General features: G+C 38.8%; 113 protein-coding genes, 1 pseudogene and 2 riboswitches (2 of these 116 cut by a window edge). Of the genes and pseudogenes, 83 read left to right on the forward strand and 31 right to left on the reverse strand.

Features of this window, described 5'->3' with window-relative positions; translation table 11 throughout:
• Both ACYVQZ_RS04130 and ACYVQZ_RS04135 read right to left on the reverse strand, forming a co-directional pair.
• Nucleotides 1–285: the start of an NAD(P)H-dependent oxidoreductase gene (locus ACYVQZ_RS04130; RefSeq protein WP_461240133.1), read on the reverse strand. It extends 306 nt beyond the left edge of the window; 285 of the gene's 591 nt are visible here — the first part of the coding sequence; the start codon lies at nucleotides 283–285; its stop codon lies beyond the left edge, outside the window.
• 67 nt (nucleotides 286–352) lie between these two features.
• Entirely contained in the window at nucleotides 353–898 is a 546-nt protein-coding gene (locus ACYVQZ_RS04135; protein WP_461240134.1) for a Crp/Fnr family transcriptional regulator, read from the reverse strand.
• A gap of 98 nt (nucleotides 899–996) precedes the next feature.
• On the opposite strand from ACYVQZ_RS04135, the gene ACYVQZ_RS04140 reads away from it, so the two are divergent.
• The gene (locus ACYVQZ_RS04140; protein WP_461240135.1) at nucleotides 997–1,281 is read left to right on the forward strand and encodes a LasU family protein; all 285 of its coding nucleotides are present in this window, start codon (nucleotides 997–999) and stop codon (nucleotides 1,279–1,281) included.
• 35 nt (nucleotides 1,282–1,316) lie between these two features.
• On the opposite strand, the gene ACYVQZ_RS04145 is transcribed toward ACYVQZ_RS04140, so the two are convergent.
• The 3 genes from ACYVQZ_RS04145 to ACYVQZ_RS04155 form a co-directional block, all read right to left on the reverse strand.
• Nucleotides 1,317–2,474 (reverse strand): DUF2075 domain-containing protein, encoded by a 1,158-nt coding sequence (locus ACYVQZ_RS04145; RefSeq protein WP_461240136.1) that lies wholly within the window; start codon nucleotides 2,472–2,474, stop codon nucleotides 1,317–1,319.
• 272 nt (nucleotides 2,475–2,746) lie between these two features.
• Nucleotides 2,747–3,217 (reverse strand): glutathione peroxidase, encoded by a 471-nt coding sequence (locus ACYVQZ_RS04150; protein ID WP_461240137.1) that lies wholly within the window; start codon nucleotides 3,215–3,217, stop codon nucleotides 2,747–2,749.
• Between the two features lie 258 nt (nucleotides 3,218–3,475).
• On the reverse strand, nucleotides 3,476–5,089 hold the full coding sequence (locus ACYVQZ_RS04155) for an FAD-dependent oxidoreductase (protein WP_461240138.1): 1,614 nt from the start codon (nucleotides 5,087–5,089) through the stop codon (nucleotides 3,476–3,478).
• Between the two features lie 194 nt (nucleotides 5,090–5,283).
• On the opposite strand from ACYVQZ_RS04155, the gene ACYVQZ_RS04160 reads away from it, so the two are divergent.
• Nucleotides 5,284–6,063, forward strand: coding sequence for a MerR family transcriptional regulator (locus ACYVQZ_RS04160; RefSeq protein ID WP_461240139.1), 780 nt, complete (start codon nucleotides 5,284–5,286; stop codon nucleotides 6,061–6,063).
• 35 nt (nucleotides 6,064–6,098) lie between these two features.
• Here the strand turns inward: ACYVQZ_RS04160 and ACYVQZ_RS04165 are convergent, their stop codons facing one another.
• From ACYVQZ_RS04165 to ACYVQZ_RS04175, 3 genes are read right to left on the reverse strand one after another with little or no spacing between them, the layout of a single operon-like run.
• Complete coding sequence (locus ACYVQZ_RS04165) at nucleotides 6,099–7,280, reverse strand: MFS transporter (RefSeq protein ID WP_461240140.1); 1,182 nt, start codon at nucleotides 7,278–7,280, stop codon at nucleotides 6,099–6,101.
• 40 nt (nucleotides 7,281–7,320) lie between these two features.
• The gene (gene mutY, locus ACYVQZ_RS04170) at nucleotides 7,321–8,439 is read right to left on the reverse strand and encodes an A/G-specific adenine glycosylase (protein WP_461240141.1); all 1,119 of its coding nucleotides are present in this window, start codon (nucleotides 8,437–8,439) and stop codon (nucleotides 7,321–7,323) included.
• Between the two features lie 17 nt (nucleotides 8,440–8,456).
• Complete coding sequence (locus tag ACYVQZ_RS04175) at nucleotides 8,457–9,866, reverse strand: C69 family dipeptidase (protein WP_461240142.1); 1,410 nt, start codon at nucleotides 9,864–9,866, stop codon at nucleotides 8,457–8,459.
• A 241-nt stretch (nucleotides 9,867–10,107) separates the two neighbouring features.
• Between ACYVQZ_RS04175 and ACYVQZ_RS04180 the strand changes: the two genes are divergently transcribed.
• From ACYVQZ_RS04180 to ACYVQZ_RS04210, 7 genes are all read left to right on the forward strand, one after another.
• On the forward strand, nucleotides 10,108–10,428 hold the full coding sequence (locus tag ACYVQZ_RS04180; protein WP_461240143.1) for a PadR family transcriptional regulator: 321 nt from the start codon (nucleotides 10,108–10,110) through the stop codon (nucleotides 10,426–10,428).
• Nucleotides 10,429–10,430: 2 nt separating this feature from the next.
• Nucleotides 10,431–10,784 carry a DUF1048 domain-containing protein gene (locus ACYVQZ_RS04185; RefSeq protein ID WP_461240144.1) on the forward strand — a complete coding sequence of 118 codons (354 nt, stop codon included), beginning with the start codon at nucleotides 10,431–10,433 and terminating at the stop codon, nucleotides 10,782–10,784.
• On the forward strand, nucleotides 10,765–11,685 hold the full coding sequence (locus ACYVQZ_RS04190) for an ABC transporter ATP-binding protein (RefSeq protein WP_461240145.1): 921 nt from the start codon (nucleotides 10,765–10,767) through the stop codon (nucleotides 11,683–11,685). The genes ACYVQZ_RS04185 and ACYVQZ_RS04190 overlap by 20 nt, the downstream gene beginning before the upstream one ends.
• Nucleotides 11,672–12,457, forward strand: a complete 786-nt coding sequence (locus ACYVQZ_RS04195) for an ABC transporter permease (RefSeq protein WP_461240146.1) — start codon at nucleotides 11,672–11,674, stop codon at nucleotides 12,455–12,457. The genes ACYVQZ_RS04190 and ACYVQZ_RS04195 overlap by 14 nt, the downstream gene beginning before the upstream one ends.
• Before the next feature lie 20 nt (nucleotides 12,458–12,477).
• Complete coding sequence (locus ACYVQZ_RS04200; RefSeq protein ID WP_461240147.1) at nucleotides 12,478–13,050, forward strand: uracil-DNA glycosylase family protein; 573 nt, start codon at nucleotides 12,478–12,480, stop codon at nucleotides 13,048–13,050.
• 69 nt (nucleotides 13,051–13,119) lie between these two features.
• Nucleotides 13,120–13,608 carry an isochorismatase family protein gene (locus ACYVQZ_RS04205; RefSeq protein WP_461240148.1) on the forward strand — a complete coding sequence of 163 codons (489 nt, stop codon included), beginning with the start codon at nucleotides 13,120–13,122 and terminating at the stop codon, nucleotides 13,606–13,608.
• Nucleotides 13,609–13,645: 37 nt separating this feature from the next.
• Nucleotides 13,646–14,167, forward strand: coding sequence for a dihydrofolate reductase family protein (locus tag ACYVQZ_RS04210; protein ID WP_461240149.1), 522 nt, complete (start codon nucleotides 13,646–13,648; stop codon nucleotides 14,165–14,167).
• A 61-nt stretch (nucleotides 14,168–14,228) separates the two neighbouring features.
• Here ACYVQZ_RS04210 and ACYVQZ_RS04215 read toward each other — a convergent pair whose 3' ends face one another.
• Nucleotides 14,229–14,600 carry a DUF1304 domain-containing protein gene (locus ACYVQZ_RS04215; protein WP_461240150.1) on the reverse strand — a complete coding sequence of 124 codons (372 nt, stop codon included), beginning with the start codon at nucleotides 14,598–14,600 and terminating at the stop codon, nucleotides 14,229–14,231.
• Nucleotides 14,601–14,940: 340 nt separating this feature from the next.
• Between ACYVQZ_RS04215 and ACYVQZ_RS04220 the strand changes: the two genes are divergently transcribed.
• The 3 genes from ACYVQZ_RS04220 (at nucleotide 14,941) to pepI (ending at nucleotide 19,472) form a co-directional block, all read left to right on the forward strand.
• Entirely contained in the window at nucleotides 14,941–16,398 is a 1,458-nt protein-coding gene (locus ACYVQZ_RS04220) for a sugar porter family MFS transporter (protein ID WP_461240151.1), read from the forward strand.
• A gap of 131 nt (nucleotides 16,399–16,529) precedes the next feature.
• Nucleotides 16,530–18,488, forward strand: a complete 1,959-nt coding sequence (locus ACYVQZ_RS04225; protein WP_461240152.1) for a GTP-binding protein — start codon at nucleotides 16,530–16,532, stop codon at nucleotides 18,486–18,488.
• 105 nt (nucleotides 18,489–18,593) lie between these two features.
• The gene (gene pepI, locus ACYVQZ_RS04230) at nucleotides 18,594–19,472 is read left to right on the forward strand and encodes a proline iminopeptidase (RefSeq protein ID WP_461240153.1); all 879 of its coding nucleotides are present in this window, start codon (nucleotides 18,594–18,596) and stop codon (nucleotides 19,470–19,472) included.
• Nucleotides 19,473–19,510: 38 nt separating this feature from the next.
• Here pepI and ACYVQZ_RS04235 read toward each other — a convergent pair whose 3' ends face one another.
• Entirely contained in the window at nucleotides 19,511–20,488 is a 978-nt protein-coding gene (locus ACYVQZ_RS04235; RefSeq protein ID WP_461240154.1) for an aldo/keto reductase, read from the reverse strand.
• A gap of 95 nt (nucleotides 20,489–20,583) precedes the next feature.
• On the opposite strand from ACYVQZ_RS04235, the gene ACYVQZ_RS04240 reads away from it, so the two are divergent.
• The 6 genes from ACYVQZ_RS04240 (at nucleotide 20,584) to ACYVQZ_RS04265 (ending at nucleotide 25,413) form a co-directional block, all read left to right on the forward strand.
• Nucleotides 20,584–21,000 carry a MerR family transcriptional regulator gene (locus ACYVQZ_RS04240; protein ID WP_461240155.1) on the forward strand — a complete coding sequence of 139 codons (417 nt, stop codon included), beginning with the start codon at nucleotides 20,584–20,586 and terminating at the stop codon, nucleotides 20,998–21,000.
• 17 nt (nucleotides 21,001–21,017) lie between these two features.
• Complete coding sequence (gene brnQ, locus ACYVQZ_RS04245; protein ID WP_461240156.1) at nucleotides 21,018–22,361, forward strand: branched-chain amino acid transport system II carrier protein; 1,344 nt, start codon at nucleotides 21,018–21,020, stop codon at nucleotides 22,359–22,361.
• A gap of 4 nt (nucleotides 22,362–22,365) precedes the next feature.
• Entirely contained in the window at nucleotides 22,366–22,776 is a 411-nt protein-coding gene (gene arsC / locus ACYVQZ_RS04250) for an arsenate reductase (thioredoxin) (protein WP_461240157.1), read from the forward strand.
• A 103-nt stretch (nucleotides 22,777–22,879) separates the two neighbouring features.
• The gene (locus tag ACYVQZ_RS04255) at nucleotides 22,880–23,602 is read left to right on the forward strand and encodes an ABC transporter ATP-binding protein (RefSeq protein ID WP_461240158.1); all 723 of its coding nucleotides are present in this window, start codon (nucleotides 22,880–22,882) and stop codon (nucleotides 23,600–23,602) included.
• A complete protein-coding gene (locus ACYVQZ_RS04260) occupies nucleotides 23,602–24,747 on the forward strand; it encodes an ABC transporter permease (RefSeq protein WP_461240159.1) in 1,146 nt (381 codons plus the stop codon). Before ACYVQZ_RS04255 ends, ACYVQZ_RS04260 begins: the two co-directional genes overlap by 1 nt.
• Before the next feature lie 12 nt (nucleotides 24,748–24,759).
• Nucleotides 24,760–25,413: a TetR/AcrR family transcriptional regulator gene (locus tag ACYVQZ_RS04265; protein ID WP_461240160.1), complete on the forward strand. Its 654-nt coding sequence runs from the start codon at nucleotides 24,760–24,762 to the stop codon at nucleotides 25,411–25,413.
• Between the two features lie 108 nt (nucleotides 25,414–25,521).
• Here the strand turns inward: ACYVQZ_RS04265 and ACYVQZ_RS04270 are convergent, their stop codons facing one another.
• Nucleotides 25,522–26,397 (reverse strand): LysR family transcriptional regulator, encoded by an 876-nt coding sequence (locus tag ACYVQZ_RS04270; RefSeq protein ID WP_461240161.1) that lies wholly within the window; start codon nucleotides 26,395–26,397, stop codon nucleotides 25,522–25,524.
• A gap of 120 nt (nucleotides 26,398–26,517) precedes the next feature.
• Between ACYVQZ_RS04270 and ACYVQZ_RS04275 the strand changes: the two genes are divergently transcribed.
• The 16 genes from ACYVQZ_RS04275 to ACYVQZ_RS04350 all read left to right on the forward strand — a co-directional run bounded on the left by ACYVQZ_RS04275 (nucleotide 26,518) and on the right by ACYVQZ_RS04350 (nucleotide 39,408).
• Nucleotides 26,518–27,261, forward strand: coding sequence for an SDR family oxidoreductase (locus ACYVQZ_RS04275; RefSeq protein ID WP_461240162.1), 744 nt, complete (start codon nucleotides 26,518–26,520; stop codon nucleotides 27,259–27,261).
• A gap of 5 nt (nucleotides 27,262–27,266) precedes the next feature.
• A complete protein-coding gene (locus ACYVQZ_RS04280) occupies nucleotides 27,267–27,650 on the forward strand; it encodes a DUF2255 family protein (RefSeq protein WP_461240163.1) in 384 nt (127 codons plus the stop codon).
• Between the two features lie 14 nt (nucleotides 27,651–27,664).
• The gene (locus ACYVQZ_RS04285) at nucleotides 27,665–28,084 is read left to right on the forward strand and encodes a cupin domain-containing protein (RefSeq protein ID WP_461240164.1); all 420 of its coding nucleotides are present in this window, start codon (nucleotides 27,665–27,667) and stop codon (nucleotides 28,082–28,084) included.
• A gap of 1 nt (nucleotide 28,085) precedes the next feature.
• Complete coding sequence (locus tag ACYVQZ_RS04290) at nucleotides 28,086–28,406, forward strand: carboxymuconolactone decarboxylase family protein (RefSeq protein WP_461240165.1); 321 nt, start codon at nucleotides 28,086–28,088, stop codon at nucleotides 28,404–28,406.
• A gap of 76 nt (nucleotides 28,407–28,482) precedes the next feature.
• Entirely contained in the window at nucleotides 28,483–29,523 is a 1,041-nt protein-coding gene (locus ACYVQZ_RS04295) for a zinc-dependent alcohol dehydrogenase family protein (protein WP_461240166.1), read from the forward strand.
• 123 nt (nucleotides 29,524–29,646) lie between these two features.
• A complete protein-coding gene (locus ACYVQZ_RS04300; RefSeq protein ID WP_461240167.1) occupies nucleotides 29,647–30,990 on the forward strand; it encodes an MFS transporter in 1,344 nt (447 codons plus the stop codon).
• 51 nt (nucleotides 30,991–31,041) lie between these two features.
• Nucleotides 31,042–31,692, forward strand: coding sequence for an NAD(P)H-binding protein (locus ACYVQZ_RS04305; RefSeq protein WP_461240168.1), 651 nt, complete (start codon nucleotides 31,042–31,044; stop codon nucleotides 31,690–31,692).
• A 12-nt stretch (nucleotides 31,693–31,704) separates the two neighbouring features.
• A complete protein-coding gene (locus ACYVQZ_RS04310) occupies nucleotides 31,705–32,124 on the forward strand; it encodes a MerR family transcriptional regulator (RefSeq protein WP_461240169.1) in 420 nt (139 codons plus the stop codon).
• Nucleotides 32,124–32,735 (forward strand): NAD(P)H-binding protein, encoded by a 612-nt coding sequence (locus ACYVQZ_RS04315; RefSeq protein WP_461240291.1) that lies wholly within the window; start codon nucleotides 32,124–32,126, stop codon nucleotides 32,733–32,735. The genes ACYVQZ_RS04310 and ACYVQZ_RS04315 overlap by 1 nt, the downstream gene beginning before the upstream one ends.
• On the forward strand, nucleotides 32,735–33,190 hold the full coding sequence (locus tag ACYVQZ_RS04320) for a flavodoxin family protein (RefSeq protein ID WP_461240170.1): 456 nt from the start codon (nucleotides 32,735–32,737) through the stop codon (nucleotides 33,188–33,190). Before ACYVQZ_RS04315 ends, ACYVQZ_RS04320 begins: the two co-directional genes overlap by 1 nt.
• 146 nt (nucleotides 33,191–33,336) lie before the next feature.
• Nucleotides 33,337–33,966 carry a helix-turn-helix domain-containing protein gene (locus tag ACYVQZ_RS04325; RefSeq protein WP_461240171.1) on the forward strand — a complete coding sequence of 210 codons (630 nt, stop codon included), beginning with the start codon at nucleotides 33,337–33,339 and terminating at the stop codon, nucleotides 33,964–33,966.
• Between the two features lie 113 nt (nucleotides 33,967–34,079).
• Nucleotides 34,080–35,660, forward strand: a complete 1,581-nt coding sequence (locus tag ACYVQZ_RS04330) for a cation:proton antiporter (protein WP_461240172.1) — start codon at nucleotides 34,080–34,082, stop codon at nucleotides 35,658–35,660.
• 19 nt (nucleotides 35,661–35,679) lie between these two features.
• Nucleotides 35,680–36,345: a TVP38/TMEM64 family protein gene (locus ACYVQZ_RS04335; RefSeq protein ID WP_461240173.1), complete on the forward strand. Its 666-nt coding sequence runs from the start codon at nucleotides 35,680–35,682 to the stop codon at nucleotides 36,343–36,345.
• A gap of 102 nt (nucleotides 36,346–36,447) precedes the next feature.
• On the forward strand, nucleotides 36,448–36,945 hold the full coding sequence (locus ACYVQZ_RS04340; RefSeq protein ID WP_461240174.1) for a GNAT family N-acetyltransferase: 498 nt from the start codon (nucleotides 36,448–36,450) through the stop codon (nucleotides 36,943–36,945).
• 131 nt (nucleotides 36,946–37,076) lie between these two features.
• Nucleotides 37,077–38,240 carry a thiolase family protein gene (locus tag ACYVQZ_RS04345; RefSeq protein ID WP_461240175.1) on the forward strand — a complete coding sequence of 388 codons (1,164 nt, stop codon included), beginning with the start codon at nucleotides 37,077–37,079 and terminating at the stop codon, nucleotides 38,238–38,240.
• A 22-nt stretch (nucleotides 38,241–38,262) separates the two neighbouring features.
• Nucleotides 38,263–39,408, forward strand: a complete 1,146-nt coding sequence (locus ACYVQZ_RS04350) for an Mbeg1-like protein (RefSeq protein ID WP_461240176.1) — start codon at nucleotides 38,263–38,265, stop codon at nucleotides 39,406–39,408.
• Between the two features lie 63 nt (nucleotides 39,409–39,471).
• Here ACYVQZ_RS04350 and ACYVQZ_RS04355 read toward each other — a convergent pair whose 3' ends face one another.
• Nucleotides 39,472–40,872 carry an MFS transporter gene (locus ACYVQZ_RS04355; protein WP_461240177.1) on the reverse strand — a complete coding sequence of 467 codons (1,401 nt, stop codon included), beginning with the start codon at nucleotides 40,870–40,872 and terminating at the stop codon, nucleotides 39,472–39,474.
• Nucleotides 40,873–41,064: 192 nt separating this feature from the next.
• On the opposite strand from ACYVQZ_RS04355, the gene ACYVQZ_RS04360 reads away from it, so the two are divergent.
• On the forward strand, nucleotides 41,065–42,225 hold the full coding sequence (locus ACYVQZ_RS04360; protein ID WP_461240178.1) for a LysM peptidoglycan-binding domain-containing protein: 1,161 nt from the start codon (nucleotides 41,065–41,067) through the stop codon (nucleotides 42,223–42,225).
• Nucleotides 42,226–42,245: 20 nt separating this feature from the next.
• Nucleotides 42,246–42,713 carry a hypothetical protein gene (locus ACYVQZ_RS04365; RefSeq protein ID WP_461240179.1) on the forward strand — a complete coding sequence of 156 codons (468 nt, stop codon included), beginning with the start codon at nucleotides 42,246–42,248 and terminating at the stop codon, nucleotides 42,711–42,713.
• A 75-nt stretch (nucleotides 42,714–42,788) separates the two neighbouring features.
• Here the strand turns inward: ACYVQZ_RS04365 and ppdK are convergent, their stop codons facing one another.
• Together ppdK and ACYVQZ_RS04375 are read right to left on the reverse strand one after the other, a co-directional pair.
• Nucleotides 42,789–45,416, reverse strand: a complete 2,628-nt coding sequence (gene ppdK, locus ACYVQZ_RS04370) for a pyruvate, phosphate dikinase (RefSeq protein WP_461240180.1) — start codon at nucleotides 45,414–45,416, stop codon at nucleotides 42,789–42,791.
• A gap of 133 nt (nucleotides 45,417–45,549) precedes the next feature.
• The gene (locus tag ACYVQZ_RS04375; protein ID WP_461240181.1) at nucleotides 45,550–46,158 is read right to left on the reverse strand and encodes a CBS domain-containing protein; all 609 of its coding nucleotides are present in this window, start codon (nucleotides 46,156–46,158) and stop codon (nucleotides 45,550–45,552) included.
• Nucleotides 46,159–46,425: 267 nt separating this feature from the next.
• On the opposite strand from ACYVQZ_RS04375, the gene ACYVQZ_RS04380 reads away from it, so the two are divergent.
• Nucleotides 46,426–47,808, forward strand: coding sequence for a L,D-transpeptidase family protein (locus tag ACYVQZ_RS04380; RefSeq protein WP_461240182.1), 1,383 nt, complete (start codon nucleotides 46,426–46,428; stop codon nucleotides 47,806–47,808).
• 37 nt (nucleotides 47,809–47,845) lie between these two features.
• The gene (locus ACYVQZ_RS04385; RefSeq protein WP_461240183.1) at nucleotides 47,846–48,298 is read left to right on the forward strand and encodes a GNAT family N-acetyltransferase; all 453 of its coding nucleotides are present in this window, start codon (nucleotides 47,846–47,848) and stop codon (nucleotides 48,296–48,298) included.
• A 36-nt stretch (nucleotides 48,299–48,334) separates the two neighbouring features.
• Here ACYVQZ_RS04385 and ACYVQZ_RS04390 read toward each other — a convergent pair whose 3' ends face one another.
• Nucleotides 48,335–49,957, reverse strand: coding sequence for an ABC-F family ATP-binding cassette domain-containing protein (locus ACYVQZ_RS04390; RefSeq protein ID WP_461240184.1), 1,623 nt, complete (start codon nucleotides 49,955–49,957; stop codon nucleotides 48,335–48,337).
• Nucleotides 49,958–50,277: 320 nt separating this feature from the next.
• Here ACYVQZ_RS04390 and ACYVQZ_RS04395 point away from each other — a divergent pair, with 320 nt between their 5' ends.
• Both ACYVQZ_RS04395 and ACYVQZ_RS04400 read left to right on the forward strand, forming a co-directional pair.
• A complete protein-coding gene (locus ACYVQZ_RS04395) occupies nucleotides 50,278–51,654 on the forward strand; it encodes a sugar porter family MFS transporter (protein ID WP_461240185.1) in 1,377 nt (458 codons plus the stop codon).
• A 150-nt stretch (nucleotides 51,655–51,804) separates the two neighbouring features.
• On the forward strand, nucleotides 51,805–52,515 hold the full coding sequence (locus ACYVQZ_RS04400; protein WP_461240186.1) for a M57 family metalloprotease: 711 nt from the start codon (nucleotides 51,805–51,807) through the stop codon (nucleotides 52,513–52,515).
• 32 nt (nucleotides 52,516–52,547) lie between these two features.
• Here the strand turns inward: ACYVQZ_RS04400 and ACYVQZ_RS04405 are convergent, their stop codons facing one another.
• The gene (locus ACYVQZ_RS04405) at nucleotides 52,548–53,630 is read right to left on the reverse strand and encodes an Ldh family oxidoreductase (protein WP_461240187.1); all 1,083 of its coding nucleotides are present in this window, start codon (nucleotides 53,628–53,630) and stop codon (nucleotides 52,548–52,550) included.
• A gap of 370 nt (nucleotides 53,631–54,000) precedes the next feature.
• On the opposite strand from ACYVQZ_RS04405, the gene ACYVQZ_RS04410 reads away from it, so the two are divergent.
• The 9 genes from ACYVQZ_RS04410 to ACYVQZ_RS04450 all read left to right on the forward strand — a co-directional run bounded on the left by ACYVQZ_RS04410 (nucleotide 54,001) and on the right by ACYVQZ_RS04450 (nucleotide 61,098).
• A complete protein-coding gene (locus ACYVQZ_RS04410) occupies nucleotides 54,001–54,354 on the forward strand; it encodes an iron chaperone (protein ID WP_461240188.1) in 354 nt (117 codons plus the stop codon).
• Nucleotides 54,355–54,396: 42 nt separating this feature from the next.
• Complete coding sequence (locus tag ACYVQZ_RS04415) at nucleotides 54,397–55,128, forward strand: hypothetical protein (RefSeq protein WP_461240189.1); 732 nt, start codon at nucleotides 54,397–54,399, stop codon at nucleotides 55,126–55,128.
• Nucleotides 55,129–55,325: 197 nt separating this feature from the next.
• Nucleotides 55,326–55,946, forward strand: a complete 621-nt coding sequence (locus ACYVQZ_RS04420; protein WP_461240190.1) for a LysE/ArgO family amino acid transporter — start codon at nucleotides 55,326–55,328, stop codon at nucleotides 55,944–55,946.
• 124 nt (nucleotides 55,947–56,070) lie between these two features.
• Nucleotides 56,071–56,706 carry a histidine phosphatase family protein gene (locus tag ACYVQZ_RS04425; RefSeq protein ID WP_461240191.1) on the forward strand — a complete coding sequence of 212 codons (636 nt, stop codon included), beginning with the start codon at nucleotides 56,071–56,073 and terminating at the stop codon, nucleotides 56,704–56,706.
• On the forward strand, nucleotides 56,699–57,367 hold the full coding sequence (locus ACYVQZ_RS04430; RefSeq protein ID WP_461240192.1) for an NIF family HAD-type phosphatase: 669 nt from the start codon (nucleotides 56,699–56,701) through the stop codon (nucleotides 57,365–57,367). Before ACYVQZ_RS04425 ends, ACYVQZ_RS04430 begins: the two co-directional genes overlap by 8 nt.
• A 98-nt stretch (nucleotides 57,368–57,465) precedes the next feature.
• Nucleotides 57,466–57,687, forward strand: coding sequence for a transcriptional regulator (locus ACYVQZ_RS04435; RefSeq protein WP_461240193.1), 222 nt, complete (start codon nucleotides 57,466–57,468; stop codon nucleotides 57,685–57,687).
• A gap of 78 nt (nucleotides 57,688–57,765) precedes the next feature.
• On the forward strand, nucleotides 57,766–59,901 hold the full coding sequence (locus tag ACYVQZ_RS04440) for an ATP-dependent Clp protease ATP-binding subunit (RefSeq protein WP_461240194.1): 2,136 nt from the start codon (nucleotides 57,766–57,768) through the stop codon (nucleotides 59,899–59,901).
• Between the two features lie 156 nt (nucleotides 59,902–60,057).
• Nucleotides 60,058–60,372, forward strand: coding sequence for a DMT family transporter (locus ACYVQZ_RS04445; RefSeq protein WP_461240195.1), 315 nt, complete (start codon nucleotides 60,058–60,060; stop codon nucleotides 60,370–60,372).
• A 15-nt stretch (nucleotides 60,373–60,387) separates the two neighbouring features.
• Nucleotides 60,388–61,098, forward strand: a complete 711-nt coding sequence (locus ACYVQZ_RS04450) for a B3/B4 domain-containing protein (RefSeq protein WP_461240196.1) — start codon at nucleotides 60,388–60,390, stop codon at nucleotides 61,096–61,098.
• A 10-nt stretch (nucleotides 61,099–61,108) separates the two neighbouring features.
• Here ACYVQZ_RS04450 and ACYVQZ_RS04455 read toward each other — a convergent pair whose 3' ends face one another.
• Complete coding sequence (locus tag ACYVQZ_RS04455; protein WP_461240197.1) at nucleotides 61,109–61,474, reverse strand: YxeA family protein; 366 nt, start codon at nucleotides 61,472–61,474, stop codon at nucleotides 61,109–61,111.
• Between the two features lie 162 nt (nucleotides 61,475–61,636).
• On the opposite strand from ACYVQZ_RS04455, the gene ACYVQZ_RS04460 reads away from it, so the two are divergent.
• Nucleotides 61,637–62,293 carry a DUF6198 family protein gene (locus ACYVQZ_RS04460; protein WP_461240198.1) on the forward strand — a complete coding sequence of 219 codons (657 nt, stop codon included), beginning with the start codon at nucleotides 61,637–61,639 and terminating at the stop codon, nucleotides 62,291–62,293.
• A gap of 39 nt (nucleotides 62,294–62,332) precedes the next feature.
• On the opposite strand, the gene ACYVQZ_RS04465 is transcribed toward ACYVQZ_RS04460, so the two are convergent.
• On the reverse strand, nucleotides 62,333–64,027 hold the full coding sequence (locus ACYVQZ_RS04465; RefSeq protein WP_461240199.1) for a phosphoenolpyruvate carboxykinase: 1,695 nt from the start codon (nucleotides 64,025–64,027) through the stop codon (nucleotides 62,333–62,335).
• Between the two features lie 156 nt (nucleotides 64,028–64,183).
• Between ACYVQZ_RS04465 and ACYVQZ_RS04470 the strand changes: the two genes are divergently transcribed.
• The 5 genes from ACYVQZ_RS04470 (at nucleotide 64,184) to ACYVQZ_RS04490 (ending at nucleotide 69,617) form a co-directional block, all read left to right on the forward strand.
• A complete protein-coding gene (locus ACYVQZ_RS04470) occupies nucleotides 64,184–65,404 on the forward strand; it encodes an MFS transporter (RefSeq protein ID WP_461240200.1) in 1,221 nt (406 codons plus the stop codon).
• A gap of 92 nt (nucleotides 65,405–65,496) precedes the next feature.
• Nucleotides 65,497–66,453: a Dyp-type peroxidase gene (locus ACYVQZ_RS04475; RefSeq protein ID WP_461240201.1), complete on the forward strand. Its 957-nt coding sequence runs from the start codon at nucleotides 65,497–65,499 to the stop codon at nucleotides 66,451–66,453.
• A gap of 127 nt (nucleotides 66,454–66,580) precedes the next feature.
• Nucleotides 66,581–67,735, forward strand: a complete 1,155-nt coding sequence (locus tag ACYVQZ_RS04480; RefSeq protein ID WP_461240202.1) for a DUF998 domain-containing protein — start codon at nucleotides 66,581–66,583, stop codon at nucleotides 67,733–67,735.
• An 81-nt stretch (nucleotides 67,736–67,816) separates the two neighbouring features.
• A complete protein-coding gene (locus ACYVQZ_RS04485; protein ID WP_461240203.1) occupies nucleotides 67,817–68,566 on the forward strand; it encodes a glucose 1-dehydrogenase in 750 nt (249 codons plus the stop codon).
• A 52-nt stretch (nucleotides 68,567–68,618) separates the two neighbouring features.
• Entirely contained in the window at nucleotides 68,619–69,617 is a 999-nt protein-coding gene (locus tag ACYVQZ_RS04490; RefSeq protein ID WP_461240204.1) for a D-2-hydroxyacid dehydrogenase, read from the forward strand.
• A 55-nt stretch (nucleotides 69,618–69,672) separates the two neighbouring features.
• Here the strand turns inward: ACYVQZ_RS04490 and ACYVQZ_RS04495 are convergent, their stop codons facing one another.
• The gene (locus ACYVQZ_RS04495) at nucleotides 69,673–70,701 is read right to left on the reverse strand and encodes a YeiH family protein (protein WP_461240205.1); all 1,029 of its coding nucleotides are present in this window, start codon (nucleotides 70,699–70,701) and stop codon (nucleotides 69,673–69,675) included.
• A gap of 123 nt (nucleotides 70,702–70,824) precedes the next feature.
• On the opposite strand from ACYVQZ_RS04495, the gene ACYVQZ_RS04500 reads away from it, so the two are divergent.
• The 3 genes from ACYVQZ_RS04500 to ACYVQZ_RS04510 all read left to right on the forward strand — a co-directional run bounded on the left by ACYVQZ_RS04500 (nucleotide 70,825) and on the right by ACYVQZ_RS04510 (nucleotide 74,937).
• Nucleotides 70,825–71,685 (forward strand): LysR substrate-binding domain-containing protein, encoded by an 861-nt coding sequence (locus ACYVQZ_RS04500; protein WP_461240206.1) that lies wholly within the window; start codon nucleotides 70,825–70,827, stop codon nucleotides 71,683–71,685.
• A gap of 97 nt (nucleotides 71,686–71,782) precedes the next feature.
• Nucleotides 71,783–73,477 (forward strand): oleate hydratase, encoded by a 1,695-nt coding sequence (locus ACYVQZ_RS04505; protein ID WP_461240207.1) that lies wholly within the window; start codon nucleotides 71,783–71,785, stop codon nucleotides 73,475–73,477.
• A gap of 266 nt (nucleotides 73,478–73,743) precedes the next feature.
• The gene (locus ACYVQZ_RS04510; RefSeq protein WP_461240208.1) at nucleotides 73,744–74,937 is read left to right on the forward strand and encodes an MFS transporter; all 1,194 of its coding nucleotides are present in this window, start codon (nucleotides 73,744–73,746) and stop codon (nucleotides 74,935–74,937) included.
• Between the two features lie 34 nt (nucleotides 74,938–74,971).
• Here ACYVQZ_RS04510 and ACYVQZ_RS04515 read toward each other — a convergent pair whose 3' ends face one another.
• On the reverse strand, nucleotides 74,972–76,120 hold the full coding sequence (locus ACYVQZ_RS04515; RefSeq protein ID WP_461240209.1) for a MalY/PatB family protein: 1,149 nt from the start codon (nucleotides 76,118–76,120) through the stop codon (nucleotides 74,972–74,974).
• Between the two features lie 129 nt (nucleotides 76,121–76,249).
• Here ACYVQZ_RS04515 and ACYVQZ_RS04520 point away from each other — a divergent pair, with 129 nt between their 5' ends.
• On the forward strand, nucleotides 76,250–76,501 hold the full coding sequence (locus ACYVQZ_RS04520) for a hypothetical protein (protein ID WP_461240210.1): 252 nt from the start codon (nucleotides 76,250–76,252) through the stop codon (nucleotides 76,499–76,501).
• Nucleotides 76,502–76,546: 45 nt separating this feature from the next.
• On the opposite strand, the gene ACYVQZ_RS04525 is transcribed toward ACYVQZ_RS04520, so the two are convergent.
• The gene (locus ACYVQZ_RS04525) at nucleotides 76,547–77,521 is read right to left on the reverse strand and encodes a GMP reductase (RefSeq protein WP_461240211.1); all 975 of its coding nucleotides are present in this window, start codon (nucleotides 77,519–77,521) and stop codon (nucleotides 76,547–76,549) included.
• A gap of 192 nt (nucleotides 77,522–77,713) precedes the next feature.
• Here ACYVQZ_RS04525 and ACYVQZ_RS04530 point away from each other — a divergent pair, with 192 nt between their 5' ends.
• The 6 genes from ACYVQZ_RS04530 (at nucleotide 77,714) to ACYVQZ_RS04555 (ending at nucleotide 81,994) form a co-directional block, all read left to right on the forward strand.
• Complete coding sequence (locus ACYVQZ_RS04530) at nucleotides 77,714–79,015, forward strand: adenylosuccinate synthase (RefSeq protein WP_461240212.1); 1,302 nt, start codon at nucleotides 77,714–77,716, stop codon at nucleotides 79,013–79,015.
• Entirely contained in the window at nucleotides 79,015–80,310 is a 1,296-nt protein-coding gene (gene purB / locus ACYVQZ_RS04535) for an adenylosuccinate lyase (protein WP_461240213.1), read from the forward strand. Before ACYVQZ_RS04530 ends, purB begins: the two co-directional genes overlap by 1 nt.
• A 118-nt stretch (nucleotides 80,311–80,428) precedes the next feature.
• Nucleotides 80,429–80,740 (forward strand): DUF7671 family protein, encoded by a 312-nt coding sequence (locus ACYVQZ_RS04540; protein WP_461240214.1) that lies wholly within the window; start codon nucleotides 80,429–80,431, stop codon nucleotides 80,738–80,740.
• 62 nt (nucleotides 80,741–80,802) lie between these two features.
• A complete protein-coding gene (locus ACYVQZ_RS04545) occupies nucleotides 80,803–81,123 on the forward strand; it encodes a hypothetical protein (protein WP_461240215.1) in 321 nt (106 codons plus the stop codon).
• A gap of 3 nt (nucleotides 81,124–81,126) precedes the next feature.
• Nucleotides 81,127–81,816 carry an NAD(P)H-dependent oxidoreductase gene (locus tag ACYVQZ_RS04550; RefSeq protein ID WP_461240216.1) on the forward strand — a complete coding sequence of 230 codons (690 nt, stop codon included), beginning with the start codon at nucleotides 81,127–81,129 and terminating at the stop codon, nucleotides 81,814–81,816.
• Nucleotide 81,817: 1 nt separating this feature from the next.
• Nucleotides 81,818–81,994 (forward strand): hypothetical protein, encoded by a 177-nt coding sequence (locus ACYVQZ_RS04555; RefSeq protein WP_461240217.1) that lies wholly within the window; start codon nucleotides 81,818–81,820, stop codon nucleotides 81,992–81,994.
• Nucleotides 81,995–82,035: 41 nt separating this feature from the next.
• Here the strand turns inward: ACYVQZ_RS04555 and yaaA are convergent, their stop codons facing one another.
• Both yaaA and ACYVQZ_RS04565 read right to left on the reverse strand, forming a co-directional pair.
• Entirely contained in the window at nucleotides 82,036–82,776 is a 741-nt protein-coding gene (gene yaaA, locus ACYVQZ_RS04560; protein WP_461240218.1) for a peroxide stress protein YaaA, read from the reverse strand.
• A gap of 23 nt (nucleotides 82,777–82,799) precedes the next feature.
• Nucleotides 82,800–83,165 (reverse strand): DUF488 domain-containing protein, encoded by a 366-nt coding sequence (locus ACYVQZ_RS04565; protein WP_461240219.1) that lies wholly within the window; start codon nucleotides 83,163–83,165, stop codon nucleotides 82,800–82,802.
• A 58-nt stretch (nucleotides 83,166–83,223) separates the two neighbouring features.
• Between ACYVQZ_RS04565 and ACYVQZ_RS04570 the strand changes: the two genes are divergently transcribed.
• Entirely contained in the window at nucleotides 83,224–83,850 is a 627-nt protein-coding gene (locus ACYVQZ_RS04570; protein ID WP_461240220.1) for a DNA-3-methyladenine glycosylase, read from the forward strand.
• Here ACYVQZ_RS04570 and ACYVQZ_RS04575 read toward each other — a convergent pair whose 3' ends face one another.
• Entirely contained in the window at nucleotides 83,851–85,242 is a 1,392-nt protein-coding gene (locus tag ACYVQZ_RS04575) for a glutamate--cysteine ligase (protein ID WP_461240221.1), read from the reverse strand.
• A gap of 213 nt (nucleotides 85,243–85,455) precedes the next feature.
• On the opposite strand from ACYVQZ_RS04575, the gene ACYVQZ_RS04580 reads away from it, so the two are divergent.
• The 9 genes and pseudogenes from ACYVQZ_RS04580 (at nucleotide 85,456) to ACYVQZ_RS04620 (ending at nucleotide 98,692) form a co-directional block, all read left to right on the forward strand.
• A complete protein-coding gene (locus ACYVQZ_RS04580; RefSeq protein ID WP_461240222.1) occupies nucleotides 85,456–86,643 on the forward strand; it encodes an ATP-binding protein in 1,188 nt (395 codons plus the stop codon).
• Nucleotides 86,643–88,013 (forward strand): vWA domain-containing protein, encoded by a 1,371-nt coding sequence (locus ACYVQZ_RS04585; RefSeq protein WP_461240223.1) that lies wholly within the window; start codon nucleotides 86,643–86,645, stop codon nucleotides 88,011–88,013. Before ACYVQZ_RS04580 ends, ACYVQZ_RS04585 begins: the two co-directional genes overlap by 1 nt.
• Entirely contained in the window at nucleotides 88,013–88,312 is a 300-nt protein-coding gene (locus ACYVQZ_RS04590) for a hypothetical protein (RefSeq protein ID WP_461240224.1), read from the forward strand. The genes ACYVQZ_RS04585 and ACYVQZ_RS04590 overlap by 1 nt, the downstream gene beginning before the upstream one ends.
• A 106-nt stretch (nucleotides 88,313–88,418) precedes the next feature.
• Nucleotides 88,419–89,729, forward strand: coding sequence for an NCS2 family permease (locus ACYVQZ_RS04595; protein ID WP_461240225.1), 1,311 nt, complete (start codon nucleotides 88,419–88,421; stop codon nucleotides 89,727–89,729).
• A gap of 938 nt (nucleotides 89,730–90,667) precedes the next feature.
• Nucleotides 90,668–92,317 carry a bifunctional aspartate transaminase/aspartate 4-decarboxylase gene (locus tag ACYVQZ_RS04600; RefSeq protein ID WP_461240226.1) on the forward strand — a complete coding sequence of 550 codons (1,650 nt, stop codon included), beginning with the start codon at nucleotides 90,668–90,670 and terminating at the stop codon, nucleotides 92,315–92,317.
• Nucleotides 92,318–92,336: 19 nt separating this feature from the next.
• Nucleotides 92,337–93,980 (forward strand): aspartate-alanine antiporter-like transporter, encoded by a 1,644-nt coding sequence (locus ACYVQZ_RS04605; protein ID WP_461240227.1) that lies wholly within the window; start codon nucleotides 92,337–92,339, stop codon nucleotides 93,978–93,980.
• A 119-nt stretch (nucleotides 93,981–94,099) separates the two neighbouring features.
• A pseudogene (gene aspS, locus ACYVQZ_RS04610) lies at nucleotides 94,100–95,872 on the forward strand (aspartate--tRNA ligase).
• 69 nt (nucleotides 95,873–95,941) lie between these two features.
• Nucleotides 95,942–96,658, forward strand: coding sequence for an aspartate/glutamate racemase family protein (locus tag ACYVQZ_RS04615; RefSeq protein ID WP_461240228.1), 717 nt, complete (start codon nucleotides 95,942–95,944; stop codon nucleotides 96,656–96,658).
• 129 nt (nucleotides 96,659–96,787) lie between these two features.
• Nucleotides 96,788–98,692, forward strand: coding sequence for a M13 family metallopeptidase (locus tag ACYVQZ_RS04620; protein WP_461240229.1), 1,905 nt, complete (start codon nucleotides 96,788–96,790; stop codon nucleotides 98,690–98,692).
• 34 nt (nucleotides 98,693–98,726) lie between these two features.
• Here the strand turns inward: ACYVQZ_RS04620 and ACYVQZ_RS04625 are convergent, their stop codons facing one another.
• Nucleotides 98,727–99,434, reverse strand: coding sequence for a demethylmenaquinone methyltransferase (locus ACYVQZ_RS04625; protein ID WP_461240230.1), 708 nt, complete (start codon nucleotides 99,432–99,434; stop codon nucleotides 98,727–98,729).
• Between the two features lie 117 nt (nucleotides 99,435–99,551).
• Between ACYVQZ_RS04625 and ACYVQZ_RS04630 the strand changes: the two genes are divergently transcribed.
• From ACYVQZ_RS04630 to potE, 3 genes are all read left to right on the forward strand, one after another.
• Nucleotides 99,552–100,736 carry an MFS transporter gene (locus ACYVQZ_RS04630; RefSeq protein ID WP_461240231.1) on the forward strand — a complete coding sequence of 395 codons (1,185 nt, stop codon included), beginning with the start codon at nucleotides 99,552–99,554 and terminating at the stop codon, nucleotides 100,734–100,736.
• A gap of 257 nt (nucleotides 100,737–100,993) precedes the next feature.
• Entirely contained in the window at nucleotides 100,994–103,153 is a 2,160-nt protein-coding gene (speC, locus tag ACYVQZ_RS04635; protein WP_461240232.1) for an ornithine decarboxylase, read from the forward strand.
• Between the two features lie 26 nt (nucleotides 103,154–103,179).
• Nucleotides 103,180–104,493, forward strand: coding sequence for a putrescine-ornithine antiporter (gene potE / locus ACYVQZ_RS04640; protein WP_461240233.1), 1,314 nt, complete (start codon nucleotides 103,180–103,182; stop codon nucleotides 104,491–104,493).
• A 47-nt stretch (nucleotides 104,494–104,540) separates the two neighbouring features.
• On the opposite strand, the gene ACYVQZ_RS04645 is transcribed toward potE, so the two are convergent.
• Nucleotides 104,541–105,872 (reverse strand): nucleobase:cation symporter-2 family protein, encoded by a 1,332-nt coding sequence (locus ACYVQZ_RS04645; RefSeq protein ID WP_461240292.1) that lies wholly within the window; start codon nucleotides 105,870–105,872, stop codon nucleotides 104,541–104,543.
• A 99-nt stretch (nucleotides 105,873–105,971) separates the two neighbouring features.
• Nucleotides 105,972–106,070, reverse strand: a riboswitch (purine riboswitch).
• 113 nt (nucleotides 106,071–106,183) lie between these two features.
• Between ACYVQZ_RS04645 and ACYVQZ_RS04650 the strand changes: the two genes are divergently transcribed.
• Nucleotides 106,184–106,693, forward strand: coding sequence for an O-acetyl-ADP-ribose deacetylase (locus ACYVQZ_RS04650; protein ID WP_461240234.1), 510 nt, complete (start codon nucleotides 106,184–106,186; stop codon nucleotides 106,691–106,693).
• Nucleotides 106,694–106,697: 4 nt separating this feature from the next.
• Here the strand turns inward: ACYVQZ_RS04650 and ACYVQZ_RS04655 are convergent, their stop codons facing one another.
• The 4 genes from ACYVQZ_RS04655 to greA all read right to left on the reverse strand — a co-directional run bounded on the left by ACYVQZ_RS04655 (nucleotide 106,698) and on the right by greA (nucleotide 109,484).
• The gene (locus ACYVQZ_RS04655; protein WP_461240235.1) at nucleotides 106,698–107,543 is read right to left on the reverse strand and encodes a bifunctional hydroxymethylpyrimidine kinase/phosphomethylpyrimidine kinase; all 846 of its coding nucleotides are present in this window, start codon (nucleotides 107,541–107,543) and stop codon (nucleotides 106,698–106,700) included.
• 23 nt (nucleotides 107,544–107,566) lie between these two features.
• Complete coding sequence (locus ACYVQZ_RS04660) at nucleotides 107,567–108,061, reverse strand: ECF transporter S component (protein ID WP_461240236.1); 495 nt, start codon at nucleotides 108,059–108,061, stop codon at nucleotides 107,567–107,569.
• 109 nt (nucleotides 108,062–108,170) lie between these two features.
• Nucleotides 108,171–108,830 carry a thiaminase II gene (gene tenA / locus ACYVQZ_RS04665; protein WP_461240237.1) on the reverse strand — a complete coding sequence of 220 codons (660 nt, stop codon included), beginning with the start codon at nucleotides 108,828–108,830 and terminating at the stop codon, nucleotides 108,171–108,173.
• A 55-nt stretch (nucleotides 108,831–108,885) separates the two neighbouring features.
• Nucleotides 108,886–108,978: riboswitch (TPP riboswitch) on the reverse strand.
• A 41-nt stretch (nucleotides 108,979–109,019) separates the two neighbouring features.
• The gene (greA, locus tag ACYVQZ_RS04670) at nucleotides 109,020–109,484 is read right to left on the reverse strand and encodes a transcription elongation factor GreA (RefSeq protein WP_461240238.1); all 465 of its coding nucleotides are present in this window, start codon (nucleotides 109,482–109,484) and stop codon (nucleotides 109,020–109,022) included.
• 130 nt (nucleotides 109,485–109,614) lie between these two features.
• Here greA and ACYVQZ_RS04675 point away from each other — a divergent pair, with 130 nt between their 5' ends.
• Entirely contained in the window at nucleotides 109,615–111,006 is a 1,392-nt protein-coding gene (locus ACYVQZ_RS04675; RefSeq protein ID WP_461240239.1) for a class II fumarate hydratase, read from the forward strand.
• 18 nt (nucleotides 111,007–111,024) lie between these two features.
• Nucleotides 111,025–112,416 (forward strand): flavocytochrome c, encoded by a 1,392-nt coding sequence (locus ACYVQZ_RS04680; RefSeq protein WP_461240240.1) that lies wholly within the window; start codon nucleotides 111,025–111,027, stop codon nucleotides 112,414–112,416.
• 44 nt (nucleotides 112,417–112,460) lie between these two features.
• Here the strand turns inward: ACYVQZ_RS04680 and ACYVQZ_RS04685 are convergent, their stop codons facing one another.
• Nucleotides 112,461–114,083 carry a malolactic enzyme gene (locus tag ACYVQZ_RS04685; protein ID WP_461240241.1) on the reverse strand — a complete coding sequence of 541 codons (1,623 nt, stop codon included), beginning with the start codon at nucleotides 114,081–114,083 and terminating at the stop codon, nucleotides 112,461–112,463.
• A 104-nt stretch (nucleotides 114,084–114,187) separates the two neighbouring features.
• On the opposite strand from ACYVQZ_RS04685, the gene ACYVQZ_RS04690 reads away from it, so the two are divergent.
• Complete coding sequence (locus ACYVQZ_RS04690; RefSeq protein ID WP_461240242.1) at nucleotides 114,188–115,069, forward strand: LysR family transcriptional regulator; 882 nt, start codon at nucleotides 114,188–114,190, stop codon at nucleotides 115,067–115,069.
• Between the two features lie 166 nt (nucleotides 115,070–115,235).
• On the forward strand, nucleotides 115,236–115,343 hold the beginning of the coding sequence (locus ACYVQZ_RS04695) for a GntR family transcriptional regulator (RefSeq protein ID WP_461240243.1). It continues 594 nt past the right edge of the window; only the first 108 of its 702 coding nucleotides appear in the window; the start codon lies at nucleotides 115,236–115,238; its stop codon lies beyond the right edge, outside the window.

A 115,343-nucleotide genomic window follows, 5' to 3' on the forward strand; every position in this document is an offset into this window, starting at 1 on the left:
CATCATGGCAGGCATAAGCTCCCACCAGATTGGAAAGACTAGAATGAGATGATCAGCTGCGTGGACACGTTCAATATAGTCACGGGCTTGTTCATCCTGAGCTTTGTGTTTTAGAAAACCGATTAAGTCTTTACTATGCATCACGGGATCAAAGTGATCGGCTTCTAAATCGATAATGTCGACTGAGTTGCCATTTGTTTGAGCGCCGTTTTTTGCTGCTGTCATTAGTGCATGGCAGAAGCTACCGTCATAAGGATGGCACGTTACGATTAATGTTTTTGTCATATTACTAACCTCCATTAGTTGATGAGGTCAGTATAGCGACGATTTTAAGGGGTGGCATTAACAATTGTTAAGACTCGGATTCTTTTTTTAAACGATTACGAATACGTGATAAGGATACAGGGGTGATCCCTAAATAGGAAGCTAATTCATGTTGAGGAACGCGCGTTGCTAGTGCGGGATTGGTGGTTAATAAACTTCGGTAACGTTGTTCAGGTGATTGTTCGATACGGGTTAAAAAATAATGGGTGTAATCAATGAAGCGTTGGCAAATTTGATTGGTAAAGGCCATCATCAAATCAGAATCCTTACGAAGCAATTGATGCAATTTTTCACCATCGACCACTAATGCGGTGGTCGGTTCGAAAGCGGTTATTGCAAAAATACTGGGTTGTTCCAGATAAAAGCTTTCAAATGAGGCAACGGCTTGTTGTTCAAAGAAAAACTGGACCGTGATATCACGGCCATCGTCATTGTGCCACAAGCGGACACCACCACTTTCAATGTAGAATAAATATTTGGCCTGATCACCTTCACGAAGCAAGTCCTCACCAGCTGAATAATGGTGGGTTTGACCTAGTGACCTGATTTGTTCAAAGTAGCCGCTGACTTCCATGTAAACCATCCTTTCGTATTGATTAATTATAATACGCGTAACTAATTATTGACATGCTATAATCAAATTATAAAAATTCTGGAGATGGAGATATTAAAATGAATAAGGTGTGGATAGTGACCCCAACTGTGATATTAATCATTATCGTGATCACGGGGTTGATGTCATCTGGTAGTACGCACAATAATCTATTAGCCTATGGATCAGTTGGATTAGCACTATACTCTTTTTTTGCGATATTTATTTACGGGTTGGTTTACTATACAAAGAACGGCCATTTACGTCAAAAAATGCCAGCTGGAGTAACCTGGTTATTTGTTTATTTAATTGCTGTGTTGACGATTACCGTTGTCACGATGATTTACTTTATGGCGCACAACTAAAAAATGGTGGTAGCTTGAGCTACCACCATTTTTGATTACTGTACTTTAGTTAAACGCTGTCTTAATGCATCGTCGTAGGCCGTCAAATACAGACCATATTTGCCACGCTTCATTAAAACGTTTAAAACATTAGCGATAAATTCGCGATATTCAGCTTGGGTGAACTGAATATCTTTGCGTTTTTTAAAAATCTCTTTATGTGAATACTTTTCGGGAATAATGGTCATGGTATCTGTTTTAGCATCATAGCCAAACGATGGCCCGATAATCATGCCTACATAATTCAAATCAAAGCCTTGCAGTGTGTAGATGGTGCCAACTTGAGTAATAGAACCTTCACGTTTAGCCCAGTGAGTCCGTTGCGGATCCCATTCGTCCCACGGTAAGCTGAAGCTATCCATTTCGACGTTATGGCGACCATCAATTCGTGGAAAGCCAGAAGTCGCCACCATGCGACTCATACCGACTTCTTTGTTGCGCTTCTTAATGGTTTCAAACATGCTACCGGCTGTGTCAAAGACTTTAAATTCAAAGTCACTATTATTTGGAAAGTCAGTAATTGGTTTTTGAGCGGTGAGGTTATCGATCCAAGCAACTTGTGCGTCACTAGCAACCATTCGATATTGAAAGTTCATATCAAATGACTTGTGGGGATGATTACCAATTGTTTTCATGAGTAATGCTTTATCCCAGTACATCTTTGATTGAAAGACTTGATCAAAGTCATAAACAACCACGACCACCTTGGCTAGGTTCATTAAATCGGTTAATTGATTTTGACCACGGTAATGGGCGTAGGGTTCTGATTTGGAATATAGAAGATGAGCTTCATCCACAAAAATAACATCATAGTGCTGATGATTCTTTTGTGCGTAGTTAATTAATGAAGTTGGCCGGCGAATGGCATTCACATGCATATTTGGAATTGAGCCAGCCAAATCTTGGTAGGCTTTATAGAGTTCTGGATGGTTGACTACTAAAGACGTTTTGTAATGTTTATCGGTCATGTATTGCCGCACGAGTTCCATTAAAACAACGGATTTCCCTGTACCTGCAGCGCCTTGAATAATGGCGACTGAATGTTCTTTTTGGGTGAGCCGATCTTGAATGTATTGATTCAAATCGGTAATTACTTTTTTCTGATCTTCAGAAAGATCGTCGACAAAAAATTGTGCTTTTAAAATTTCGTTCATAGGTAACTCCTAATTGAAAATGACTTTAGGATAGCTATTTTAGCACTATGTTTATGGGGATGAAAGGTATTATGGTGAAGTGAGAAAAATAACACCCGGGAAATAATGCTTTTGAATCAACAAATTATGAGGATGGACTGTCAGTTGATATAAAGTAATCAAAAAAGCTTGTCAAGCAGAGGATTGACAAGCTTTAAGAAAATTTGTAATAAAAACCAAAGGTTAAAAGTTAAGTTACGTATGAAAATCCAATATGTTGAGGTATTTAGATGTTAAAGAAGACGTTCGATATCTGCTGTCATCTTCAACGGGTTGGTTCTAGGGGCGAAACGTTTAACGACGTTACCATCCCGATCAACCAAAAATTTTGTAAAGTTCCATTTAATTGCATTCCCAAATGCTCCTGGTGCCTGCTGTTTAAGATACTTAAATAGTGGTAATTCTTCAGTACCATTTACATCATGTAGAGCATGCATTGGGAAACTGACGCCGTAAGTCATTTGGCATGCCTGTGCAGCCTTTGAACCATCAGATAATTCTTGATGAAACTGATTTGATGGAAATCCCAAAATGACGAGTCCTTGATCCTTATATTGTTCATATAACTGCTCCAACTGTTTAAACTGTGGAGCAAATCCACACTTAGTGGCCGTATTGACGATTACGAGAGGATGGCCCGCATAATTCGCCATTGAATACGAGTCACCATTTTCACGAGTCACCTGATAATCATAGACAGTCATACTGATTCCCCCTTACTATACAACATTGTATACTCATTATTAACGATTAGTAAGTAAAATTAACAATTCAAAAATCCTTTCACGATGATTAATTGGGTAAGAGAATTTAATTAATTTCGGAAAAAGCAACGAGAAAAACCCGAAATAGTTTTCAAACAATCGGTTATGTGAAGACCATTTTGGATTTCGAATACTATTCAGTTACCACATTATTTCTAGAGAATCTTAATTTTAGTAGTAATTTATGAGTGTTATTTTTTATTCTGTGACTATCTTAACGGAAAATCCTTGCCCAGCTAACACGCGAGTTGCATTGTATGGCCCAAGTCCTTTGCGCTCAATGATATAAATGGTCTTATTCAGGGGTAGTTCATTTAGCCGTTCGCGGAGTTGGCTTAGTGGGATATTAATGTCTTCATCAATACTTCCAGAACGAGGGCGATCAGCTTCCCGAATATCTAAGAAGATGCCATTTTGTCGATCAGTATCAGTTAAACCAGCATAATTAACAGTATTAGCCAATTGTGTGATTCGATTAATGGCTACGTACCCAGCAATATTGAGTGGATCACGAGTAGAGGAATATGGTGGCGAGTATGGTAGTTCTAAACTGGGTAGATCAGCGACTGTCAATCCGCCTGTGATGGCTACAGATAACTCACCAGCACGTTTATCAACGCCTTCATGGCCGATAAATTGACCGCCTAAGATTTGACCAGAGTCTTGGTCGTACATTAGTTTAATATTTAACCGTTGGGCATTTGGATAAAAGAAGGCATGATCAAATGGCGTAATTAGAACGGCATCATAATTTGTAATGCCAGCTTGTTGCAACATCGTTTCTGTATAGCCGACATTACTAGCGGTTTGATCAAAAACTTTAGCAACGCTGACGCCAATAAAGCCAGGATAGGTCAGGTTTTCACCGTTAATAATATCAGCAAGTAAATGACCTTGCCTGTTTGCTGCGCTGGATAACATGCTAGGCGTTGGTTGACCTGTTATCAGACTTCTAGTCTCAATCACGTCACCAATTGCATAAATATCAACAACAGTGGTTTGTAGGTGTTCATCGACGATAATATGGCCATCATCAGCTAAAGCAATATCAGTGCCTGATGTGAGTTCACTATTCGGTTTTACACCTGTTACTACGATTAATAGATCGGTGGTGTGTTCACTTTGATCATCAAATAAGAGTGTGTGGCGATTGTCTTGTACCTCCGTGACCGTTGTTTGTAATTGTAACTGAATCCCATTATCGGTAATTTCTTTTTCTAAAAACGGTGCCATGTCATCATCAAACGGTGCCATAACGTGGTCAGACTGATCGACTAAGGTGACATCTAAACCTCGTTGATGAAGATTTTCGGCCAATTCCACACCCGCTGAACCGGCACCAATAATGGTGACAGTCTGGGGATGCTGAGTAGTGATGAAAGTTTCAATTTTGTCTGCATCAGTAATACTTCGAATGGTAAAGGCGTTGGTGGCTGAATCGATACCGGTGATTGGTGGTAGGACTGGCCGAGCACCAGTGGCGAGTACTAACTTATCGAAGGACTCTTGGTAAGTTGTGTCATTTGCTAAATCATGGACGGTTACTAGCTTTTTTGAAGGATCAATTGCTGTGACCTCTGTTTGTACACGAACGTCTAGATTATTCTTTTGTTTTAAAATGGCTGGTGTCCGTTCGATTAGAGAATCACGATCAGTAATGACGCCGCCTAGGTAATAAGGTAGTGCACAACTCGCATAAGAAATATTTTCACCACGTTCTAACATAATAATTTCAGCATCTTCATTTAATCGCCGCAACCGTGTTGCAAAAGAAGCGCCAGCAGCAACGCCACCAATAACGATAACTTTCATCACGTATTCCTCCTAAATGTAAGCGTTTTCTTTGTTAGCAAAATTGTATCGATAATTCACTGATTAAGCAATTAGTTTTGCTTGCTAGCAGTGGATCGTTAGCTGTTAATTTAAACATGCTACAATAAAAATGAATTATTAACTTGACCTTACCGTTACGTTAACATTTATGGTTAATAACTGAGGAGGTGATTGTGATCGATTATTTAATTAAAGCGTTTGCCCAATTAACCGGTGTCTCAACACGTACGCTGCGTTATTATCATGAAATTGGTTTATTGGTGCCAATTACTGATAACAATGGCTATCGTCATTATCAGAGTCGTGATGCAGATAAAATGCAACTGATTTTAATGTTTCGCGAGCTTGCTTTTGATTTAGAGACTATCAAACAGTTATTGATGGAAAGTCCAGAAGTTCAACAACAGGCACTGATTAATCAAAGAGAGGCGCTCATTAAACAGCAGACGACATTATCGCAAACAATTACTCAACTCGATCAAACATTGATCAATTTAGAAACGGGAGGAAAGACGATGACAGATAAGGCAAAATTTGAGGCTTTTAAGGCACAGCAGATTGTGCAAAACAACCAAAAATATGGTGATGAAGTGAGTGAAAAATATGGAGAAAAGGCTAAGAATGAAGCTGAAAAACATTTTCAACAGCTAACTGAAGAGCAATATGGACAAATGCAGCATAATGAAGAACAACTCGCATATTATCTAAAACAATATTTAGAAAAACCCGAATTACCTTCTCAACAAGGCCAGAAGGCTTTTAAGGCTCATCAACAGTGGTTAATGACGATCATGCCAAATTACACCTTAACAATTCATGGTCAATTAGCAGAAATGTATACAGCCGATCCACGTTTTGGTAGGTATTACACTAAATTGGTAGGGGATGCACATGCAGCAGTTGGCTTAAATGAAATTGTTCAATATTATATTGCACAAGAAAATAATAACTAAAAAAGGCGATTGCTTTTGTGGCAATCACCTTTTTTCTATTTTGAAGCTAAATTTTGGCGACGTTTCGCCAATGTTTCATGTGAAACTGTCATGATTCCCAATAATATCAACAAATAAAGTGGTAAAAGACCAATAGAAATTGAATTAGCAATTAAGCCAAATAGTGGTGGCATGAAGCAAGTACCAATATAGGCACTGGCCATTTGAATGCCAATCAATGCCTGTGAGTTACTGAGTCCAAAATTATCAGGCGTAGCGTGAATCAGTGAAGGAAAAACTGGCGCACATCCTAATCCAACTAAGATGAATCCGGTAATCGCAATCGCAGAGTTGCCCGGCAATAGGATTGCCAAAACACCTAAAAGAATAGTTGCTAAACCGATATGCGTCATTTGACGGTCCGAAAATTTAAGTGTCAAAAAGCCCGATAAAATTCGACCAACGGCAATACCAAAATAAAATAAACCGGCTAGTGTTGCGGCAATTTTGGTGGAAACATGTTCCGTCAGTACTAGGTAGCTACTAGCCCATAAACCAGTGGTTTGTTCAATTGCACTGTAGCAAAAGAAAGTAATGATGCTGGCAAATGTACCCGGAAGCTTCAACATTTGCAATAAATTAGTTTCCATTTTGACGGGTTTGGTTGTTGTATTTTGAGAAGCTGTTTTTTGCCAAAGCGGCAAAGTTGCGAATAGGACGATTGTCAGAAGTGTTTGAAAAATTGCAATGAACTGATAACCTGATTGCCAGCGACCACCATGACCAAGTGTAAAGCCCATAATTAAAGGGCCTAGTGTTGCACCAATGCCCCAAAAAGCATGTAACCAACTCATGTGGCGGCTTGGATAGTGAATGGCGACATAGTTATTAATCGAAGCATCAACACTACCAGCACCTAAACCATATGGGATAGCCAAAATACACAGAACATAAAATGAATGTGAAAAGGAAAATCCAAACAGTGAAATGGCGGTGATGAGCACACTAACAAAAGTGATTTTACCGGTACCGAATTTTTTAGTTAAGCGGGCACTTTGTAAACTGGAAATGACTGTCCCCATGGCAATCAGCATGGAAATAATACCAGCATAGGAAAGAGGAACGTGTAATCCTTGGTACATAGAAGGCCAGGCTGAACCTAATAGAGCATCAGGTAACCCAAGACTAATAAAAGCCAGGTAAATGATAATTAATAGTAAGCTGTACAGAATTAACATCTCCTTTTTTCTTAAAAATGCCCTGCAAAACCAAATAGTATTATTTTATCAATTTTTGCAACATTTTTTCTTGCACTTTAGGCAAGGCGATGTGTTGCAGGTCCCTTATCGTAAACCATTGACCAGTGAAATAACTTAAATCTAGAGCATTTTGCCAAGTAGCTTTAACCGCGGTAATGAACCATTTTTGGTGTGTAAATGTATGAGTTATTGGTCGACCAATTTGTGGCTGCAATGATAAGGATAAACCGTATTCGGTTTTAACATACATTTCAAGGGGACGTTGAAGTTCTATATCAGAATAGTTGTTATTTAAATCAAGATCAGCACTTTCCAAGACAGTATTTTTTTGAATCAGTGGAAACGTCCAAAAATTAGCTAATAATCCATTACTGGGACGTTTTTCTAGCAAAAATTGATTCCCATTTTGGATGACCAATGCAAAATAATCAATTTTCTTTGGGCGCGGTTTCTTTGTTTTCACAGGGTATTTTTCTTCGACACCATCCAGATAGGCTTGATTAAATTGTTTTACAGGTGAATGTTCTGAGTCCGGATTTTTTGCACTCATGTAACTAGAACCAAGGTCCATAATAGCCTGATTAAAATCACCAGGTCTCTTCTTTGAAATAATTTTAGTAATCACTTGTTCGAAAATGGCGCGGGTCTGTGGCTTCGTAATATCTGCATCAATTTTTAACAACCGAGCAAACACGCGAAATGCATTACCATCCACCGCCGGAACAGGCTGATTAAAAGCAATACTAGCGATTGCACCGGCGGTATAGGGACCAATTCCAGCTAATTCTTGCAACTCCTTGGCAGTTTTGGGCCATTGACCTTGATAGTCATCAACAAGTTGACGCGCTGCTTTTTGTAAGTTGCGCGCCCGTGAATAATAACCGAGTCCTTCCCATGCTTTCATGAGTCGCAATTCGGGTGCATTAGCAAGATCGTTGACAGTTGGGAACCATGTCATGAATTTTTCATAGTAGGGAATCACGGTATTGACTTGCGTTTGCTGAAGCATAATTTCTGAAATCCAAACATGATAAGGATCATGATCGCGACGCCAAGGTAGATCTCGTTTATTTTGGTCGTACCAGGTTAATAACGTGTCCTGAAAATCTACAATTGTTTGTGGGGACCATTCAATCAAAGAAAACTCCGATCTGGTTAATCACTGAGATTAAACCGTAATTTCATTTTGGTGGCGCCTAGTTCGACCATTTTACCAAATAAGACGCGAGCGGCTTCATAGTATAGATCCGCCATGTGTTGATTTTGTTGTTCTAAAAGTTCAATTGGCGCCTTATCGCGGATTATTTTATTGTCCGTGGTAAGTTGAATTTGATGACATGCTGCCATAGTTTGTTGTTCAAAATCAGTAATTAATTCACTAAAAATTTGATAATTGGTATCGCCTAAAACAGCAGTACTACGTGTTAACCAGTATATATACTTCAAATTTGAAGTAGTCGGTGTATCACGATAAGTTGCAGGCGTGTCAGTTACATTGGCATAGAATGGGACTAAACCATTGAATGGATTAGGACCGAATGCTAACCAATGAATGCCAGCTATTTCAGCAGGCACATTCGGACGAATTTGTAGAATATGGGTTTCTTGATTGCGATTGATACCAATTGGACGAAAAGCAGTTTTTTGTTCTGGCTTTCCAGTCCCGTATGGATCGTATGGTGTATTTTGGAAATGTGAACTTAACAGCCATTTCACGTCTTCAATAGAAACTTTATGTTCTGGTTTCAAACTAAATGGTAAGTTTTGGTCTTGTGGTTCTTGTGTTAGTGTTGGATTCAAAATCTTTTGTCCATACCAGACTCGTGGATTATTGTAGCGGGTATCTTTAATAGTAGAACTGCCAAAAATATGACGTAAATTCACACGCTGGTCATCTGGATTTAGATGATGTGTTTCAATCAACTCAGGTAAATCTTTAGCATATAGCACATCAGTGGAATCAAAATCGTACCAATCGATATTAAAGCGGTTGGGTGCAATGACGTAATGGTCGTCTGGAATTTTAGTGGCAGCCCAATGATGACCACCGATCGATTCAAAGTACCAAACTTCATCTTGATCACTAAAAGCCACACCGTTTGATTCATAGGTACCATATTTTTCAATTAAGCTACCTAAACGAATGACACCTTCTCGTGCACTATGAATGTAAGACAAAGTAATTGTCAGGAAATCTTCTTCACCAATGCCATCTTTGACCAATGGATCGATGCCTAAAAAACGTGAATTGGTTGTGATTGTTTCAGTGGCACTCATGGCGACATTTTCATTATTAATGCCAGATTCACCCCAGATACCATAGGTTGAATCAGCATCGGGTGTTGATGTATAACGTTGTGGATGGTCTGGCAAAGCAAAATTAGCTTTGCTTTGAACGGCCTGGTAAGTTGAAGGTTGATTTGCGGGGTTGATCACCACAAATTTTTGCGGATTGGAGGTATCTCCGCCGCTATCTTCGTTACGAGCAATCATGGTTGATCCATCAATTGATGCCTTTTTGCCAACCAGGATGGTTGTACAAGAGCCTACTTTTCTTTGTTGCATGTCAAACAACTCCTTTATTTGTATTTATTTTAGCTAAAATTTATCCAGATTGCTAATTTTACTTTAGTGGAACTGAGTTGTTTCATGTGAAACAAAATTTTTAATGACTAGGGTCTTGACAATTTTTAGTACTTGCTGTTACTATGTAGCAGTACCTAGTAATACAAAATAAGTTCGTTTTGAAATTAATGATGAGTCAATTTAGGGTAGCTACCTAGTATTACAATGTAAGGAGGAAACAATGAAGGGATTAACGGAGTTATTGAAAGGCGCGCTAGAAGGTATCGTGTTACAAAAAATTAGTTTAGGTGAAACTTACGGCTATGAAATCACCAATTATTTGGTTGACTTAGGTTTTGAAGACATTGTTGAAGGGACCGTTTATACCGTATTACTGAGACTTGAAAAAAAGGGTCTCTTAAACGTTGAACGACGCAAGTCTGAAATGGGACCACCACGCAAGTTCTATTCTTTAAACGATGCAGGACAATCCTATTTGGATGAATTTTGGCAAAAATGGTCATTTTTGACAGATACGATGAACAAATTAAAGGAGCAATAAAGATGAAAAATATTATTAAAACATTGATCGGTGACAAAACACGTTATCGTCAATTCCACAAAGATGTTGCACAATTACCAACCCCTTATGCAGAAACGTTAACAGCCATCGAAAAATACATGTGGAACTTTGCTAAATCTGATGGCATTATGGATGCTTTGGAAGAAATTTTACGGATGTTTCAAGAAAACGCTGCAGAAAACGTTCCAGTTAAAAATGTAGTTGGAGACGACCCAGTTGAGTTTGCGGAGGCCATTATGGCGCAATATCCAGATGCTTTGTGGTTGATCAAGTATCGTAATCAGTTACGGGAAAAAGTGACGGAGGCACAAAGCCATGAAAGCAATCGAAGTTAGAAATGTGCAAAAAAGTTTCGGTAAATTAGCTGTTTTGAAAGGTATTAACTTGGAAGTAGCGCAAGGCGAAATTTTTACATTATTAGGTGAAAACGGGGCTGGAAAAAGTACCTTGATTAATATTTTGACAACGTTATCTAAAGCAGATCATGGGGATGTCAAAATCATGGGCCTTGATCCACAAAAACAGGGTGATCAAATTCGACAACAAATCAGTCTCAACGCCCAGACAATGACCATTGATGAAGAGTTTACTGGTTTAGAAAATTTGAAACTCATTATTGGATTGCGGACGATTGCTAATCCGACAGAAACTATCAATACTTTAGCAAATCGATTAGAATTATCTAGTTTTTTGAACCGGAAGGTCAAAACCTACTCTGGTGGTATGAAACGCCGCTTAGATATTGCCATGTCATTGATTGGTGATCCGCAAATGATCTTTTTAGATGAACCAACGACAGGGGTGGATCCAAAAAATCGACTAGCATTGTGGAACATGATTAAAGAACTACGTGATGCCGGTAAAACGGTCTTTTTAACGACCCAGTATTTGGATGAAGCTGATGCTTTATCGGACCATATTGCCTTTATTCGCGATGGCAAAATTGTAAAATATGGCACACCGGCTGAAATAAAACAAAAAGTGACGGATCAATACACGATTGCTGTTAATGCAACGCAAGATGATCAAGCCAAGACCATTTTAACCGATGCTCAAATTGGATTTTCGTATCAAAATGGCGAATTTAAAGTGAATAAAGACGCTGAAAAAGGGCTATCGGTTTTGATTAATCACCAAATATCGATTCAGCACTTTAATTTAGATGAAGTAGATTTAGAAACGGTCTTTTTAAATATGACGGGTGACGAAAAGGAGAGACAGTATGCAATCAATTAAACAACTCACGCTGCTAACTAAACGAATTGTGCGGCAAAACTTAACTAATGCTGATACTGTCATTACTGTTATTGCGATGCCAGTTTTTATGCTGCTATTTTTTGTCTATGTTTTTGGTGGCAATATTGTGACAGGTAGTGGTGCGGCAATGACCACCAAGGCCTATCTCACATATTCATTGCCAGGCTTCTTGTTGCTGACAATGGCAATGGGGTCAGCCTACACATCTTTGAGAATTAATACGGATCAAAAGTCAGGATTTTTAAATCGACTGCATTCATTGCCCGTTAAACGGTGGATTATTTTAGGATCACACGTTGTGGCTTCCATGTTATTCATGTTACTAGCAGAAGCATTAGTATTGTTGGTAGGAATCATTTTAGGGTACCGTATTAATGGTGGCTGGGTGGCACTGCTCAGTTTTTTGGGTATTTCAATGTTATTTGGCTTAGCGATTACGTTATTAGCAATTCCGTTTTCATTAAAAGCAGATAACTACGCCTCTGCGGGCGGCTTTTCTTATGTATTGTTGATGTTGTTGTTTGTCAGCCCAGCGTTAATGCCAACTGCCGGTATGGCCAAACCAATCAGATTGTTTGCTAAATACCAACCAATGACACCGATTGTCAATACAGCTCGGGGTTTGCTTGATCAGGCGGCTACTCTGAGTCATCAAACCATCTTAATCGCTTTGATTTGGCTAATTGCAGGCATTGTGGTTTTCGGAGAATTATCCTATATTGTTTATGCACAGTTATTTTTGAAAAAATAAGTAATAAGGAGTGCTAAAACATGCAAACCGCAGACGAAATCTTTGCAGCCATCCGAAATGATCCTGATAACGCTGAATTTACTCAAGCGGGCATTGATCCACTCTATCATTTTGAAAAAGAGGCCACGATTTTAATCGTCAGTCAGGCACCTAGCCGCACGGCCCAAGCGACTAAAACATATTGGCAGGATGCTTCTGGAAATCGTCTTCGTGAATGGATGGGCGTGACTGATGATGAATTTTATCATTCTGGCAAGATTGCGGTAATTCCATTAGATTTTTATTACCCGGGAAAAGGTAAGAGCGGGGATTTACCACCACGTAAGGGTTTTGCTGAAAAGTGGCATGAACCTTTACTTAAATTAATGCCCAATATTAAACTCACATTGTTAATTGGCATGTACGCACAAAAGTACTATTTACCACATCGACAAAAGACATTAACGCAAACAGTTGAACATTATGCTGACTATGCCCCCTATTTTCCAATCGTGCATCCATCACCATTAAACTACGGCTGGATGAATAAGCATCCATGGTTTACGACTGATGTGCTACCTGAACTGCAAAAACAAGTTCGTGCATTGATTTAAAAAGAATAATTTGTCGTATACTTGAAGTGGTGAAACACAATTATTATTTAATCAATGGAGGCCGATGTTATGGGTGATCAAAAGGCATTGTTAGTAATTGATTTACAACAAGGGATTGGTCCACTATATGATGAAATTGGGTTATTAACGCGGGTTGAAGAACGTATTAATGAGTACCACAAACAGAACCTGCCAGTCATTTTTATTCAACATCAAGAAGAAGGTCTTGAAAAGGGAACGGCCGCGTGGCAGTTAAAACCGCAATTAAATGCGACTTCCGATGATTACTATATAGATAAGACACATGCTGATTCTTTTTACCAGACAAAGTTGGGTGACTTACTTGAAGAACTACAGGTAGGTCAGTTAGAAATTTGTGGTGCTGAAATTCCATATTGCATTGATGCAACCATCAAAATTGGTTTTGATCGTGGTTATCAAATTGTTATGAAACATGATTTAGTATCCACTACAAAAGATAATTTAATTTCGACTGTGACGTTAATTAAGCATTATGAGCAAATCTGGAATAATCGCTTTGTGACTTATCTTGATTAAATTGTCAAAGAAACTATGAGTATCATGGAGTAACGCAATGAGAAAAGTTTATTTTTATGGAGCAATTAGCTTAGATGGCTATTTAGCAGGCGAACATGAAGATTTACAATGGTTATTTAACACTGATTTGGCTGGAAAGTTTACCTATGAACAGTTTGAACCTAAAATAGACACGCTAGTGATGGGTAATACGACGTATAAAGAAACTAAAAAGATGTTGAATGGACAACCATTTTATCCAAAACATAACAAAATCATTTTTTCGCGCACACAAACAGGACAGTTTCCAAGTGGATATTATACAAACCAGAATCCTGTGCAAACTGTGACACAATTAAAACAACAAAATGGTTTAGGAATTTGGATTGTTGGTGGTGGCGCAATTGTGACACAACTCGTGCAAGCCAGTTTAATTGATGAGCTTTGGATTCAAATTGCACCGATTTTACTAGGAAAAGGAAAACGACTGTTTATTCCGGGTAATTATCAACAGCGTTTTGACCTAGTTGAAACGACTCAGTTGGGTGAATTAACCGAATTACATTTAAAATTAAAATAAAATCTAAAACGCTATCCATAATTTGGATAGCGTTTTAGATTTCAAAAAGTAAACAATTTTCTTAAATAATCGACACAACACCAACAATTATCGTAATGATTGCTGGCAATGCCTGAATCCAAAAAATCTTTTTAGTTGCAGTGAAACCGCCAATAAGCCCCACGATTAACACAAATACTGCTAAGGCGAGTTGAATCATCGCCTTAGTCATGTTATCTGGTAAAAATAGTGTAAACAGGAAAAGTAATCCTAACGCACCATTATAGATGCCTTGGTTGACTAAAGCTGTTTTAGCATGTGGCTGGGCCACAAATGATTGCGGCATATCAAACGCATTTGCCTGTGTCTCAGTTTTGGCAAACATTTCGAGACACATAATAATAAGATGTAATAAACCCAAAAATCCAATTAAAATTGAAAAAATTAATGACATAATTCCATCGCCTTTACTGTTTTGTTGCCATTTTGTGTAAGTAATCAATAAGGGTATTAGTCTATCATTGTCAGATCAATTCTGCAATTTGTGCAGTTTTGTCGCAAATGTAAAAATTAGCAATATGCTTGTTAAGTTCGTAACAAAATCTTAAAAAGTGGTTAAAAGTTAAGTAGGTTAAGTGTTTGTTTACCTTTGATACCAATTAAATCCAATTAGTTGGTTGCCAAAACTAACCAAATAATGTATAGTTGTAAACGTATTCAGGAAAGCGTTTTCTTTTAGCTTTAGGTAATGCAATTATTTATTTCAGAAAATTGTGTGAGGAGGATTTTGTCGCATGGCAAATAGTAAAAAAGGAATGTCGACAGGTTTCATTTACTTCTTTGGAGCCTTAGGCGGTCTATTATTTGGTTATGATACAGGTGTTATTTCCGGTGCTATGTTATTCATCGGAAAGGAATTAGGAATTAAAGCAGGATCATTTGAAGATGGTTTCATTACTGCTTCAGTTCTTCTGGGTGCCATTTTAGGTGCCGCAATTATCGGACCTTTATCCGATAAATTAGGACGTAAGAAGTTACTGTTAACTTCTGCCGTTATTTTCTTCGTTGGTGCTTTAGGTTCAGGTTTTGCACCAAACTACGAAGTGTTAGTTAGTTCACGTGTGCTTTTAGGTATGGCAGTTGGGGGCGCTTCAGCTTTGATTCCAACTTACTTAGCTGAATTAGCACCTGCTGACAAGCGTGGTGGTATCGGGACATTATTCCAATTAATGATCATGACTGGTATCTTCCTTGCTTATGTTTCTAACGAATGGTTATCACCACACGGTATGTTTGGTTTATCATCTGCTGTTGGTTGGCGCTGGATGCTTGCCTTAGCCGCTGTTCCTGCCGCATTACTTTTCTTAGGTGGTATGTTCTTACCAGAATCACCACGTTTCTTAGTTAAAACAGGTCGTGACGATGCTGCTCGTGGCGTGTTACTTCAACTTAACGGGGACGAAAAAGCTGTTGACGCTGAATTAAGCGACATCAAGTTACAAGCTTCAATTCCTTCAGGTGGTTTTAAAGAATTGTTTGGACCAATGGCTCGCCCAGTGTTAATCATGGCACTTGGACTTGCGATTTTCCAACAAGTTATGGGATGTAACACAGTGCTTTACTACGCACCAAAGATTTTCGTTTCAGCCGGATTTAGTGAACATTTTGCCCTTCAATCACATATTGTTATTGGTATCTTTAACGTGATTGTCACAGCTATTGCCGTTAAGATCATGGATAAAATTGATCGTAAGAAGATGTTAACATACGGTGCTATTGGTATGGGTGTTGCTTTACTTGCTATGTCAACAGCTATGTTAGTATTGAAGGCTGGTAATGGTAACCTTGGTTCATGGATTTGTGTGGTTGCTTTGACACTTTACATTGCTTTCTTCTCAGCAACATGGGGCCCAGTTATGTGGGTTATGATTGGTGAAGCTTTCCCACTTAACATTCGTGGATTAGGTAACTCATTTGGGGCCGTTATTAACTGGGCAGCTAACTTCGCTGTTTCACAAACTTTCCCAATGTTATTAATCGCCTTCACACCAGCACATGCTGTTAACGCTGAAGGTCAAGGAATTGCCAAATTATTCATCGTTTATGGAATCCTTTGTTTCGTTGCCATCTGGTTCATTGCTAAGTTTACGATTGAAACTCGTAACCGTACCCTTGAATCATTGGAAGCAGATCTTCGTAGCCGTGCACATGCAAACGGTCACGTAGAAGCTGGCGAACCAGGTTCTAACTAAACTTAAATAATCAAATTAGAAGAATCGCGGCGACGCGGTTCTTTTTTGGTTGGTAAGAATTAACGTTGCTTATAGCTGCGTATTTCACTAGAATAACAGTATTAAACAAAGCAGATTGGAAGTATTTTGAAATGAAACAGATCACGGCTGGGATAGTTGCCCACGTTGATGCTGGCAAAACAACATTGTCAGAGGCATTATTATATCAAGCTGGGCAAGTGCGACAATTGGGCCGTGTTGATAACGGGGATGCGTTTTTGGACACTGATCGATTGGAGAAGAAACGTGGCATTACCATTTTTTCGCATCAAGCCCAGTTAACACACAATAATTTACAATTAACATTATTAGATACCCCAGGACACGTTGATTTTGCTGCGCAAACTGAACAAACTCTCAGTGTTTTAGATTATGCCATCTTAGTTATTTCGGCAACCGATGGTGTTCAGGGCCATACAAGGACACTATGGCGCTTGTTAGAACGTTATCAGGTACCAACGTTCGTTTTTGTTAATAAAATGGATCAACCAGACGTTGATAAGGCAAAAATTCTGGAAGAACTTCAACAGCAATTAGCTAGTGGTTGTATTGCGTTTGACTCTACTGATGAGTCTAATGGCCAACTATCTAAAGCGACTTATGAAGAAATCGCTTTGCAGGATGATTCAGTACTAGATGAATTTCTAGAGACCGATAAACTTAACACCGAAACAGTACAAAAAATGATTAAAACACGTCAAATTTTTCCATGTTATTTCGGTGCTGCTTTAAAACAGAAAAACATCACCATGTTTTTGAATGGTTTGGAACAGTGGACGACAGAACTCAGGAAAACTGAATCATTTGCGGCACGGGTTTTTAAAATATCGCATGATGAACAAGGTGAGCGCTTAACGTGGGTTCGGGTACTCGGCGGTACATTACACAACAAAGAAATAATTGTGAATGACCAAAAAGCCAACCAGTTGCGAATTTACAATGGTGCTAAATATGATATTTCCCAGGAAATGGCAGCCGGTGGCGTTTGTGCCATTACTGGGCTAACAAAAACTTATCCTGGGCAAGGACTTGGGCAGGCAAAAGATGCTCTGAAACCAATGATTCAACCAGTGCTAACATATGCGGTCGATCCGAAAGATAGTGATATTCATCATTGTCTAAGAGCATTACGGATACTGGAGGATGAAGATCCACAATTACATGTAACGTGGTCAGAACAACTTGAGGAGATTCGTGTTCAGGTGATGGGAACAATTCAATTAGAGGTCCTATCACAATTACTGCTAGATCGATTTAAATTGGATATTAGTTTTGACGAGGGCGGCATCTTATATCGAGAAACGATTACTTCTACCGTTGAAGGTGTGGGTCACTTTGAACCGTTACGCCACTATTCCGAAGTTCATTTACTACTAAGTCCTCTGCCTGAAGGAAGTGGATTAGTGTTTGAATCCAGATGCAGCACGGATATTCTCGGCAAAAATTGGCAACATCAGGTATTGACAAGCCTAGCAGCAAAACAACATCTAGGTGTTTTAATTGGCGCGCCATTAACAGATACTAAAATCTCACTGATTAATGGACGGTCTCACATTAAACACTCTGAAGGTGGCGATTTTCGACAAGCAACTTGGCGTGCTGTCCGCCAGGGCTTAATGATGCTAGAACAGCAAAAGGCCTGTGAGTTATTAGAACCGTGGTATCAATTTCGGCTAGAGGTCAATCAAGATCAAGTTGGACGCGCAATGAATGACATTCAGAAAATGAATGGTGAGTTTGAGACCCCTACAGTCAATGAAACAAATAATATGAGTATTTTAACGGGAATTGCTCCAGTAAGTGAAATGCAAGATTATGCGCGCGAAGTTAATTCGTATACGCATGGTCAGGGGCAATTGGAATGTGTTGTGGCAGGTTATCGCCCATGTCATAATGCGTCAGAAATCATTGAGCAACATCACTATCAGCCAGTGGCTGATTTGGAAAATACGCCAGATTCTGTTTTCTGTGCTCATGGTGCAGGTTACCCAGTAGCTTGGAATGACGTTCCAGCTGCGGCGCATTTACCATATGTTAATCTTGCGAATTAATAAATGAAGCTCAGTCATGATTGACTGAGCTTTTTTAGAACCTTGAGCTATCAGCTAGGCAAGAGTACCATTGTCGACAGAATAGTTAAAAGGGAGTTGTTGGCAATGAAAATTGAAGAAGGCTATATGCCATTTCGTGGTTACCAGACGTATTATCGAATCGTGGGAGAGAAAAATCCCAATCTTGCACCGCTATTGCTGTTACATGGCGGTCCAGGTTCATCACATAATTATTTTGAACTATTGGATGACTATGCAGACACTGGTCGTCAGTTAATTATGTATGACCAGGTTGGTTGTGGTAAATCTTCAATCCCGGATGATGAATCGATGTATGTTAAGGAAACTTGGGCAGAGGAACTCATTGAATTGCGCAAATTCTTGCATCTGGATGAAGTGCATTTATTAGGTCAATCATGGGGCGGAATGCTGGAAATGTTTTATCTGACGCATTATGACCATCTTGGAATCAAGAGTGTCATGATTGATGGTTCACCAGCATCTATTAAATTGTGGATTCAAGAACAGCATCGCTTAATCAGTTACTTAAGCTATGAAGATCGGACCGCCATTGCGGAAGCTGAGCGAACAGGTGATTTCACTAATCCAAAATATTTAGCAGCAAACGATCGTTATATGGAACGCTATTGCTGGGATGATCCGGATGAAAATTCACCAGAACCGCTACGTCGCCCAACAAATGGCAAAAAGGCTAGTTTGATTGCTGAAGGCCCTAATGAATTTACAGAAAATGGTACGTTAGGCGATTTTGACGTGACAGACGAACTGTATAAGGTAGATGTGCCCACATTGGTTACAAACGGTACAGATGACCTCTGTACACCGTTAATTGCCAAGTCGGTCTATGATCATATTCCCGGTGCCAAATGGCATTTATTTGCAAACAGTCGCCATTTAGCGCTACTTGACCAGCATGATGAATTCATTCAGGTGCTCGATCAGTGGCTTAAACAGAATGATTAAAAAAATAGCACACTTCGTATTGAAGCGTGCTATTTTTATTACCAGAGATATTCTACTGGGTCTTTAATGTATTTATCATACACATCCTTGACGATCGCCATTTGTTCGTCAGTTAATGCGGGTAAATCAGCAGCTGAAGTATTTCTTTCAATTTGAGATGCTTTGCTGGCACCAGGAATGACCGCACTCACGGCGTCATACATCAGGATATACCGTAAGGCAATTGCGGCTAAATTATCTGTGTGCAGACGTTCTTGCAATTCTTTAGCCGCCTTCACACCTGTGTGGTAATCGACACCGGAGAAAGTTTCACCCTTGTCAAAGGCTTTCCCATCCCGATTAAAGGCACGGTGATCATTAGGATCGAAGTGAGTGTCATCATTAAATTTACCTGTTAGTAACCCACTTGCCAATGGCACACGAGCTAAAATGCCGACATTATGTTGCTTAGCGAGATCGAAAAAGAGATTTGCAGGACGAAGACGGAACATATTAAAGATAATTTCTACTGACGAAATATCATAATCTAATGATTTAATCGCTTCTTCGACCCGTTCAACACTGACACCATAGTTTAAAATCTTACCTTCTTTTTTTAAGTCATCCAGTGTTTTGAACGTTTCTGGATGATAGTAAATACTCATTGGTGGACAGTGGAGGAGCACTTGATCGAGTGCTTCAACATCCATGTTTGTCAGACTTTCTTCAACATAGCGACGCAAAAATTTAGGACTGAAGTGTTCCTCAGTCGTGGGCATTTCCTTACGGCCAATTTTAGTAGTGAAATGAACGTCTGGGTGTTTTTTCAAAAATTGACCAACTGTTTTTTCACTCATCCCATCTTGGTAGCCATCAGCTGTATCAAAGAATGTAACGCCGTGATCATAGGCAGCTTCAAGTGTTTCTTCTGCGTCTTTTGGATCAAATTTTGCGCCCCATTTACCACCAAGTTGCCAAGTGCCCAATGAAACTTCACTGATATCAAAATCTGTCTTACCTAATTTACGATATTTCATAGTTCGTTGTACTCCTTTATTGTTAATTAATAGTTGTCTTTATTATATACGTTGAAGTACACTTCAAGTAAAGGATTTTAAGGAGAATTAAATTTATGGCAACTTATACAATTAATGAAGTTTGTAAACAGTACGATTTGGCATCGTCCACGTTACGTTATTATGAAAGAATAGGCTTATTAAACGATGTCGCCCAACAAAATGGTCATCGCGTTTATACCCGTAAGCATCTGGATCGACTTAATAGTATTCTATGCTTTAAAAATTCTGGTATGACGATCAAAGAGCTCCAAGATTTGCTGCAGTATCAGGAAACTGGAACGGATTTGGATCAAATTTTGATAATATTAAAAGAACACAAGGCAAAAGTCGAGGCACAGCTGGCGCAATTAAAGCAATATCAGCAACATATTACCCAAAAGGTTGCTTATTACTCAGATATCAAAGCAGCTGAACAAAACCACACAACTTTACCGGACTGGAATGATTACAAACCAGCCTATGAAATCTAACGAATGGAATAAAGCTAATGAATAAAAGTCTAAGTAAACGAGAAATGTTGTTTATCGGCATGATGTTGTTCGGAATGTTTTTTGGTGCCGGTAATTTAATTTTCCCAGTGTTTGTGGGTCAAGAAGCGGGACAACAATACTGGCCTGCCCTGATTGGGTTTTTGATTTCGGGTGTGGGACTGCCCTTGCTTGGGGTTGCAGCCATTGGGATTACTAAATCAAATGGCGTGTTTGCCTTATCGCATAAAGTTGGTCATTTCTACGCGTATGCATTTACGATCTTGCTCTATCTATGTATTGGTCCATTATTTGCGCTACCACGATTGGCCTCTATTTCATTTTCAGTCGGATTAACACCATTTGTGGCTGTGAAACAACAGAGCCATGTGTTGTTACTCTATTCGCTTGGGTTCTTTTTCCTAGCCTGGTGGTTTGCCCGTAAACCGTCGAAAATTATGGTTTATGTTGGTAAAATTCTCACGCCAACCTTTTTAATTCTACTTGCAATATTACTAATTATGGTACTCATTAAACCCTTAGGCAACGGGCAAGCCGCACATGGTAGTTATGCACAAGTGCCACTGGTGGCCGGATTTACAGCTGGATATTCCACGATGGATGCTCTAGCCGCCTTAGCATTTGGGATTATTGTGGTTAACGCAATTAAACAACTCGGAGTGACGCAACCAGCACAAATTGCCCGCGACACGATTCGTGCCGGTGGATTAGCAGTTGTCTTAATGGCAATTATTTATGGGTTGCTAGCATTACTGGGGCGCAATGCCCTTGGCAGATTTACGCGTGCTGAAAATGGTGGGCCGATTTTAGCAAATGTGGCCCATGCTTATTTTGGTAATTTTGGAAACGCATTGCTAGCAGTGATCGTGATTATTGCCTGTTTAAAAACAGCAATTGGTTTAATTACAGCTTTTGGTGATACGTTTAAAGAGTTGTTTCCAAGATTGCCATATCAAGGTTTAATTGCCGTGGCTAGTGTGGTGCCCTTGATTTTTGCTAATGTCGGACTAGAACGTTTGTTGGTTATTTCGACACCGATTCTTTATTTTATTTACCCATTAGCGATTACCCTAATTTTGTTAGGACTTTTTTCACCCATTTTAGGAGAGTCCAAATGGTTATTTGGAAGTGTGACGCTTTTTACCATTTTTCCGGCTATTTTTGATGGTTTAAATGCGACTCCGGTAACGTTGCATACTGGAGTAATTGCTTCGGTTTTAGAATTTGGTCGCTGGCTACCAGGATTTAGTATTGGACTTGGTTGGACAATTCCAGCCTTGATTGGGTTAATATTTGGATTAGTTTTACAATATTTAACCAGGCAAAAAGTAAATAAGGAGTGATCACATGCCACAAGCTTATTTTCTGTGTACGGGCAACTCATGTCGTAGTCAAATGGCAGAGGGTTTTGCTAAAAAAATACTAGGATCTAAATGGACTATTGCTAGTGCTGGCTTACGGACGGATGGACTTAATCCATTAGCAGTTGAGGTGATGGCAGAAAAGGGCATTGATATTTCATTACAGGAATCAAAACTAATTGATCGTGATTTTCTAAATACTTCTGATCTGGTGATTACATTGTGCGGTGATGCTCGAGATCATTGCCCAGTGACCCCAGCGAGTGTGAAACATATTCATTGGCCGTTGATTGATCCGGCTCAAGCACAAGGTAGTCCTAGTGAAGTACGCCAAACATTTCGCCAAGTGCGTGATGAAATTGAACAGCATATTCAAACCCTCAGTAAGCAATCTTGAAAAAGATTGCTTTTTTATATTGTATTTTTAAAAAAGTGAGTGTATACTCACCTTATAAATAAAAAGTGAGTGATCAATCACTTTTTTGATTGGAGGAAGTAAAATGGCACAAAAAACGATTGAATTAGATCACTTAGTTAAAAAATTTGGCAAACAAACGGTCCTAGAAGATATTAATTTAACGGTTAATGAAGGTGAGATTGTTGGATTGATTGGTCCTTCGGGAGCTGGTAAATCAACAGTGATTAAAACTACACTCGGCATGGAAGTTGCTGATGGTGGTAGCGCCAAAGTGTTAAACGAGGTCATGCCTAATCGGGTATTACTAGGACGAATTGGGTATATGGCGCAAACAGACGCGCTCTATGAATCCTTGTCGGCACGGGAAAATTTAAAGTTTTATGCACAGATGAAGGGCATTGAAAAAAGTAAAATTGGCGACTCGATTGAATATGTTGCTGGAGTGGTTGATTTGACACCGGATTTAGATAAGCGGGTTAATAATTATTCAGGGGGAATGATGCGACGACTTTCATTAGCTATTGCGTTATTGGGCAACCCTGAACTGTTGATCCTAGATGAACCAACAGTCGGAATTGATCCAGCCTTGCGGCGCCAAATTTGGCGCGAATTGAATCGCATTCGCGATGAAGGACGCAGTATTTTAATTACAACTCACGTGATGGATGAAGCAGAGTTAGTTGATAAAGTGGCCTTGTTATTAGGTGGTAAAGTGATGGCATTTGATCAACCAGATGTATTGAAGGCACAGTATGAAGTTGATTCAATTGAAGAAGTATTCTTAAAGGCAGAAGGTGTAGACTAATGAGAACAATTGCAATTATGAGACGTGTTTTAAAAGAATTGTTTCGAGATAAACGAACATTAGCGCTGCTATTTTTAGCGCCGATTTTAGTGCTCTGGTTAATGAGTGTCATCTTTAATGCTAATTCAACCACGAATGTTGATATTGCGACAGTTGGTGTTTCTAATACAGTAAACACAGCCCTTGGTGATATTAAGCATGTGGATGTGCACGACTATGCAACACAAGCAAAAGCCAAAAAAGTTTTGAAAAATGATGATGTCGATGCCATAATTCACAAAACTGGCAATAACTACAGCATCACTTATGCAAATACGGATTCTAGTAAAACATCCGCCGTTAAAATGGCTTTTAAAACAGCACTTACTCAAACAAATATTAGTACGATGAAACAACAGTTGACGTTGGCTAAGACAACCATTAATAAGTTGAAAAGTACTCTGTCAGCTAGTGCCCAGGCTCAGATTAATGCGGCCAGTCAGAAACAAAGTAAAACTTCGACACCCACAATCACGAATCACTATGTCTATGGGGATGCTGACACAGGTTTCTTTGATAAAATGTTACCAATTTTAATGGGCTTCTTCGTCTTCTTCTTTGTCTTCCTAATTTCTGGTATGGCACTACTGAAGGAACGGACGAGTGGCACGTTAGATCGCTTGTTAGCAACGCCAGTTAAACGTTATGAAATCATTTTTGGTTACATGGCCAGTTATGGCGTATTAGCGATTGTTCAAACGATTGTGATTGTGTTTGCTACTGTTTGGCTACTAGGAGTTGAAGTAGTAGGGAGTATGATTGGCATTATTATTGTCAATTTGGTACTAGCGCTCGTGGCACTGTCATTTGGGATTTTTCTATCGACGTTTGCTCGATCAGAATTCCAGATGATGCAGTTTATTCCACTAGTCGTTGTGCCACAAGTCTTCTTTTCTGGCATTATTCCCATGGATTCGATGGCGAGCTGGATTAAGACAATTTCGTATATTATTCCGATTAAATACTCAGGGGATGCAGTCACTAAGATTATGATGCAAGGCAAGAGCGTTTTAACATTAGGTGGTGACATTGGTGTCTTGCTGATTTTCTTGGTAGTATTAACGATATTGAACGTTCGCGGATTGCGACGTTATCGTAAAGTTTAAAGGGTGAGACTGATGAAAAAAGCAATTTTTGCCAGTTATAAGGACTGGTTAAATGAACAAAAAATGCCGAAGGGTAAACGCGCAACTTTATTATCTGCACTCGACTTATTTGCAGAGCATGGTTACGATGGCACTTCAACGATGGCCATTGCAGACCACGCCAATGTAAGCCAAGCAACTATCTTTAAGTATTTTAAAACTAAAGAAGATCTACTTAAGGCCATTGTGGTGCCAGTGGTTAATAATTTATTGCCTGATTATCGAGACGATTTTTTAAATCAAGTACCAGCTCCCGAGAAATTAACCATTCGGCAAATGGTGCATTTCTTTATTACCAATCGGTTTGAGTTTTTAAAACAAAATGCACAAGCTGTGACAATTTTCTTTTCTGAATTACTAATTAATCAAGAAATTAGGAAAATATTTGTTCAGTTTGCTGAAGAAACGCAACCTGTTTTTATGGAAGTTATTTATAACCGTCTGGAAAATACAGGACATTTGCGAGAAGAAATGACACCACTATCTGTTTTCAGAACAGTGGGTGGTCAGTTGTTAACTTATTTTTTTCAACGAGAAAAAATGATTCCAACATTGCCCGTTGATGAAGCGGCTGATTTAAAACGTATGGAAGATATTATTGTCTGGGGCATTAGTACTGAAAAATAATGAATGTTTCATGTGAAACAAAAAGGTTCTATCTTTAAATATCGAATTTTAGATATAAACAAAATATGATACTTAATAAAGACTGCATATCAACCGATGTGCAGTCTTTTAAATTTGTAAGTCTTTAGAAATCTGATTTAAAAATGCTTGGGCAGCTGTTGACAAATGATAATTTTTCATCCATACCAGATTTGTTCCAGCCATAATGGCAGGATCAAGGGGTACAAATGTTAATTCAGATTGATTGGTGTTAATAATGCCATCAATACAAAGTGCATAGCCGATTCCGGCGGCTACCATTAGAGAAGCATTGTAAGATAAATTATAGGTTGCAGCGATGTTGAATTCATTAGTGCTAGTACCAAACCATTCTTGCAGGGTGGTTGCCATTCCACTTTGATGTGAAATTAACAGTTTCGGGCCAATCAAATCATTTAGAGCCAACGTATCCTTTTTTGCTAATTCACTAGAATTAGGCACTAAGAGACCCCAACGACTTTTCCCAGGAAGACTAATAAATTCATAGTCGCTTTTATCAGCAGTGTCCATAATCACGCCAAAATCAAATGCTCCTGATTTTAGCTTCACACGGACTTCGTCAGCATTGGTACTGACAATATTGATATCAATATTTGGTGAATGCTGTTTTAAATTGTAGATTGAATGGGCCACATTCATGAAGCTCTTGGCCTCCGCACTTCCAATCGAAATTGATCCGCGAACGTCACTCGTGGTGTGAATATTCTCGACGGTTTTGTCTGCTAACGAAAGTAATTGCCTTGCTTGATTAGCAAAATATTCACCATTATCGGTCAACTCAATTTTACGACTTCCTCGATCAAAGAGTGTGACACCTAATTCATCTTCTAACTCTTTAATCTGCCGTGAAATAGTAGGTTGTGAAACATGTAGACGTTTTGATGCATTACTGATGTTTTTTTCTTCAACGATTGCTAAAAAATATCGTATTACTCTTAATTCCATTTGCTTTCTCCTATAACAAATAAGCATAATATTTAATTTAATATAAGCATTAGACATGTACAAAGTCAAGCCATAGAATATGGTTTGTAAATTCGTAGTGAACATCCAGGAGGAATAGTAATGATTAAAGATAAAGTAGTTTTGATTACAGGAGCATCAAGTGGTATCGGTATGGCGACCGCCAAATTATTGGCAAGTAAAGGGGCAAAACTGGTACTCGGTGCACGCCGTGAGAATAAATTAGCCGAAATTGTAACGTCAATTGAAAAAACTGGTGGCCAAGCTGTTTATCGTGTCACCGATGTAACCAATCCCAAAGATAGTGAACAACTGGTTGAACTTGCTAAGCAAACATATGGCCATGTAGATGCTATTTTCCTAAATGCTGGATTAATGCCAAGTTCACCATTATCAGCATTAAAAACAGCTGAATGGAATAAGATGGTTGATGTCAACTTGAAAGGTGTTATGAATGGGATTGCAGCTGTGTTACCAACATTCAAAGAACAAAAATCGGGCCATATCATCACAACATCATCAGTAGCAGGTCTCAAAGCATATCCTAATGGTGGTGTATATGGTGCTACTAAATGGGCAGTGCGCGATTTGATGGAAGTATTACGAATGGAATCGGCACAAGAAGGCTCCCACATTCGCACAGCAACGATTTATCCAGCTGCCATTAAAACAGAATTATTGAACACAATTACTGATGATGCGGCTGCAAAAGGTATGCAGCAGCTATATGATCAATATCAAATTAGTCCAGAACGAATTGCGAGTGTTGTGGCATTTGCCATGGATCAGCCCGATGACACCAACGTCAGTGAATTTACAATCGGCCCAACGGATCAACCATGGTAAAGCATATGACGAATACACAATGGTCTGAAGAACTCATTCAAAAATTTGCTACTGCCGACGATATGAAAGTTTCACCATTTTATAGCGATGGTAAAACATATGGAACGCCGACATGGATATGGTCAGTTGTAGTTGAAGGTCAGCTATATATTCGTGCCTGGAACGGGCCTCGTTCGCGGTGGTATCGATCTGCACTTGAACAAAAACGCGGTCGGATACATTTAGCTAAAGAAAATTATGAAGTATTTTTCGAAAAATTAACCGATGAAACGATTAATAAAAAAGTGGATCAAACCTATCAACAAAAATACGCTGACAGTGTTTATATGCCACCAATGATTCAGGCAGGTCCACGTAGTACAACGATGCAACTATTACCCAGGAAATAAAAGGAGAAGACAAAATGGCACAAAATGAAACAGTTAAAGACGGCATTATTTTTGAAAAAGGTTCCAAAAATGACGCTTACGCAAAATATTTTACCGGTCAAAGTTATCTAAATGGTTTAGTGAATGATCCTAGTGTCAATGTTGGCGTTGGTAATGTCACTTTTGAACCAGGTTGTCGTAACAACTGGCACATCCATCACGATGGTTATCAAATTTTACTCGTCACTGGCGGTCAAGGCTGGTATCAAGAAGAGGGACGCAAAGCCCAATTATTAAATCCAGGTGATGTGATTGTGACTCATGATGGTGTCAAACACTGGCATGGTGCGACTAAAGACAGTTGGTTCAGTCATATTGCCATTACCGCTGGCACGCCAGAGTGGCTGGAACCAGTTTCTGACGAACAATATCAACACGCAGGAGAGGATGAGTAAAATGGCAAAAAAACAAACAGCTGGACGGGATAATTTGGGACAATTCGCTCCCAAGTTTGCAGAATTAAACGATGACGTTTTATTTGGTGAAGTTTGGTCACGAGAATCACAAATGTCGGCCCATGATCGTAGCTTAATTACAGTAGCTAGCTTGATGACACAAGGGGTACCACAATTGGAAGCCCATTTAAAAATTGCTCAACAAAATGGTGTCACAAAAGAAGAAATTGTGGAATTAATTACCCACCTATCATTTTATACTGGCTGGCCAAAAGCCTGGTCTGCATTTTCACTTGCGAAAGCTATTTATGGTGAAGCATAACTTAATTTTTGCTTGACTTAAGCTAACTTCAAGGGTCTACAATTGAAATTAACTTAACGTAATGGGGGAATAACAGATGAAAACAGCTGTATTTATTGAACCTGGTAAGATGGAGGCTCATGAATTACCTAAACCAGAAATTAAAGATGAACATGATGCCATTTTAAAAATTGTGCGCGCATGTGTCTGCGGTTCTGATTTATGGTGGTATCGCGGTTTGAATGAACGTCAAGCCAACACACCGACTGGGCATGAAGCCATTGGGATTGTTGAAACCGTTGGCTCACAAGTGACCAATGTGAAACCTGGAGACTTTGTTGTGGCACCATTCACTCATGGATGTGGTCATTGTGCTGCATGTTTAGCGGGCTTTGATGGGGATTGCCAAAACATTCCTGATAATGAAATTGTCGGTTATCAAGGCGAATATTTACGCTTTAAAAATGCCGATTGGGCCCTAGTAAAGGTTCCAGGACAACCTTCTGACTACAGTGATGATCAACTAAATGATTTACTAGCGTTGTCTGATGTGATGGCCACTGGTTTTCATGCAGCCGATAGTGCTGAAGTAAAACCTGGTAGTACGGCGGTTGTGATGGGTGATGGTGCGGTTGGTTTGTGCGGGGTGATTGCGGTTAAACTTTTAGGCGCCACTCGTATTATTGCAATGAGTCGACATGAAGATCGTCAAAAGTTAGCCAAAGAATTCGGTGCAACAGACATTGTTGCTAGTCGGGGTGACGAAGCTGTCGCAGAAGTGATGAAACTCACTGATGGTGCCGGAGCAGATGCAATTTTAGAGTGTGTCGGAACAGAACAATCTGTTGATACGGCGATTAAAGTTGGTCGCCCTGGCGCAATTGTTGGTCGTGTCGGCATTCCACAAAATCCAATGATGAACACCAATAATTTATTCTGGCGTAACACTGGTTTACGAGGTGGAATTGCATCAGTGACTACCGATGATCGTAAAATATTACTCGATGCCGTGTTGAATGGCGATATTCATCCAGGTAAAGTTTTCACTAAACGGTTTGACCTAGACCATATCCAAGATGCATATGAAGCAATGGATAAGCGTGAGGCAATCAAATCATTATTGATTGTTAGTGAATAGGTAGTGCAAAATACAGTTTTTATAAACTGTATTTTTTTTTTGAAATTTTCCTTGCCTTGAAGTTACTTGAAGGGCATATCGTACTAAATGCAAATAAATTAATGATCAAAGTGAGGAAAAAGAATGAATCGTTCAAAATTTGGAATGGTATTACCCATTATTTTAATCAGTTATTTTATGATTTTGTTGGATAACTCCATTGTGTTTACTAGTACAGTGAAAATGGCTGCTGATTTACAGTTAAATGCGCAAGTCTTATCTTGGGTAACCAATGCATATGCCCTAACTTTCGGTGGTTTTTTGATGTTAGGTGGACGAGCCGGCGATGTTTTTGGCCGGCGACGTGTGTTTTTAATTGGTTTGGTGATTTTTAGTATTGGTTCATTGTTTGTTGGCATGGCAACTAATGGGCTAATGTTAATTATCATGAGAGGACTTCAAGGAATTGGGTCAGCAATTTTGGCACCCACAACGTTAGCACTATTAATGGATAGCTACCGGGGTGACATGCGTACTCGCGCAATTATATATTACGGTGCCACTGGTGGACTAGGAGCTAGTTTCGGTCTAGTGATTGGTGGCTTAATCGCCAGTTACTGGTCATGGCGTATTGGCTTTTTCTTAAATGTACCAATTGGCGTCATGATGGGCCTGTTTACAATGAAATTTGTATCGGCTAGTCAACCAACAAATGAAAAAATTGACTGGTTGGGAGCAATTTATTCGGTGATTGGTCTAATTTTGATTGTGTTCGGCATCAATGGTGCTTCTCGACCTGTTTTGACATTAGTTATTGGTTTTTTCTTTTTGGCGTTGTTTATTTTACAAGAGCATCGCAGTGACCATCCAATAATGCCATTACAACTTTTTAAAGATCGCGAACGCAGTAGTGCGTATGTTGCCAGATTTTTCTTCCTAGGCGCCATGATTTCTTATTTCTTTTTGACACCGCAGGCGATGCAAAACGTTTATCACTTTACGCCTTTAATGGCAGCCATTGGCTTTCTTCCGGAAACATTACCACAATTTTTCTTTGCGACATTGGTTTCACGCTTAACTACTAGGTTTACAAATACGCAAATCATGTTGGTTGGTGGTGTGATCACTACTATTGGGTTAGTTATGATTGATATTGTTAAAATTCAATCAGGTTATCTGTGGGCGGTTGCAATCCCAATGGTGATTATCGGAATTGGTCAAGGCTTTTCACTGAGTACACTAACTGTCGCAGGGGTAGCCAATACTGATCCGCAAATTGCTGGTTCGGCATCAGGCGTTGTAAATACTGTCCATCAAATTGGAAGTTCGGTGGGCCTGTCAGTTATCACGATGATCACTGCCAACTTAACTAGCCCAGTCATCTCGTACAACACCGCAACGTCAATAATGACGATTTTTATGCTAATTTCAGTGTTGGCTGTTATTAATATTTATTTTGGACAAAAAAATAAAAAAGTCTTGCCTTAAAGTTACTTGAAGGGGATAGACTAGTTTCAAAATGAATAAAGGAGATTACTTATGAAGGTTTTAATACTGGCTGCTAACGGCCAAATTGCGCGAATTATCGAACAACGAATTTTAGCAGAATCACAATTCGAAAATATTGAGTTAACATTATTTTTACGAAATGCACATCGGCTGGCAAACTTAGACACGAATTCTCGAGTGACATTACTAGAAGGTAGCTTAGATGATGCACAAGCGGTTGACAGTGCTGTCAACGGTCAAGATCTTGTCTTTGTGGCAGTAGTTGATCATACCCGTGACAACAATTGGACGAAAAATGTGATTAACGCAATGCAAAAGCATCAAGTTAAACGTGTTATTTTCACTAATATTTTGGGAATTTACAATGAGGTGCCAGGAGAGTTTGGTGTATGGAATCACCAGCAAGTCAGTGGTGGTTTGGCTGCCGCGATTAACTCGGATCGGCTGTTACAAAATTCTGGTTTAGACTATACAACATTGCGATTACCGTGGTTAAATGATAAAAATGAAGTTAAGTATTCAGTAACTCACCAAGATGAACCATATATTGGTGTTTCGGGTTCCAGACAAAGTGTTGCTGATTTGGTGTCAAAAATGATGTTAGATCCAGCGCTTGGTTCAAAAGATAGTCTCGGATTAGCGGATCCAACTACTCAAGGGGCTAATCGGCCAATTTATTAACGGAGGACAAAGATGAATATTAAAGAAGCAAGTAAACAAACCGGTGTATCATCAGCTGCAATTCGTTATTACGAAAAAGAAGGATTAATTCCTAGTATTGAGCGCAGCGAAGCGGGTAATCGTGAAATTGACGAACGTATTATTCGCCGAATTGTGTTTGCTCGGCAAATGCGAGCAGCGGGCATGAGTATTGAAAATCTTCGACACTATATTCAATTGTTTGATGCTCAAGAAGATAATACTAAGGAACAAATTGAATTATTGAAAGAACAGTTAGCAGAAATGGAAGAGCGGCGTGATGATATCCAATCGGCAATTGATCATTTACACTATAAACTTGATCATTATGACGATCATATGGTGGATACCGAAAATGAATTGCGGGCAATTGAACGTCAACATGCAGCAAAAAGTAAGGAAGATGATCAATGATGAAACGTGTATTAATTATTGGCGCCACTGGCACAATTGGTGCAGCCGTTAGAAAATATTTAATTGAAAATAGTGAAGATCAGTTAACTTTAATGGCACGACATACCGCTAAGTTAGGGTTGGTTGACAAGAATCGCGAAACCGTTGTAAATGGAGACGTGTTGAATGAACAGGATTTGAAAAAAGCATTAAAAAATCAAGATGTTGTTTTTGCAGCCTTAAGTGGTAACTTACCAAAAATGGCACAAGCATTGGTGGACCAGATGTCAATAGCAGCTACGAAACGACTAATTTTCATTACATCAATGGGAATTTACGATGAAATCCCTAGTTCTGTTGGCGCAAACGGCAATGTCAGCAATAATCCAGTTCTCCAGCCATATCGCCAAGCTGCAGATATTGTTGAAGGGTCAGATTTAAATTACACAATTATTCGACCAGGATGGTTTGATAATCAATTCGACTTGAATTATGAAGTGACACATAAAGGTGAACCGTTTGGTGGGCACGATGTATCGATTGTCAGCATTGCAGACCTAGTGGCTAAATTGATTCATGATCCGCAAATGGCGAATCGTGAAAGTTTAGGAATCAATCGAAAGGATCATTAATGTTGAAAACGTTAGTTGTATACTATTCCAGAACCGGTAATACGAAAAAGCTAGCCCAACAAATTGCAAAAGTCAGTGAAGCTGATCTCTTTCAAGTAAAACCTGTAACACCTTTTCCTACTGATATGTATCAAACTTCTGACTTAGCTAAAAGGCAGTATGAAACTGGTCAATTACCCAATTTAACGGCAGTACCAGATAGTACAAAGTATCAAAGGATCATCATTGGTAGTCCTGTTTGGAGTGGCCGAATTGCCACACCAATTGCTAGTTTTTTAACTAAAGTTAAATTATCAGAAATACCAACATTTCTTTTTGGAACATTTGCGAGCGATGCTGGTAATTTTGTTAGTGACTTTCTGCAGCAAAGTGGAACGAACAGTCAGCATCACGAGCCTTTTATTCAAAACAGTAAAATTTCAAATCAACAAATTGGTGATTGGTTGTCAAACTAAAACTATAGGGTGTGGTAATAAACACATCCTTTTTTTGTGCTAAGAAACATTGCGCCATTATTTCCCTGGAAATAGCTGTCGCCACAAAACTTAGCTAGTATAATGATAACAACCTTGATAGTTTTAAAGAAAGGAGCGGTGATTAAATGACAATTGGTGAAAAATTAACACAGGCCAGGCTAGACAACCAACTCACACAGCAACAAGTAGCACAATATCTTTTTTTAACTCGTCAAACGATTTCAAATTGGGAGACGGGAAGAAGTTACCCAGACGTTTCTAGTCTAATTGCGTTAAGTGATTTATATCAGCACTCCTTGGATGAACTATTGAAGGGAGACAAAGCGATGATGAGTAATCTAGAAAAAAAGGAACGTGAACTTAAACAAAATCGACAGGTCTACTACGCTTCAATGATTGTTGATATTATTTTATTGATTCTCTTGGTTATGAGTTTAATGGGGTTGAAAGATTTCAAACTAGCAACGGGAGCACAAATTTTGTTGAATATTGGCATTTTAGTTAATGTTATTACGCTGTTATCAGAATCTAAACGAAGACGAGAGCTCGTGGGAAGAGACGATAATTCCAAGAAAAAACTGACTATTATTAGATGGGAGTTAGTGGTCGTGTTTTTACTCACTAACGTGCTCAGCGTTTATTTTCGTGGAATTGGCAGCTTTTCAGCGGGTGTATTTGTTGGTAGTTTGCTAGCGACCGTGGTGATTCTAAAATTTGTTGAGAAAGCTTTAATAACTTCGAATACAAAAAAATAAATGAATTAAAAAATATTGGCGAAAAATTGGTGATATTTTTTTCTTTTGGGATTAAATTTGGTAAGATAGGTTGACGAATTGAACGATTAAAACAATTGTGGGGGAACGACATAATGGGCCTGATGGTATCGACACTAATTTTATTATTAACAGCTGTGATTAGTATTTTTATTTCACAGGTGTTTCCAAAAATTTCTGGAAATTATATCAGTATGATTAGTGGGGCCATCATTTTCTTTTTCCCAATTATTCGTAATAATATTGAGCATTTTAATTCAGATATTTTTTTGGGACTTATAATTGCACCGCTATTATTCTTTGAAGGGCAATCAATGCACCTCAATTTTGTGGGTCAAGAGCTAAAACATATTTTTCAAATGACAGTTTCGTTAGTACTCTTGTGCTTAGTTGTTTCTGGGTTTAGTGTCTGGTGGCTTGCCGGTATTAGTATGCCATTAGCATTTATTCTAGCAGCTGTCAGTACGCCAACGGATGCTACCGCGATGGAATCTGTCACTAATGAATTGAAAATGCCAGCCACAGACCAAAGTATGTTGAAGATGGAATCGTTGTTTAACGATGCTTCTGGAATCATTCTCCTGAACATGGCTGCGCTCTGGTACGTCAACGGTTATATCAATTATTCAGAAACTATTGAAAACTTCCTAATCTCAGCGGTTGGTGGGGCTTTATTTGGTTTTGTCGGTGCGTGGGTGGTGGTATTGGCTCGTCAGCAATTATTGCGGACAGCTTATACTTCTTTAAATGCACAAATTTTAATTTATATTGTCACACCATTTATTTTGTATTATCTAGCCGAAATGATTCATGTTTCAGGTATTATCACTGTAGTCTGTGCAGGAATGGTTCATAATGCTGAAGCACAGCGGAGCCGCCTTTTAAATTCACGTCAAATTCATTTTGGGTTTGATCTAGTTGCCATGATTATCGAAATTTTTAACAGCATGGTCTTTGTTATTTTGGGATTCATGTTTGTCAGTATTGTCGTTGAAGAAAAAAGTATGGTTCATTCATTGAATTGGCTCTTAATTGGTACGGTTCTGTACGTCGTGAACACACTAATTCGATACGGGTATAGTCGTGTTCGTCTCCAAATGACAAATAAAGACGCCTGGATTTTTTCACTTGGTGGTGTCCATGGTGCAGTTACGCTAGCATTAGCATACACGGTGGCGGAAATGCATGTTAAAAGTGGTGCTTTCAATTTAGTATTATTGTCAGCCAGTTTCTTAATCATTTTGAGTATGGTTGTACCAACAATTGCATTCCGTTTTCTTCTAAATGCCGACGTTCCAGACAAAGAGGTTTTGAAAGAGGTCGATCAAATCCGTGTCAAAATGGTCCATCAGGCCGTGGCTGCGGTCAATCGCATGTATTTACCAGCTAATGTCAAAAAGTCCGTCATATTTGATTTAATGACCCAAAAACAAATGACGAGGACGCGCGATTTTGTCAAAGCCTGGTATGAAGTGGTTCGTCACCCAGAATTTACCGGTGCTGAAAAAGAATTGGAAATGCGGGCGTTTATGAATGCATTTTTACAGGAAAGACAATATTTAGATATGATTTCGCAAAGCGAAGTGCGTTACCAAAAATGCGTTTATCAACTTTATAATGAAGTGTTATTGGCTGAATCGTTGGTAGTGGGGCCAAATGTTTTCGAAGAGAATTAATCGTTAGAGAGGTAACGATATGAAGTTAAGTCATCGGCAACAAATTGCGCTGCTCAGCGGAATCATTATTATCATATTTCTAATCGTGTTAGTGATGAACTATCGCCCTGTAATACATGAATTACGTGGTCTAAAATTTAATCAGCAAACCTTTATTCATGTGTTCCGTGGCCAAGGGTTGATGGCGATTTTACCATTGACGTTACTTGTTGCTGCTGTGACAGTCGTTCCAGGTGCCCCCAACTCTGTAATGGCTGTGATCAGTGGCATTTGTTTAGGTGCGCCTTTGGGATTTATTGCAAATGTGGTCGGGTTGAGCATTGGTAATATGATTGGGTCATTTTTAGTCGATCGTCTCGAGGATTTGCGAAAACAGTCAAAACCATCGCGAATCTTAGACGATTTGCTTAAAATGCAGCATCCTAAAATTGGTGTGTTACTCGGTTATTGTGTTCCATTTGTACCTAACGCATTGGTTCATATTGCTGCGTCTGATTTAAAAATTAATCGATCCCAGTTAAATGAGTTAATTATCTTGGGCAGTATCCCGACCGCTTTTTTCTATGCTTTTGGTGGGGATGCGGTCTTGCATTTAAATATAACGCGCTTAATTGTAGCCGTTGTTATCGTTGCGGCTTCGGCCGGACTGATTTTAATTATTCGTCGTGATCGCAGACGGGCATAGGGCTAAAGCAAAAAACGAATTGTTTATGACATGACAATGTCATATTTTCTTTTCGCGTCATTTGGTATAAAATAAATCCAATCTTTTTTGGAGGCTTCAACCATGAATTTAGCATTTAGGTACGCAACGCAAGATGATTTAGAAACGATTGTTAATATTTATAATGAAATTATTCCCAGTCGACTAGCAACAGCCGACTTGGAGCCTGTCAGTGTTGCTTATCGGCAACCGTGGTTTGAGGCGTTTAACCATGAACAACGGCCAATTTGGGTCATGGAAAGTAAGGGCAAAATTGCTGGTTGGGTTTCTGTCGAATATTTTTATGGACGCCCAGCATATATTCATACTGCGGAGATCAGTATTTATATTGATCAAAACTTTCGTCATCAGGGTCTAGGACAGCAAGCTCTGGATTTTGTATTCGGGCAATTAAAGTCTTTAGATATAAATACGTTAGTCGCATTTATTTTTGGTCATAACAAACCTAGTCTTGGGCTTTTTGAAAAAAATGGATTTGAAACCTGGGGACGCCTGCCAGAAGTAGCATTAATGGATGATCAAAAACGTGATCTTGATATTTTAGGCCGTCATTTTAGTTAATCGATTACTTAAGGAAATAATAAACTCAATTTTTTTCTTCGCGAAATGTGCCCAAATAGGATATTATATTATGGTTAAGGTATTATAGAGTAATGACGAAAAATTATTCGCGGGTCTCGGAGGAAAGTAAATTGAGCAGAACTTATATTGTAGCTGCTAAACGCACTGCAATCGGTAAAATGAATGGTAGTTTGGCAACTAAATCAGCCGTAGATTTGGGTAGCTATGCGATTAAAGGTGCCGTTAATCAGTCTAAGATTGATCCTAATAATATTGATCAAGTATTGATGGGTAACGTCATTCAAGCTGGTGTTGGGCAAAACCCAGCACGCCAAGCTGCTGTTAAAGCTGGACTTGATTTTAGTATTCCAGCAATTACGATTAACGATGTTTGTGGCTCTGGCCTTTCCAGTGTCAATTTAGCAGCGAGTTTAATTGCTGCTGGACAAGCACAAGTGGTGATTGCTGGTGGAATGGAAAGTATGTCGTTAGCACCTTTTGTTGTCCAAAAAGATCAAGTGAACGATCAATTTGACCGTGATGATTTGATCGACACGGTTCAATCGGATGCATTGACTGATGCGTGGGGCGGTTATCAAATGGGAATGACTGCTGAAAACATTGCCGACAATTACCATGTTACTAGGGAACAGATGGATGAATTTTCGTTTAATAGTCATATGAAAGCTGTCGATGCGCAAAGAACCAGAGCGTTCGAAGATGAAATTGTGCCAATTGACACTGTTACTGCTGATCAAGCAGTACGTCCCGATACGTCAATTGAAAAACTAGCCACACTAAAACCAGTGTTTAAAGATCAAGGAACTGTTACTGCTGGTAACGCTTCTGGATTAAATGATGGTGCCGCAGTAGTCATGCTAGCTTCACAAGAAGCGGTTGAGAAATTTAATTTAACGCCTCTTGCTGAATGGGTTGATGCAGCATTCGTTGGTCTTGATCCACACATGATGGGCATGGGACCTTATTATGCTGTGAGCCAACTTTTAGAAAAGCAACAGATGAATGCTAGTGATGTTGACACCTTTGAACTTAATGAAGCATTCGCAGCTCAATCAATTGCTTGTATTAATGAGTTAGGTATTGATCAAGATCGCGTTAATCCAAATGGTGGTGCAATTGCCCTTGGTCATCCTGTGGGCGCGTCTGGAAGTCGTATTTTAGTAACACTAATCTATGATTTACTTCATTCAGACGCTCAAACTGGCGTTGCCTCATTATGTATTGGCGGCGGTATGGGTGCAGCAACGCTAATTAAAAAAACAACCAATCAATAATTGAATAATATGGAGACTGATTATGGCGGAATCAACCAAAACTTTAGTAGACTATGTGCAGCAGCAAGGGAATGTTTCATTTGCTGAGCGTGAACTAAATATGGTGGATGCCGCTATTTTTGCGCAGTTAAGTTATCTTGACTATACGGTTGTTCCTGCTGACTTGCAGCCAACCCTAGCAGTGCTAAATGACGCACAATTACTTGATCAGATGAATCAAGGAATTTGGATGGGGGAGCTCAATAAACAGTTGTTGGAGGCAATTGCGCAAAGTGCGCGTTTTAAATCAATTTCTTGGCATGATGCCGTTAATACTAACGATCCAGATCTTGAATTACAATTTGCGGCCATCACGTTTGAAATTGGACCTGATTACTATTTTGTGGCATATCGTGGAACTCAAGCCACCCTCTTAGATTGGAAAGAGGATTTTAACATGACTTATCTGGAGGCTGTGCCATCACAAAAATTAGCCGCTAGATATCTGAAGCAACGTGTGCAGGCAAAACCTGGTCATTATTATGTTGGCGGTCATTCCAAGGGTGGTAATTTGGCAGTGTTTGCGTTGGCCCATAGTGACCAGCAAACGCAAATGGCAATTCAAAAAGTATTTAATTTTGATGGTCCCGGGTTTAAAGAAACGTTGCCAAAAGCAATAATTTCGCGGGTCGCTAAATTTGTACCAGAATCAACTGTAATTGGACTGTTATTAGAAACAACTCAGGAATTTCAAATTGTCAAAAGTACCGCAATTGGGATTAACCAACATAATCTGTTGACTTGGGAATTAGATGGTGATCAATTTGTGTTTGGTGAAGCTTTGAAATGGTCTGCGCTTTATTTGCAACGAGCTATTGACGCGTGGTTATCAGAAATGAGCCTCGCGGATCGGCAACTCATTCTTGATGCTGTATATGCAATTTTTAAAGAAAGTGATATCAATCAGTTCAAGGACTTTAAACAGGCAGTACCGACAAACACCAAAATGATTGTGACACAAATTCAAGCAACAGACCCTGAAATTAGACAGCAAGTCACTTCTTCAGTAGGTGAATTACTGCAGGCGCTATTGACAGCAGGTGGGCATGAAAAGCCCAAAACAGCGATGCCAACAGTGTTAAAGCAATTGCTTCAATTACGTAAAAATGAAGAAAAATTAGATAAATAAAAATGTTTCACATGAAACAAATAAGCTACTTGATATTTTATAATCAAGTAGCTTTTATTTATTTTAAATGGATTGGTGACGACGAGACAGTGCAACTATTATTGTTGTTGACAGTGCCACAAGCGCCAAAATGGTGAGAACGCCAAATGAATTTTGTGCACCTAAAACGGCATTGTGATGAGTTGTAAAATTTGGATGGCTAAGTTGCGTGCTAGAAAAGACAAATGATAACACGCTAGTACCAAGTGCACCCGCATACTGTTGCCCAGTGTTAAGAATTGAATTTAAATCGGTCTGATCATTAGCTGGTAATGATTTACTAGCATCGGATAGTGTATTACCAAAACCGAAATTAAAACCAAATCGTAAAAACATATATAGACCAGTGATTAGGATTAAAGAAGAGTCGCGGGCAAAGTACCAAAGCAGCAGTGAGCCAATAATCATGGATGAATTAGAAATTAACAGTACCAGCGTGGCACCATAGCGATCATATAATGTTCCAGCAACTGGCGCAATCACAGCTCCTAAAAGCGATCCAGGCAATAGCACTAAGCCCGCAGATAATGAATTGGCGCCAAGATAGTTCTGTGCAAAAACAGGGATGACAAAGGAAATGCCAATATTAATAAATTGCAAAATAACGTAGTTGGTTCCGCGCAATGCGACAATCTTTTGGCGTAAAATATTAAAGTTTAGCAGTGGATGAGCGCTTTTTCTACTATGAAACAGCATCAAACCAAATGTAATTAAAGTAATAATGAATGTTAAAACAACATTGAAACTAAATAGTCCTGCACTACTAGCTTGATTAAATACTTCGATGAAACTAAAAAGAAAGATGCTCAACCAAATAACGCCTAAAGTATCAAAATTGGTCCCAGCATTTTCGGCCTCTAAACGAAGACTTACTTCGCCCACAAATGTGGCGATCAGTAGGAGTGGGATTGCAAACCAAAAAATCGCATGCCAAGACAAGTAATAGTTTAATAAGCCACCATAGGTTGGCCCTAGTGCTGGCGCAAATGATGTAATCATACTGGCTAGTCCAACGTATGTGCCTAATCTAGCTTTCGGGATGAGTGACAAGATGACGTGAAACATTAAGGGCGTTGAAATCCCAGTGGCAACGGCCTGAAGGAGCCTACCAGAGAGCAAAATCCAATAGTTCTGCGTCAACGCACACAAAAGAGTACCAAGGAGACTAATAATAATGGCGAAACGGAATAATTCACGAGCGTTGAATCGCTTAATTAAGAATGCAGAAGTGCTCATCACAATAGTGACCATGAGCAAGTATCCGGATGTGAGCAACTGAACAGTTGAAAGAGGTAAATTAAATTGCTTAGTCATCGTCGGAAAAGTTACGTTTAAAGATGTTTCAACTAGGATACCAATGAAGGACAACATACTGGTGGCAAATATTGCCAATTTTGTCTGATTAGAAACATGGTTAGCATGCAATGGATGAACCTCCTGGCACAAATTGTTGTTGTAAGTAGTTTAAACTTTTGGTGAAGAATGGTCCAAAAAAATGTTTAGGTAAGTTTAAAGCAGGTAATTATTAGGTCGATACTTGTTGAAGTCACTTATCAAAACAGATATTATAATAATGTAATTATAATATCTGTTTTATATCTTAACTGGAGGAAAACTATGAATAAGAAACGAATCTTGGGGGCAGCATTGGCGAGTGCAGTATTAATTGCACCGTTTGTTGCAACAACAACAGCTGCAGCTGCAGATACTTTTTATACAAATCAAACCAACGCACAACGTGCTGATATTACAAATTGGGTGGCTAATTCGTCAGAACAAATTGGCAATAATATCAGTTCACAACACATTGATGTTAACAATTTGAATGGTGCAAGATATATTATCCAATGGGGCGATACCCTTTCAGGCATTTCTGCTGCTACTGGTATTTCGGTTAGTAAGTTAGCTTATGATAATAAAATTACTAACATTGATTTAATTTATGCAGGGGATGTATTGATTTTAAATCGGGATGGCGTTGTGCCAAGTAACTGGACATACGATGGTGCTGGTAATCAAGTAGCTAATACAAAAGTTACGATCAACGATTTTTCAGATAATAGTGATCATTCAGTTCACATTGATGTGTCTCCAGTCATTATTGAAAACAACAACAATAACAATAATAATGATAATCAAGAAAGTAACGATTCAAACAACAGTAGTCAAGATGATAATCGATTTGAAGCATCCTCTTCTGACGACCAAAGCAGCACTGACTCATCTGAAAGTGATACACAATCAAGTTCTGATGATAGTACTTCTGCAGAAGATAAGTTCTCTGACGCTGTCAGTGATAAATTTGCCACTAAAATTGGCTTAGCCGACGAAGACAAAAATAACGTCTCTGTTGACTTTACTAGTGATAGTGATAACCAAGACGAAGATAGCGAGTCTGACAGTGATTCTGAATCAAATGACGCTGATTCTTCAGATACTTCAATGGTTTATGATGAAGATCAAACCGTTACCTTGAGCAGTTCAAAGCTGACCAAAATTAATGCCAATAAATTGGTGAAAAAGATTTACAAACAATTGAAAAAAGATCACAACTTGAGTGATGTTAAAGATGCTGATGAAATTGAAATTACCATCACGCAAAATGGTAAGGACTTCGACTTCAATATTCAATTAACGTCAAATTCTGATGCTGATAGTAGTTCAGATGAAACCAGTTCTGATGAAGATTCATCAGATAACGATTCAACTGACAGTGAATCAAGTCAAAGCAGTCAATCAGATGAAGCAACTGATACAACTGATGACACTGATTATTAATCTAGGAGAAGTTTAGGCTGATGAAAAAAAGAAAATGGACCATTATTAGCATTGTAATCATCATTATTTTGGGTGTTGCCGGTGGCATGTATTGGAATATGAGTCATTCGGTTGCCAAAAAAGTACCAGGTAACGCCTACAGATACCAAAGTGTTTCCAAAGATAAAACATTGTATATTACTTTCGCACAAAACGGTGATCAAGCTGTTGTGAATCAAGATAAAAATACAGCTTTAGATGCGGCTGCCAGTTCAAGTTCGTTTGAAAAAGAATATGCGACCCAGTCAAAGGATGCAACTTGGACTTATAAAGCAGATGGCAGTAAGTTAACACTGGCTAAGCAAGAAAAAAGTAAGGTTTCGCAGTGGCAATATAACAGTATTTTAGCCACCAATAAGAAATTTACCTCACATAGCTTTACCTATCAAATTGCTAAAGCTGGTCAAGGACAAGTTAAGAGTAAAACAGTATTCGAAAAAGTTAATTAGTTAGAACATGCAAAACGCCTTATCTCATTGAGATAAGGCGTTTGTTATTTATTCGGAATGTGAATAGGTTATTAATTAAGCAAAGGCTTTTTCGGAGACTTCATTTTTAATGGTTGCCTGTGCCGTGGCAAGACGTGCAACAGGTACCCGGTATGGTGAACATGAAACATAACTAATATTAATTTTTTCAAAGAAGTCGGTTGATTGTGGATCACCACCAATTTCACCACAAACACCAATTGGTAATTCAGGATTAGTCTGACGCCCGCCTGTCACGGCTAACCGCATCATTTCACCGACACCTTCTTGATCAAGATGCTGGAATGGATCAGTAGGAAGTAACCCTTTATCCAAATATGCACCTACGAAGCTGGCAATATCGTCACGAGAATATGCGAAAGTTAATTGCGTTAAATCATTGGTCCCGAAACTGAAGAAATCAGCAGATTCTGCGATTTGAGCTGAAGTAACACAGGCACGTGGCGTTTCAATCATGGTACCCACTTCATAATTGATGTCCAGGTTGTGGTCAGCAGCAATTTCTTCAATAACGTTGCTGACGAGTTCACGCATCCATTGCATTTCAACTGCAGTGTTAGTCAATGGGATCATCACATGCGGTGTGACAGTCAATCCTTCAGTTGCTAAGCGGCACACGGCATTCATCATGGCACGCACTTGCATTTGATAGATATCAGGATAAGTGACAGCCAAGCGATCACCACGGTGACCAAGCATTGGATTTACTTCTTTTAATGAATCAACACGCGCCTTTAGTGTAGCTGGGTCCATGTCGAGTTGCTTTGCCACTGTTTGAATTTCATGTGCGTCATGTGGTAAAAATTCATGCAATGGTGGATCTAGTAGACGAATGGTAATGGATTTCACACCAGCTAATTTGTACAAGGCATAGAAATCAGTTTCTTGCATTTTTGCTAACTGTTCTAATGGATCTTTTCGTTCTTCGGCCGTTTCAGCCAAAATCATTCGGCGCATGTGAATTAAGCGTTCTTGTTTAAAGAACATGTGCTCAGTCCGAACAAGGCCAACACCATCAGCTCCAAAATCAAGGGCTTTTTGTAAGTCTTGTGGTGTATCCGCATTAGTGTATACCTGCATGCGGGCAGTTTCTTTTGCCCAATCAAGAAATGTATCTAAATCGTCATTTAATTTGGCTTCTGTAGTTGGTAGTTGGCCAAGATATAAATGACCATTGGCACCATCAACTGATAACCAATCACCTTCATTAATGACTAAATCATCAACTGAAGCAGATGAGTCGGTTACATGTAATGCTTGCACACCAACCACGGCTGTTGCGCCCATACCACGAGCAACCACGGCAGCGTGAGACGTCATTCCACCACGGGCAGTGACGATGGCATTGCTAGCAACCATTCCGTCAATATCTTCTGGTGAAGTATCTTGACGAACTAAGATGACCTCTTTACCCGCATCGCGTGCAGCTTTTGCTTTGTCAGCTGTAAAGTAAGCTTGCCCACTAGCAGCGCCAGGGGAAGCTGGTAAGCCGCTAGCGAGTGGTGTACTACTTGCTAAGGTTGCTTCTTCAAATTCTGGATGAAGCATTTCACTTAAATCATCTGGTTTGAGACGCATTAGCGCTTGTTTCTTTGTAATTAAGCCTTCGTCAACTTGGTCAACGGCAATTTTAAGTGCTGCGGCGGTTGTCCGTTTCCCATCACGTGCTTGCAGTAAGAAAAGTTTACCATGTTCAATCGTAAATTCGATATCTTGCATATCGTGATAATGTTGCTCTAGTGTTGTTGCAATTTTAGCTAATTCTTCATAAACATCAGGCATGGTGGTTTGTAAAGTGGAAACAGGTTGTGGCGTCCGAACACCGGATACCACATCTTCACCTTGTGCGTTTAAAAGATATTCACCAAATAATGCATTGGTTCCAGTTGCAGGGTCACGGGTAAAGGCAACACCTGTTCCGGAATCCGCACCCGCATTACCAAAGACCATTTCACACACGTTAACTGCCGTTCCTAAGTCAGCGGGGATGTTGTTTTCGCGACGATAAACAATTGCACGATGGTTATTCCAAGATTCAAAGACAGCTGTAATCGCGTCTAATAATTGGGCCTGTGGATCTTGAGGAAAGGTTCCTGCTGAACTTTGGCTGTAAAGTTGTTTAAAGTCAGCAACGATTTGTTTCAAATCATCAGTAGTTAATTCGAGATCAGATTGATAATGATTGGCGTTTTTGGTTGCCGTTAGAATGTCATCAAATGATTGCTCATCAATGCCATAAACAACGTTTCCAAACATGGCTAGCAAACGGCGATAACTGTCGTAGGCAAATCGTGGATTATTGGTAATCTCAGCCAAGGTTTCAACGGTTTCATCGTTGAGACCAATGTTTAAAATGGTGTCCATCATGCCAGGCATCGAAATTGGCGCACCAGAACGCACTGAAACAAGCAGTGGATTGTGTGAATCGTTGAATTTCTTGCCAGATTCATTAGCAAGTGTATTAAGTGCATCATCCAACTCTTGTAATAGTGATTCACTCAATTGATTGGTTTCTTGAAATTCGTGACAAGCGGCAGTGGTAATCGTAAAGCCTTTGGGTACTGGAATACCTAAATTGGTCATTTCAGCAAGGTTAGCTCCTTTACCACCTAATAAATCACGCATTTTCATGTTTCCTTCAGTAAATAAGTATATTTCTTTCATCAGATTACCACCTTTTAAATAAATAAAACATCATATATCTATGAATAGTAATATAATATTTAATTTAAAAAAATGCAAGCGTTTTCTTCAAAAGAAATAAAAAAAGAACCGCCAAAAGGCGATTCTACCCTGATTAAATTTGATCCATAAAATATTTAAAAATCCGATTTTTAGTAATCTTACCAATTGGATGGGCTGTATCATCATCAGTGATGACCGGTAGTGAATCGACATTGTGCTTAATGAGTAACTTGCCGGCATCTCTGATTGAAGTTTTGGCGTTGACCGTAACGATATTTGGCATTCGTGTCATGACAATGCTTGCTACCAAATCTGGTGCATCTTTGTTGGTAAAGCTAGCTCTTAGCAAATCTTTGCGTGAAATGAGTCCCACTAACGCACCTTCTGCATCAATAACGTATAAAGAACCAACATCGGCCAGAAACATGGTTGTCACAGCTTCTTCAAGAGTAGCATCTTGATGAATTTCGGTACTCGGCAACAAAATTTCTGAAATCGGTTGATCATATTTTTGAGCATTGATAGCCACTGTTGGCGGTATTTGATAGCTATAGCCAACTTTTGGGCGTGACGTCAGTAATTCCAATGCTGACAGAATTCGCAAGTCCGTTCGAATTGTTGGGACACCAAGATTTAACTTATTTGCGATTTCTTCGCCAGTCATGGGACTTTGTTGTTTGAGCATCTGAATGATTTCTTTTTGACGTGACGTTAACTGCATAAGAATATTCCTTTCGTGAAATGTGATTGTTTTCATTATATCATAGCATGTTTAATTTAATATCTTATTTCCACAATGTGATGACATAAATAAATTTACAGCATTATATTTGCATGAAACGGGTATTTCGTTGTTTACTTACAATATAGAAGAATTAATCGAACAAATTGATAAATACTTATTGCGTTTTTGCCGAAATATTGAGTTTCAAAGGTGAACATGCTATTGTGAAAACGTTAAAACCGAACTGTTAGGAGAAGCAAACAAGTGAAAAAGCAGAATCGAAATAAATGGATTAGTATTATTTGCGCCTTTTTGATTGTAATCTATCTTGGTGGTGTAATTCATTATCACAATCATTTTCTGCCACGAACTACAATTTTAGGAACTAGCATTGCTGGCAAAAATGTTACCTCGGCAAGTAAAACATTAAATCAAAACATTAAAACTTCAGAGTACAAATTTACAGAAAATGACAAAACAGTTTTTAGTGCTAGCCAAAAAGAACTGGGCATTCGTCAAGATTTTAGAGTACCGCTAGATCAGATAGCAAAATCGCAGAATGCATGGACCTGGCCAATAAAATTAGTCTCAACTAAACCAAACGAAATACCTAATGGTCAGGCACTTTTGAATAAATCAAAATTACAAAATTTTAGCGAAAAAAAAGCAGCCGTGTTGAATGAAAATCGCCAATCGTCAAAAAGCGCCCAATTATCATTTAAAAATGGCAAATTAATGGTCAAAAAACAGTTTCAAGGCAATAAGATAGCAGCTGATCAACTGGCTATGACGGTACAAAAAAGCATCGATCAAAACACGAATGTTATTAAAATGAGTGATACCTATGAAAAGCCACAGTTAACGATTCAAAGTAGCAAGTTTAAAACCTTAAAAAATAAGATGGAAAAAATTGGAAAGGTTTCCGGCACACTTAAAATCTACAATGATAAAACAATTCATATTTCTAGAGATAAAGTTCAAAGTTGGGTTAAGCAATCTGGTACCAGTATTGAGTTTGATGATGCTAATGTGAGCCAGTTTTTATCCAAAATTGATGATAAATATGGTACCTATGGCAAAGATCATGGCTTTAAATCTACTAATGATGGCAGCATTAAGGTTAAAGGCGGTCTGTATGGATGGACAGTTAACAAACCTAAACAAGTGGCAGCTTTGAAGCGTACAATTCTAAATGGTCAACAATTTAATCAATGGATTCAGACAAAGGGTTCCGGTTACCACAAAAATGGCACGGATATAGGCAACACTTATGTGGAAGTTGATCTAAAACAACAGCATGAATATTATTACAAGAACGGTAAATTAATGTTGGAAAGTGCCGTCGTTACTGGTAATCCAAACAAAAATAATGCTACTCCAACTGGAGTATATGATGTTTGGAGTAAGCAGCCAAATGCCATTCTAAGGGGTAACAATGGTAATGGAACTAAATATGCTAGCCATGTTAACTACTGGATGCCTATTGATGACACAGGGGTTGGGCTGCATGATTCACCTTGGCAACCAAAATATGGCGGAAATTGGTATCAATCACACGGTAGTCACGGATGCGTGAACAATCCACCGGCATTCATGAGCAAATTGTTTAATGAAGTATCCTTGGGAACACCAGTAATTGTTCATTGATTTACAGAATTTTGAAAAGAGAATGCTGGAGATATAAATGATGGATGAAGTAAATATTGTTGTAAAAACGACTCAACAATTGACGGCAGCAGAGTTGGTAAATATTATGTACGAGCGTACAAAAGTTTTTGTTGTAGACCAAAACTGTGCTTATCAAGAAGTTGATCATAAGGACGGTCAAGCCACTCACGTGATGCTTAAAGTCGGTAACCAATTAGCTGGATACACTCGTATTGTTCCACATGATGATGGCAAACACATTAGCTTTGGAAGAGTGCTTGTTGTTAAAAAGTTTCGCGGAAATTCATTTGGACGTCAAATTGTGACTAAAACTATTAACGAAATTCAAAAAAATTACCCGGGAAATGAAATTAAGATTGAGGGACAAAGTTATTTGAAGAAGTTTTATGAGTCATTTAACTTTCAAGCAGTGTCTGATCCGTATCTAATTGATGGCATAGAACATATTGACTTTGTATTAACATCATAAATAATAAGGAATCGGGGATAAACCCGATTCCTTATTTTAGTAAATTGTTTTCAATTGTTCAGCAACAACATCGTGTTTCATGAACTCATCATAGGTGGTATCTGCACGATTAACAATGCCTTTTGGTCCTACTTCAATAATATGGTTAGCAATTGTTTGAATAAATTCATGGTCATGACTAGTAAATACTAACGAACCAGGGAAACTAATTAACGCATTGTTCAAACTGGTAATACTTTCCAAATCAAGGTGATTAGTCGGGTCATCAAGTAATAAAACGTTAGATTTAGTTAACATCAATTTGGAAAGAAAGCTCCGTACTTTTTCACCACCAGATAAAACGTTAACTTCTTTGAGCACATCATCGCCTTTAAATAGCATTTGACCTAAGAAACCACGTAAGAAAGTGTTGTCACTTTCTTCTTTACTGGCATACTGACGCAACCATTCCAAAATGTTGAGTGTTTCACTGTCAAATTCTGGATTAAGATCTTTTGGCATATACGAGCGAGTGGTAGTCACACCCCATGTGACCGTGCCGCGGTCAGGTTCTAAATCACCCGCAATGATTTGCATTAAAGTGGTAGTGGCAATATCATTCCGCGAAATAAATGCAGTTTTGTCGCCAGGTTGCAGTGTAAAGCTGACTTGATCAAGAATTTGTTGACCATCAATTTGTTTGCTGACATTTTCAACTTTCAGAAGATCATTACCAATTTGGCGTTCAGGCGTAAACTTAATAAACGGATACTTTCTAGAACTTGGTTTAATATCGTCTAACGTGATTTTATCAAGTTGTTTCTTTCGTGAAGTTGCCTGTTTTGATTTAGAGGCGTTTGCTGAAAAACGGGCAATAAATTCTTGTAATTGCTTGATTTGTTCTTCTTTTTTGGCATTTGATTGGGATTTCAATTGTGCGGCCAGTTGTGAGCTTTGTAACCAGAAATCGTAGTTACCCACAAAAAGTTCAATTTTACCGAAGTCAACATCACACATGTGGGTACAGACAGCGTTCAAAAAATGTCGGTCATGACTGACCACTAACACAGTATTCTCATAGTCGGCTAAGAAATTTTCTAACCAGCTAATCGTTTGCGGGTCAAGGCCGTTGGTCGGTTCGTCAAGTAACAAAATATCAGGCTTACCAAAGAGCGCTTGTGCTAACAAGACCTTAATTTTGTCGCTTTCGGCAAGTTCTTGCATTAAGAGATCGTGTTGACTTTCTGGGATGCCTAATGATTGTAATAGTTGACTGGCATCACTTTCAGCATTCCAGCCATCCATTTCGGCAAATTCTCCTTCGAGTTCTGCTGCTTTAATACCATCCGCATCCGAAAAATTTTCTTTGGCATACAAAGCATCTTTTTCCTCCATTACGGCGTACAGTTGCTGGTAACCTTGCAGAACCGTATTAATGACAGTCTGGTCGTCAAAAGCAAAGTGATCTTGCTTAAGACTACTCATGCGTTCGTTAGGATCCATAGTAACAGTACCGGTGGTTGGCGCTAATTGGCCTTCAATGATTTTTAAAAATGTTGATTTACCGGCACCATTGGCACCGATAATGCCATAACAGTTGCCAGGGGTAAATTTAAGATTGACGTGATCATATAATTTACGATCTGAAAATGTCATCGACACGTTATTAACAGTTAACAATTGGTTACCTCACTTTTTCTTTGGTTGATTTCTAATAGTCATACTATCTTATCAAATTCAAGACGTGCAAACAAATAAAGAAAAAAAATCTTTAAATTTTAGACATATTTGGTGTATACCATTTCAAATTTTTGCAATTCACATTATGGTTTTATTATCTGTTAAATCAATATTTAAGTGACATTCAGTTAATATAAATTGGTCTACTTTGTGACAAAAAGCGCTTGATATCAGTAAGTTAATCGCTTGCAATCTCATTGAAAAGGCTTACAATATGATTTTGTAAATATGTTAGTTACTATTGATTAGGAGAGATTGATATGAAAACAAGACATTTAAGCATCTTTTTTATTTTTGTTTTCGGTGCTTTAGGTGGACTGTTATTTGGATTTGATACAGGAATTATTTCAGGTGCGTCATCATTAATTGAGACGGACTTCCATTTAAACATTGAACAAACAGGATTTATTACATCATCAGTATTGATTGGATCTTCAATTGGGGCCTTGTCAATTGGCTCATTGTCTGACCGGTTTGGTCGCAAGCGCCTATTATTAGTGGCATCAATTTTATTTTTGATTGGGTCAACATTATCGATGACCGCGGTTGGATTTGTGTCGATGATTATTGCGCGGATTATATTAGGATTCGCTGTTGGGTCAGCATCCGCATTAACACCAGCTTATTTAGCTGAATTAGCAGACGCTCCTCACCGTGGCTCTTTGGGAACGATGTTCCAATTGATGATCACATTAGGTATTTTACTGGCCTATGTTTCCAACCTAGGCTTTTTAGGTCATAACCTGCTTGGCATGCGTGATTGGCGCTGGATGCTTGGGTCAGCGTTGATCCCAGCTGCCATTTTATTTATCGGCTCATTGATTCTACCGGAATCTCCCCGCTTTTTAGTTGAAAAGGGTAAAGTTGACGAAGCGCGAACTGTTTTACATGAGTTGCGTGAAAACACATCTGAAGATCCTGATGCCGAATTAGACTCAATTCAAAAAGTCGCTAATCAACCTAAGGGTGGCTTGAAAGAATTATTTACTTTTGCGCGTCCAGCCGTGATTGTGGCAGTTGGATTAATGCTGTTACAACAGTTAGTTGGGATTAATTCTGTGATTTACTTCTTACCACAAGTATTCATTAAGGGATTTGGTTTCGCAGAAAGTAATGCGATTTGGATTTCAGTGGGAATTGGAATTGTTAATTTTGTCTGTACCGTATTGGCATACAAGATTATGGATAAATTCAATCGTCGCACGATCCTGTTATTCGGCTCCGTAGTGATGGCAGTGGCCATTGGTATTTTGTCGATTTTGAACTTCACAATTAGTGTCAAAGCAGCAGCAGTGCCAACCATGATTTTAATCGCGATTTATATTTTTGGTTTTGCGGTTTCATGGGGTCCAATTTGCTGGTTAATGATTGGTGAAATCTTCCCATTAAACGTTCGCGGTGTTGGTAATTCAATTGGTTCAGCAGCCAACTGGATTGGAAACTTTATTGTGTCACAATTTTTCCTAGTCTTATTATCAGTTTTTCATAATAATGTGGGCGGACCATTTGCGGTCTTTACCTTCTTTGCCATTGTTTCGATTTTCTTTGTTATCTATTTTGTTCCTGAAACACGTGGAAAATCACTTGAAGAAATTGAAATGGAAATGCGCCATCAAGCGGAAGAAAAGAATAATTAAATTTAATCTCAAAAAAAATCATGACTGTTGTCATGATTTTTTATTTGTAAATTTTGATTAAAAAGATCAATTGAGTTGTATTATTAAAACAATCATACTAAGATTTATGAAATAATAGAGGCATTATTAAGTAAATTAAGGAGCAGGCCGTTGAAACACATTAAAATAGCATTGCTAACTGTCATTTTAATAGCTGCAGGCTTGTTTTTGTTTGATCACCAAAAAATGATTAATCAAAAGCTTAATTTTTATGCCGACCGTGCTTCTCAAAAAGTTGAATTATATTGGCAAAAAGCGGTTCATAACGATGCCAATCAAGCATCATCAAAAAAACGAGTGAGCAATAAGCAAACAGGGACAAGTATTTCCAGTAGTGCAACACCTGTAGAATCAATAGTTAAGAATGTTTCGTTGTCAAAAAAATACTATTATCAGTATACAAGTAAAACACCAGCTACTGTTAGGGCAGTGTTTGATCAAGCAATTGCTGACTATAACGCAACTGGAATTGTTCATTTAGTCAAAGGAAAGGGTCACACTACAGATAATCGCGTTACCTTTTCTGTTTATTCAAAAAAGATGGCTAATCTTGAGCAACAAACAATTGAACTCGGGGAAGGTGGCCCGACAATCACCAAGGGAAGTAACTTAAGTGGAGATTACGCATTTAACCATGGGAGCGCTAAACTCAATATTTATTATGCGAAATCAATTCGTAAATCAGTGGCGTTACATGAACTAGGGCATGCATTAGGCTTGGATCATAGTGACAGTTTTGATTCGGTAATGTACCCAATGGATCGCGGGACTGTGCAACTATCTCCAGAGGATCTAGCCGGATTAAAGAGTATCTATAAATAAAAGCGTTTGGAATTTTTCCAAACGCTTTTTGTCTATAATGCACTTGGTGCATCTAAGTGTAATTGAGTTGCAATTGTTTGAATTTGCTCAGCGGTTTTATCGTCGATTGTCACGCCATTAATTTTATTATCATCAAAATGGCGATACTCACGATCGCCAGGAATCATGATTTGTGTCCCAGGTAATTTATCGAGATTACGAATGCGATCAAACATATTTTCCACGTTTGTCTTCAAGGTTTCCAAATCACCAAAGAAGGCAGGATCAATCGCCATAAAGAATTGGCTGAAATCGTGTTTGCCGGTATTGGTGTCTGCAGAAATTGACCCTTGAGCCAAAATACCAGTTAATAATTCAACCACTAATGAGTTACCGAAGCCTTTATAATTTGAATTTTCTTCTGAGTTACCGCCTAGTGTCAGCACGCCACCACCGGGTTGTTCTTCTGTGAAGGCTACTTTTGATAAAATATCTTCAGCTGCATTAGCATCCTTAACAACATTTCGATCACCATCAATGGCCCATTCACCAGGAATTTGACCACCTTTTTTGGCTAAGACTTGAATTTTACCGCCGGAAACAACCGATGTCGCGCCATCGAAAACGAATGGATGTGGATCTGCGGGGAACGTAAAGGCAAAGGCGTTTGACCCCAAAAAAGCATCTTTGGCATTTGTGGGAACGACGAGTGGCCGCGTATTGGTGTTGGAAATGCCGATTAAGCCGGCTTCTGCAGCCATTCTGGAATAATATCCTGCAGTTCCAAAGTGATTGGAGTTACGAATGACAGCGACAGCCACGACAGACTTTTTAGCTTTTTCAATCAGTTTATTCATTGCCAACGCGGATGCGATATGGCCCATGTTTTGATTGGCATCAATTAATAAGCTGGTTGGTGTTTCTTTTAAGATAATCGGAGCTTTGGTTGGTTCAATAATATGTTCTTCAATCATGTTGATATACCAAGCAAGACGTTGGATACCATGTGATGAAATCCCTCGGAGGTCAGCATCAACTAGAGTATCTGCCAGTAAATGGGCATCCGCTTCATTAAAATGGTATGCTGCAAAGACTTGTTCTAAAAAAGTTTGTTCAACTTGTGCGCTGATTTTCATTGTAAATCCTTCTTTCGTTTAATAAAAAATCGTCCTTGTACAATTATTTTGTACAAGGACGATTACGATTTAAACCGTGGTACCACCTAGCTTTACAATCCAAAGATTGCCTCTAAAGCATGTTAACGATTGCCGATCGTAAGCACAGCGTGAACCATGATTAACTTTTTAGAGCTCATCTTCACCAACTTCAAGTCCGTTGTTGCACCAATACCAACGGTCTCTGTTACTCGTTGTTAGTTACTCTTCTCATTGTTTTTTAATGTTTTGTTTAATAAGCAATTTAGTTCACCTTGACTAATTTGTCAACCACCAATCAGTTAAATAGGGTATAGTAGTGATGAATAATTTGTGCGAGAGGAGTAATTTGATGGTCACCCCAATTGAAAGTTACATTCAAAACGCACCACAAAACCAACAACCTAAATTAAAAGAAATCTATCAATTATTAAAAAAAACATTACCCGATGCCCAGGAAAAAATTAGTTATCAACTACCTACGTTTTACTGGCATGAAAATGTCGTTCATTTTGGTGGTTTTAAAACTCATTTGGGATTTTACCCCACAGCAACGCCAATTGTTGAATTTAAAGATGAGCTAACTGCATACAAAACATCTAAAGGTGCGATTCAGTTTCCTTATGATCAGGAGCTACCGACAGCGCTAATTTTAAAGATTGTAAAAAGTCGATTAGAGGCTATTCGGATTAAACACAACATTTAATGAAATGAATTAATCTAAGTTGAGGACAATAGGAGTGTACAGATGAAATTAGAATTTGATGTAACTATTGAAGATACACAGACCATTGTGACTTTGCCAAAAAAGCAGGGTAAATTGATTTTCATTGCCGATAAACAAGAACAGACAACCAATGAATTACAATTATTTGTCTCCAAAGGACATGTAATCGCAGTAAATCAAGAGCCAAAAACCTATGACGAGCGCATTATTGTAGAATCTCTGTGGACAATTGAGACTGAGTTTATTGCGCGGTATTTTGAAAATAAAATAACCACTGCTTATCAAGAAATTCCAGCTAACCAGATGAAGATACTCACACCTTATTTTGCGATGATAGAAACAATTCTACGGCGCTTTGGAATTGCGTTAGGCGGCAAACCAAAAGCGACATCTGCTAAAGCTAGACATCGATTTGATAAAACATTAATCAACCATCCGTTTAATGTTGAACGAAATGGCAGTAAGGCGACAGTTTACTGGACCAAGTCTAAAGAAATGACAATCAAAAAAGGCGCTCAATTAGCCCAAAATCAGATTATGAATAAAGATGGATCAATCCGCTATGGAACCAAATATGGCGAAAAATTAAGGGCTGACCATGCAGATTCAATTAAAAACGGCCAAACAACAACTGACATCAAACTACGTAGTGTCAATGAAGTGGGCTTGTTTTTATATTTTGGCGATACAAATGGCTGGTTAGAATTAGTTGATGAAAACGGACGAACATTAGATGAATTGACCAAAGTGTAGTAAGTGTTCGGTAAATACCAGGTTGACAGTTACTAAAAATTTCGATAAAGTAATTCTTAAATTAATCGCTATTAATATTACATTTGTCATCGGGCAAATGATAGTAGGCATTCAAACTCACAGTCGTAGGTTACGCACGGAAACGTGTTATAAGACTGGAGCTGAATGCCTATTTATTTTTTTAAGGAGAGTAGATTATGCTAGCAACAGTTTTAAAGGGGATGCTGATTAGTTTCGCCCTCGTTTCATCAATTGGGATGCAAAATATTTTTGTGTTTAATAACGCCATGACGCACCGATTACGTAAAGCGCTGCTAATCACAGTGTTCATTTGGATTGCTGATACAGCATTGACTTCAGTGGCGTTTTTAGGCATGGGCGCACTGATTGGCAAGTATCTCATTTTAAAACAGATCATTATGGCTGTTGGTGGTCTAATTGTGATCTGGATGGGCTACGGTATTTTGCGCTCAGCTAATCAAATGGGCCTGGGGAATGACGACAAAGAAATGACGCTGACACAAGCATTCAAGGGTGCTTGGATTGTCACATTTGCTAATCCACAGGCTATTATTGATACAGGTATCAGCCTAGGGGCGTTTCGGAGCACGTTAAGTGAATGGCAAGCCTTACCTTTTTTAGGTGGGATTATTTTAGCGACTGCGATTTGGTTTTTTGGGATTACGTTGATTGTTGGCAGCTTAAAAAATCGATTGCCACGTAAGCTTTTAATGTGGATCAATATTATCTCAGGTGCAATTGTGATGATTTACGGTGTTAATTTGATTATTACGGCCATTCGCCTGTTTATTCACTAAATTATGTTTCACGTGAAACATATGATTGACACATAGCATTGGAGAACCAATGCTTTTTTTGTAGATTCACCGTAAGCAAAAATATGGTATTATGAATCAAATCTTTGCTGCAAAGGAGTAACAAATGACTGAATTATATTTAATTCGCCATGGTCAAACCAAAGGTAACGTTTTGAAAATCAACCAAGGCATTACGAATACTGAAATTGCCTATTTAAATGATACTGGAATTAAACAGGCTGAGAAACTGCAAAAACATTTCGATATTAGTTTTGCGGATCTACTAATCGTGAGTCCGTTGGTGAGAACCATGCAAACTGCCGAAATTGTCAATCAGACGGCACAACTGCCGGTTATACAGGACAAACGATTACTTGAAATTTCATATGGCGATTGGGATGGTCATCAAAAAGCCGAACTACTCAAAACATTTCCCCAATTATTTAGCTCGGAGACTGAAGATGTATTACCAGAATACGCTTCAGTTGCACACGGCGAAAAATTTAGTGATGTTGAACAACGGGTAGCAGATTTCACTTATGATATTGTGCGAAAATATCCACATGAAAAAATCGTGGTTGTGTCACATGGCTTTACAATCAGAAGCTTTGTGGTTAACGCGTTAAAAGCAGCTGATCCGTTGGCAGTATTAGAACCAGAGAATGCCAGTGTCAGCAAAATTACGATCATGCCAGACACTTCCCAACAGTTTTTGAACTATTACAGTCAGGATTTCGGAGGCAACAGCACTCATGATTAAAGCAGTATTTTTTGATTTAGATGGCACAGTAACTAATTCTCAAGCGGGTATCGTGAATGCAGTTAATTACGCGATCGAACAATTGGGATTACAAAAATTAAGTGAAAAAACCTTGAATTTGTTTATTGGTCCACCACTTTTTCAAGCTTTCCAAGACTATTGTCATCTTGATGATGAAACAACTCTAAAAGCTGTACAAAAATACCGTGAGTACTATGCTAAGCAAGGTCTATTTGAAAATGAAGTTTACGCTGGAATGACAGAAGCACTGCAAACACTTCAACACAATTACCATTTATATATTGCCACAGCCAAGCCAGAGGTCTATGCTCAACAAATTATCGATCATTTTGAGTTAGATCAGTATTTTGAAAAAGTGTTTGGGGCGACGTTAGACCAGTCTCGCACTAGCAAAATAGATATTATCAAATATGGCTTAGATCAACTAAACTTGTTTAAGCCAGAAGAAGTGGTGATGGTGGGTGATCGGCCTTCTGACATTACCGGTGGTCAGGTCAATGGATTAACTACAATTGGTGTGACATATGGATTTGGCACTAAGCAGGAATTGCAAGAAGCAAAGCCCACACAGCTCATTGAAGGTACTGGAGAATTACCGCGCGCAGTCGATGATATCAATAGAATGAAAGCTAATGAATAACACAGGAATGTGTTATTTTTTATCGTCAAGAAAAAGTTTGACCTTTCTTGACTATATAGCACAAATGTGATATATTATAAATCGAGGAGGTTCAGAAAATGGAAATTGATGTGAAAGCATACCTTGAAGATCATGACTTAACGATCTATCAAGTCGCAAAAACGGGAGGATACGGTTATACCACCATTCATAAATCGTTTAATAAAACACAATCGGATGCCACCTCATTAAATTTAAGAGATTTACATGCTTTGGCGCAAACCATGCACCAGAATATGTGGGAAGTCTTAAAAGAACTAGAAAGTAATTATTTAAAGTAGAGTGGACAACTAAATAGAGTATTTCTCTTAATGAAGAAGTTATTTAGAACTTCCGCTCTGTATAAGGAGGAATTTTACATGGACAATTCATTTTTTAACAACAATGATCCATTCTTTTCAAACAACGGGTTTGACGACATTTTTAACGACATGATGCATGGCATGAATGGCGTTAACTCGGAAAAACACTACTTGGTTAATGGCCAAGAAGTCACTGCAGAACAATTGGAACAAATGCGTCAACAAGCTGCTCAAAAAGGACAATTGCAACAAGGTGGACAAGCTAAGAAAGGCGATAGCATTCTGGAAAAATTAGGCCGTAATTTGACCGCCGAAGCTAAAGCCGGCAAATTAGATCCAGTAATCGGCCGTAACCAAGAAATTCAGGAAACAGCTGAAATTTTGAGCCGTCGGATTAAGAATAACCCTGTGTTGGTCGGAGATGCCGGAGTTGGTAAAACAGCTGTTGTTGAAGGCTTGGCACAAGCAATTGTGAGCGGTAATGTGCCAGCAGCAATTAAAGATAAGCAAATTATCAGTATTGATCTTTCCAACTTGGAAGCTGGAACACAATACCGTGGTAGTTTTGAAGAAAACATTCAAAAATTAATTGAAGAAGTTAAATCTGCTGGCAACGTCATCTTATTCTTTGATGAAATTCATCAAATTTTAGGTGCTGGTTCTACCGGATCAGATTCTGGCTCAAAAGGATTAGCTGATATGATTAAACCAGCATTGAGCCGCGGCGAAATTACCGTTATTGGTGCTACCACCCAAGATGAATATCGTAACACCATCATGAAAGATGCTGCGTTGGCACGGCGATTTAACGAAGTAACAGTTAACGCCCCAAGTGCAGAAGATACATTTAAGATCTTACAAGGCATCAAAGGGTTATATGAAAAGCATCATCACGTTGAATTACCAGATGATGTCTTAAAAGCTGCCGTTGATTTTTCGATTCAATACATTCCACAGCGTTCATTACCTGATAAGGCAATTGATTTGATCGACATGACGGCTGCGCATTTGTCAGCTAAACACCCTGTCACTGATAAGGTTTCTTTGGAGAAACAATTAAAAGAAGCAAAGCAAGCCCAAAGTGACGCGGCTAAAGAAGAACGCTATGAAGACGCTCAAAGTGCTAAACAAACTGTTGAAAAAATTGAAAAGCAACTTAATACAGCTGATGACACGCAAGATGATACGCCAAAAGTTACTGCCACAGTCAACGATGTTGCCCAAGCAACGGAACGACTGACAGGTATTCCAGTATCAAAGATGGGTACCTCAGACATTGAACGCTTAAAGGGTCTCGGAGATCGCTTGCGAGGCAAAGTGATTGGCCAAGATGAAGCTGTTGATATGATTGCCAAAGCCATTCGCAGAAATCGTGCTGGTTTTGACGAGGGTAATCGCCCAATTGGTAGCTTCTTGTTTGTTGGACCAACAGGTGTTGGTAAAACAGAATTGGCTAAGCAATTAGCATTAGACCTGTTTGGCAGTAAAGACAACATTATTCGTTTAGACATGTCTGAATACTCTGATCTCACTGCCGTTTCCAAGTTGATTGGAACGAGTGCTGGGTATGTTGGTTATGAAGATAACGGCAATACTTTAACTGAAAAGGTTCGTCGAAATCCATATTCCATCGTCTTGTTAGATGAAATTGAAAAGGCCCATCCACAAGTTTTAACACTGTTGTTACAATTGATGGATGACGGTCGCTTGACGGATGGTCAAGGTAATGTGGTCAACTTCAAGAACACCGTTGTGATTGCCACTTCGAACGCTGGTTTTGGTGCAGAAAGCCTTTCCGGGGATGATCAAAAAGATCAAACGTTAATGGAAAAATTAGCACCATACTTCAGACCAGAATTCTTGAACCGGTTCAACGGTATTGTAGAATTTAGTCATTTAACTAAAGATGATTTAGGTAAAATTGTTGATTTGATGATGACTGAAGTTAACCAAACTTTAGCTAAGAAAGATATTACACTGACAGTTTCAGATGATGCTAAAAATTGGTTAATTGAACAAGGTTACGACGAAGCAATGGGTGCTCGGCCATTACGTCGGGTGATTGAACAACAAATTCGTGACAAAGTAACTGACTTTTATTTGGATCATTTAGATGTTCATCAATTAAAAGCAGAATTAGTTGATGGCACGATTCAAATTCTTGATGCCACAAAAGAAAAACAACCTGCATAACGTTGAAGGCCTGAGACACTTGTCTCAGGCCTTTTTTGTGAGTAAATTAATGTGGTATAATTACGTCAATAAAAAAACTACCACCGGGTACTAGGTGCGCTTCGTTAGGTCTTTGAAGAAGCGCAACTAGTGCTTTTTTGTTTAGGAGGGCTAACAATGGCATGGATCTATTTAATTATTGCAGGATTATTTGAAACAGCATGGGCAACCACGATGAAACTTAGCGATGGGTTCCAAAAAATGGGTTATTCAGTGTTAACGGTTGTTTTTATGGCGGTGAGCGTGTTGCTGCTCGCTAAAGCCATTAAAGTATTGCCACTAGGTATTGCCTATCCCATTTGGACAGGGATTGGTGCTGTCGGTGCCATTATTGCCGGCGTGATTTTATTTGGTGATCGTATTCCATTAATTACTTGGATATTTGTTGCCATGTTGTTAATTGGGATTGTCGGGATTAAAATAACAGTTTAAAGAGGAGTGACCATAATGAAAAAATTTGTCATTGATCCAGAAGTTATAGAACTATTTCCAGATGTTCAAATCAACTTATTACGTTTAAGTGATTTTGACAATCACGTTCAAGAATCTAAGCAAGATACATTCCAGCAGTTATTGGTAGATGCCGAAAAAGAAGCGCAACAATATGTGACTGTTGAACCATTTCGCAATAATCCAGTGGTCAGCCAGTGGCGCGATGCATTTACGAAATTTAAAACCAAAAAAGGCGCACGCTCGTCTATTGAAGCGTTACTAAAGAGGGTTAGTCAGGGACATGAGTTTACCCCAATTATTCCCTTAGTCGATATTTATAATAGTGTTTCATTAAAATATGCCGTTCCAGTTGGTGGTGAAACCATCAGTGCTATTGATGGCGATTTGCATTTGGGGGTCGCCGATGGCGGCGAATCTTTCAAACCACTTGGTGCTACAGAAGACGCACCTGCTTTACCCGGTGAAGTGATTTATTACGATCAAACAGGTGCAGTATGTCGTTGTTTTAATTGGCGTGAAGCGCAAAGAACGATGCTGACTGAAGAAACAACCGATGCTGTCATGGTGGTCGAGGCCATCAACCAAGAAAAAGCTGTTCGTGCTAATGCAGCCATTGATGAACTAAAAAAGCTAGTTGATCAAACCTTTGCGATTCAATCAACTAGCTCTTCACTTAATGCTCAAACCCTAGAAATCGCATTATAGACAGATAGAATTACTGAGTTTGTTTGAGTTTGGTTTGCGCATTTTTTGGAATTTTATTCCAGCTGATGCGCTCATATTTTTTAACGCCCTTACTATGGGACCAATCAACTTTGATGTAATGGCCAGTTGTAAATTTAGTTCCGGCCATTGATTGGACGGTTAACCTTTCAGAACGGCCCTTTTGATCATAACCAACTAAATGATAAATGTAGTTATGTCCCATCACTTTACCATTTTTGTCTTTTTGCGTGTGCGCGCTATAGTTGTCAGTAACTCTAGCATAGTAAACGGTGTTATTCATCTTTTGATAGGCAAAAATACCACCAATAATCGCGATAAAAACGATAACAATGCCAATGACTTTTTTATTATTCATAATCACGTTATTCCTCCAAAACTTAATAGGTTAACTATATAGAAACTACGGTCGCGCGACAATTAGTTTTTGCAGAATTAACAGATTTTTTAAAAAGGGGAGTCAACATTTACGCCGTAAAAGTGTAGAATAACCAAATGAGTGAAACGGAGGAAGAGATTAGTGGCTAAAATAAAAGATTTCCCCCAACGAATGCGCTTTTGGGTGTTATCTATCTTCATGAATGCGGCCGGTAATGGCTTAACAATTTCGACCCATTTGGGGAGTGCAGTTTGGACCGGGTCGTCGGTTAATTTATCAAACTGGATTCATATTGAGCTTGGGACCACTCTGTTTATTTATGGCGTGGTGATTACAATTGTTAATCAAATTTTACTGGGCCATTTTGATCGGCGTCGATTTCTTTCTAATCTTCTTTATGCGTTCCCGTTCAGCTACCTTGTATCTGGATTTACGATGGTTTGGAATTTTATTGGGGTGCCTTTGTGGAGCGTGCCAATTAGGGTTATATTAGATACTTTAGGAATTTTTGTGATTGCTGCCGCTGTATCGATCTATCAGCGTTCCAATCTATTAATGCATCCGAATGATGACCTTTCTTATATCTTGAGGTTTAAATTTTTAAAAGGTTCTGCAATTTTGGGACAATGGGTCAGTTACGTCCCGCCGATTATTATTATCGTAGTATCTGTTTTGGCAACAGGCAAGATCGAAGCAATTGGGTATGGGACTGTCTTAGCATTAACAATTCAAGGGGCGCTGATGAGTTGGTCTGATACGCACGTTTTTCCACAATTAAAACATCACGTTGATATTTAAAAGAGTAAGCAAAAAGGCTCGCAGGAAGCGAGCCTTTTTCTATAGATGCATTAAAACATCTAAAAGTTGTTTAGCAGATTCATTTAAAGCACCTTTAGACTTGTCGTTACCAAGATGTGTATAAATTTCACCAACGTAAATATTTTGCTTATATAGTTGTTCAAACATCGTGTTAATTAAAGGACGTGTTTTAGCTTCTTCTTGCACTGGGCCAAAAGGATTGGCAAAAAATGTAGTACTCATGCCAACTTCATCAGTGGTTCCTAGTGCCTTACGTTTACCGGCAATAAATGTTTCTTGGGCAATTTGTGGATTTTCAAACTGATGAACCCCAATTTCAGAATCATAATTGTTGGCGTAAACCCACATATCAATAGTATGGTGTGTGACCACACGCTTGAAATTATTGGCAGGAATAATAACACGGGCATTTTTACGTTCAGGATTTAAATAAACCCCACGGTCCATGTTATTAAACGCTACCGCCGTACTTAAGTCATCGAGTCGCACAAACGCGCCGGTTTCGGTTCCTTGAGCGTAAACCTGTCCATTGTCATCGAGCGCAAAGCTGCCCATATCATCAAAAATCGTTTCTAATTCAACAATTTTTTCATCGGCAATTTCTTGCAGTGCTTCAATTGACTCAGACTTACCGGCACCAGAATCACCAAAGAACACAACGGTTTTATTTTTACCATTTGAAAATTTAATTCTAACCATTGAGCCATGAATAGGAAGACGATCAGAATAAATCATGTGCAAGTTATGCAACGTTAAACACATTTTCTTCATGTAGCCAAAGTAGGTGGTCTTGTCATTATATGGCACTTCACCAACCCAGATATCATTTTCTTCATCATGATAATAGTGGCTAACTTGGCCTTCGGTTTGCTCTAAACCGAATAATAAAACCAAATCGGGTTTAGCATTTTCGACTTCTTCACTAGATGCAACTTCAAACAAGTTGGCTAGTGCTAAGCCACTGACAAAGTAATCTTTGTGGAAATAAATAAAGGCTAAACTTTCACCAATTTTAGCTGGAAAACAGAACCAATCATTTTTATCACCATTAAAATGGTCAATTGGATTGTAGTTAACGGCACTGAAGACACCTTCGCGCTTATTACTTTTCGTGTGCATCATCATTGGGGGTCGTAACATAATTGTGTCGACAAAATTAATTTTTTTCAACGCCGAATAGTTGGCGGGCATTTGCCAGCGATGTGGTTCAACTAACACGCAAGCGTTGGTTCCAGCATTAACTTGTCGATAAGTTTTATTAGTAAAACCTTGTAGTTTTTCTTCGACATTTCGGTAGATGCCACGAATTAATTCATTAAAGCGATTATCAATCGACATAAATTCACTCGCCACAATGTTATTATTTTTTAAATTAATCACTGAAATTCTGAGAAATGAACGGTAGAATGAGTATAAATCTTCGATACTTTGTAGTACTTCGGTCTGGTCAAATTCACCTAATGCATCAGGTGTATCAACGAGAATTTGTTTGACCACATTCAAATAGGTCTTTACATCAGTTTGTTCAAAACTTTTAGGTTCATCAGCGTGTTTTTTTGATTTCAGGTATAGGGCCACAATTTTCGCCATTTCGTCACTATTTAAAACGTCAAAAGCATTACTAAGATATTTCTGGCTGTAATCTAATACGGCAATTTTGCGTTCGTCGTTCACATACATTGAATCAGTTTGAATAAAATGATGTTGTTTCATAAAACCTCTAAACCCTTTCTCATACTATTATTATTAATCAACACATTTGTTGATCAGAGTATTAAAGAATACTGTACAACAAAATTAAGTAAAATAATAGAATTATCGAAAAAATTCACAAGGTTAGTTAAAAATACATAAAAAGGAGATCAAATAATGGCAGAAGAACCAAAAAATAATCAATGGCGCAAAAACATTTACGCTTTATGGCTGGGTAATTTTGCCACTGGTGCGGGCGCCAGTATGAGCCTGCCATTTTTACCATTATTCATTGCCTCAATGGATAACTTTCCCAAATGGGAACTAACACTTTACGCAGGGATAGCCTTTGCGGTCACGTTTTTAAGCCAGGCCATCGTGTCACCAATGTGGGGAAAATTAGCTGATCGAACTGGGCGTAAACCAATGTTAATGCGTGCTTCAATTGGAATGACAATCACAGCGACTTTGACTGGCTTTTCTCCTAATGTCTGGGTGCTGATTTTTCTGCGACTGGTTCAGGGGGGCTTTTCAGGTTATATCAATAATGCCTACGCTTTGATTGCTAGTGAAGTGCCTCAATCACAAAGTGGTCGAGCCATGGGTTTTCTCACAACCGGGGCGGTTGGCGGCCAATTAGTGGGGCCGATTATTGGTGGCTTTATCGCCGGTATTTTTGGGTACCGAATTCCATTCTTCATGTTTGGGGTCTTAATGGTGATTGCCACCTTTGTCACCTTATTTGGTGTGAAAGAAGATTTTAAACCACTACCGAAAGTTGATCGAGATCATGAAACGAGTGCGTTTGAAGGGGTTAAAAATGTTCATGTTGTTTGGGCAATGATTATTTCTTCAATGTTAATTCAAGCTGCCACCAATTCGATTAATCCGATTATCAGTCTGTTTGTGCAACAATTAATGCATCATCAAGGTAATGTTGCGTTTGTTAGTGGGGTGATTGCCGCCATGCCAGGAATTGCCACGTTACTAAGTGCTTCACGACTCGGATCATTAGGGGACCACATTGGCCCACAACGGGTGTTAATTGGTGGACTAGTTTTGTCAGGCCTGGTCTTTTTTCCTATGTTTTTCACAACCATGGTCGTACAGCTCGGTATTTTGCGATTTATTGTGGGGATTGCGGATGCTGCGTTACTGCCAGTGACGCAATCTGTGATGACGATTAATACACCAACCACTTCGATTAGTCGTATCTTTAGCTATAACCAATCATTTCAGGCCATTGGGTCAGTGATTGGACCGATGCTGGCCTCTGGTGTTGCTGGTATTTTAGATTATCGATATGTTTTTTTGATGACCACATTACTGGTCCTGATTAACATCGGTGTAGTTCTCGTAGCTTATCGTAAGGACCATATTTCATTAGTGAAACATTGAGTTATTTAGAATGATTCTTAACTAGTTGACATTTAAAATTAGCTACAGTATCCTGAGAGGTGAACTTAACAAATCATTAGGAGGAATTTTCAATGCCAATCAATGCCAAAAAAGCTCAAGATGTCTGGAAAGACGTTGGTCAACACGTTCAATTTACAGTTTTAAAGTTAAAACGAGAGGATCAAGCAAAGGATCAAGCTGCTGTTCGTGAGTTTGCTGATCGTAGCCAAGCAATTGTTCGATCACTACGAATTCGAGATTCACACTTAGAATCTGAATCAGGTTTAAAGGTGGCAATCGGGTTTAGTAATAGTGCCTGGGATTATTTATTCCCCAATGCACCTAAACCAAAAGAATTAGAAACTTATCAAGGCTTAAAAGGCCCTAAATATGAAATGCCAGCTAGTGAAGGAGATATTTTCTTTCACATTCGCGCTAGTAATGAAGCAGTTGTATATGAAGCACAAACGCAATTTAGTAAATTTTTGAAAGATATTACTGATGTCGTTGATGAAACAAAAGGGTTTCGTTATTTTGAAGGCCGTGCGATTATTGGTTTTATCGATGGTACAGAAGCACCAGCTGTTGAAGACGCTCAAGACTACGCTTTGATTGGCGATGAGGATCCACAATTTGAAAATGGTTCATATGCGTTTGCACAAAAATGGCGTCATAATATGGACTTCTGGGAAAAAATGAAGACCGAAGACCAAGAAAAAGCCGTTGGCCGTGAAAAATTTAATGATTTGGAATTAGAAGATGACGACAAATACGAAAATGCACATAATGTCAGTTCAAAAGTCGAAGTCGATGGCGAAGAACAAAAAATCATTCGCATGAATGTACCTTATTCTGATCCAGCTTCTGACAATACCGGAACTTACTTTATGGGTTACGCAAGACATTGGACTGTTACGAGACTGATGTTACAACAGATGCTTGATACCAATGATTTCTTGCTTACTTTTTCAGATATTTTATCCGGACAATTATTCTTTATTCCTTCTAGAACTTTGTTAGAAGAAATTGCAGATGGCAGTTTTGAATAAGTTTTCTAACGGAATGTAGCGTTGCTACATTCTTTTTTTGTGCAATTATTCAGCCAGGTTAGCGAGTTAACTGCTATTTATTAAGGAATCACTTATAATGAAAGTATGTTAGATCTTGGAGGATAAAATGAGTCAAAAGCTAAAAATTGAAGTTCCCACTGAAGTGATTGATAAATATCATCTGCAATCTGGTGATGATATTAAATTAACCTTACGTGCTGGGGATGCGCTAGTTAAACCGATGACACCAGAAGAATCGCAACCATCATCTGTGTGGTGGGCGATTATTCCAGCATTACTGTCAGCTGTCTTTTTTTACGGTTATTTTCTTAATTTAAAAGTTGCGCAACTAAAATTAACGGGAGAACGGTCAATTGCCACAGCCGTTATTATTTTAGGAGTCATTACGGGTATTTTATTATTTGGCATTTTCTTTGTTAAAAGCCGTCGTCACTCGGATAATATTTATTCGCGCTACATCTACTGGCGTAACTTTCCGACAATTGTGATCTCGTTTGCGCTAATGTTATCGTTTGCGCTTCTGGGAATTTTTTGGGTCTTTGGCACGATTTTTGATGGCGCATCGTTTGATCTCGTGACAGCCATGATTATTTTCTTTGTGTTTAATGCGATGAGCAATTATTTTATGATTTTAGCAGCACGGTCCCTTTCGACCACTATGCTCACATCACTCTTGATACTGGTGATTACGACAGGTGTGATTATTTCAATGGCCTCCAATAGTCAACGACGTTGGTGGCAGTATAATCTCAGCTTTTTAGGAACACAGTTGGCAAGTAACAGTTGGCAATTTAATTTGACGCTGATTTTCTCAGCGTTATTAACCGTTGCCTTGGTTGATTTATTATTTGTGTCACTCCAGCATACTTTTCATAATACCTGGCGTTTAATTACATTACGGATATTATTAACTTTAACAGCGGTAGACCTCGGGGCCGTGGGTGTTTTTCCCAATGACGCCCAATTTCATGTGTTACATGACTGGTTGGCCCGCATTTTAGTCTATTTAATTATTATTTTAATTGTGGGTATCCGGTGGTTATTGCCGAAAATTAATACAGAATTTCTGATGACCTCGTATATCATTGGTGTGATTTTATTTGTTGGTAGTTTAACTTTTCAAGTGTTTCATTATTGGTCCCTAACTGCATTTGAAATTGTTTCGTTCATTCTGGCATTTGGCTGGATTTTATTATTATTTGAAGCCTTGCAGCTATTGGTTAAAGAGGCAACGTCTGTATTTATATTGAAACTTAAATAAGTTAAATCTTTGCTAAGAAAACGCTTACATATTATACTAGAAATTGTAATAGTTTCATTATTATTATGTGGAGGTATTTGAATGGCAGATAGATTAAAGGGCAAAGTAGCAGTCATCACAGGCGGTGTTGCCGGTATAGGACTGGGTATCGCCGAATGCTATATTCGCGAAGGAGCGAACATCGTTATTACGGCTAATCACAATGTGGATGGCGGAAAAAAAGCGGTTGAGAGATTTGGCAGTGATCGTGCATTATTTGTTCAACAGAATGTGGCTGATGAAGCGGATTGGCAACGAGTTATTAAAGAAACCATTGATAAGTTTGGTAAATTAGATGTTCTGGTGAATAATGCCGGAATTGGTGGCGGTGGACAACCAATCGAAGATATGGATCTTGCCGCTTGGCAGAATACCATCAATATCAATCTCACTGGTAATTTTTTAGGTGTGAAAGCAGCTATTAACGCGATGAAAGAAACGAATAATGGTAATGGATCCATTATCAATGTGTCATCGGTAGCTGGATTGGTAGGGTTACCAATGGCGCCTGATTATTCAGCTAGCAAAGGTGGAACGAGAATGTTTACCCATGCAGTTGCACTATCACTTGCGCAACGCAAAATTAATATTCGTGTTAATTCAGTTCATCCTGGTTGGATTGACACAAATATTATTCCTAAAGAGGCCAAAGAAATGATTATCAAAACCATTCCTGCAGGCCATTTAGGAGAACCACGAGATATTGGTGAAATTTGTGTCTATTTAGGGAGTGAGGAATCTAAGTATGCTAACGGTGCTGAGTTTACTGTTGATGGTGGCGTTAGAGCTTAGAGGTTTCACGTGTAACAGAAACTTGGAATGGAAAATATGATGGAGGTGCATTATGAAAATTATTGCTTATGGTATTCGTGACGATGAACGTCCTTATTTAGATCAGTGGTCAAAAGACCAAGGAATTGAAGTAAAAGCGGTCAGTGAACTGCTAGATGAAACAACAGTTCAACAGGCTAAAGGATTCGATGGTGCGGTAGTTTATCAACAAAAACCATACACCGCTGAAGTGTTAGATACGCTTGCAAGTTTTGGTATCAAATCATTATCACTTCGTAACGTTGGGGTTGATAATATTGATGCTGATGCCATCAAACGTAATGATATCAAAGTTACCAATGTGCCAGCTTATTCACCAGCAGCCATTGCTGAATTAACGATAACTCAAGTAATGCGTTTACTACGTAAGACCAATGTTTTTGATAAAAAACAAGCAGCGGGTGACTTACGTTGGGCCCCAGATATTGCAACTGAATTAGGTCAGTTAACTGTTGGTGTAATTGCTACAGGGCGAATTGGTCGTGCAGTCATCCAGATTTATAAAGGATTTGGAGCTAAAATTATCGCCTATGATATTTTCCATAACCCTGAGTTGGAAAAAGAGGGAATTTATGTTGACACATTAGATGAACTTTATGCACAAGCAGATGTGATTTCTATTCACTCACCAGCCACCAAAGAAAATGAGCATATGATTAATGATGACTCAATTGCCAAGATGAAAGACGGTGTGATCTTCTTAAATCCAGCTCGTGGCGCATTGGTGGATACTGATGCATTAATTCGTGGTCTTGATAGTGGTAAGATTGGTGGAGCTGCTCTGGATGTCTACGAAGATGAAGTTGGTATTTTTAACTCTGACTTTGGTAGTTTCGATGACATTCCAGATGAACGACTTAAGAATTTAATGAAACGAGATAATGTGTTGGTTACACCACATATTGCTTTCTACACCACAACAGCTGTTAAGAACATGGTTCAATTTGCATTGAACAGTAATAAAAACTTGATTGAAACAGGTCAAGATGACAGTCAAGTGGCTTTTAAATAAATAATAGAGACTAAAAAGGAGAGACGCGCGTCTCTCCTTTTTTTGATGATTAGTTTTAAAAGAATAATTTGCTAGCAATAATGACACAAACTAATAGAATCACTGAACTGGTAATGGCAGCGAGGAAAACATTTTTACCACGTTGCAGAATAACGCGGAAGTTCACGCTCATTCCAAGGGCAGCCATGGCCATTCCTAAAATAATATAGGCAATTTTGACCAATAGCGCTAAGTTAGCTGCACCTAATGGAACAAAAGTACCAATGACACTGGCAGCAATAAAACCAGCCATGAACCATGGAATCGGGAGCTTGGTGTCGCCTTCATTTTTAACAGTGGAATGATTTTTTTGATACCACAAACCAATGATTAATGCAGCCGGTGCTAACATTAAAACTCGTGATAATTTTGTGATGATGGCAGTGTTTAAACTAATTGGACCACCAGCGCTACCAGCAGCGACGGCATGGGCAATTTCATGTAATGAACCACCAGTCATGACCCCAAATTGAGTGGGGGTCATGTGTAATAGTGGCTTGATACCGATTTCGATGAGTGTAAAGACAGTTCCTAAAATGGCAACAATCGCAACGGCTAAAACATCATTTTCATTCTTTTTTGTTACTTCTTCTTTGGTCACTTGAATCTGTGAGGAAATACCCATTACGGCGGCAGCACCACAAATTCCAGTTCCGCTAGCGGCTAAAATTGCTAGTTGCGGATCCACACCAAATTTTCTGGCGATATTATAAGTCACGATAATGGTACCAGTGACAATGAAAATAGCTAAGAGAATGGTTTTCACACCAGCCTGGGCAAGATCGATTAAATTAAGTTTAAATCCTAAAAGAATAATTCCTAAACGCAAAAATTTATTAGAAATAAAACCGATACCAGGTTTAACTGAATCGATCGCCGGCTTGGCAACCTGAGCCACCATTCCTAAAATTAAAGATAATACCAGCGCTCCGATTACTGATAGATAAGGTAATCCGCCGAGAAAAGTTCCTAACAAAGAACAAATCAGCGTAAACAGGGCGGCAAAATAAAATTCACGCGTTTTTAAAACACCGAAAGCTTGCATTGAATAACTCCTCCTCATGATTTGCAATTGAATAAAATTAGTTTACCAGTTATGCTGTATAAGTAAAAATTAAAAATATTTGTACCTTAATAAAATTTGCTTATAATGAATAAAGGAGAAAAAATGCTTGATAAACGTTATCTAACATTGGCCCTGTTAGCCAAAACAAAATCATACACAGCAACAGCTAAACAATTATTTATGACACAACCCGCTGTGTCGCAACAAATTGCTAGTTTAGAAGCTGAATTAGCATTGAAATTAGTGAACTATGAACATCAAACACTACAAATTACAGCTGCCGGCAAAAACTTAGTAGAGTTTGTTGACAAAACGCAGTCGGAAGCTAATAAATTAATGAAATTGTTGAATAGCGAGATGACGCAAAGGACACTCAAAATCGGGTCAACCAGATCATTAGCCATTTTTCTATTACCAGATTTAATTCAACAAATTGACCAAGCTAATCAAAATATCCAAACTATTATTGGTAATACGGATGATGTGTTAACAGCATTGCGAAATGGTCAAATTGATTTTGGTTTGATTGAAGGTAATTTTGATAAGGTTGAATTTGATGCCATCAAAATTAAGAATGAACCCTTCATTGGCGTCACCAAGAAAAAATTACAATCAGAAAGAGTAACAATTGAAGAGTTGTTTGATCAACCTTTATTGATTCGTGAATCCGGATCTGGTACTCGTGATATTTTCAAGAGTTGGCTGGCAACGCAAAATTTTGAATTAAACGATTTTGATCGACAAATTGAAGTGGCTTCACCAATGTCAATTACCACACTGCTAAAAAAAGGAGTGGGCATTAGTTTTATGTATGAATCATTAGTTAAAGAAGCCATTGATCGACACGAATTACGACAAATTCACATCCGTGATTTTAACATTCATCATCCACTGAATTTAGTATATTTAAAAAATAGTTACTTTGCTGACGAGTATCAACAATTTGCACAATTATTAAACTAATTAAAGTTGATATAGGCAATCATTGCCATGGACATTAGTTGCACCTCGATATATAATTAAAGAACAGGAACCATAAAATATCTCGGAGGTGCATATCATGACTAAAAGTAAAGCAGTAATGATTGGTGCAGGATTGGCGAATATGGCAGCAGCGGTGTATTTGATTCAAGAAGGACACTGGCAAGGTGATCAAATCACCTTCTATGCGTTGGACGATCATGGTGCAAATGATGGTGCGCCTACCGATGAAACAACGGATGAATATTGGAATAAGCAACATCCAATGGAAAATACCAAAGGCTATGTTGCCCGTGGCGGACGGATGTTAAACTATCGAACCTATGTTGATTTGATGGACTTATTGGATCGCGTGCCATCAGCGACAGAACCCAATATGACAGCTGCTCAGGATACACATGATTTCGATGCTAAACACCGTACGTTTGATAAAGCGCGGCTGTTACAAGGCGGAAATGGCATTATCAACGGTGGCCACTTGGGTCTGAACAATAAGGACCGTATGCTGTTAAGTCGGTTAGTATTAATGCCCGATTCACAAGAAGAAAAGCTTGATAATGTCAGCATTGCTGATTATTTTGAATCATCACCACATATTTTTACCACGAATTTTTGGTACATGTGGGAAACAACGTTTGCCTTTCGAATTCAAAGTTCAGCACAAGAATTGCGACGCTATATGCATCAAATGATTTATGAGTTTACGCAAATTGAACATTTAGTTGGTGTTAACCGCACGCGCTACAACCAATATGAAAGTATTATGCTACCGTTAATTAATTACTTGAAAGAACAAGGTTGTCAGATTATTTTGAACCGGCGTGTCCAGGATTGGCAATTTAAAGAAACAGCGATGCAAGATGAAATTACGGTTACTGGACTGAGCATTGAAAATACAAAAACCGGGGATGTTGATCAACTAGAAATTGACGATGACACTGCTGTGTTCTTCACAAATGGGTCAATCACAGATTCAGCTACAATGGGGGATTATAATACTGCAGCACCAGAAAACATGGATTACGGTGCGGCTGCAGGATTATGGAAGAAAGCAACAGAGCATTTTTACAATTTAGGTAATCCGGACAAGTTCTTTGCGGACCGGAATGCCAGTGAATGGGTAAGTTTCACACTCACAACCAAAAATCATCTGTTACTGAACGAAATTACCCGTATTACAACACAAGTACCTGGTAACGCCTTAAATTCGTTTATCTCGACCAAACCAATCAGTTCAATGGGTTATGAAGATGTGAACATGTCAATTGTGGTTCATCATCAACCACACTTTACAACCCAAAAACCAAACGAGTCTGTTATTTGGGGTTATTTCCTCTACCCAAGACGCTCTGGTGAATTTGTCGACAAACCATATATTGAAATGACAGGTAAAGAAATGCTAACTGAATTGCTTGGGCAACTAGCAAAAGTTGATCCAGGGCCACTTAATATTTCAGAAAAAGCGGATGACATCTATGATAGTGTCATTAACAATATTCCTGTTTACATGCCATATGCTTCAGCACTGTTTAATAATCGTGCCAAAACTGATCGGCCTGAAGTCATTCCACAACATTCAACTAACTTAGCATTCACTGGCGAATTTGTGGAACAACCTTACCAGATGGTCTTTACCGAACAAAGTGCTGTGCGTTCAGGTGAAATTGCGGCATATCACTTCGCAGGAGTACCAATGGATCATTTAGTCAAGAATCCACGTTTTGATAAAGATCCGAAGGTATTGGCTCGTGCGACGAAAAAAATGTTTGAATAATTAATAATTCAAAGCAGTTGCACGGCTGCTAAAATGGTGCTATAGTCGTGGCAATCAATAAAGGAGGTGATGTCTTTTGTCTAATGGAAAACAACTTAAGACATCAGCGTCCGTGAATAACGGTGAAAACGACTGATGTGATTAAGGAAGGGCCAGCAAAATATTATTGCTGGTCTTTTTATTTATCACAATTGCGCAAGCTAGCCTTTTAACTAAAAAGTCGATATACTGGACTGTGCGGTTATTTTAAATGGGGAGGTGCAATTGTGACTAAGAAAACCAAACAAGCGATTTTCATTTTAATTTTTAGTGAATTCTTGGTCTGTCTCGGAATTAGCTTAGTAATTCCGGTCATGCCATTTATCAAGAATGAACTTCATTTAACAGCGACTGACATGGGAATCATGACATCCTTGTTTGCGTTGGCACAGTTCATTGCCTCGCCAATCGTGGGTCGTATTTCTGACAAAATGGGTCGAAAACCAGTTTTGGTTGTCGGACTATTTTTGTATATGTTATCTGAAGTTCTATTTGCGATCACAAATAAACTATACATGTTCAACATTTCGCGGGTGGTCGGTGGCCTTTCTGCAGCAATGGTGGTGCCAACAGCGATGGCGATGGCAGCTGATATTACTACTAAACAACAACGTGCGAAAGTGATTGGGTGGCTATCGGCTGCATTTAGTGGTGGCTTAATTCTAGGCCCCGGAATTGGCGGTATTTTAGCTAAAATCGATTACAAAGCGCCATTTTGGTCAGCTGGTGTGTTAGGAATTCTGAGTACGATTGCTTTAGCAATTATGTTGCCTAAGGAAAGTGAACTAGTGCATCATGATGGTGGTCCAATTCGACCAGATATTGCTGAACCACCAACCAAGTTCATGGCTATTTTGACTAAACCGGTCATTATTTTGTTTTTAATGATTTTAGTGTCGTCTTTTGCCTTACAAGGGTTTGAGAGTATTTATAGCATTTACGTTAATGAAGTATTTAAGTTTAGCTTGGACAATATTGCCTTAGTCCTAACACTGAATGGATTAATTTCGTTATTCATGCAAGTTGTCATGTTTGATCGTTTAATTATTTGGTTCAGCGAAACAAAGGTGATTCGCTATTGTTTCTTATTCAGCTTTGTTGGGACGTTGTGGATTGTTTTTGCCCACTCGAAGTGGGAAGTCGTGGTTGCAACTTTAATTAACTTTACGGCATTTGATCTGTTGCGACCGGCAATTACAACATTACTAACTAAGATTAGCGCCAAGAATCAAGGATTAATTAATGGCCTGAATATGTCATTAACCAGTGTTGGGAATGTTGTTGGACCAATCATGGCAGGGGCCTTGCTAGATTGGAATTATCATCTACCATACATCGTGGTTGCGGTCTTTATGGTAGTTTCATACTTAATTGCTTTTCAAATTAAAATCAAAGTTGATAATAATCCGTTACGGGAATAAAAAAGCCTGAAACAATCAGTTTCAGGCTTTTTAATTATCTAAAATTTTCCAAAATGTGACTAATTGCGGTCGTCATTTGCGCAGTTGAGGTAGCAAAGTTCATTCTAAACCATTTATCACCATTGGCGCCAAAATGAGAACCGTTAATCAATTCTACACCTGCTTCATCAACTAATTTTTGGTAAATTTGCGTCTCGGTTAAATCGATATTATTAAAATCTAACCACATCAGGTAGGTTGATTCTGGCAGCATTGGGTGGATGGGCGAATTTTCGAATAATTGCATTGCGACCTCGCGATTATTTTTAAGATAACTCATCAATTCATCGTGCCATTGTTGCCCATTTGTTAATGCACTAGTAGTCGCGTTAATTCCAGGTGTTGAAATACCGCCTGCAAACTCAGATTCGATCAAATCGTTCATCTTGTTACGTAGATATTCATTTTTGACGAACATATAGGCATTTTTTACGCCAGGCATGTTAAAAGTTTTCGTAGCTGAAGTAACAACGGTGCTAATTTGACTAGCTTCAGGCAATTCATATAGCGAAGTATAGTCGGTTGGCTGAAAGACTAAATCTTGATGAATTTCATCTGAAATAATGAAGAAATGATATTGCTGTGCTAAAGCGACGAGCTTTGATAAATCATCTTTGGTCCAAACATGACCACTTGGGTTTTGTGGATTACATAAAATGATAGCTGCAATATTTTTGGCAGTAATTGTTGCCTCTAATTTGGCAAAATCAATTTGATATTGATTTTGGCTGGTTAATGTGAGATCAAATTCAACCAAATTGCGTTTTGTTTTGGTCACTGCTGCAGAAAACGGTGCATAGACTGGATCGAAAATTAAAACATTGTCTTGTGGATCAGTTACAGTTCGGAGCGCAGTGGAAACACCACTCAAAACACCAGTTAATGAAATAATTTCCTCAGGATTAATTTGAACATGATGGTTTTTGGCTTGCCAATTAATAATACTCTGATAATAATCGGTGCCTGGAGAGTCGTACCCAAAAATATGAGATTTAGGGACTAGACTATTCAAAACGAAGTCTGGGGTTTCAAAATCCATATCAGCAATTGTCATTGCGATGACATCTTGGTGCCCTTTTTCATTAGTAATAGCCCATTTATGGTTAGTTGTTTGTGATCGATCAACAATCGTATCAAATGACATGTTATCACTCCTTGAAAAATGTGCTGATTTCATTCTAACATTGTTGCTAGTTAAAAATAAAACACTAAAATTGCGAATACCAGGTATTCAATGTATGATTAAAGCTGTTCAGTTCAAGGAGATAGGTTAATGAAAACGAAGCTCACGCATTTTCTTAATATAAAAATAACGGGCATCTTGATTTTTGCAGGACTCATTGTAATTGAAGCGTTTGCTTTTGTGGCATTTAGTCAATTAGCTTTGACGGTCGCACAAATTATGATTATGGGCACTGCCAGTGGCGCCAGCAATTTTGTCTTTGGCTATTTCGTGTTTATTGTGTTTGAACTAGTCGTATTCATATGGAGCGTTTGGCGCTTTATTCAATATTTAAGAATGTGAAAAAAGGTTACACACTGATTAATCAGTGTGTAACCCTTTTTAAATTTAATAATCGCCATTCATAATTGAATTTTTAACAACTACGTAATCGACTTTTTCAAGTGATTGTAAGTCTTTGCCACCAGCATAAGAAATCGATGACTGTAAATCTTCTTGCATCTCATATAGGGTATCTTTGATGCTACCGCGGAATGGCACTAACATTTGCTTACCTTCAACGTTACGATAGGCCCCTTTTTGTGTTTCTGAAGCGGAACCCCAGTATTGCTTGTAGTCCTTACCATCAATTTTGATCATGTTTCCTGGTGATTCAACGTGGCCAGCAAGTAGTGAACCAACCATGACCATCGAAGCACCAAAGCGGACAGACTTAGCAATATCACCATTGTGACGAATACCACCGTCAGCAATTAACGGTTTACGGGCCGCTTTGCTACACCACTTAAGTGCAGCTAATTGCCAGCCACCAGTCCCAAAACCGGTTTTTAGTTTAGTAATGCAGGCTTTACCAGGCCCAACGCCAACTTTAGTAGCATCTGCACCGGCATTTTCTAATTCTCGGACAGCTTCAGGAGTTGCCACGTTACCTGCAATCACAAAAGACCCCGGTAATTGATTTTTAATAAATTTAATCATCTTGATGACATAGTCTGAATGACCATGGGCAACATCGATGGTAATGTATTCAGGAGTTAAATTAGCAGCGGCAAGGTCACGAATAAAGTGGTATTCGCTATCTTTAATGCCGACCGAAATAGAAGCAAATAGGCCTTTATCTTGTAAATGCTTAACGAAGGCTAGCCGCGTTTCTGGATTGAAACGGTGCATGACATAAAAATAATCATTTTCAGCCATCCAAATTGCTAATTCTTCATCAATCACGCTCGCCATATTAGCGGGCACCACTGGAATTTTGAATTTGCGGGGACCAAATTGAATACTCGTATCAGCATCGCTTCTGCTTTCAATAATGCATTTACTTGGGATTAGTTGAATATCATCGTAGTCAAAAGTTTCCATATACCTAACTCCTTAGTATCGTTCGTTTTTCTAAACCACCTATCGAATATACAGACATTCTTACAAAAAGTCAACAAAAAAGTCGTACATTAATAAAAAACAAAAAAATAATGTTCGTGTTTACCTTGACCCTAACTACGTTCCTTGTTAAAATAGATGGGTATGAGAATAATAAAATGATGAGGTGTAGTTATGACAGCAACAGTAATTGTCGGAAGCCAATGGGGTGACGAAGGAAAAGGAAAGATGACTGATTACCTGAGTCAAAAAGCAGGGGTCATTGTCCGTTACCAAGGGGGAAACAATGCTGGCCATACAATTGCCTTCAATGGAAGAACATTTAAATTACATTTAATTCCGTCCGGTATCTTTTTTGCGGATAAATTAAGTGTGATAGGCAATGGCGTGGTGGTTAATCCAAAGGCCGCTTTAGAAGAATTAACTTATTTAAAAAATAACGATGTAGATCCAAAGGGGTTGCGCATTTCCAGTCGGGCCCAGGTGTTATTGCCTTACCATATCTTGCTTGATCAGTATCAAGAAGAAGCAAAGGGCGATCAAAAAGTGGGGACGACCCATAAAGGAATTGGGCCTGCCTATATGGATAAGGTGGCAAGAATTGGTATTCGCTTTGCAGATTTACTTGATAAGGAAATATTTGCTACCAAATTAAAAGAAAATATCGATGAAAAAAATCGTCTCTTTAAATTAATGTATCAAAAACCAGCTGTCGATTTTCAAGCCATTTTTGATGAATATTATGCCTATGGCCAAGAATTAAAAGACTACGTGACAGATACGTCGGTTTTAATTAATGAAGCATTGGATGAAGGCAAAAACGTTTTATTTGAAGGTGCACAGGGTGTGATGTTAGATATTGATCACGGCACCTATCCATTTGTGACGTCATCAAATCCGGTTGCCGGCGGTGCGGCAGTCGGTGCTGGTGTTGGGCCTAACCGTATTTCACAAGCAGTCGGTGTCTGCAAAGCTTATTCAACGCGTGTTGGCGATGGTCCATTTCCAACAGAACTCAATAATGAAATCGGTGATACCATTCGCGAAGCTGGTCATGAATATGGAACAGTGACGAAACGACCACGCCGAATTGGTTGGTTTGACAGTGTGGCCATGCGCCATGCAAATCGTGTTTCAGGGTTGAGTCAATTAAGTTTGAACTTGCTAGATGTTTTAACTGGATTAGATACGATTAAGATTTGTACAGCATATGAATTGGATGGGCAAAAAATTGATTATTACCCAGCTAATTTAAAGACATTGGAAAAATGTGTGCCAGTCTACGAAGAATTTCCAGGATGGACTGAAGATATTACCAATATTAAAAACTATGATGAACTACCACAAAATGCGAAAAATTATTTGAATCGCTTATCTGAATTATCAAATGCACCACTTGCCACAGTGTCTGTTGGCCCAGACCGTAACCAAACAATTATTATTACCGATCCTTGGGATGTTAAGGAGGACAAATAATGTTAGAACGCTACACACGCCCAGAAATGGGAAAAATTTGGTCCTTAGAAAATAAGTATCAAGCCTGGCTAGAAGTTGAAATTGCAGCGACGAATGCTTGGGTTAAGGAAGGCGAAGTGCCTGCTGAAGATGCGCAAAAAATTGCTGAAAATGCTAAGTTTACTGTCCAACGGATTGCAGAAATTGAATCAAAAACGCATCACGATGTTGTAGCGTTCACTAGAACGGTGTCAGAATCACTAGGCGCTGAAAAAAAGTGGGTTCACTATGGTTTAACCAGTACAGATGTTGTTGATACAGCAAATGGTGTCTTGTTAAAACAAGCGAATGCCATTATTGGCAAAGACTTGGATCGCTTTTTAGAAGTTGTCGGTAAGCAAGCCCGTAAGTACAAAATGACAGTCATGATGGGACGCACGCATGGCGTCCATGCTGAACCAACCACTTTTGGCTTAAAATTAGCACGCTGGTATGCCGAAATTAAACGTGATATTGACCGCTTTAAACGTATTTCTAAAGAAGTTGAAACGGGCAAAATTAGTGGTGCTGTTGGTACGTTTGCTAATGTCACTCCAGATGTTGAAACCAACGTTTTAAACGAACTAGGCTTGGTTCAGCAACCAATTGCTAGTCAAGTTTTGCCGCGTGATTTACATGCTGAATATATTGCGATGTTAGGGCTAATCGCCACTAGTATTGAAGAGTTTGCTACCGAAATTCGTTCACTTCAACGATCAGAAATTCATGAAGTGGAAGAACATTTCAGTGCCGGTCAAAAGGGATCTTCTGCAATGCCACACAAACGCAACCCAATTGGCTCTGAAAATGTGACGGGATTAGCGCGTGTGATTCGTGGCCACATTCAAACAGCCTACGAAAATGTATCGTTATGGCATGAACGTGATATTTCGCATTCATCTGCGGAACGCGTGATTTTACCTGATACCACGATTCTAATCGATTATATGTTGCACCGTTTTACGTCAATTGTTGAAAATTTAACTGTTTTTCCAGAGACCATGAAGAAAAACATGGATCGGACGTATGGTTTAATTTATAGCCAACGAGTCTTGCTCAAATTAATTGAAACGGGTCTTTCACGTGAAGAGGCCTATGATACAGTGCAAAAATTAACGGCCAAATCTTGGGACGAGCAGGTGCAGTTTAAACCACTTGTTGAAAAGGATCCTGTGATTTCAAAGCGCTTATCGCAGGTGGAAATTGATGATGCTTTTGATTATCATTATCATTTGCGCTTTGTAGATCAAATATTTGACCGTGTCGGATTAAATTAAAGTTTCATAAAAATATTTATAAAACAACTCATCTTTTTATTTAGAGATGAGTTGTTTTGACTATTATTGTATATTATTAATTGTATAATGGAGCTATCACATTAATCGGGTGACGACAATGACAAAAGCCAAATATGAAGTTTATCGTTATTTTGGAATTCCAGTTGAACAAGATAATTCGGGGCAGTATCAATTTAAATATGATGCACATCATGAAATCAAATTGCACACTTGGCGAACAGGAAAACATACGAAAGGTCACTTTAAAGCAGTGGGACAACTTTTTTTGACAGAAAATGATTTGCTGGTGGCCATTATTGATCGTGAAAAGATGGCTTTTAAAGATCGTCACCAAGAAGTCCCACTGCAACGATTTACGAATGAATCGATTAATGAACAACAGCTTCGAGATGCCAGAAAATTGCAATAACAAAATAATTTAGTAACTACAAAAAATTCATAGTATATTTAGAAAAAAGAGGAGCGGGCAAGATGTTTGATGTATTCACGGCACTAAAGATGATTCATGTAAATCATCGCCAAATTGGCACGACACAAATTGTCATTATTGATGATAGTGGTAAACCAAACGGATTATTAACCGATTTGATTCGGGACGTAGTTGGTAGTATTGATATTTTCATTAATTTAAAAAGTGTATTTACAGTAGATGAATTACTGACAAAATTTGCTAACCATACACCCTTACCCACTGATGTTTTAAGTGAGTACGAAAAAATTTTGCGGCAGCCAATTTTAGGGATTAACTTTGCCCCGCGCAAAGGTCAGATTGAATTAATTTTTGGAGGTTAGTGTGTGCGTACTTTAGTAATTATTGCCCATCCTAAATATGATGATTCTACTACGCAACAATTTTTTAAAGCGGCGGTGGCCGATTTTAGTACAGTCACTTGGCATCGTTTGGGGGCCTCGATTAACGTCGAACGCGAACGTGAATTAATCGGTCAAAATGATCGTATTATTTTTCAGTTTCCACTGTATTGGTACAGTGCACCAGCTATTTTAAAAAAGTGGTTAGATGACGTTTTGACCAGTTCCTATGCAACAGGGGACCAGTTTGCGCTGCAAGGTAAAGAATTAGGACTAGTGGTTACAACCGGGGATGCTCAGCATGATTTTCAAGCTGGAGCAGGTGAACAATTTACACTTTCTGAATTGTTAAGACCGTATCAAGCAATGGCTAGTAAATTAAAAATGACCTATCTCACACCACTAGTGGTGTATCAATTTGCATACTTAGAACAGGAGCAACAGCAACAACTATTAGTGAATTATCAACAATATGTGACTAATTCAGCATTCGCCAGCTTTGCTGGCCAACAGCAGTGGGTTAATGAACAATTGCAGCAACTCATTGCGCGCGAATCAGATGAAACACGTAAAGCACGCTTGAGTGCCATCCAACAAACGTTAACAGATAATATGGATGCGATTGATGATTTAAATTGGGCCTTGAAACTGATGAGAAATAAAGAGGACGACTAGCGTGGAAAAACAAGCATGGGTTAACCAAGAACTGACACAACTCGCAGAAACGAGTAAAAGTTTTCAAGAGGTCTCACTTTTACTAGCAGTGAAACAAGTGATGCATGAACAACAAAAACGGATTGATCAAAAACAAGCAGAACTAGATGGTCGTATGTGGAATCCGGGTAAATGGTAAAAAAGAAGTGATGGTTTTTAACCATCACTTCTTTTAAGCTGTTAGTGTAAAAATACCAACGTATTTTCGTCAGAAAATTTGGTACTAAATCGATAATTTAACCGATCAAATTTTTTTAAGTCCTGCGGCTGTTCAATTTGATGTTCAGCCATAAAACGAACCATCTCGCCACGAGCCATTTTTGCGGCAGTGGCTTTTTGTTTTACCTTACCATCTTGTAGCTCACCAAATAGACAGGTAATATAGTGGTCAGACGATCGCAAGTAGGGTGTTATTGCTTTAGCATATTCAACGGAAGCTAAATTGATAATAGTTTCGGGTTGGGGTGCCAAGATATCAAAAATTTGCTGCTGCCAAAATTCGTATAGATTATCGTAACTAGGCAATGTAACCTTACTTTGCATTTCCAAGCGATAACGCGCAATGCCATCAAATGGGCGTAAAATACCATAAAAGCCTGATAAGATACACAAATTTGCTTGAATATAATCTAATGCAGCTTGCGTGAATAAATCCGGTGCCATGTACTGATATTGAATACCAACATACGCTAGAATTGCCGGCGTTAACTGATCATCCAGGTTTTGAATTTGTAATTGTTGATAATTTTCGTGAGCCAATTTATCACTGCAATGCCAAAGCGTTTTCAATTGCTGATAATCTAATGACTTCATCCAAGCTTGTAGCTGTTTGGCTTGTTGCAAAAATTCCGGCTTAGCTTGAACAGGAAAAGAATCTAGATCGACTTGCATTTTTTTAGTTGGGGCAATGATAATTTTCAAGAAGTTAACCTCAGAATTTAGTTTTATTGTGCCAAATGATGCTGTAGATCCTCAAGCAAAATAACAGCTTGATTGTGTGTTTCGTCTTTAGCGCCGTATAATAAAATGACATTGGATGTTTTGAGCTGCGTTTGCACAAGTTTGATAAAATTAGGATATTCAGAATTATTTGCCAACTCGGCTAAGTATTTTTCTTTAAATTCATCAAATTTGGCAGGATCATGGCCAAACCACTTTCTAAGTTCGTTAGAAGGGCCGATTTCTTTTTGCCACAGATCAAGTTTGGCGTTTTCCTTTGAAATACCACGGGGCCATAAGCGGTCAACTAAAATGCGATAGCCATTGGTATCGATTGGTTTCGTATAAATGCGTTCAATTTTTAGTTCCATGATTGTTCACCTCATCTTTTATCTTACAACACATCTTAAATTTGGAAAGGGATACGCAATGACACCTTATCAAACATTTTTTACAAATCGACCAACGCAAGAGATTGCCCAAGCACTATTAGGTAAAATTCTCAGGTACGATGGTCCAAATGGCGTAGTGAGTGGGTACATTGTTGAAACTGAAGCCTATTTAGGTCAAGATGACTCGGCAGCCCATGCTTTCAAAGGTCGCAGAACCTCCTTTACGGAACCCTTATATGGACCACCAGCTACCATTTATATTTATCAATTGCATCGCCAATACATGTTTGACATTGCTGTCCAAGATCAGGATGTGCCCCAAGGAGTCTTAATCCGCGCGATCGAACCTAAAGAAGGCCTCACCATTATGCAAGAAAATCGACCAGTGGCTGGCGTCAATATTACCAATGGCCCAGGAAAATTGATGCAGGCGTTGGGTGTTCAATCAAAAGAGATGAACATGCAGCCATTAGAACAGGCCAAATTAACCGTTGATATTACTGATGGTCAAACGCCAGCCAATATTTTGAGCAGTGCACGCATTGGCGTTAACGCTAATGCCAAAACCGGATTACACCCGTACCGTTATTATGTTGCGCATAATCCATACGTGTCACAAACAAAAAAGCGTGACATGGATTTCACGTCACGCGGGTGGAGCTAGTTAATCGTCTGCCTGGCCAGGATGAAACTTGGCTGGCCGCCCAGATTTATCAAATAACTCTTTTCGCAATTCATTTTCCGGCATCTCGGGATTTTCTTCGAATCCCTTAAATGGTGTCGGATTTTTATGTGCTCGATTTTGGTAACGACTGCCGACCCGCAGTGCGTATAAACGCAGTGAGTCATTTTTGATGTGGTCACATAAGGTGGCACTGGGCGTTAGATTTGCATTATCAAGACGATCTTGCATAATATCGAGGACTTCTTGATATTCAGGGCCCCAGTGGATGGTTGCGCCAAACGTTTGCAATTTTTCCATCAATTCTTGCCCCTCATGTTGATAAATGGTGGTTTCTTTTGGATTTTCCAAAGCAACCGTTTCATTCATCGCCATGCCTTGGGCGATTTTAGCAGCAATATCATCACGACTAGCTAGTGGCTCAGTCATCAAGAAGTAACTCAATAAGATTCGTAAGAAACGAACCGTTGAAGTCCGCACACCAACGGCAGTGGTCGGATCCAAATCTAACATCCGCAGTTCAATATAGTTGACACCACTAGTTAAGGCATCGGCCAATGGCTTGCCTGTTGTTTTGAAACGAACGCTACCGTGAAATTCAGCTTCGTTGAGTAGCTCACCATCTTTAATGCCTTGCTCAACACTTTTAATGTAGTTTTCAACTGATGAGTAATCACCCTTTAATTTATTGCCCAGGCCGAAATGGGACTCACGAATGCTACGAACAGGGTCTGTTGGACCATCATCATCAAAAAAGTTCTTTTCAGCAATTGGGCTATTACCAAAGAGATAAGTGGTTAACCACTCATATGAAACGATCCCTTGCACAATTTTCTCGTAGACATAATTGATAAATTGAGCGTGATTCATCTCAGTATGGTGTTGTAATTTTTTCCAAATCACATCCATGACTTTTTGGTTCACACTGATGTTTAAGTGAACGCCAGTCGGAATACCTGAAGTATAGCCATGAATGGCTGCCCATTTTTTGTAATATTCCTTTTTATCAGGATCAACATCTGAAATGGCAATTTGAGTTTTATCTTTTGGTAATTCCGGTGGCATACTTAGTGGCCATAATAATTCATCAGGAGCTAACGCATTGCGTAACGTATCATTTAATTGCATTAAGTAATCCATTGCATCAGCAGAGTGAGCAGTGGTTGGGGTAATGATTTCCGTTTGCATCTGTAAGAAATCATTTTTTATGTATTTATTTTTGCGCTGACTACCAATTGCATGTGGGTAAGGGCGATCGCTCAGCTTACCAGAAGCATCAATTCGGTGCATTTCAACTTCGATACCCATGTTAAAATCACTGGCAGTTGCGACGATTTCGTTGTCCATGATAATGTTACCGATGTCGTCGAACATTTGAATCATCTCCAATTTCTGACGGGTACGTCTTAAATTGGTAAATATTGTACCGCGAATGTGAACAATACACAATCAATTCTAAAATTTTATCTTCTTATTTTTTTACTGAAATAAATAGTAAAACTTGTATAATAACAATAATTAAATGGAATTGTGGGTCAGAATCAACCTTTAACTCACATTCTTTACAATCAAGTGGGAGGAAACGTGATGAGTCTTTCATATCAGTCTTTATTAACTGCCATTCCGGTGGTCTTAAAAGCAGGCAATGTGCCCAATATTGTCGGAGAAGCCGGGATTGGCAAATCGGCTTTGGTTAATGATATTGCTAACGCAATGCAAGCCAAACTCTTTACTACGGTAGTGAGTTTATCGGAAAAAGGTGATTTAGCAATTCCTGTACCACCATTAACCAGTGATTCCTTTGTGCAAACTAAGCATTTTGGCCAACTCGCGGATGTGCAATTTGGTTATTCGCATACGTTGGTTAGCATCATTACATATGCAGAGGCCCACCCAGCACAACCAATTATCTGGTTGTTAGATGAATTTAATCGGGGTACGCAAGCTGTGCAAAGCGAATTAATGAATTTGGTGCTACAACGTGAAATCAATGCACTTAAATTACCGGATCAGGTGCACATTATTATTGCAGAAAATCCGGATGCCACCATGGCCGGCTTTGAAGACTCTAGTTACGGGGTGACAGCTGGGGATGCAGCGATTAAAGACCGGACTGTGCGGTTAGTGATGCGTGCGGAATCAAAAGACTGGCTACACTGGGCTAAGCAAATGACAGATGGGCAAGCCAACATTCACGCACTGGTTCAAGCGTATATTATGGAAGAACCCGACATGCTATTTCCAAGTCAGCATGGCGACGATCTTTACCCAACCCCTCGAGCTTGGCAACGTGTTTCGACGCATTTATATCAATTGGATCAACTGCCGCCAGATCAACGACAAGCAATTGAACTAGATATTTTACAAGGTGACCTCGGCCAAACGGTGGGCTTTGTTTTTGAAAATTTCTTAAAATCACAAGCAGATGAACTGACGCCTGAGAATTTATTTGCAGATGAGCAGCCACAGACAGTCACTGACTTTAGCAAGTTAGATGAAGTACAAAAACAACAATTATTGCAACAAACGATTACCCAAGCAGATGAATATCCATTAAATAATAATGCTAATGCGGCCAAATTTTTGCAATTATTGCAGACATTAAGTGCAGATGGTCAATTTGCAATTGTGCAATCAATTGGTGCTGTAGAACATCAAAAGGATATCTTGGAACCTATGTATGACGCTATTGATGAGCCGACGTCAGCGGTTGCCAAACTTTATCAATATTTTGGACAGGTCGCAACGAGAAATGACACTGGGGATGATGACTAGTGAATGGAACTGTTTTTCAAAGATGGCGTCAACAACTCATTGAAATCACTCAAGCCGCTACTTATGATCAAGTCAGTGGTAGCCAAATCACAGAAAAAATGGTGAGTGCGGCCGTTATCGATTTGCTACAAGACAATCGTTTATTTGGTGAGGTTTTAATTCGGGTGCCACGCGTCTATCATACCGATCAAACAGGAGTGGCAGGTCTGGGTTTTGACCAGGATAATTTGCAACTCATCATCAATCCAATTTTCTTTGCCAACGCAATCGAAAATCGCAATCAACTGACGGCGCTATTAAAACATGAAGTTTTGCATATTGTTTGGCAACATCCATTACGTTATCGGATGGTTCGTCATCAAAAAAATGTGGCGATGGCAACTGATGTCGCTATTAATCAATATTTGGAGCTGCCACCCAAAAACACGTTAACGTTACCACAACTCAAAGAATTATTACCGGAAGATTCAATTCCGAGTTTTGCGGATTCGCAAGTTTATTTAAAGTTAATTGAAGCCGGGCACTTTGCTAAAAGCAATCAAAGACAGTCACAACAATTTCAATTAAATCAACCAATTGAACAAGAAAAGCAGCAAAACACGAACAATAACCCAACTGATGATGTACAATTGGATGTTCATAGTGGTTGGCAACAGCAAGAATCGCAACCCAACATCACAGTTCAAAATGCCAAACTTCGTCATCTTTTAAATGAGGCTTGGCAGCAGACGCCGGATAAACAACGTGGCTTGTTGCCAGGGGATGTTGTGGCTGAACTAGCGCAAATCGATGCACCATCAAGTTTAAACTGGCGTCAATTACTGAAACGTTCAATTGGCAATATGCCATTAGGCAAACGAGATTCATATAGTCGTTTTAACCGCCGACAACCACGACGCATGGATTTACCAGGCCAAGTGACTAACTTAGTCGTTAACATTATGGTGTTTGTCGATAACTCAGGGTCAATGAGCGAAACTGAAATTAGTTATCTCTTGAATGAAATTAAGAACATGACCAAGGTTTATGAAGCTAACATTAAGGTCCTAACCTTTGATACGAAAGTTAATACTCAACAGGCTTATGAGCTAACAAGTCAAAGCCAAATTCGTTATCAGCGGCTAGGTGGGGGTGGCACGCGTTTTCAGAGCGTTTTTGACTATCTTAAGCAGGTACATGCCCAAAATAATTCAGTTCTAGCAGTTATTTTATCTGATGGGTGGGGAGAAGCGACCATTGATCCATTTAACTTTAGTAATGTGTTGTGGATTTTGACGACTGACTTATCTGAGTTTTCCTTGAAGCATCCCGTTGGCCGTGTTGTTTCATTAGTGAATGATCAAAACTTTCAAAAAGTGGTGAATAAATAATGACAAACCAAATTAAATTTTTAACGCCTGGTGATATGCAATCAGTCTTAGTCCATGACAAACGTTATCAGCGAGCAATCAAGTTACTATTAGAAGACTGGCAAACCGATGAAAATCATCTTTTCAGCGATCTTATTAAGGATAGTGACGTTATTTTTGCCAGACGACTGCAAGCAAGTAATTTAGTCACAGGTCACTACCAACTAGATGAATACGCAGATGTGCAAAAATTTATTAATCATCATGATCAATGGTTAACCGCGAGTGCCAAGCAAGAATTGCTCCGTCCGTTTGATTAAATCGAATCATTTTCTCCAGGAACACTTTACATCTAATTCCGAATATTATATGATATATTATGTTGTTTCGTTCGATAAAACGAATTAATGGAAATGGGGAGTAACGATGTCTTCTATTGCAAAATATTTTCAATTAGATGAATTACATACAAATGTTTCACGTGAAATTTTAGCAGGATTTACCACATTTATTTCAATGGCCTATATCCTGTTTGTTAATCCTAGCGTTTTGGGCGCTTCTGGCATGGACAAAGGAGCGGTGTTTACCGCGACAGCATTAGCCAGCGCATTAGGTTGTGTGTTGATGGGGATTTTGGCGAAGTACCCAATTGCCACAGCACCAGCATTGGGAATTAATGCGTTCTTTGCTTATTCAGTTGTTATTGGAATGAAGGTACCATGGCAGACAGCCTTAGCTGGTGTGTTTGTAGCCTCAATTATTTTCTTAATCATCACTGTTTTCAAACTACGTGAATTAATTATTGATGCGATTCCAAGCGACTTAAAGTACGCCATTTCCAGTGGGATTGGATTATTCATTGCCTTTTTAGGCTTACACGATGGTGGTTTAATCGTGGCCAACAAATCAACTGTTGTAGGCCTCGGATCACTGAGTGTGGGAACGACTTGGTTAACTATTTTTGGTTTGATTGTGACTGCAATCCTACTAGTACGACGCGTTCCTGGTGGAATCTTTATCGGGATGGTATTGACTGCCATTTTGGGTCTGGTGACTAAATTAATTCCGATGCCTCAACAATTTATTGCTGGAGCTCCGAGTCTCGCACCAACATTTGGAGTTGGCATTAAACATATCGGTGATATCAATACCGTGCAATTATGGGTCGTGGTGCTCACGTTCCTGCTGGTTACCTTTTTTGATACAGCCGGTACATTGGTTGGTTTAGCCCAACAAGCTGGTTTTATGAAAGATAACAAAATGCCACGCGTTGGAAAAGCCTTGATGTCAGATTCGACTGCCATGTTAGCGGGGTCCATTTTAGGAACTTCGCCTGTTGGTGCTTACGTTGAATCATCAGCCGGAATTGCCGTGGGTGGTCGTTCGGGATTAACTGCTGTCACGACTGGAATTCTCTTTATCTTCGGGATGTTTTTCTCACCACTTCTGTCTGTGGTGACTAATCAAGTAACTGCACCAGCACTGATCATTGTTGGGGTATTAATGGCCCAGTCACTGAAATACATTTCATGGGATAAAATGGAAGTGGCCATTCCATCATTTCTGATTGTCTTAGGGATGCCACTGACTTATAGTATTTCTGATGGGATTGCGTTAGGCTTTATTGTCTATCCAATCACAATGATTGCGGCAAAACGCGGCAAAGAAGTTCATCCAATCATGTACCTGTTGTTCTTTGTGTTCATAGGGTTTATGTGGATTTTAAATATTGAATAAACAGAACTTGACAGCGCTATCAAAACGCGTTATGATTCACTGTAATCAAATATAAAATACCAAATATGAGGAATTAGTAGCATATTTCATTACTTTAGCGAGCGGCGTTGGTGGAAGGTCGTAGTAGGATTGAATGTGCGAAGACAGCTTCTAGGTTGAAAGTTTCCGTTCTTTTAAGAACGTTATCAAAGAGATAAACACTAAGGTGGTACAGCGTATCGCGCCCTTGTTAATTACAAGGGCGCGGTTTTTTTTATTAAAATTAAAAAATGAAAGTAAGACACTAGTAAAGGGGATGCATATTATGAAAACAGATAGAGATAGCTCATGTGCAAGCCACGGTTCTGGATAGGTCACACAGTTTGGTGAATTTACATTTGTGTTAGTCTAGCGGGGCTTTAACATAAATTACAAATAGAACTTATCACAAACTCCCGAGATCCAATCAATCTCGAACAAAATTATCTCATTCTGATTTTGTTGTAGGGGCTAAGGATAACCGTTGGCAATAAAGGTCATGATGAAAACTCACGACCTTTTTTATTTTGCCTAAATGTTTAATTGATGCAAATGTTCAGTACAAAATTGTGTAATTAGTGAATAAAGTTGGAAATGATAGATAAAATAAAACTTGAATTATTAAAATATTAAAAATTGATGAATAGAATTTGAAAAAAATAATGAACACAAATCGCGAGCTGAAGCAGATCATAAGTTTTGGTATATGTAACTATATTAGAATTGTAATATCTTTCATTGCAAAACCAGAAAGTGAGTGTTATAACAAAGAAGGATGAAAACGGTTACCAAGCCCCGCAAACTTGTATCGTTTTTTCCATGTCTACCGGCCAGTAGAAAATAATAAATTTTTTTACGCTATTAAATTTGAACTGATTATTCATTTTTAGGCGAAAATTAATGGAATGAGGTTATTAATTATGACTGTTAAAGACGTATCGACAACTGTCGATTTAGATACATTTGAAAAAATAGACGACTCAGAACTAAGTAAATTCACCAAACTGTCAAACTTTGAAGTTTCTGCTATTTTCTTAAAATACGCAGCAAAAAATATTCGTAATAATCGAGTTATTAATGCTGGACGTGGAAATCCAAACTGGATTAACACATTGTCTCGTGCTGCTTACAGCAAATTAATTAATTTTGGAATTAAGGAATCAGGCAATACATTTGAGCGTGACGATGGTGTCATGGCGGGCTTTATTGAAAGCGATGGTGTTGCTGATCGATTGATGGCCACATTATCTGACACGGATACAGTTGACCAATTTTTGTCGTCCTCACTTAATTATTGTGTTAATACACTCGGTTTTGACAAAGATGAGTTTGTAGCCGAATTATTAAACGGTGTTATCGGTAATAACTATCCAGTACCATCACGTTCGTTAAAATATACAGAATTAATTCTACAACAGTATTTGCAAAAGAATTTGTTTAAAGATGTTGATTTGGCAGATCAAACCGATGTGTTCCCAACTGAAGGTGGAACAGCAGCAATGGTTTATTTATTCCAAGAATTGAGTCAATCACACATCTTAAAACCAGGCGATACGATTGCCATTAATTCACCAATTTTCACACCTTATCTACAAATTCCTGAATTAAGTGAATACAATTTGAAGATTGTTAAGTTGGCAGCTGATGAAGATGACAACTGGCAAATGACTGACGAACAAATGGATATGTTAAAGGACACACGAATTAAAGCATTCTTTGATGTTAATCCGACTAACCCATCTGCTCGTGCTTACAGCCCACACACTTTAGATCATTTCAAAGAAATTGTTGAAGCAAATCCAAACTTAATCGTAGTTACTGATGACGTTTATGGAACATTTGCTGATGAATATCAATCAGTTTATGCTGCAATTCCACACAACACATTGTTAGTTTACTCATTTTCTAAGCTATATGGTGCCACTGGTCATCGTTTAGGTTTAATTGCTGCGCACAAAGATAATGTTTGTGACAAGATGCTTCAAGAAATGACTGCTGCAGATGCAGAAGTTAAAAAAGAATTTAATGATCGTTACTCAATGGTTGTGCCAGAACCAGAAAAAATGAAGTTTATTGACCGAACTGTCGCTGATAGTCGTGCAATTGGACTCTATCACACATCAGGCCTTTCAACACCACAACAAATCATGATGGATTTATTTGCATTAACAAGTTTAATCGCCGGAGATAACGTTGACGATTACTTATTGAGTTCTAAGAAGCTAGTTAACTATCGTTACCACGCACTCTGGGATGAAATCGGTGTTAATGTCGATAATTCACACGCGAATACTAAGTACTACACACTAGTTAATATTTATGATTTAGTGGAAAAAATTCACGGAGCTGACTTTGCTGAATACTTCCGCTCACAATATTCATACTTAAGTTTCCCATACCGTCTTGCTAAAGAATTTGGTGCTGTTGTCATGGATGCATCAGGATTTGGCGCTCGTAAAGGATACGTAAGAATTTCATTAGCTAACTTGACTTCAAGTGACTACCGCGACTTGGCCGATTGCATGAAGACCTTAATTGATGAATATTATCTTGAATATCAAAAAAATTAATTAGTAGGAAGTAGTTATTATGAGTACAATTGCAAGTTTTATGGTTAACACACCCGTGTTTTCAATTTTTATTTGTCTAGCGTTAGGATACTTATTAGGGAAAATCAAATTTGGTTCATTTAATTTAGGTGCCACTGTTGGTGTTTTAATTGTGTCACTGATAATTGGTCAAATTGGTGCATTTTCACGAGACAAAGTGTTAGGTGCTATCTTCTTCGATGCCTTCATGTTTGCAGTTGGTTATCGTGTTGGACCTTCATTTGTATCAAGTATGAAAAAGTTTGGTAAAAAGATTGTTATTTCAAGTTTTGTTTACCTGCTTGCTGCGTTTCTTGTTGCATGGGCGTGCTTTAAGATCTTTAAAGTTGGACCTGGAATTGCTGCAGGTACCATCGCAGGTTCTTTGACACAATCTGCCGTTATTGGAAGTTCTTTAGATACGATCCAAAAATTACCTGTGAGTGCAGCTGTTAAAGCAACGTATTCGGCACAAGTGCCAATTGTTTATGCTTTGACCTATGTTTTTGGAACGATCGGTGTTTTGATTTTCTTACGAGACATCGCACCAAAAATTTTGCATATCGATATTAAAAAGCAAGCAACTGAAACTGCTTTAAAAATGGATTTTCATACTGCATTACCAAGTCGGACACGGATTCGTACTTTCTCAATTTTGAGTGAATCACGTTTTATCGGCTGGACACTTCCTGTTTTACGTAAGTCAATTGGTTATGGTGTCATCGTTTTGGATACCTATCATGATGGTGAAGTGGTTACAGCTACAGATTATGAATTACAACCCGGTGACCAGATTACTTTGGTCGGTTATGTTGATGCTGTTTCAAAAGCGGTTAATGGCGAAGATGTTTCTGAAGTTGTGAATCCAAAGTCGAAGTTCAAAGAAAAAATGTTTGTTTTAGGTAAACATTTTGACAAAACGCAACTTAAAACTTTAAATGATAATCACGTTTTCGTTAACTTCTTTAGTCCTAAAGATGGTAACGAACAAAAGCCAGATGATTTAAAAGCCGGTGATATTATCGGTTTAACTGGCGAAACCAGTGACTTAAAAGATACATTGAACAAAATGGGTTCATGGCGTGCTGAACGTAACGCAATTAATTATGCGCTATTCTGTTTCGGAATTGGGGTTAGTGCGTTGCTTGGAATCGCTGGAACGAAAGTTAATGGTATTCCACTTCAATTAGGTGATGGGACTGCTAGTTTGTTGATGGGCTTGGCCTTAAGTATTTGGGTTAACCGTTATCAATCATTGGAATCAATCCCAGATAGTGTCTCAATGTTCTTCCAGAGTATTGGATTGAACTTATTCATTGTCACCGTTGGTTTAAATGCTGCTCGTACGTTTACCAGCGCCTTCAAGTCACTAGGAATCAGTGTTTTCTTAATTGGTGCTATCATTTCGATTGTGCCACACATTATTGCCTTACTATTTGGTAAGTGGGTTCTCCACATGGAACCAATTGCACTAATTGGATCGTTAACCGGTGCTGATACCTTATCAGCTGGACTAAATGCAATTACCGAACGGTCGGGTGAAATTGGTGGTCCTTACTATGCTGCGACTGTTGCACCAGCGTACGTTATTGGGAATGTTGTTTTAACACTATTAGGACCAATTTTCTTAGTCTTATTAAGTTAAAGAAATTTAAAGTAGTTAGTTAATGAACGATGTCAATGCAAATACTTGCTAATACTGATTGAAGAGGTACTAATTACTTTTACTATTGAAAAAAATCATGTAAATGGAGTCGGGAAACTATGAAAAGAACAAATTATGCTGGATTAGTTGACGTGAAATTGACGGATGAAACCGTTGTTTTAAAAGGATGGGTTCAAAAACGTCGAGATCTTGGTGGCTTAATTTTTATTGATTTACGAGATCGTGAAGGAATTGTCCAATTAGTATTTAGTCAAGAATTTAGCGAAAATGCATGGGCGGTTGCGGATGATTTACGAAATGAATATGTAATTGAAATTGAAGGAATCGTTAAAAAACGTGCAGAAAATGAAATTAATCCGAATATGAAAACTGGTGAAATCGAAGTTGAAGTTCACAAAGCTAATTTGTTAGCAACAGCAAAGACACCGCCGTTTTATATTGAAGATGGTATTAATGTTTCTGAAGAATTAAAACTTAAGTATCGCTATTTAGATCTTCGTCGCCCTGAAATGCAACGAAGTATCAAAATTCGAAGTCAAATCAAACAAGCCACTCATAAATATTTTGATAATCATGGCTTTTATGATATTGAGACACCTGATTTGACTGCATCAACTCCTGAAGGTGCTAGGGATTACTTAGTGCCCTCACGAGTTTATCCGGGCCATTTTTATGCATTACCACAATCCCCACAATTGTTTAAACAATTATTGATGGGGTCGGGTTTTGATCGCTATTACCAAATTGCCCGTTGTTTTCGTGATGAAGATTTACGTGGTGATCGTCAACCTGAATTTACACAAATTGATGTAGAAACCAGTTTCTTAACAGCAGAAGAAATCCAAACTGAAACTGAAGGATTATTGAAACAAGTGATGCATGATGTTTTAGGAATTGAAATTAAAACACCACTACCACGTATTGAGTGGCAAGAAGCAATGGATCGCTTTGGGTCAGATAAACCGGATATTCGATTTGGTATGGAGCTCAAAGATTTATCCGAAGTGGTTAAAGAAAGTGATTTTAAAGTTTTTGCGAATGCGTTAAGTAATGGAGGCTATGTTAAGGCGATTTGTGTTCCCAATGGTGCTGAGCGCTATTAACGCAAAGATCTTGATCAAAAGGCACAATATATTGAACGATATGGTGCAAAAGGATTAGCATGGGTTAAAGTGACAGACGATGGTTTCTCTGGACCTGTCGGTAAGTTTTTAACAGATTACCAAGATGCAATTTGTGAAAAAATGGATGCCAAAGTTGGAGATTTGATTTTGTTTGCTGCAGACAGTTTTAAGATTGTTTCAGACACACTAGGCTATTTACGTAAATCAATTGCCAAAGAATTGGATATGATTGATGAATCACAGTTTGCCTATCTTTGGGTGGTCAATTGGCCACTGTTTGAATATGATGAAGGAATTCATCGTTGGATTGCAGCGCATCATCCATTTACAATGCCAAACGAAGAGGATTTACATTATCTGAATGAAGGCGAAGATCCGCACAAAGCTCACGCACAAAGTTATGATATTGTTTTAAATGGTTATGAAATTGGTGGAGGATCAATTCGAATCCACACTAAAGAAGTACAAGAAAAAATGTTAAAAGCACTCGGATTTACGAAAGAACGAGCTCAACAAGCGTTTGGCTTTTTGATTAATGCGCTAGAAATGGGCTTCCCACCTCATGGTGGAATTGCAATTGGGTTGGACCGTTTTGCGATGTTATTGGCACAACGCGAAAACATTCGAGATGTTATTGCTTTTCCTAAAAACTCGAGAGCAACAGAACCAATGACGGATGCACCTGCTGAAGTTTCGGATCAACAATTAATGGAGCTAGGATTAAGTGTCTTGCCGCACGAAAAATAATAAACAATTTTAGTGAAATTAATTGATTATTTTGATATCTTTTAATAGAACAGAAAGGTTGTTGATAATATGCGCAATTTCTTTACCGTATTTGGCGGAATGGGATCTTTAGCAACAGAAAGCTATGTTCGTTTGTTAAATCAGCGAACGCCAACCACCAAAGATCAAGATTACTTGGACTATATCGTTGTTAACCACGCAACAATCCCAGATCGTTCGACCTATATCTTGGACCATACTGCAGAAAATCCATTACCAGAACTTGTGGAAGATGTTAAACAACAAAGTTCATTGAATCCAGAATTCTTTGTTTTGACATGTAATTCAGCACATTATTTCTATGATCAAATGCAAGCTGAAACAGATATTCCAATTTTGCATATGCCCAAATTAGCTGTTGAAGAGATCAAAACGTTGAGCCCAAATGCAAAGCGGGTTGGTATTCTAGGAACACCAGGAACAATTAAGATTGGTTTATATAATCACTTTATTGAAAAAAATGGTTACGAACTGGTCAAACCAACTGATCAAATTATTGCAGATACTGAAGATCTCATTTTCAAAGATATCAAGCAAAAAGGAACAGTTGATCCTGATCGCTATCATTCACTATTACAAAGAATGATTGAAGAACAACATTGTGACATCGTTGTTTTGGGGTGTACAGAACTATCACTTGCACAAGAACAAGCACCAGATCATGATTATCCAGTCGCAGATGCCCAATCAATTTTGGTGGACAAGACGATTGAGCGTGCTTTGGCTCTACGTAAACAACTTGTTTAATGTAATCATAATATAATAGAAGAAAGTTGAGTAAAAAAGTCAACTTTCTTCTTTTTTTATGCAAGATAATATCTAATTATTTTTAAAACAGCTATAATAATTTACTAAACAGATAACGGAGGATATGTAATGGCTATTGATGAACAACTAATTAAAGATGATCTATATGAAGCCGTGAATGGTGAGTGGATTAAAGAAGCTAAAATTCCCGACGATAAACCAGCAACTGGTGGATTTAATGATTTAGTCGATGATATTGATAAACAAATGATGCACGATGCCGATGAAATGAGTGCAGGCAAACAAAAACCAGCTAACTCAATGATGCAAGAATTTATTAACTATTATGAATTGGCCCAAGACTTTGATCGCCGTGAAAAAGAACAAGCACAACCGTTACAACCAATCATTGAAGAAATTGAACAGCTCCAATCATTTACTGATTATCAACAACACATGGCAGATTGGACATTGCAAGGACGGCCATCACCGGTCGCTTTTGATATTGATGCAGACATGAAAAATGCAACAGTCAACGCGCTATTTGCTGGTGCGCCTAAACTGATTTTGCCTGATAAGACATATTATGAAAAAGACAATCAAAGTGGACCAGCGCTTTTAAAAGTTTACAGCGATATGATGACTAAGATTTTAACGAAAGTTGGCTATGATCAAGCTGAAGCGCAAGCAAAAGTCGAAGGCGCCATCAAGTTTGATCAACTATTGGTACCACATGTTAAAAGCGCAGAAGAGTCTGCTGATTACAGTAAAATGTATAATCCACAGAACTTCAACGACTTTGTTGACCATAGTTCAGTGCTGAAGTTAGATGAAACCATCCAAGCATTAATCGGCCACACACCAACCAAAATTATTGTCATGGAACCAAAATTTTACGATGCTTTAGATGACATTCTCACAACTGATCATTTCGCAGCATTCAAAGATTGGCTCCTCGTTCAAACAGTTCGTGGCATGACAAGCTTGTTGACTGATGAATTACGCGAAATTGGCGGTGAATACAGCCGGGCAATGTCGGGAAGTAAAAAGCCAATGAAACATAAAAAGTTTGCTTACTACCTAGCCATGGGTAATTTTGGCCAAGTCGTCGGTGACTACTACGGGCGCAAATATTTTGGAGAACAGGCCAAAGCAGATGTCCACCAAATGGTCGAAAAAATGATTAAAGTGTATCAAAATAGGCTGGCCAATAATGATTGGTTAGGTCAAGCAACACGGGATAAAGCCATTTTGAAATTAAGTAAATTAGGTATTCAAGTGGGTTATCCAGATAAAATTGATCCACTCTATCAAAAGTTTCACGTGGATCAAAACAAGACACTCTTAGAAAATGAAATTAATTTTACCACCATTGCTTCAAAAGACATGTTTAGTAAATGGAACCAACCCGTTGATCGTAATCGGTGGGAAATGAGCGCTGCAACCGTCAACGCATACTATCATCCATTTAAAAATATCATTGTGTTCCCAGCAGCTATTTTGCAAGCACCATTTTATAGTCTCAAACAAAGCAGCAGTCAAAATTATGGTGGCATTGGTGCCGTCATTGCTCATGAAATTTCACACGCATTTGATAACAACGGTGCTTTATTTGACGAATATGGTAACTTAAATAACTGGTGGTCAGATGAAGATTCAGCACACTTTAAACAATTAGCGCAAAAAATGATTAATGAATTTGATGGGATTGAGTTTGCTGGTCAAACTGTTAATGGTAAATTGACGGTGTCAGAAAATATTGCTGATGCGGGCGGTTTAAGCTGTGCCCTTGAAGCGGCCAAATCTGAGGATGACGTTAATGTGCATGATTTCTTTATTAACTGGGCCACGATTTGGCGCATGAAGGCCACGACACAATACATGCAATTGTTATTGTCGATCGACGTACATGCTCCAGCTAAATTAAGAGCAAATGTGCAAGCACAAAACTTTGCCGACTTTTTTGAAACCTTCAATATCCATAAAGGCGACAAAATGTACTTGGCCCCAAACAAGCGTGTTAATATTTGGTAATAAAAAAAGGAGCGATTTTGAATTTTTTTCAAAATCAGCTCTCTTTTTTTGTCCCAATATGAATTGTTGCTGAACCAAATAGTAGTTTTCGGTAACTAACATCCTTAAAACCGGCTTTGTGAAACATGCTGGCTAATTGGCGTGGCGTGACAAAGGTATTGGTTGACTGTGTCAAATAGGTATATTCAGATTCTTCATCAACTAATACTTTGCCAAGCAACGGAACTAAGTGACCAAAGTATAACTCCCAACCTTGACGAATCACTGGAGTAGTCGGCTGCGAGGTTTCCAGACAGGTTAGTTGACCGCCTGGTTTCAAAACGCGATAAATTTCATTTAATGTTTGCATCCGGTCGCTGACATTACGTAACCCAAAACCGATGGTGACAGCATCGAATCGATTATCTGCAAACGGCAAATGCATGGCATCGCCTTGTATCAGTCTCACGGATGATTTGAAATCATGCTGTGCTATTTTTTCATGGGCAATTTGTAGCATGTTTTCGCTGAAATCTAGGCCAGTGACACTACCGCGCTGGCCAAGTGATTGCCCGAGTTTAATCGTCCAATCACCAGTTCCACAGCATAAGTCTAAAACATGATAATTGGGCCTTAAATTCATAAAACTTGTGGCCTTGGTTCGCCAAGATTGATGCGTACCTAGGCTAATAATATTATTCATTTGATCATAATTGCCAGCAATAGTTTGGAAAAGATGATGAACTTGCGTCGCTTTTGACATGAAGAAAACCCCCAATAAATTTAAATATGAGATGTTTCTCACATTGATTGACTTAACTACAAGAATACTCGACAATTGAGGTTGTTGAAAGAGATTTATAAAAATAGGCGGGATATTTTGCAAATTAAATTAAAATGGTTATGTGTGTTAGCTTTTTTCAATAGTGTTGGTTACAGTTGTGTTTGGCCATTAACCACGATTTACATGCATAACGAATTACATGAATCGCTAATCTTTGTAGGAATTGTACTATTGTTTTATTCATTAGCCAATGTTTTAGGAAGTTACTTAGCCGGAATTTTATTTGATCGGCAAAACACGTTTCATCTTAAATTATTCGGTCAAATCATCACACTTCTAACAGTCTTGCTGTTAACTTTTCAAAATGGGTGGCCGGCATATCCAATCTTGTTATGTTTTTTTGGGTTCGGAACAGGTTGGATTTTGACTGTGATCAATTCTTTAGGAACTAAGGTCCGCAAATATTCGAGTAATAAGGTGTTTAATTTATTGTATTTGGTTGAAAATGTTGGCTTGGTATTAGGAACCGCCATTACTGGATTTATCTATAAGTTTGGCATTGGAATTTTATTTGGTATCATTACTGTTTTGTACATGATTAGTTTAGTGATTACCTGGCTGCATTTTCGTGGCATCAATGTGAACAAGGCAACAAACAAGGCCACTGAACCAACTAACAATGGTACCAAAATGCCGGGTGTGAATTTAACAATCATTTTTTCTTTTTTACTAGGATTAATCATCATCTGGGTTATGTACGAACAGTGGATGAGTAACTTATCCATTTACATGCAAAAATTTGGTATTTCCACCGAAAGTTACAGTTTATTGTGGACACTCAATGGGTTTTTAATTGTTCTATTTCAATTGGGAGTTGGCTATTTAGGTCGTTTCTTTAATACACTGAATTTACAAATTTACTGTGGCACATTTTTCTTGTCGGTTTCCTTTATTTTTTTACTTTTTGCAAACCAATATTATTGGTTTGTCATTGCGATGATTGTCTTAACAATGGGGGAGGCATTAATTGTTCCAGCCATCCCAGCCTACGTTAATCAATTGACTGTTCCGAGTCAAAAAGGTAAATATCAAGGATATGTTAACTCATTTTCTTCGCTTGGTAGAGCATTCGGCCCACTGTTTGGTGGTTTTATCATTGAAGTTGTGAGCTATAGAACACTATTTTTGATTTGTATTTTTGCAAACGGGATTTTATTTATTTGGTATCTATTTATTATTACCAAAACCAAAAATCAAGTGCAGCTATTTCAAGATAATTAGTAGCTATTGTAATAATAAGTATTAAGTGAATGAGATCACATAAATAAAAATATTAATAACCTCGATTAAAATTTGTTAAGTTGTGAATATGGGTAACTAATTTTAGTGCTATATCAGTGGTTGCAGGTTAATCGGGCTGTATTGGCAAAATAATTATGAACGTTGAATTAGAATTCAACCATATTGCTTGTACAAACATTGTGAATTGTTTATTATCCTGGGTGTAAGCGATTACACAAAATTCAGGAGGTATCACGATGAGTACAATGAAAATTGCCACAACGCAAGATGCGAGTTTATTTTTTGAAACCCACCGTCCGACCGTAGATATTGAGGAAACTGATTTTACAGATGTTGCTGCCGCAATCGTGTTAGATGAGGACATTGAATTAATTAACCAAGTCGCTGAGACTAGCTTTGGCATTCCAATTTTTGTGATTACTAGCGATAGTAATTCGATTGACGGTGCCACCATGAAAATGATTTATCACATTTTAGATGCTAGTAATCAATTTGATCACGAATTATATAATCGTGAAATTGAAGCAGCCGCTGATCAATATGAAAAAAAGGTCTTGCCCCCTTTTTTTGATGCCTTAAAAGATTATGTTGGCCGTGGTAACTTACAATTTGACTGCCCAGGTCATCAGGGTGGTCAATATTATCGAAAACATCCAGCCGGACGTGCATTTTATGACTTTATTGGCGAAAACACTTTTCGTGCTGATATTTGCAATGCCGATGTGGCCCTTGGTGATTTGTTAATTCATGAAGGTCCCGCGATGCAAGCGGAAAAAAACGCTGCTCGGATCTATAATGCAGACAAAACATACTTTGTCATGAATGGGTCGACAACTTCAAATAATATTGCGATCACTGCAGCTATTGCTCCGGGCGATTTAGTCTTGTTTGACCGTAATAATCATAAGTCAGCCTATAATAGTGCACTTGTGATGGACGGTGGTCGTCCGGTTTACATGGAAACTTCACGCGACTCTTACGGATTTATTGGTGGCGTTTATGATAAAGCGTTTGACGAGGATTATTTAAGAAAGCAAGCAGCAGAGCTTGATCCTGAACGCGCACAGCAGGAACGTCCGTTTCGGTTGGCAATCATCCAATTGGGAACATATGACGGGACAATTGCCAATGCTAAACAAATTATTGATAAGATTGGTCATCTATGCGACTATATTTTATTTGATTCAGCTTGGGTAGGATATGAACAGTTTATTCCGATGATGAATGATTGCTCACCACTTAAAATTGAACTGGGACCGAAAGACCCTGGTGTTCTGGTTGTTCAATCTGTGCACAAACAACAAGCTGGCTTTTCGCAGGCGTCGCAAATTCATAAAAAAGATAAACACATTAAAGGCCAAAAACGTTATATTGATCATAAACGGTTCAACAACGCTTATTTAAAATTTGCGTCCACATCTCCATTTTATCCAATGTTTGCTTCGCTAGATGTTAACGCAAAAATGCAAGAGGGCCCAGCCGGCGAAAAACTATGGCATGACTGCATTGTGACTACAGTAAACGCGCGAAAGAGTATTATGAAAAATTGTGAACTGATTAAGCCGTTTGTGCCACCAGTTGTCAATGGCAAGAAATGGGCAGACGCGGACACTGAAGAAATTGCGACCAACATTGATTATTGGCGCTTTGAAAAAGATGCCAAATGGCACGGCTTTGCTGGTTATAGTGATAATCAGTACTTTGTTGATCCAAATAAATTTATGCTAACGACTCCGGGAATTAATCCAGAGACAGATGAATATGAACCATTTGGTATTCCAGCTACCATCCTAGCCAATTATCTGCGTGAGCATGGAATTATTCCGGAGAAAAATGATTTAAATTCTATCTTGTTCTTGATGACTCCTGCAGAAACACCTGCAAAAATGAATAATTTAGTGACACAACTGGTTAAATTTGAACATTTAGTTGAACAGGATGCACCACTTCAAGAAGTTTTGCCGAGCCTTTATGAAGCAAATAAGGAACGTTATGATGGATATACTATTCGTCAACTGTGCCAAGAACTGCATGACTTTTACAAAGAAGTGGATACTAAAGATTATCAAAAGAAACTTTTTAGAAGTGAATATTTACCAGAACAAGCACTGTCACCGTTCGATGCAAATGTTGAAATGTTAAAAAATAATGTTGAGTTAGTCAAACTAGCCGAGATTGTCGGACGCACTGCCGTTGAAGGGGCACTTCCATATCCACCAGGAATTTTCTGTGTTGTTCCGGGCGAAAAATGGAACGAAAACGCACAAACTTACTTCACAATTTTAGAAGATGGTATTAACAAGTTTCCTGGATTCGCTCCTGAAATACAAGGCGTCTACTTCAAAGAAGAAAATGATCATATCAATGCTTATGGGTACGTCACTAATGAAACATAAAATATGACTCATAAAGGAGTAGGACTATGGCTGAAGAAAAAAAGAAAATGAGTGTTGTTCAGCTAACCATCATTACTGCCATTAATATGATGGGATCCGGTATTATTATGTTACCGACTAACCTGGCACAGGTTGGGACGATGTCTATTTTGTCCTGGTTGGTAACGGCGGTTGGCGCAATGACACTTGCCTACGCGTTTTCAAGGGCTGGCATGTATACTACCAATGGTGGCGGAATGGGTGGTTATGCTGAATACTCATTCGGTAAAGCCGGAGCCTTCTTAGCTAATTATACCTACGGTGTATCGTTAGTGATTGCTAACGCCGCAATTGCCATATCGGCAGTTGGGTATGCCTCTGTTTTGTTAAATACGAAATTAGATCCACTTGAAACCGCACTATGGACAATCTTTACCCTCTGGTTAGCGACTGTTTTGAATTTTGGTGGTGCGAGCATCACCGGAAAGATCAGTTCGATTACCGTATGGGGTGTTATTATCCCAGTGATTGCCATTTCGGTGATCGGTTGGTTCTGGTTCAGTGACACGCGCTACGTGAACGCTTGGAATCCTTATCATTTCGGCTTCTTAAAAGGAATTGGTAAATCAATTTCGATTACCTTATGGGCGTTTTTAGGGCTTGAATCAGCGTCAGCCAACATGGATTCAGTTGAGAACCCAAAGAAAAATGTTCCGATTGCGGTTCTTGGTGGAACCATTGGGGCTGCTATCATGTACATTTTGTCGACTAATGTAATGGCCGGCATTGTTCCTAATCAAGACTTGTTACATTCAAACGCACCATTCGGACTAGCGTTTAGTATGATGTTTACACCAGTAATTGGGAGCATTGTTATGGCACTAATGGTTATGTCGTGTTTTGGTTCCTTACTGGGCTGGCAGTTCACAATTGCTGAAGTTTTTCGATCGTCAGCACAGGAAGGTTATTTTCCTAAAGTCTTCAATAAGACGATTGGCAATGGTACGCCATTAGTGGGAATGCTAATTATTACAGTGTTACAATCACTACTTTCGCTAATGACAATCAGCCCATCGTTATCGGAACAATTTACCATCTTGGTTAATTTAGCAGTGGTAACAAATGTCATTCCATACTTACTATCAATGGCATCATTACAAACGATGATGATTCAAGAAAACATTCCTACTAAGGGGCAAAAAACAACGATTGTTGTGGCACTAGTTGCTGGAGTTTACAGTCTTTATGCAGTTTATACAGCTGGCTCCAGTGCGCTCGTTGGTGGATCCATCGTAACTTTCGCAGGTTGGATTTTATACGGTTTCATTTCGAAACGATTTGATGTGAAAAAGAAGTTATAAAGTAAACGAATATAAAAAGCGTGAATCGTTTTGATTCACGCTTTTACTTATGATTCAACTTGTCGAGCTTTAAGAGAATTGTGATTTAAAACAAGATTTAAAACAACAGCACTGACACTACCAACAACCACACCATTACTGAGCATTAACTGCCATGCTTCAGGTAAGTGTTGGAAAATTTGAGGATAGACGGTGACGCCTAAGCCAAGTCCGATTGAAATAGAAGCAACTAATAAATTACTATTTTTAGAAAAATCAACTTTGTGCAAAATTTGCATACCCTGCACACCGACCATTCCAAACATCACAATCATGGCACCGCCAAGAACAGAACTTGGAATAACAGTAGCAAGTGCACCAACTTTAGGAAGTAAACCGAGAATCATTAAGAAAACAGCAGCAAAGTAAATTGGCTTGCGTGTTTTAACCCCGGATAATTTCAGCACTCCCACGTTTTGTGAAAACGTTGAGTAGGGAAAGGTATTGAAGAGGCCACCAAGGACAGCAGCAATTCCTTCTGCGCGGTAACCACGTTTCAAGTCGTCACTTGAAATCTTTTGGCCAGTCACTTCGCTTAGTGCAAAGAAAACGCCTGTCGATTCAATCATTGTCGTTAGGGTAACTAAACACATCGTTATAATAGAAGAAAATTTAAAAGCAGGAACACCAAAGTAAAAAAGTTGTGGCAGGTGGAACCAGTTGGCTTGACCCACTGACTTTAAAGAAACTAAGCCAAAAGCACCAGCAATAAATGAACCAGCCAAGATACCGATTAAAATGGCAATGGAGCGGATGAAACCTTTAGCAAAAGCATTAATCGCAATAATAATGACAATCGTGATTAATCCGACTTCTAATGAAGAAATTGATCCAAATGACTTGGCGGCCACATCACCGCCACCCAGATTTTGAAAACCAACGGGTACGAGTGTAAACCCAATCACGGTAATTAATGAGCCTGTAACAACGGGTGGAAAAAGGTGCTTAATTTTGGAAAAGAGACCAGCAATTAGGAAAACAAAAATACCAGCCGCAATAATCGCACCGTACATGTAGGTAATTCCCTGGGTACCACCGATAGAAGATAAAGGTGCAACAGCTTGTACTGCGCATCCTAGAACTACCGGTAACCCAATTCCTGTTAACGCTGTGCGTTTCAGTTGAAGCAAAGTTGCAATGCCACACATAAAGATGTCCATCGAAACAAGATAGGTCATTTGTGCGGCGTTAAAGTGAAGCGCCCCCCCAATTAACAAAGGCACTAACACATCACCAGAGTACATGGCTAAGAGATGTTGAAAACCTAAAATCATGGCTTTCCATGTTGACACCTCACCGGTTGAAGACTGTGGACGAACAGCTGTTGAAACAGAACTCATCGCTTTCAAAAGATCCTCCTAGGTGCAATCTGCCAAATGCTACCAAGTAGATTGAGCTAAAAAAGACTCTTTTTGCACACAGGCAAAAAGAGTCCACTAATAAGCGCTCAATTTGCTTATAGTCCAGAATTTACGGTTCTGGGTAGAAACTCGTCGACCATATTACGACATTATATAGGCAATTGCTATTTGATTTTGTAACAAAATACTAACATCAACAATTCAAGATAACAACCCCCAGACAGCAAGTTTTTTCATGAATTCGTTTTCAAATTGATATGTTATGATTAGCTTGATAGGAGATGGAAATAATGGCCCAATTACATGTCATTAAAGGTGATATTACTAAAATGGACGTCGATGCGATCGTCAATGCAGCTAACACCACATTACTTGGTGGCGGTGGTGTGGACGGTGCAATCCATCAAGCAGCGGGTCCCGAGTTGTTAGCAGCATGCCGCAAATTACATGGTTGTCCGACTGGAGAAGCCAAAATTACACCGGGATTTAAACTGCCGGCGAAATTTGTCATTCATACACCTGGTCCCGTTTGGACTGGTGGAAGTCATGATGAAGCCCAGTTATTACACAATTCATATGCTAACAGTTTGCAACTCGCACATGATAACGACTGCCAAACTGTGGCATTTCCATCGATTAGTACTGGTATCTACCGCTTTCCATTAGATCAAGCAGCTCAAATTGCGGTCACGACAATTCACAATTTTTTAAAAACTGACAATGTCGTGCAAACCGTCACGATGGTCTGTTTTGATGACCGGACATTTGCGGCTTATGAAACAGCAACTAAAAACGACTAGCTAATTAGCTAGTCGTTTTGTGTGTATAGGCAGTGATTCGACCTAACAAAGGTCCAATTTGCATACCGAAATTACGTGGTATCGCTGAATTTTCAGTATCTTTTAAAGCACTGTATGTGTAATCAGTCGCTAATCGAATGGCAGTGCTGAAATCAGATTGTGTTTCCATAAATCCTGTTAGTAAAGCGGCGAAAACATCACCACTACCAAAGAAATGACCCTTTAACTTTTCACGACCATAATAAGTAACTTGTCCGTTTTCAAGCCAAGCGCAACCAATTAAATTATCTACCCACACGTCAGTAATGACAGCTCGACCACCTGGCCGCATGCGGGTCTCTAATTGAGTTAATAACTTTAATTTTTGTTGTTTTCTCGGATAGGTATCAACAGCGGTTTCAGTTAAAAATTGTGCTTCAGTAATGTTAGGAACTGTCACATCGGCCTTAGAAAGTAAGTGACGCATTTTTTCAGGATAATCAGTAGGTAAACCAGGATAAAGCTCGTTATCATCACCCATAGCAGGATCGAAAATAATCAAATTGGTGCGGTTCGTCAAAGCGCTATCTATTAACTCACAAATTTGATCACTACCAAGGTAACCAATTAGTGCACTGTCAAACTGAATATTTTGTTCTTTAAAGTGGTTAACTGCTTCAGGCAACCAGTTATTTAAATGGGCTTTAACAGGTTGACCGAAAGTTTCTGTTTGTGTTGACAATAAGGCTGTGGGCAAGGTAATTAGTTGCTGATTAAATGCCGTCAAAATTGGTAATGCCACGCTCATTGAAAGATTACCAACAGCCGATAGGTCTTCAGCAATTAAGGTTGTTTTTGGGGTGGATTCCATTGTTAGAACTCACTTTCACAAGATTAAGCAATTTTCAGTGCTTTACGTAATTTAACAGCGATTGGCAAGCCAATAGCGGCACCAACAACTGCTTGAATTAAATTGGTTGGGATACCAATTAGTCCGGGAGTTAACGAGTAGAGGAGTGTATCGCTAAGAAAGTAACCGGCGACCATCACAAGACTACCAACCAATAAAGCAATAACTTGAGTTTTACGATCTTTTTGGTAACCTAGTAAACCAACAATAAATCCTTCTGCACCATGAACGATTAGTGAAAAGAACATATATTGTGAGTAGCCGGAAATTAAATCGAGTAAAAAGCCACTTAGGCCACCGACAATTAAGCCATCACGTTTACCATACATAATTGCAGCGATAAAAATACCAGCATCACAAAGGTTGATGTTACCGTGTGTCATAGGAACAGGAATGATAAAGAAGCGGGCAATAACCACGGTAACTGCCACTAACATGGCTGGAATAATAATTCGTTTAACTGATTGATTTGATTGCATAATAGCATCTCCCTAATTCAAATAAACTGCAATGCAACAACTGTTTTCAGTGTACAACAGAGCTTGTGAAAATAATAGTTAATTTAGTGATCTTTTATTGTTTTTTTGGTTAAAATGGCCAATGTTCCAAGGTATAGGCCATTTGCCAAAAAGCTAATTCGTAAGTACTACTTTTCAAAAAAGCGCGTTTCATTAAATCAAGTTCAGCTTGTGGCGCATTTTGACTGTACTTTTTCAATAGATTAATCATATTCGTGGTACCATCGGTGAACCCATCGCTTGCATAACTGTCTAAAAATTGTTGGTAAATTTTCACAGGTGAATGTTGTCCAGCTAATTTTTTGCCAATTTCATTATACAACCAATAGCATGGTAGCAAGGCTGCAATTGCTCGACCAACCGAACCAGACATTAGTTCATAATGCATGTGGGTCACATAATTATATGCAGTAGGTGCGATTGGAGTATTTTGAATTTCATCGTCAGTGATGTGCAGTTGGTTAAACATCGATTCGCGAATATCAATTTCGCCATCCTCAAGACCCAATGCACCTTCTTTTAAAACTTTGATTGCCTTGGGATCATCAATATGATGAGCAATTTCTAAATGAAATTTACCAAATTGTTCAAGATAGTAACGATCTTGTTTCAAATAGAAACGGTAAATTTCCTTTGGTAGTGTTCCGGCAACAAGTTCTTGAATAAAAGGATGGTCAAAACTTTTTTGCCAAATTGGTTTGGCATCTTCGTGTAATTGATCTACAAACATATGATTACTCCTCGACAAAATTTTGATAATAAAACACCTCACTAGTCTAGGCAAGTGAGGTGCTTTGATGTCTTCCTTCGACAGTATTAGCTGTATCAGGTTCAATGGGTATTTCTCAGCTCGAATATGAGCACCCCAGACTTGCGAGATGTTTAATTATCTTTACGATATGAAAAAAATAGGTTTTTGTCAATTGATCGCTAGAATTTTAACTTGATAACTGCCATTTGGTGCAGTGACAGTCACAATGGTACCTGATTTTTGATGCACAATAACGCTGCCTAAAGGAGAGTCAAACGAAATTTTTTGCTTTTGAATATTGGCTTCTTGCTTACCTACAACCGTGTAGGTTACTTGATCGTGGTCATCAAGAAATTCCAGTGTGACCACGGAACCAATTTCGACTGTATTACCTGTTGTTGGTGCGACCACCTGGGCATATTGTAATTGCTTATTTAAAAAACGAAGTCGACCTTCCAATCGGCGCAAATCACGTTTAGCAGAACTATACTCTGCATTTTCAGACAGATCACCAAGTGCTCTGGCAGCTTGTAATGCTTGAATTTTAGCCGGCCGATCTTGTTTTAATTGTTCGATTTCTGTTTCAATTTCGTCATAGCCGGTTTGGGTCATTTTGTTGAAGTAGGGTTCCATATAAAATTCCTCCACTTTGATTATAGAGCAGATTGTCTGTTTTATAATAGAAATGAAATAAATGTTTTATTTGGATAGTGATGTTGTAAAATATTACCAAGCTTAAACAAAATTAATTTGGAGGAAGAGCATGCAAGATTATCGGATTGAATCAGATACATTGGGTGACGTTAAAATTCCAGCAGATGCACAATGGGGTGCGCAGACTGAACGAAGCCGGCATAATTTTACCACCGGTGAAAAGATGCCATTAGCCATTATTCGTGTGTTGCTACAGTTGAAAAAAGCTGCAGCCAAAGCTAATCAGGATGCTCACGGAATTGCAGAGGATAAAGCAACACTCATCATTGCAGCAATTGACCAACTGCTCAAGTTAGATGACGACCAACTCAGAAAAGATTTTCCACTCGTAGTTTATCAAACTGGCTCCGGTACGCAGACTAACATGAATGTGAATGAAGTTGTCGCTCATGTTGCAGCTCGAATAAATCCAAATCTTGAAATTTTGCCTAACGATGACGTAAATCATGGTCAGAGTTCAAATGATATTTTTCCAACCGCGATGAATATCACTGCTGCGTTAACAGTTCAAAAAATGACAGCCGCTGTGCAACATTTAATTGATCAGTTGGAAGAAAAAAGAAAAGCCTACTGGCACACAGTTAAAATTGGCCGTACGCATTTGCAAGATGCGACACCAATTACGTTTGGCCAAGAAATTAGCGGTTGGCAAAGTGCGCTTGAACATGATTTAATATTTCTTGAGTCATTGGCTCCTTCATTAAATGAATTAGCAATTGGTGGCACAGCTGTCGGGACCGGGTTAAATGCCGCACCTGGTTTTGCCGAAGAGATTGCGCAACAAATGAGTCAAATTTATGGAATTCAATTTACTGCTGAATCGAATAAATATTATGGCTTAGCCCATCATTCTGCATTGAGTGCCGTGCATGGGGCCATGAAAACGTTGGCTAATGACCTAATGAAAATCGCGAATGACGTGCGTTTCTTGGGTAGCGGACCAAGATCGGGGTATGGCGAATTACAATTACCTGCAAATGAACCGGGCTCTTCAATTATGCCTGGCAAGGTTAACCCGACCCAAGCGGAAGCCATTACGATGGCCGCTGCACGGGTGATGGGTAACGATGTCACCATCTCGATTGCGGCCAGCCAAGGTAATTTTGAAATGAACGTTTATAAACCTGTTTTAATCAGTACATTTTTAGAATCTGCTGAATTGTTGAACGGCACGATGCAAGGCTTTAGTGACTTGATGATTGCTGGGTTAACGGTGAATGAAGAACGGATGCAACAATTAGTAGATCAATCACTCATGACTGTGACCGCATTATCACCACATATCGGCTATCATGATAGCGCAAAAATTGCCCAATTTGCTCAAAAAGAACATTTAACACTGAGAAAAGCGGCAATTCAATCTGGTAAAGTCACCGAGCAGCAATTTGACGAGTGGGTCGATCCGCTCAAAATGACCAATGTTGACCGTCATGACGATTAGAAAATGGAGACGATGAAAATGGCTGAACCATTCAGATTTGAACCAACTGCGATGAGTGAACTACAAACGCAATATGATGTTGTTATTATCGGTAGTGGTGGCGCTGGCATTACCAGTGCCATTCAGGCTAGTGAATTAGGATTGAAGCCAGTCATTTTTGAAAAAATGCCCAAAATCGGTGGCAATACGACTCGAGCGTCTTCGGGGATGAACGCGGCAGAAACATCCGTGCAATTACGCCACCATATTGTTGACAGTTTTACAGCATTTTATGACGAAACACTGCAAGGTGGTGGGCAGTTAAATGATCCTGCGTTGCTGCATTATTTTACGGAACACAGTGCATTGGCGATTGATTGGCTAGCTGAACATGACATCAATCTGGATGACGTCACAATTACAGGTGGTATGACCACAAAACGGACACATCGGCCAGCTAGTTTAGCAGCGATTGGTGGTTATTTAATTAATGGCTTGCTCAAACAGACCGCACAGCTAAACGTACCAATTTTTACTGATACTGAAGTGACGAAATTGCAGCTAACTGATCATCAGATTGCTGGTGTTGAAATCGATGTTAATAAAAAACAGCAAGTCATCAAGGCGCCGACGGTCATTATTGCAAGCGGCGGTTTTGGTGCTAATCAAACGTTGATCGGTCGATATCGGCCTGAGCTGTCAGATTATAAAACCACCAATCAACCTGGTGCGATGGGTGATGGTATTAAATTGGCTACACAAATTGGAGCGCAGACTGTTGATATGCAACAGATTCAAATTCACCCGACCGTGCAACAAGATCAACCGCATACCTATTTAATTGGCGAAGCGGTACGTGGTGAAGGGGCTATTCTAGTTAATACCGATGGTAAGCGATTCATCAACGAATTGGATACCCGCAAGGTCGTTTCGGATGCCATAAATCAACTGGGCGGTACAGGTGCGTACTTGATTTTTGATCAATCAATTCGTGAACGAGTTAAAGCAATTGAGTTCTATGATTCAATTGGGTTAGTGACCACTAGTAAGAATTTAACTGAATTAGCTACTCAAATTAAAGTTAACGAGGAAACGCTAAAACAAACTGTTAAAACTTGGAATTCAGCCGTTGTCTCACAAAATGATCTTGAATTTGGTCGGACCACGGGGATGACGACTGAAATCAATCAAGGCCCATTTTTTTCAATTCATGTTTCACCTGCCATTCATTACACAATGGGTGGGTTGAAAATTAACCCACAAACACAGGTACTCAATGAAAAAGATCAACCCATTGACGGATTATATGCAGCCGGCGAAGTGGTCGGTGGCTTGCATGGCAATAACCGCATTGGTGGCAATTCAATTGCTGAAATTGTGGTCTTCGGTCGTCAAGCAGGACAACAAGTATTTAAATATTTAGAGTCATAAAAAAATACCAAGCACTCACCAATCGTGAGCAACTTGGTATTTTTTTAGTAAACAGGATGCCACTGAGTATCTGTGACAGCTTTTTTAATGTCTGTAATTTTTTCTTTATTCAACCCTTGCTCAATTGCAGCTTTAGCAGTCGCAATGGCTGTAGTTGTCGAAAATTCGTTAATCTTTGTAACAGGCGGTAACACAGCTGCCCCAGGTTCACTAGGATCAACAAACCCGCTCAAAGAATGGGATGCTGCACTAATCATTTCATCAGTTAACAATTTAGCGGTAGCTGCAATCGTACCTAATGCAAGTCCAGGATACACTAACGCATTGTTAGCTTGGCCAATTTGATAAGTGACACCCTTGTACGTAACTGGAACACTTGGTACACCCGTTGCAACCAACGCTTTACCATTTGTCCACTCAATCAGATCGTGAGCATTAGCTTCTAGTAACTTAGTTGGATTTGAAATTGGGAAAATAATCGGACGTTCAGTATGAGCGGCCATTTCTTTAATGATGGCTTCCGTAAAGGCACCAGGAACAGTTGAAGTACCAACTAAAATAGTTGGATGAACTGCTTTAACTACTGCCGCTAAATTGGTTAATTCCTGAGAATTACTAAACTCATTTCGTTTCCGGGCAAATGGCTGCTGTTCAGGTGTTAAACCGGGTGTGTCTTCAAATAAGAGTCCCTGTTTATCAACTAAGTAAAAATGTTTTTTGGCTTCTTCAGGTGATAAACCTTGTAATAACATTTCTTCATAAACACGTTTAACAATACCGCTGCCAGCCGTACCAGCACCAAATGACAAATATTTTTGATCAGCCAATTTTTGCTTAGAGATATTCAACGCACCTAAGATACCAGCAGTGACAATAATTCCAGTGCCTTGGATATCGTCGTTAAAGGTGGTCATCTGATCCTTGAATCGCTTTAAAATATTCGCAGCATTGCTACGCCCAAAATCTTCAAAGTGAAGATACACGTTTGGAAATAGTGTTTGAACATCGCCGACAAATTGATTAACAAATGCATCGTATTGAGTACCACGAATGCGTTCATGTCGATTACCCAGATACAGTGGATCATCAAGTAAACTTTGACGATTAGTACCGGTATCAAGCACAACAGGCAGAACTTGTGCAGGATCAATACCGGCTGCGGCGGTATAAACCATTAATTTACCCACAGAAATATCCACACCTTGGACACCCCAGTCACCAATACCCAAAATTCCTTCAGCATCGCTGACAACAATCAAACGAATGTCGCGACCGTCAGCTGCTTTTTGCAGTGCCGTTTTCATATTTGTGGGATCATCAATTGATAAAAATACGGCACCTTGAGGTTGGACATAATACTGACTGTAATGTTCAATGGTGTCCGCAATCGTCGGATCATATACAATTGGCATAAATTCAGCAATGTGTTTACTAAATAAATTGAAAAAGAGGGTTCGATTTTCGTTAAAAACAGTCATTAAGAAAAATCGTTTTTCAAGTGGCGATTGCTTCATTTGTAGTTGTTGATAAGCTTGCTGTGCCTGTTGGTCAATGGTTTGAATCGTTGGGGGCAATAGGCCGTTTAGACCAAATTGATCACGTTCAGACTTTGTAAAACCGGTGCCTTTATTCATAAATGGATTGTGCAAAATTTCAAGTGTTGTCATAAAAAGTGCCTTCTTTTTTAATTTGATAAGTCTGTTATAATTCGGATAAATATTTATAGTCAAATTAAACATAATCAATAAATAAAATTTATAGGAGATTAAAAATGAGAATTCGTGATCTAGAATATTTCAATCAACTAGTTCGAATGCATAACTTTACACAAGTGGGTCAGTATTTTTCAGTTAGTCAACCAACAATTACATATGCGATTAAAAGGCTTGAACAAGAGTTACAATCACAATTAATTCAAGTTCAAACTAAACCACAACAAGTTTTAATTACGACTGCTGGTCAGCAATTTTATGTACATTCGCAAAATATTGTGACTGAATTGAAACGTGCCCAATTAGAATTAGACAATCAAAAGAAAGAGAAAATTATTTTAGGATTACCACCAATTATTGGTAAAGCATTTTTTCCTAAATACATCAATCAACTTAATCAAGCGGGTGTGATTGAACAGTTGGAAACAGTCACGGTCGGATCTGGCGAGACCTTAAAGCAACTTCTGGAAGGCAAAATTAATTTAGCAATTGTTGCTTCCAGTGAAAATCTGGTTCAGGAAAATTTGAACGTGGTGAAACTCGCACAATCTCAGTTTAAAATAATTGTTAGTCCTGAACTTGATTTACCAAAAGAGACGATTCATTTTGTAGATATGACAAAATATCCATTTGTTGCCTTTGATGAGGGTTATGTTCACAACAAGGTTTTTGGCTTTTTAATTAGTCGAAACCAGAATAATCCAAAAATTGTATATAGAACTACTGATGTAGATGTATTAAAAAAGATGGTCGAACAAAATGTAGGTATTGCATTGTTAACTGAATTAGCAATAACGAAAAATGATCAGCTTCGTGTGTTATCGCTAAGCGATGATCAATTGCCATCTTTTAATGTCTATTTAGCCTACCGACATGATTATCAACTGACCGCAACTGAACAAAAATTCATAGAAATCATGAAACAAACAAGCAATGAATGAGCAAAAAATTGGAAACGCTGATGCAACATAAAAAAGTTGGGAGGGAGACTCTATTTATGATTGTATTGGGAAGTTACAACTAGATTTTTAAGAAAACGGTTGCAAAACCTCAAAAAAAGAATATTATGTACTTGAGTACTCAAGTAGTAAACTAGGAGATGACTTTTTGCGGATTGAACCAAAAGCTAGTAACAGTCTCAGAGCTCAGATTGTTGCTGCCATTCAAACAGATATTTTTGAAAACCGCCAAATCGGTGAGAAACTACCGTCTGAA

It is taken from the genome of Paucilactobacillus salsurae (assembly GCF_054784995.1).

Coding starts and splice junctions, on each gene's coding strand:
- ACYVQZ_RS04135 (WP_461240134.1), bottom strand. CDS start 898: ATGGAAGTCAGCGGCTACTTTGAACAAATCAGGTCACTAGGTCAAACC.
- ACYVQZ_RS04140 (WP_461240135.1), top strand. CDS start 997: ATGAATAAGGTGTGGATAGTGACCCCAACTGTGATATTAATCATTATC.
- ACYVQZ_RS04145 (WP_461240136.1), bottom strand. CDS start 2,474: ATGAACGAAATTTTAAAAGCACAATTTTTTGTCGACGATCTTTCTGAA.
- ACYVQZ_RS04150 (WP_461240137.1), bottom strand. CDS start 3,217: ATGACTGTCTATGATTATCAGGTGACTCGTGAAAATGGTGACTCGTAT.
- ACYVQZ_RS04155 (WP_461240138.1), bottom strand. CDS start 5,089: ATGAAAGTTATCGTTATTGGTGGCGTTGCTGCTGGCGCTTCTTTTGCA.
- ACYVQZ_RS04165 (WP_461240140.1), bottom strand. CDS start 7,280: ATGTTAATTCTGTACAGCTTACTATTAATTATCATTTACCTGGCTTTT.
- ACYVQZ_RS04175 (WP_461240142.1), bottom strand. CDS start 9,866: ATGCAACAAAGAAAAGTAGGCTCTTGTACAACCATCCTGGTTGGCAAA.
- ACYVQZ_RS04180 (WP_461240143.1), top strand. CDS start 10,108: ATGAAGGGATTAACGGAGTTATTGAAAGGCGCGCTAGAAGGTATCGTG.
- ACYVQZ_RS04185 (WP_461240144.1), top strand. CDS start 10,431: ATGAAAAATATTATTAAAACATTGATCGGTGACAAAACACGTTATCGT.
- ACYVQZ_RS04190 (WP_461240145.1), top strand. CDS start 10,765: ATGAAAGCAATCGAAGTTAGAAATGTGCAAAAAAGTTTCGGTAAATTA.
- ACYVQZ_RS04195 (WP_461240146.1), top strand. CDS start 11,672: ATGCAATCAATTAAACAACTCACGCTGCTAACTAAACGAATTGTGCGG.
- ACYVQZ_RS04200 (WP_461240147.1), top strand. CDS start 12,478: ATGCAAACCGCAGACGAAATCTTTGCAGCCATCCGAAATGATCCTGAT.
- ACYVQZ_RS04205 (WP_461240148.1), top strand. CDS start 13,120: ATGGGTGATCAAAAGGCATTGTTAGTAATTGATTTACAACAAGGGATT.
- ACYVQZ_RS04210 (WP_461240149.1), top strand. CDS start 13,646: ATGAGAAAAGTTTATTTTTATGGAGCAATTAGCTTAGATGGCTATTTA.
- ACYVQZ_RS04215 (WP_461240150.1), bottom strand. CDS start 14,600: ATGTCATTAATTTTTTCAATTTTAATTGGATTTTTGGGTTTATTACAT.
- ACYVQZ_RS04220 (WP_461240151.1), top strand. CDS start 14,941: ATGGCAAATAGTAAAAAAGGAATGTCGACAGGTTTCATTTACTTCTTT.
- ACYVQZ_RS04225 (WP_461240152.1), top strand. CDS start 16,530: ATGAAACAGATCACGGCTGGGATAGTTGCCCACGTTGATGCTGGCAAA.
- pepI (WP_461240153.1), top strand. CDS start 18,594: ATGAAAATTGAAGAAGGCTATATGCCATTTCGTGGTTACCAGACGTAT.
- ACYVQZ_RS04235 (WP_461240154.1), bottom strand. CDS start 20,488: ATGAAATATCGTAAATTAGGTAAGACAGATTTTGATATCAGTGAAGTT.
- ACYVQZ_RS04240 (WP_461240155.1), top strand. CDS start 20,584: ATGGCAACTTATACAATTAATGAAGTTTGTAAACAGTACGATTTGGCA.
- brnQ (WP_461240156.1), top strand. CDS start 21,018: ATGAATAAAAGTCTAAGTAAACGAGAAATGTTGTTTATCGGCATGATG.
- arsC (WP_461240157.1), top strand. CDS start 22,366: ATGCCACAAGCTTATTTTCTGTGTACGGGCAACTCATGTCGTAGTCAA.
- ACYVQZ_RS04255 (WP_461240158.1), top strand. CDS start 22,880: ATGGCACAAAAAACGATTGAATTAGATCACTTAGTTAAAAAATTTGGC.
- ACYVQZ_RS04260 (WP_461240159.1), top strand. CDS start 23,602: ATGAGAACAATTGCAATTATGAGACGTGTTTTAAAAGAATTGTTTCGA.
- ACYVQZ_RS04265 (WP_461240160.1), top strand. CDS start 24,760: ATGAAAAAAGCAATTTTTGCCAGTTATAAGGACTGGTTAAATGAACAA.
- ACYVQZ_RS04270 (WP_461240161.1), bottom strand. CDS start 26,397: ATGGAATTAAGAGTAATACGATATTTTTTAGCAATCGTTGAAGAAAAA.
- ACYVQZ_RS04275 (WP_461240162.1), top strand. CDS start 26,518: ATGATTAAAGATAAAGTAGTTTTGATTACAGGAGCATCAAGTGGTATC.
- ACYVQZ_RS04280 (WP_461240163.1), top strand. CDS start 27,267: ATGACGAATACACAATGGTCTGAAGAACTCATTCAAAAATTTGCTACT.
- ACYVQZ_RS04285 (WP_461240164.1), top strand. CDS start 27,665: ATGGCACAAAATGAAACAGTTAAAGACGGCATTATTTTTGAAAAAGGT.
- ACYVQZ_RS04290 (WP_461240165.1), top strand. CDS start 28,086: ATGGCAAAAAAACAAACAGCTGGACGGGATAATTTGGGACAATTCGCT.
- ACYVQZ_RS04295 (WP_461240166.1), top strand. CDS start 28,483: ATGAAAACAGCTGTATTTATTGAACCTGGTAAGATGGAGGCTCATGAA.
- ACYVQZ_RS04300 (WP_461240167.1), top strand. CDS start 29,647: ATGAATCGTTCAAAATTTGGAATGGTATTACCCATTATTTTAATCAGT.
- ACYVQZ_RS04305 (WP_461240168.1), top strand. CDS start 31,042: ATGAAGGTTTTAATACTGGCTGCTAACGGCCAAATTGCGCGAATTATC.
- ACYVQZ_RS04310 (WP_461240169.1), top strand. CDS start 31,705: ATGAATATTAAAGAAGCAAGTAAACAAACCGGTGTATCATCAGCTGCA.
- ACYVQZ_RS04315 (WP_461240291.1), top strand. CDS start 32,124: ATGAAACGTGTATTAATTATTGGCGCCACTGGCACAATTGGTGCAGCC.
- ACYVQZ_RS04320 (WP_461240170.1), top strand. CDS start 32,735: ATGTTGAAAACGTTAGTTGTATACTATTCCAGAACCGGTAATACGAAA.
- ACYVQZ_RS04325 (WP_461240171.1), top strand. CDS start 33,337: ATGACAATTGGTGAAAAATTAACACAGGCCAGGCTAGACAACCAACTC.
- ACYVQZ_RS04330 (WP_461240172.1), top strand. CDS start 34,080: ATGGGCCTGATGGTATCGACACTAATTTTATTATTAACAGCTGTGATT.
- ACYVQZ_RS04335 (WP_461240173.1), top strand. CDS start 35,680: ATGAAGTTAAGTCATCGGCAACAAATTGCGCTGCTCAGCGGAATCATT.
- ACYVQZ_RS04340 (WP_461240174.1), top strand. CDS start 36,448: ATGAATTTAGCATTTAGGTACGCAACGCAAGATGATTTAGAAACGATT.
- ACYVQZ_RS04350 (WP_461240176.1), top strand. CDS start 38,263: ATGGCGGAATCAACCAAAACTTTAGTAGACTATGTGCAGCAGCAAGGG.
- ACYVQZ_RS04360 (WP_461240178.1), top strand. CDS start 41,065: ATGAATAAGAAACGAATCTTGGGGGCAGCATTGGCGAGTGCAGTATTA.
- ACYVQZ_RS04365 (WP_461240179.1), top strand. CDS start 42,246: ATGAAAAAAAGAAAATGGACCATTATTAGCATTGTAATCATCATTATT.
- ppdK (WP_461240180.1), bottom strand. CDS start 45,416: ATGAAAGAAATATACTTATTTACTGAAGGAAACATGAAAATGCGTGAT.
- ACYVQZ_RS04375 (WP_461240181.1), bottom strand. CDS start 46,158: ATGCAGTTAACGTCACGTCAAAAAGAAATCATTCAGATGCTCAAACAA.
- ACYVQZ_RS04385 (WP_461240183.1), top strand. CDS start 47,846: ATGATGGATGAAGTAAATATTGTTGTAAAAACGACTCAACAATTGACG.
- ACYVQZ_RS04395 (WP_461240185.1), top strand. CDS start 50,278: ATGAAAACAAGACATTTAAGCATCTTTTTTATTTTTGTTTTCGGTGCT.
- ACYVQZ_RS04405 (WP_461240187.1), bottom strand. CDS start 53,630: ATGAAAATCAGCGCACAAGTTGAACAAACTTTTTTAGAACAAGTCTTT.
- ACYVQZ_RS04410 (WP_461240188.1), top strand. CDS start 54,001: ATGGTCACCCCAATTGAAAGTTACATTCAAAACGCACCACAAAACCAA.
- ACYVQZ_RS04415 (WP_461240189.1), top strand. CDS start 54,397: ATGAAATTAGAATTTGATGTAACTATTGAAGATACACAGACCATTGTG.
- ACYVQZ_RS04420 (WP_461240190.1), top strand. CDS start 55,326: ATGCTAGCAACAGTTTTAAAGGGGATGCTGATTAGTTTCGCCCTCGTT.
- ACYVQZ_RS04425 (WP_461240191.1), top strand. CDS start 56,071: ATGACTGAATTATATTTAATTCGCCATGGTCAAACCAAAGGTAACGTT.
- ACYVQZ_RS04430 (WP_461240192.1), top strand. CDS start 56,699: ATGATTAAAGCAGTATTTTTTGATTTAGATGGCACAGTAACTAATTCT.
- ACYVQZ_RS04435 (WP_461240193.1), top strand. CDS start 57,466: ATGGAAATTGATGTGAAAGCATACCTTGAAGATCATGACTTAACGATC.
- ACYVQZ_RS04440 (WP_461240194.1), top strand. CDS start 57,766: ATGGACAATTCATTTTTTAACAACAATGATCCATTCTTTTCAAACAAC.
- ACYVQZ_RS04445 (WP_461240195.1), top strand. CDS start 60,058: ATGGCATGGATCTATTTAATTATTGCAGGATTATTTGAAACAGCATGG.
- ACYVQZ_RS04450 (WP_461240196.1), top strand. CDS start 60,388: ATGAAAAAATTTGTCATTGATCCAGAAGTTATAGAACTATTTCCAGAT.
- ACYVQZ_RS04455 (WP_461240197.1), bottom strand. CDS start 61,474: ATGAATAATAAAAAAGTCATTGGCATTGTTATCGTTTTTATCGCGATT.
- ACYVQZ_RS04465 (WP_461240199.1), bottom strand. CDS start 64,027: ATGAAACAACATCATTTTATTCAAACTGATTCAATGTATGTGAACGAC.
- ACYVQZ_RS04470 (WP_461240200.1), top strand. CDS start 64,184: ATGGCAGAAGAACCAAAAAATAATCAATGGCGCAAAAACATTTACGCT.
- ACYVQZ_RS04475 (WP_461240201.1), top strand. CDS start 65,497: ATGCCAATCAATGCCAAAAAAGCTCAAGATGTCTGGAAAGACGTTGGT.
- ACYVQZ_RS04480 (WP_461240202.1), top strand. CDS start 66,581: ATGAGTCAAAAGCTAAAAATTGAAGTTCCCACTGAAGTGATTGATAAA.
- ACYVQZ_RS04485 (WP_461240203.1), top strand. CDS start 67,817: ATGGCAGATAGATTAAAGGGCAAAGTAGCAGTCATCACAGGCGGTGTT.
- ACYVQZ_RS04490 (WP_461240204.1), top strand. CDS start 68,619: ATGAAAATTATTGCTTATGGTATTCGTGACGATGAACGTCCTTATTTA.
- ACYVQZ_RS04495 (WP_461240205.1), bottom strand. CDS start 70,701: ATGCAAGCTTTCGGTGTTTTAAAAACGCGTGAATTTTATTTTGCCGCC.
- ACYVQZ_RS04500 (WP_461240206.1), top strand. CDS start 70,825: ATGCTTGATAAACGTTATCTAACATTGGCCCTGTTAGCCAAAACAAAA.
- ACYVQZ_RS04505 (WP_461240207.1), top strand. CDS start 71,783: ATGACTAAAAGTAAAGCAGTAATGATTGGTGCAGGATTGGCGAATATG.
- ACYVQZ_RS04515 (WP_461240209.1), bottom strand. CDS start 76,120: ATGTCATTTGATACGATTGTTGATCGATCACAAACAACTAACCATAAA.
- ACYVQZ_RS04520 (WP_461240210.1), top strand. CDS start 76,250: ATGAAAACGAAGCTCACGCATTTTCTTAATATAAAAATAACGGGCATC.
- ACYVQZ_RS04525 (WP_461240211.1), bottom strand. CDS start 77,521: ATGGAAACTTTTGACTACGATGATATTCAACTAATCCCAAGTAAATGC.
- ACYVQZ_RS04530 (WP_461240212.1), top strand. CDS start 77,714: ATGACAGCAACAGTAATTGTCGGAAGCCAATGGGGTGACGAAGGAAAA.
- purB (WP_461240213.1), top strand. CDS start 79,015: ATGTTAGAACGCTACACACGCCCAGAAATGGGAAAAATTTGGTCCTTA.
- ACYVQZ_RS04540 (WP_461240214.1), top strand. CDS start 80,429: ATGACAAAAGCCAAATATGAAGTTTATCGTTATTTTGGAATTCCAGTT.
- ACYVQZ_RS04545 (WP_461240215.1), top strand. CDS start 80,803: ATGTTTGATGTATTCACGGCACTAAAGATGATTCATGTAAATCATCGC.
- ACYVQZ_RS04565 (WP_461240219.1), bottom strand. CDS start 83,165: ATGGAACTAAAAATTGAACGCATTTATACGAAACCAATCGATACCAAT.
- ACYVQZ_RS04570 (WP_461240220.1), top strand. CDS start 83,224: ATGACACCTTATCAAACATTTTTTACAAATCGACCAACGCAAGAGATT.
- ACYVQZ_RS04575 (WP_461240221.1), bottom strand. CDS start 85,242: ATGTTCGACGACATCGGTAACATTATCATGGACAACGAAATCGTCGCA.
- ACYVQZ_RS04580 (WP_461240222.1), top strand. CDS start 85,456: ATGAGTCTTTCATATCAGTCTTTATTAACTGCCATTCCGGTGGTCTTA.
- ACYVQZ_RS04590 (WP_461240224.1), top strand. CDS start 88,013: ATGACAAACCAAATTAAATTTTTAACGCCTGGTGATATGCAATCAGTC.
- ACYVQZ_RS04595 (WP_461240225.1), top strand. CDS start 88,419: ATGTCTTCTATTGCAAAATATTTTCAATTAGATGAATTACATACAAAT.
- ACYVQZ_RS04600 (WP_461240226.1), top strand. CDS start 90,668: ATGACTGTTAAAGACGTATCGACAACTGTCGATTTAGATACATTTGAA.
- ACYVQZ_RS04605 (WP_461240227.1), top strand. CDS start 92,337: ATGAGTACAATTGCAAGTTTTATGGTTAACACACCCGTGTTTTCAATT.
- ACYVQZ_RS04615 (WP_461240228.1), top strand. CDS start 95,942: ATGCGCAATTTCTTTACCGTATTTGGCGGAATGGGATCTTTAGCAACA.
- ACYVQZ_RS04620 (WP_461240229.1), top strand. CDS start 96,788: ATGGCTATTGATGAACAACTAATTAAAGATGATCTATATGAAGCCGTG.
- ACYVQZ_RS04625 (WP_461240230.1), bottom strand. CDS start 99,434: ATGTCAAAAGCGACGCAAGTTCATCATCTTTTCCAAACTATTGCTGGC.
- speC (WP_461240232.1), top strand. CDS start 100,994: ATGAGTACAATGAAAATTGCCACAACGCAAGATGCGAGTTTATTTTTT.
- potE (WP_461240233.1), top strand. CDS start 103,180: ATGGCTGAAGAAAAAAAGAAAATGAGTGTTGTTCAGCTAACCATCATT.
- ACYVQZ_RS04645 (WP_461240292.1), bottom strand. CDS start 105,872: ATGAGTTCTGTTTCAACAGCTGTTCGTCCACAGTCTTCAACCGGTGAG.
- ACYVQZ_RS04650 (WP_461240234.1), top strand. CDS start 106,184: ATGGCCCAATTACATGTCATTAAAGGTGATATTACTAAAATGGACGTC.
- ACYVQZ_RS04655 (WP_461240235.1), bottom strand. CDS start 107,543: ATGGAATCCACCCCAAAAACAACCTTAATTGCTGAAGACCTATCGGCT.
- ACYVQZ_RS04660 (WP_461240236.1), bottom strand. CDS start 108,061: ATGCAATCAAATCAATCAGTTAAACGAATTATTATTCCAGCCATGTTA.
- tenA (WP_461240237.1), bottom strand. CDS start 108,830: ATGTTTGTAGATCAATTACACGAAGATGCCAAACCAATTTGGCAAAAA.
- greA (WP_461240238.1), bottom strand. CDS start 109,484: ATGGAACCCTACTTCAACAAAATGACCCAAACCGGCTATGACGAAATT.
- ACYVQZ_RS04675 (WP_461240239.1), top strand. CDS start 109,615: ATGCAAGATTATCGGATTGAATCAGATACATTGGGTGACGTTAAAATT.
- ACYVQZ_RS04680 (WP_461240240.1), top strand. CDS start 111,025: ATGGCTGAACCATTCAGATTTGAACCAACTGCGATGAGTGAACTACAA.
- ACYVQZ_RS04685 (WP_461240241.1), bottom strand. CDS start 114,083: ATGACAACACTTGAAATTTTGCACAATCCATTTATGAATAAAGGCACC.
- ACYVQZ_RS04690 (WP_461240242.1), top strand. CDS start 114,188: ATGAGAATTCGTGATCTAGAATATTTCAATCAACTAGTTCGAATGCAT.